This is a genomic window from Paenibacillus taichungensis (assembly GCF_013359905.1).
GTDB classification, from domain to species: Bacteria; Bacillota; Bacilli; order Paenibacillales; family Paenibacillaceae; genus Paenibacillus; species Paenibacillus taichungensis.
This window is the reverse complement of the sequence record NZ_JABMCC010000118.1, coordinates 807,399-922,741: the sequence shown is the minus strand read 5'-3', so window position 1 is coordinate 922,741 and position 115,343 is coordinate 807,399. Positions and strand designations below refer to the sequence as shown.

Sequence of the window (115,343 nt, the reverse complement as noted above, 5' to 3'; positions counted from 1 at the left end):
GAAAATCATTATCATTAAGGTATTCGAACAATTCAATCAATGGACATCATGTTGAGGGAGAAAGTAGGGTTACCATGAAGGTCAATGAAAAAAAGGCAGGCAAGATGCTTAAATATAGCAGTATCGATTCGTTTGAAGTGTCCTGGAATGGAGAAATGGTTCATGCTGCGACAGCGGAACACTTCGCTATTCTTTGTACAAGTGGCTCAGGAACTTTAGTATCGAACGAACACATATCCCGATTGAACGAAGGGGAAGTCTATTTGCTGGCTCCTGGACAGAGGTTCAAGCTGGCGGCAGATGAGCAGGCGTTAAAAGGCTGTATGGTCCGTTTCGAAGTATACGAATATGGCGGAGAACAGCAGATGATCGCTACCCATGCTTTCATGGAGGGTTTGTTTTGGTGCAAAGACCCGCAACAACTCGCGCTCTCTTGTGATCGATTGCTTCAACTGGACGTCGCTGGTGACGAGGAACACTTCAATAGACAGGCAGCATTATACGGTCTGATGACTTTACTTGTTGAAGCGGAGGCCAAGCCGGAAAGCGTTGAGTCTACCGCTTCTGCGATTGCCCGTGTTGCTGATTATATGAATGAACATCTGGATCATGATTTAAAACGAGATGAATTGGCCAAGCTTGCAGGCCTGAGTCCAGGGTATTTTTCATGGGCATTTCAACAATATACAGGAAAGACTCCAACGGCCTATCTGGTGGAGGTCAGAATGAAACGGGCCAAGGAGCTCCTTTTGTCAGGCGACGGTGTAAAAGAGACCGCGGTTCGAGTGGGCTATGAAGATGAATTTTATTTTAGCCGCAGATTCAAACAGAAGATGGGGCTTTCGCCTAACGCGTTTGTCAAAAGCCGCAGATATAGTATCGCAAGTGTCTCTGATCCAATCTCGGGCAGTTTACTGGCACTTGGGCTGCTTCCGAAAGCTGCTGCCTTTTATCCAAATCATGAATTATACAACCGAATGACCCGCCTACACTCTTATGAGCTGGGGGAAGGGCAGATCTGGCAAGAAAATGTGGATCAATTGCGTGCGTCGGAGCCGGAGCTTATTTTCTGCACTGACATTCTGGCCGAGCGGGCGCGAAAAGAGCTGGAACAGATTGCGCCGACAGTTGCCATCCCTTGGTTATCCGCAGACTGGCGCGAGCAGCTTCGAATGATTGCAGAAGTCATGGAGCATCGGGCGGAGGCGGAGACGTGGCTGTCTGAATACGATGGCAAGGCGGAAGCTGTCTACCGCAAAGTAAGACGTAACATCGGTGGAGCTACCGTCAACATATGGCGTATCACGGATTCGGAATATCGGATATATGGCAAACGCAATGCTGGCGCGGTCCTTTATGATGATTTTAGATTGGCAGCTACGCATCGTCTCGATGACATCAATGTTTTTGAAGCGGTGACTAAAGAAGCTCTGGAAAAATACGACGCAGATATGCTGATTATCATGGTAGATTCCACACAGCAGGCGGCCCGGGAATGGAAGGCGCTTCAGGCCAGCGCACAGTGGAATCGTTTGACAGCAGTTCGGCATGGACATGTGTACGAGGTGGGGACAGAAAAATTGTTTGAGTATTCAGCATGGTCGCATGATCGGGCGCTGTCCTATTTTATGCGGTTATTTGGCTGACTAAAGTCCAGTTCACTCCGTTTAAATATCCATGTTTAGCGGAAGCAATGAATGATATGATACGTATTGAGAAAGAAAATCATTATCAGTGTAAAGAAGAGGTGATATTCCATTTCTGGAAAGCCGCCTTGGAATCTGGAGCAATTGTTTGAAGTACCTCGATTATACCCGGTTTCAGAAGATCAACATACCGGCGTACATGCCTGCTTCTATGAGGGTGTGTCATATAAAGGTCGGGCTACTCGCATATTTGCCTACTACGGCATTCCGCGTCCGGTCTCTCCTTACGAGGTAGTTCCCGCGGTGATTCTGGTTCACGGTGGTGCGGGAACAGCTTTTAGCAGTTGGGTGAAAGAATGGATGGCACGAGGGTATGCTGCGATAGCCGTGGATCTGGAAGGGCATGTTCCATTCGGGGATGAGGAGCACACCGAACGGATGGAATGGCCTTCACATTCATGGAGTGGCCCCGAGAAACAGGGTGTATTTGCAGATTACGAACAGCCTGTTGAAGATCAATTCATGTATCATGCCGTAGCCGCTGTAATATTGGCTCATTCATTGCTCCGCTCTTTTCAGGGTGTAGACAAGCAGTGTATAGGTATAACAGGAATTTCATGGGGAGGCATCATCACAAGTTTGGTTGCGGGGTTAGACACCAGGCTTTCTTTTGCCATGCCCGTTTATGGCTGTGGGTATCTGCATGAACCGGGTTCCTATTATGGGCTTAGCTTTGCATCGATGCCGGAGGCAGAGGCAGAACGTATTCGTCTATTGTGGGATCCATCCACTTATCTGTCTGAAAGCCGCTTGCCGATGTTATGGCTTAACGGTAGTAATGATACCCATTTTCCGTTGAGCATATTTAATAAGTCTTATGAACAGCATCTGGAGTGCCATCCTAACAACAGCAGACTAAGCCTTCACCCGGGTCTCGGGCATTCTTATAAGGAGGCATGGGCATGCGAGGAGGTCTTCGCTTTTGCGGACAGCATCGTTAAAGTGAAACCTGCGCTTATTGAAATATGTGAGGAGAAGCACGAGGACGGTTGGTTTGTCGTTCGGTATGATTCATGCCTTCCTGTCCTAGAAGCCAATCTTTATTGGTGCGTGGATGATCATAATTGGAGAACCGCAAGATGGGAGTCTATTCCCGCTTCGTTGGATAGGGCGAACTGCAAGGCGTTCATACGTCTTCCCCAGCATGGGAGTTTGTTTTTTATGAATCTAAGAAATGAAAAGGGCTGGATTACAAGCACACGTGTAATGAAAAATGAGAGAATCGCAGAAAACAAAATAAAAGAATAACGAATGACTAAGGGGATTTGTAGAACATGAAACAACGAAATCAACGCTATTTCACTTTAACAGCAGTTTTGCTTGCGGTGTTATTATTAATTGTGGCCTGTTGCAACAAAGAGAAGTCAGGTTCGTCTGAGGCAGAACCGACGAAACAGGAACAAGCGGCATCGGATGAGTCCCAAGATGCCACATTTACATTTAAGGATACAAATGGTGAGCAGACATTACCGCAAAAGCCAGAAAACATTGCTTCTACAGTGACATATTTGACGGATCACCTGATTGCACTTGGCATGACACCAAAAGCTACGGTGAAATCACAGAACGAAGATTTTCCGTTATATTTGAAGCCTTTCTTGAATGATGTGGCTATCATCGGTGATCAAGGTAAGGTCAGTGCAGAGAAAATGCTCTCTCTTGGACCAGATCTGATTGTGACAGATACGAACAGCAAAGAGCAATTCGAGAATTATGCCAAAATTGCTCCAACGGCCATGCTTGAGAATGGATATGTGGCACCAGATTGGCAGACGGCATTTCGAGCTACCGCGGCGGCCTTTGGTCTGAACGAAAAGGCAGAAGAAGTGATAAATACCTATGAAACGCATAAAGCTGAGGCGATCCAGAAGGTTCACGCCAAAGCAGAGGGTAAGACACTGATGGTATTGCGGATAAGAAATGATATTCGGTATTACGGAGACATGGACTACAAGTGGCTTTATGATGATTTCGGTTTCTCCAGACCGGCTGTTTTCCCAGTGACAAGCGCTGAAAGTCGCTATGAAGTGTTGTCTAATGAAAAGCTGCCAGAAATCGATCCGGATTATATTATCCTTATTAATGATAATGAAGAAATCTATAACAATCTGCAGAGCTTGGGGATTTGGAAAAACATGAAGGCTGTTAAAAATAATCAGGTATTCCAGGTGGCTTCAGATTCGTGGTTTGGCGGGTATGGACCCAATGCGGCTACTTCCATGCTGGATGACCTGAATCGTTTGTTCGGCGAATGATGAATGACCGGATTTGTGAGGAACTGGGCAAGCACTTTAATCTTGTACAGGAACTGAATGGTGTACCCGTGGTATCGCTATGTGGAGAATCTATTGTTGATCCGGAGGCAATGAGAAGCTTTTTGTCCGCCTATCAACAGTTAATCGAGGGACAGGATCTAGCGGTTGCCGCAGCCTACTTCACCAGTTGGTTCGGTGATGTGGCAGCTGCGCTGCAATATACCTTATCCGTCCATGATGCAGCTCCGAATTTCTCGCTAGCCAATCTGAGTATACATTTGATGAAGGAAACCGGATATACACGAATTGCTTTTCAACTTGAGAAAATGAATGTCATTCTCGCTCCGAAGGATTCGGAGGAAAGAACGGTCTGGCTTGAAGCAGAATTAAGACGTTTTTACAGTCAGACTGCACGTCCCCTTATGGAGTGTTTGTCCAAAGCTTCCGGGTTGCATGTAAGTATGTTGTGGGGGCAGTTGCCAACGGCTCTGCAAAACTACAGGGAGAATATCCATAATACGTATCAAGACGAGGAGGCTCTCTTGCGTCAGTTTGCCGCTGATGAACAGGTGGTGCAAAATGGTCTGGAAGCTGATGTATTTGGTCTGGTCAAGAATCCGCTTCGCGTAAGGGTGCGGATGATTGATCATCCGCTGGAGCCTTCGAAGAGACTTGCGATCAAAAATGTCTGTTGCCTGCAATATTTACGACAAGGCCGCTCCTATTGTTACACCTGTCCGCGATTGGGCAAGAAGGAACGGGCCAATTGGAAGCCCTAAACCGGGAAGATAAAATAAAGCTGACAGGTTAATAAACAATAAGAAAAACAGCCGCGCAGAAAGCAAAATGCGGCTGTTTTTGGCATTTATTACTGATTATCAACGACAGAATATTGTAATGATCGTATCATGCCAGTCCTGGGATCATAACATAGTTCGGATGTCGTTGCAGGTATCAAATGCAAGTTTATTAGGTTAGCTTTTAACTGCAAGCACAGTTCAATACAGGTTTACGGGCAGCTGTTGTTTCATCCAGACGGGTAACCGGTGTGCCATAAGGGGCATTGAGTACTAATTCAGGTGTCTCTTCTGCTTCCTTGGCAATGCGAATCATCGTATCGATGAACCCATCAAGTGTTTCTTTACTCTCGGTTTCCGTTGGCTCGATCATGATGCACTCCTCAACGTTCAGTGGGAAGTACACAGTTGGCGGGTGATACCCAAAATCAAGCAATCGTTTGGCAACATCCAGTGTACGTACACCATACTGCTTCAACCCCCGACCAGACATAACGAATTCATGTTTACAAACGCCTGGATACGGAATCTCGTAGTAAGGTGCGAGACGAGCCATCATGTAGTTGGCGTTGAGCACCGCACATTCGGATACCCGTCGTAAGCCTTCAGGTCCATAAGTACGAATGTAGGCATAGGCGCGGACCAGAATACCGAAGTTACCATAGTAAGCTTTGACCCGGCCAATGGATTGATCACCTTCGCGATCCAACGCATATATGCCCTCATCATTCTTGATGACCATCGGTTTTGGCAGAAATGGAATCAAGCGGCTCTTCACGCCAACCGGGCCGGCACCAGGTCCACCTCCGCCGTGCGGAGTACTCATCGTTTTATGCAAATTCAGATGCACCACGTCAAAGCCCATATCGCCAGGTCGGGTGATGCCCATAATGGCATTGGAGTTGGCTCCATCGTAGTACAGCAGGCCACCTGCCTGGTGCACAATGGTGGCAATTTCCTGAATGTCTTTTTCAAAGAGTCCGAGTGTGTTCGGGTTGGTCAGCATGAGCGCTGCGGTGTCCGAGCCAACAGCTGCGCGAAGTGCGTCCAGATCCACCAGCCCGTCTGCGCGGGAAGGGATCGTTACCGTTTCGAAACCTGCTACGGTTGCACTTGCTGGGTTGGTCCCGTGAGAAGAGTCCGGTACGATAACTTTTGTGCGCTGTTCACCACGACCTTCGTGGTAGGCACGGATCATCATGAGCCCGGTCCATTCGCCATGTGCACCAGCGGCCGGTTGCAGCGTAACGGCATCCATACCGGTTAGTCCGGCAAGATCATTTTGCAACGTGTAGAGCAGCTCAAGTGCACCTTGAATGCTGGATTCATGCTGATAGGGATGAATTTTGGCGAATCCGTTGTAACGGGCCACATCCTCATTAATCTTCGGATTATATTTCATCGTACAAGAGCCCAGCGGATAGAATCCGTTATCTACCCCGAAATTACGACGAGACAGGGCAGTGTAATGGCGAATGACGTCAACTTCAAAAACCTCAGGCAATGCTGCTGCTTCCGACCGAAGCATTTCCCGGGGAATCAGGGAATCCACAGCTTGACGGGGAACGTCGCATTCAGGCAAGGAATAAGCGACCCGACCCGGACTGCTGAGTTCAAAAATTAACGATTGCTCCGGTGCTGGAGAGGCAGCTCGATCAGTAACTGTTGTGTTAGTTTCAGGTTGGCCCGAAGTGGAGATAGAGGTTACCGTTTCCGATTGTCCTTGTGCTGATGTCGTCGTTGTCTTTGTTGTCGTTTCCTGAGTCACAGCGATCCCTCCAATACACGTGCGAATTCGTCGATCTCTTCCTTGCTGCGTCGTTCAGTAACCGCAATCAGCATATGTCCAGCGAGCTCAGGATAATCACGGCCAAGTTCATAGCCGCCAATGAAACCTGCATCGAGCAATTTCAGTTGCAGTGGTTCCACATTTGTTCCTTCAGGCAGTTGAATAACAAACTCATTGAACGTAGGAGCGGTAAACGTAAGAGAGACGCCTGGAATTGCGGTAAACGTGTTAAGGGCATAATGGCTCTTTTGCAAATTCAAATCAGCGACGTCGATCATGCCTTGTTTACCCATAATGGACATATATACAGAGGCGCTCAGCGCGAGTAACGCCTGGTTGGAACAGATGTTGGACGTCGCCTTTTCCCGGCGAATATGCTGTTCCCGTGCTTGCAGCGTGAGTACAAAACCACGCTTGCCGTTGCGGTCCGTTGTCTGGCCTACAATGCGGCCAGGAATCCGGCGCATATGAGCCTGGGATACCGCGAAATATCCGCATGTTGGGCCGCCGAGTGAAGCGGCGATGCCAAGGGGCTGCGCGTCGCCAACGACGATGTCAGCACCCAGCTTGCCTGGGGCTTCCAGCAGACCCAGCGATAGCGGGTTGGCGCTGACCACGAGCAGGCTCTTGTGCGCATGCGCAAGATCTGCGGCCTGTTTTACATTTTCCACGGCGCCGAAGAAGTTCGGGCTCTGGATCATGACAGCTGCGGTGTCATCGGACACGGCGGCTTGCAGGGCATCCCAGTCTGTTACACCATTTTGATATCCAATTTCAACAATCTCCAGATTGAGGCCGTGAGCATAAGCTTGCAATACCTGACGGGATTCAGGGTGCACGGTGCGTGACACAATCAGTTGTTTGCGGCGGGTTGCCGCTGCGGCCAGATTGCCTGCTTCCGCAAATGCAGTCGCACCATCGTACATACTGGCATTGGCTACAGCCATACCTGTCAACTCACAGATATAGGATTGAAACTCGAAAATCGCCTGCAATTCTCCTTGGCTGATCTCGGGTTGATAAGGTGTATAGGCGGTATAGAACTCGGAACGGGAGATGACATGATTAATGACGGAAGGTACGTGGTGATCATAAATACCTGCACCCAGGAAACTGGCGTGTGTCTCGAAGTTGGCATTCGCTGCCGCTTGCTTCGACATATGACGTGTCAGTGCATATTCATCAAGTTTGGAGGAAACAGGCAGTTCACCCTGATAGCGAATCTCCTGTGGAATGTCATGGAACAGATCTTCAATCGTTTCCACGCCGATGGTTGCCAACATGGCACTCTGATCCTGCTCGGTCATGGGAATGTAGCGATGCTTGCTCATGCTTGATCAGCTCCTTGAGTAGGTGTCTTTGGCGCACGTGTCCGTTTATGAAAAGGGGTCTTCACGACCTCGGCTTTTAGTTTCTTGCCACGAATCTCAATCTCCAGCGGGGTACCCAGTGCAGCATATTTGCTGTCGATCAAGGCCAGCCCCAGATTACGTTTCAACGTAGGCGACTGAGTCCCTGTGGTCACTTCACCAATCTGCACACCTTCGGCGTAAATGGGATAATGAGGGCGAGGAATGCCGCGCTCCAGTACTTCGATCCCGACCAGCTTGCGGGCAGGTCCATCATTTTTTTGCTGCAACAAGGCTTCATGTCCGATAAACGGTCCTGCATTTAACTTCACAAACATGCCGACGCCAGCCTCCAGCGGTGAGATAGTTGCAGACAATTCCTGTCCATACAGGGGCAGCTTGGCTTCAAAGCGCAGCGTATCCCGAGCACCCAGTCCTGTCGGAACAAGTCCGTGAGCTTCTCCGGCTTGCATCAATCCGTTCCAGACCGCAGCGGCTTGTTCCGCAGGAACGTAGAGCTCAAAGCCATCTTCACCCGTATATCCGGTACGGGATAACAGCAATGTAACGCCGCATACCTTCGCATTTGCCACAAAGCGGAAAGGCTCAATCGAAGACACATCCGTGTCTGTCACCGTTCTGAGAATATCTACTGCCAGCGGACCTTGCAGAGCAAGCAGCGCTGTTTGATCCGAATCATTGGTCATCGTTACGCCAGGCATCATGTGCTGTTGCAGCCATGCCCAGTCCTTATCGATGTTGGAGGCGTTAACCACCAGCATATAATGCTGGTCTTTCAGTTTATAAATCAGCAGATCATCGACCACGCCACCATCCGGATAACACATTAACGTATATTGGGCCTGACCGGTAACGAGTGTTGTTACATCATTAGTGGTCATGTGCTGTAAAAAAGCTTCTGCATGTTCACCTTGTACGGTGAATTCGCCCATGTGGGATACATCAAATAATCCAGCACGTTCTCGCACCGCTTCATGCTCTTTCTGAATTCCGCTGAATTGTACCGGTAGCTCCCAGCCACCAAAATCAATGCATCGTACGCCTTCATATTGCTGATAGAGTGGAAAGAGTGGGGTTCTAAGCAAATCGGACATCCAATCACCTCGTCATGGGCCGTTAACCGGCCGAGTGTTTAATCATGGATCAATGAATCTGGCATCATATTTTATTATAAAAGTAAGGTAAGGACGCGATAGGCAGCGCCGCTCTATAACCTGTTTTCGTTTTTTTGGGAAAAAGGAAAAGGACAGGCCAAAGAATCGGCATGCCAGAAGCACGCTGTATTCTTAGGCTCTGTCCTTGGTACCTGAGAGTTACCCCGCCGCATGATGCAGCAGGTTTCCCCTTGGGTGATCATAACGCCCACACAGGGCGATTAGATGCTCTCCAGAGTTGCGTCCCGTAAAAGTCCTTTTGCCTGAGAGATTCACCTCCGCTTGTCGATGGTTTACTCCTTCGGCGTTACCGCATGTACACCCTGATTCGGGTGTCAAGGGTAATCTCTCCCTTTACATTCATCCGCGGGTATTGCATAGACCAATTAAACACATTTACTACTCTCATTAAAGCCTGAATCGACTATTGATGTCAAGAACGATATCATAGAAATGAATAAAAAAGCCGAATGATATTTTTAATTCGTTTCATAACGTTCGTCTATTTATAAAGAGTGCGCTTACTTTTCTAATATTCACCATTATATGTAGGGAGAGTGCATTTGAGTTACAGGTATATAAGGAAGAAAAACAAATAAATTGTGAGGTATCTTGACATTTGAATCGAAAATATCATACGCTATGTTCTGGGAAAAAGGTTAAGGTCAAAGAAACGCATGCACTCATTAATGAAAAGCGAGGCGGATATCGATGAGCGAATTGAAAAGTGATTTCCTGTACAGTGAAGAGCACGAATGGGTGCAGACCGTAGGGGAGGATACCGTACGTATTGGTATTACCGAGTTCGCGCAGCATCAGCTGGGTGACATTGTGTTTGTGGAATTGCCTGACCTGGAATCGGATGTAAAAGCGGAAGACGGCATTGGAACGATTGAATCCGTCAAAACCGTTTCGGATTTGTTTTCTCCTGTCAGTGGAACGATTATTGCTGTGAATGATGCATTGCAGGATTCCCCGGAGCTGGTTAACAACTCTCCATATGAGGAAGGCTGGATGATCGAGATTCGTGTTGAGGGCGACCTGACAGCAGCACTTTCCACGTTGATGAACGCGGATGCGTATCGTAAACATACGGAATAATATTAAGGTACAATTCACCGATTGGATAGAGAGTTTTAGCTTGATGCAAAAGTTCTTTTAAGGTAATAAAATGAATCGATGATTATAGATCCGAATGGTGATATTGCTTATTCGGAGAATACTTAGGCGCAATTGCCTCATCTGAATCAGGATGAGGTCATTGCGCTTTTTCGTTGTTACTCGATGAATTAGACTAATTAGATGAAATAAATATCAATCTAACATGTTTCATCATCATTTCTAAATGAGGTAGGAACAGCTCATTTAAATAGAATAAATTTACAATTTCATTTGTCATTAAAATGGGGCAATTCGTGGGTATGATACATGAAAGGGAATAACAGGTTTCGATCAATATACGGGTTTAAATATGGAACAATCCTTTAAATTTAAATCTTGTCATCAACGTTCATGACGGAAGTAGGTTTTCATTTCGTTGTAGAAGATACCGTTTTCATTTACGATATGGTTGTAAATTAAGATTTATTGCAGATTTGTACCTTCGTTCGTCTGGATCATCGTTGTCAAAATTCAGTGGAATCAAGGTTTAATATGTTGAGGAGGTTTTCAGTATGAGTTCAGTGGACGCAAAGTCCGAAAAAAGCGGAGGAATACGGGTTGGCGTTCAGAAGTTTGGACGTTTCCTAAGTGGTATGGTTATGCCGAACATGGGTGCTTTTATCGCCTGGGGTCTGATTACGGCATTGTTCATTCCAAAAGGATGGTTCCCTAACGCAGATTTTGCATTATTGGTTGATCCAATGATCAAATATTTGCTGCCTTTGCTTATCGGTTACACAGGCGGTACCATGGTACACGGCCAACGTGGTGGTGTAGTCGGTGCGATCATGACCATCGGGGTTATTGTCGGCAGTGATATTCCAATGTTTCTTGGCGCCATGATAGCCGGACCGTTGGGAGCCTGGGTCATTAAGAAGTTTGACAAGGCTGTCGATGGCAAAATCAAATCAGGGTTTGAGATGCTGGTTAACAACTTCTCCGCTGGTATTATTGGTGGGATTTTGGCCCTTCTAGCCCTTAAAGGCATTGGGCCTTTCGTTGAAGCGATTAGCAAGGTGTTATCAGCTGGGGTAGAAGCTTTGATGAATGCTGGTCTTCTCCCGCTGGTCAATCTGATCATTGAGCCAGGAAAAGTATTATTCCTGAACAATGCGATCAACCATGGTATTCTGACACCAATTGCTACGGATCAAGCAAGAGAATTGGGTCAATCCGTATTATTCATGCTCGAATCCAATCCAGGACCTGGACTTGGTATTTTGCTGGCATACTGTTTCTTCGGTCGCGGATCAGCCAAATCTTCCGCTCCAGGTGCTGTAATCATCCATTTCTTTGGCGGGATTCACGAGATTTATTTCCCTTACATTCTGATGAGACCGATACTGATTCTGGCTGCGATGGCTGGTGGTGTAGCGGGTACATTGACCTTTATGCTAACCGGAGCTGGTTTGGTATCAGCACCGTCACCGGGAAGTATCATTGCCTACTCGTTGTTAACACCTAAGGGTGGATACCTGGGCATGTTTGCAGGGGTAGCCGTAGCTGCGATCATCTCGTTCCTCGTAGCATCCATACTGCTCAAAACGGGTAAACAGAAGAACGATGAAGAAGATCTGGACAGTGCGTCCAACCGTATGAAAGATATGAAAAATCAGGGCAAAACGGGCAACCTCACCGTTGATAAAGACAATCGTGAAGCTGACCGTGCAGCCGATATTGCTTCTTCGGCAGTAAAAACGGATATCAATAAAATTGTATTCTCCTGTGATGCAGGTATGGGTTCGAGTGCCATGGGTGCCTCGATTCTCCGGAAGAAAATGAAGGCAGCCGGTGTGGATGTCGCTGTAACCAACACGGCGATCAGTGAGATTCCACAAGATGCCGACATCGTCATCACACAGAAAACATTGACAGACCGGGCCAAATCCGTGGCTCCAAATGCAGAGCATATTTCCATCGACAACTTCCTGAAGAGTCCTGAATATGAGGCACTGGTGGAGCGCCTCAAATCCGACTCCTGATGAGTAATATTACAAGGAGACAGCGTGAGATCGTGGAGTTCCTGCTGGAGCATCCTCATGAAGTAACTGCTGGCGATATAGCTGTTGCGGTCAAAGTAAGCACTCGTACCGTACATCGAGAGTTGCAGATGATTGAACAATGGCTTGAGCCCCTTGGCATGAGATTGGAAAAAAAATCGGGAACCGGGGTTCGAATTGATCCCGGTTCCGATGATTTGGCCGTATTGCGTCAACAACTTGAGCTTAACGAATATGTGGAGTTTACGCCCGAAGAGCGTAAACTCTTCATGCTTTGTATTTTGCTGGATGAATCCGAGCCTGTGAAGCTGCTTGCATTGGCCTCAGATCTGAAAGTAACCGTATCTACGGCAAGCAATGATCTGGACGATCTGGAGCCACGCATTCAGCTGGCAGGATTGAAGCTGGTTCGCAGACGTGGATATGGGGTCAAGATCAATGGAAGTGAGTTGGCTCATCGCATGGCTATTTCCGCGCTCGCTCTTGAATATCTGGATGAATCCGATTTGTTCGGTAGACAGGCGGAGCAGGGAGTTTCCAAAGTAAGCAGCAAGCTTCTGGAAATGATAGGGCATGAGGATGTACTTACGGTCGAAAACGCGTTATGGCAGCCGGATATTGAGTGGTTGGAAAATATACCGGAGCGTCAATACATGAAGCTGCTGATCCAATTGTCTGTAGCCGTTGTGCGGATTCGCAAAGGTTTTGGCATAGGTCGGAGCACTCAACAAGACAAAAAAGACGTTGGAATGCCTCTACATGTTGAGCAGAAGGTGCCGGAATATTTAGCTTCCCGTTTGTGCGGTGTTCTATCTGCCCAGCTTGGGCTGGAGTTTGTGGGCGAGGAGCAGGCTTATTTTCACAGGCTGCTGATTGAAATCGAGCAATCGATTCATTCCTCACGTCTGCTGCCCGTAGACGATCTGGTCTTACTTGACATGGTTCGTTCCCTCACAGATCGGATGCAGCAGAAAACTCATTATTCGTTCCATGAGGATCGTCTGCTCCGTGAAGGTCTGATTGCCCATATGGAGCCAGTACTGGAACGAATGGATGATCGGCAGCTCATCCGTAATCCGCTGCTTCAACAGATCCGCAAGGATTATGAATCACTCTTTGAGGATGTAAAGCAAGCAGTGCGAGAGGCTTGGCCCAATACGGATGTTCCGGATGAAGAGATTGGATTTTTGGTGATGCACTTCGGTGCTTCCATTGAACGACTGCGGGTGCTGAAACGTGAAATCAGGGCTGTCGTCGTTTGTACGAGCGGGATCGGATCTTCACGGATGTTATCGAGCCGACTGTCCAAGGAAATTCCCGAGATTCGGATTGTGGACAGTGTGTCCTGGTATGAAGCCGCGCGTATACCAAAGACGGAATATGATCTGGTTCTCTCTACTGTGGATCTGCCAATGGATAAACATCAATACTACAAGGTGAGCCCACTGCTGACGGCAGAAGAAAGTGAACGTTTAAGGCACTTCATCAGGACAACGACGCTTCAGCGGGAACATAGTCCCCCACCTGAAGCAGATTCAAGGACAACAGGACGATTTTCCGATCCGGTTGGACTGGAAGCGACCCTGATTGAAATCGTACAGATTATCGGCAAGTTTCAGGTGTTCCCGCTGGATAATCAGAAGATTGGATTTTTTGACACGGCCTATGCCATGTGCAGCGTTTTACATCAATCTGGTGTGTTAAATAATCCTGAAGAGATTGCCAGGCTGCTGGAGGAGCGTGAAGCGGTTGGAAGCCAGAAAATTCCTGGGACTTCCCTCGCTTTGTTTCATACACGCAGTGATGGCATACACAGTCCTTCAATCACGCTGTTCCAGTTGACAGAGCCGCTTCTGCGCACGCCGGAAGACCCGACAGGTGTCAGCCATGTGCTCTTGATGCTAGGACCCAGACAGTTATCGAAGGAAAGTTTGGAAGTACTGAGTGAGATCAGTGCACTATTGTTGCAGGAAGAAATGATCACATTACTTGAAAAAGGCAACCGGGATGATCTTATTCATTACTTGTCCCAAGAACTTGCGGGATTTTACCGCAGCAAAACAGAAATTGGAGGTATTCAAACATGAGTGTGTTAACTAAAGATAAAGTCATCATGAATGCAACGGCTCAGGATAAATACGAAGCGATTCGTATGGCAGGTCAAATTTTGAAAGACGCGGGACATATCACCGCTGAATACATTGACAAAATGCTGGAGCGTGAAGAGATTGTCTCCACGTATGTTGGCAACGGACTTGCGATTCCACACGGCACGAAGGAATCCAAATCATTTATCCTGTCCACAGGTATATCGGTCATTCAGTTCCCGCAAGGTGTTGATTTTGGGGAAGAGAAAGCGTATATGGTAATTGGTATCGCTGCTCAGGGCGGAGAACATATGGAGATCCTGACCAGCATCGCAGTCATCTGCGCCGAGGAAGAGAACATGGAAGCTTTGCGTCATGCTCAAACTGCTGAAGAAGTCATCACTATTTTGGAAAGTGAAATGGAACTATGAAGGCCCTTCACTTTGGAGCAGGTAATATTGGACGTGGCTTTATCGGTTTGATTCTGTCCCGTGCAGGCTACAATGTCGTTTTCTCGGACGTTAACCAGGAGCTGGTTAAGGCTCTAGAGCAGCGTGGAGAATACACGGTTGAACTGGCTAACGAAGCCAAGGACCTGGAGACAGTTACCGGTGTGAGTGCGATCGATGGAACCAACCTGGATACCGTTGCTCAGAACGTTGCAGAAGCTGAATTGATCACAACCGCAGTGGGTGTGAACATCCTGAAACATATTGCTCCCGGTATTGCCAAAGGACTTACGTCCAGACTGGGAACAGGTGATGTCTTCCAGCCGCTTCACATCATTGCTTGTGAAAACGCAATTGGAGCCAGCACTCAGCTGAAAGAACATGTATATGGTCTGCTTGATGAGCGGACTCGCCTGCTTGCGGATCAGTATGTGTATTTCCCAGACTCTGCCGTGGACCGGATTGTGCCGATTCAGCATCATGAAGATCCATTGCATGTACAGGTAGAGCCTTTCTATGAATGGGTTGTTGACCGTTCACAAATGGCTCCTGCGTTCAAACCGGTTGAGGGTGTAATGTATGTGGATGATCTGGAGCCTTATATCGAACGGAAGCTGTTTACCGTAAATACCGGACACTGTATTGCCGCTTATATTGGATATGTGAACGGGTTTGATACAATTCAGAAGGCTATCGCCGATGAAAAAGTCAAATCCATCGTATATGGTGCCTTGCAGGAAACCGGAGCAGTTTTGGTGAAGCGTTTTGGATTCAATGCCGACGATCATCAGATGTACATTGCCAAAATATTGGAACGGTTCGTTAACCCACATCTGACGGATGAGGTAACTCGTGTAGGACGTTCTCCACTGCGGAAACTGTCCCCGAATGACCGTCTAGTTCGCCCGGCTCTCCAGGCTTACGAGTATGGAACGGAGACAACACATCTGGCAATGGGCATGGCCGCTGCCTGCAAGTTTGACATTTCCGAAGACCCGGAAGCGGTAGAACTCCAGACTACGATCCAGCAAAAAGGGATTGAAGCAGCACTTAGCCAGTATACGTCCATGGATGAGAGTCACCCTGTACTGAAGCAGGCTGTAGCGCATTATCAACAACTGCAGAAGTAACGGTCTGTATTTCAATACAAAATTATATCAATAGAAGAAGAGCCTCACAGGGTTAACTGTGGGGCTCTTTATTTTGCTCTGTCTTCTTTTTATACGTATCCAGACATGCCTCGCAGATGCAGGACTTCCTACGCTGTTCTGCCGGAATGGGGTCAAATACCCCTTCTGGGAACACAGCCCGGTTACACCAGCATTCTGAATGAGGACGACCAGCGGCATAGGAGCAGCCATTGGCCTCCCCACACAAAGGACATACAAGAACTTCTGGTGTGACTTTGTTTGTATCTTGCTCAACAGACATACGAGTCTTCCTTCCCCGATGAATTTCTAACCACGAACGATCCGATAGGTTTATTAAAGTATAGCAACTAAACCCATTATATAAAATTTCCGGTTATTCTTCAGGGGGCAATTCAATCTTCAGTCCTTCCACATGCTTGCGACTCATCAGTTTGCGTTTCTTGCGGTTCTCTTTGGTCTCCAGCACAATGTCGAGGTCATAGTCACCCGGATATAGTTCATCTGCGGAGATGTGCAGAGTTAGTCGTTTCTTATGAATTTTGACTTTACGTCCGCGCAGCATGACTCCGATATTTCCGCGACTGTCCTCCACATCACATACGATGCCTGACTGGTTCAGATAAGCTGCATAGACGCGATCCCCTTTTCGGAATGCTTTGGCTAGGGAAGCGGGTTCTAATGTTTCAGGCCGATCAGCAGATTGCTTTTTTGTTTCAGTTTGTACGGACGGGCTGACAGGTTTCGTCTTGTTCCTTGCTTCATTCCATTGTTTTTGTTCAACCGTGCTGTTTATTTGCGATGACGTTGAACTTACTTTAGGCACGGTTGGAGAGGAGGTGGAAGAGACACTTTGCGAGACACCCTGATCTGAAATGAGCTTGGAGCGCTCAATAATACGCTGTGGCATACCCAATTTCAGTGCAATGGAATAGGCATAGCTGTCACCGGCTTCTCCGATCCGCAATCGATAAAGAGGTTGAAGAGAGACCGTATCAAATTCCATTCGTGCATTCTCAAATCCAGGCGTGGCTGCTGCAAAATGTTTGATTTCCCCAAAATGGGTTGTCGCGATAACGGTAGCTCCACGGCTGTGCAGCTCCTCCAGCATGGCGATCGAGAGTCCCACTCCCTCACCGGGATCGGTACCGGAGGCCATCTCGTCAATAAGCACAAGTGTCGATGAATCGGCTTGCTCCAGGATGCCAATCATGTTGCGAATATGTGCAGAAAAGGTACTGAGTGCTTGCTCCAGGCTCTGTCCATCGCCGATATCCACAGCAATTTCATGATATACGGCCATCTCGCCATCTTCATCGACAGGCACAAGCAGACCGGATTGCATCATCAAGGTAAGCAGACCCAGTGTTTTGAGTGCAACCGTTTTGCCACCCGTATTCGGCCCTGTAATGATTAGTGAGGAATACGTCTGACCAATTGCAAAATCAAGCGGAACCATGGATGCACCCATAAACGGATGGCGGGCATGATGAAGCCGAACCCGTCCATTGGCATTGACGCGCACAGTCCGTCCGTCCATGGTCGCCGCATATTTCGCTTTGGCGAACAGGAAATCCAGAATTCCTACCGTTTCCGTGTTTAGTGCGATTTCACGATTATAAGACTCAGCAAGGGAGGTTAAGTCACCGAGGATTTTCATCTCCTCCCGTGATTCCTCGGCTTGCAGTGAAGCCAGCTCCATTTGCAGACCTACTAATTCAGCAGGCTCAATATATACGGTTTGGCCACTTCCCGATTCATCCAGCACACTGCCTTTAATGTGTTTGCGGAATTCTTTCTTAATGGGCAGCACTGTTCTTCCACCACGTTGACTGATCACATTTTCCTGCATGATGGAGCGGTGTTTGCTTAATAGAGAATCAAGCTTTCGCTTCATGCGTTCCTCATTGACTGTCATTTTTTTACGAATACGTATCAGTTCCTTGCTCGCCTGATCCTGAATGCGTCCACTATGGATACAGCGTTCAATCTCACTCAGCAGGGATTCCATCCATATCATGGATGAAGCGTAGCGACTAACTGTAGGGGCAACTTCGGATTTGCCCTCCATGTATTTCATAAGCTGTGCGCAGCTGCGAAGAAATTGGGCGAGATGGCTGAAATCACGTTCCGTAAATAAATAACCGGTACCTAGCAGATCCATAATGGTCTCCATGCCATCCAGTGATGGAATGGGCACACTGGCGCCGTTACGAATCAAAGCTGCCGCTTCAGCGGTCTCTTCCAGACGCATTTGAATCAGAGAAGCGTCCACCATTGGCTTCATGTCTCTTGCGTAACGTTTGCCCAAATAGGATAGGGCACAGTTAGCAACGTTTTTTTGAATTTGGGGATAACCCAGACTGGTTAACGTTTTTTCATTCATGCTTGATCTCTCCTTGGATATAAAATGGAATTTCGGTTAAAGCGAATATATTCCCGAAAAACGCAAAAAGGGCGGAGAATGAACAAACGTCATTCTCCGCCCTTAACGTACGGGAAAGTAGGGCCCGTTATAGGTCTATACAAAAAAATCCACGCTGAACACAGCGCGGAAATAGACCCGGACACGTACAATCCCGGAGGCGATTTATGATATCCGCTGTTCTTAACTAAGTACAGGGTAATGGCGCATCATGAAATACACGTATGCCACAAGGCACAAGTGAATCGAAGGCCAAACTCCTGAATATGAAACTTGTTAGTTAAGAACGCTCACCGACATCAAAATCTCTCCTTTGATTGAGGAATATGCAACTAATATAAACTGGAAATTGCTTTGAAGTCAACCTTCAATAATAAATAGTGGACTTGAATAACAATGGGTTTTAAAATAACAATAGTAAATTAATCCAATGAAAGCGATATTATACATACGTTTTGCATAAGTACGGGAAGTGATTCCGAAATCGTTCTCGTTCAAATCACGCAAAATGCACAAAGGAGGATGCTCTTTTTGCCTAAATACCTGCTGCGTTTGCTCTGTTTTACCATGATACTCGGAGCCCTTCCGGTCATTGTTATTGGTTCGGTCTCCTATTCTATTGCCTCAAGTGACATTGAGCAGAAGGTGCGGGAGAGTAATTTGCAGATTCTGCATCAGACCCAAATGCGGGTCGAGCAAGTATTGCGCAGCCTGCAATTATCGTCCATCCAGTATGTGAATTCTCCACTGGTATTACAAGCGATGAAAAAACCGCTGGACAGCAGCGAATTTCAGGAAATTCGAGATCTGACTTCCGGATTTAATAATTTGCAATCGGTTACAAATATCGATCAGGCTTATCTCGTGAATCTGGATGAAGACTGGGTTGTATCGATGCGATCTTTCGGAAAATTGGATGATTTCAGTATTCGGGACCGGATTGGTTCCTATTTGAAATATACAAACAGCCTGTTTTGGGTGACGCAAAATGTGAGTTCAACTAAAGAAAGTATACCGGTATCGGCCGGAGTCGGTGAAGCGGCACAAGAACAAGTGCCTACCCTTATTTCATCCGACAATGTGGTCAGCATGGTATTCAAGATTCCGATGATACCAACGAATGTGAAACCAAAGGGGTTTCTGGTTATAGACATAGCCGATACAGAGCTAAGTACATTTCTAAGTCGAAATCCGAATTCAGGGGATATGTACGTCCTTGATCGGGAGCAGAAATATTTTCTCAACGATACAGAACAAGACGGGAAATACGACACGCTGAATCAGGAAATCCACGAAAAGGTACAAACGACGGGACAGTCGGAGGGTTTCTTCAGCGCAGAAGTGGAAGGAAGCCAGGTGGCGGTTAGCTACAGGCAGTCCCCACTTAATGGCTGGTTGTATGTATCTGTTGTATCGCTGAGTCAGATAACCGCCCAGTCGCAGAAAATTGCATTGGTTACAGGTGTGGCTACGCTGGTCATGTTATGTTTAACGGGACTAGTAGCCTTTTATGGCAGTCGCAAGATGTACTCTCCCATTTCCAGACTTCTGCAGTTTACGAAAGGACTGGATTCTCCAATGGCTCCGTCGGGACGCCGTCAGGATGAATTTATATACATTGAAGAGCAATTATCGACTTTGTTCAGTTCGGAGAAAACGATGCGTGAGCAGATGAAGGGCCAGCATATTCATTTGCAGGAATTTTTTATGACCAAACTGCTTACAGGCAAAATATCAGAAGATGACTTCAGATATCAGGGTCAGTTATACGATTTTCCAACCTCATGGGCTAGACTTGGGGTACTTACACTTCAAATTGACACCCTTGAAGGGACAAGGTATGAAGAGCAGGACCGGGATCTGCTGCTGTTCGCGTTAAACAATATGGTCGCTGAACTGCTGCCCTCTGAGATTCGGTTTGCACCTGTTATGATTGATGACGCCCAAGTTACGGTATTGGCATCCGTGTTGGATGATGAAGTACAACTAAAAGAGTGGATGCACACTCAAGCGGAAATGATCCGTGAGCGGGTCGTGACCTATCTGAATCTGCCTGTAAGTATCGGTATTAGTCGTTCCTATTCTGCAATAGGTGATTCGCCACGGGCTTACCAGGAGAGTCGTGAGGCTCTGCAAGGCAGGGTAAGTCTGGGCAGCCGTATTATTTTGCATTACGAGGATATTCAGCCGCGCGGACAGACGGAGGCAGCGTTATATACACAGCTCAGGATGATTGAGGACCAGTTGGCTTCTGCGCTCAAGCAAGGGGACGAGGAGAAAACCGATGCGTACTTTAAGCAATACCTCAGTCTGCTCGCAGACAAGAAGCTACACTTCAGCGAATACCCGGTTATCATGGTTCAGCTATTGTCCCGTGTGTATCAGCTAGTACAGGAGCAGGGTGGGAATGTTGCGGAAGTATTGGGTGAAAAGGCCTCCATGGCTCGATTGCTGAAGTTGTCCACATTGGATGAAATGACGAACTGGTTCCGCAAATGTTTATTTCAACCCGTCATTCGATTCTGGCGCGAGCAGGAAGAGTCTCAATATTTGAATATTGCCCGGCGCATGATTCGGCTGATCGAGGAGCGATATGATCGCGAATTGTCGCTGGAAGCTTGCGCAGAAGAACTGAATTTTCATCCAGTCTATCTGAGCCGTGTGTTCAAGAAGGAGGCTGGCGTGAACTTTACGGAATACCTTGCCGAATACCGGATGGAAAAAGCCAAGACCTGGCTGCAGACGACCAACCTGAAAATATCGGAGATTGCCGAGAAACTCAATTACACGAACCCTACCGCTTTTATCCGTACATTTCGTAAAATTACGGGAACTACCCCCGGAAAATACCGGGAGCAGCAGCGATAAAAGCAACCTGCTCTGCCTGCCATGGCAGGCAGGTTTTTCTTTGTTTTAGGGTCATTCTTTGTTCTGTGTTCGGAGCAGAGTTAAGACGGGAATATCGAAGGTTAAATGTGGTTCATTCAGGGAAGCAATCCAGAGTTACCAATGCCTTAAACCCTTGCTGCATAAGGGAAAACAAGAAGCTAAAACGAGACGATAGCCAGTTACCCGTTTATCCTCCACAATGAAGACATGAATTCAGGAAGGGATATTTTGTAATCGTTTCCAACGTGGGGAGGAAGACACTATGAAAGCCGAAACGGCGGCTCGAACACGACCCGCTACCCGCAGTGACAAAAACCTGCTGTGGAGGGACATCATCAAAAACCGGTGGCTCTATATTATGTTGATACCGGGTGTGCTCTACTTTGTTATTTTCAAATACATACCCATGTACGGCATTACGATGGCTTTTCAGGATTACACGCCATACAAGGGCATTCTGGGCAGTGACTGGGTAGGGTTCAAGCACTTCCAGCGTTTCTTCGGGGAACCGCAGTTCTGGACCTTGTTCCGGAATACGTTTTTGCTAGCGATTTATAATATGGTGTTCTTCTTCCCGCTGCCAATTGTATTGGCACTTATGATGAATGAAGTTCGCCGTGAACGGTTCAAACGATTTGTACAGACGCTGGTATATGTTCCGCACTTTGTTTCCTGGGTTGTTGTGGTTGGTGTGTTCTACATGCTGTTCACAACCGAGGGTGGAGCTATTAACGAATTACTTTATAACCTGACGGGGCAAAAAGTGGCTTTCCTGCTTGAGCCTGGCTGGTTTCGAACGATGATTGTTGGACAATCCATCTGGAAAGAGGTAGGCTGGGGCACAATTATTTTCCTGGCGGCACTTTCCGGTGTAGATACACAGCTCTATGAAGCTGCACGGATGGATGGTGCCAATCGTTGGCGCCAGACTTGGCATATTACGCTGCCTGCCATTCGTAGTACGATCATTATTTTGCTCATTCTGCGTCTGGGTAACTTCCTGGATACAGGCTTTGAACAGATCTTCCTGATGCTGACGCCGACGAACCGGGATGTGGGTGAGGTATTTGATACCTACGTCTACACCAAAGGTCTCACACAGGCACAGTACAGCTATAGTGCTGCTGTTGGTTTGTTCAAGTCGGTGGTCGGACTGGCGCTTGTACTGGGTGCTAATACGATGGCCAAAAAATTCGGGGAGGAAGGCGTCTACTAACGCTTGGCAGCAGACGTTCTTCACCAGACAGGAGTGAACATTAAGATGCAACAGGATAAAACGTGGGGCAACCGGATTTTTGATATCCTCAATCATGGCTTTCTGCTTTTGATCGGAATCGTGACCGTTATCCCGTTCATTTATATTTTGGCCGTCTCGTTTACGAGTCCGCATGAAGTGGCCAAGGGAGGATTCATTCTTTTTCCGAAAGAATTCTCCCTCGCTGCTTACCGTTATATTTTCTCTACAGACACATTGATTCGCAGTCTGGGTGTATCAATCTACATCACCGTCATCGGAACACTGCTTAACCTGCTGTTCACGTCGTTGATGGCGTATCCGCTCTCCAGAAGATACTTGCGTGGACGTCAGCCGATCTTGCTGGGGGTACTGTTCACCATGCTGTTCAGCGGCGGAATGATCCCAACCTACTTTGTCGTGAAATCATTTCACCTGACGGATACATTATGGTCTCTGATGCTGCCTACCGCCATTAGTGCGTTCAACCTGATCGTACTCAAGAACTTCTTCCAAGCCATACCGGACGAACTGGAGGATGCCGCCAAAATTGATGGGTGTAACGATGTGGGCGTATTGTTCCGAATTGTACTTCCTTTGTCGATGCCAGCAATGGCTACCTTCTCTCTCTTTTATGCGGTGGCTCACTGGAACAGCTTCTTCAACGCCGTAATCTATATCAACGATAGTGAAAAGTGGCCTGTGCAGGTATGGCTGCGTGAAATTGTCATCCTGGCTCAGAGTCGGATCGGTGATACCAGTATCGAAGAGACCGAGATTCAGCCGCTTACCATTCGAATGGCCGTTATCGTGTTCTCCACGATTCCAATCATGCTGGTATACCCGTTCCTGCAAAAGCACTTTGCCAAAGGAGTGATGCTGGGATCGGTAAAAGGTTGAAATTACGCATGATTGTACATCAGAACGGGTTCATGACTGTATAAAAAAGGGGAGGTTTTCGTTTAATGAAAGCAACAAAAAAGAAAGCCGTAGCTGTCTTGAGCACATTGGCATTGGTAACAGGCCTGCTGGCAGGATGCGGATCGGATGAAGGTCAGGCTGCCGAGGGCGGCGTGCAGAATGTGTCCATTGCAATAGCACAGGTGGGCGACGTACCGAGCAAAGGTAATGAGGTTCAGCAAAAGATCGAGGCGTATACGAACACCAAACTGGACATTCAATGGATTCCGGCTTCGGCTTACAATGACAAAATTAATGTGATGATCGCATCCAGCGATATGCCCAAAATTGTGAAAGTGCAGTATAACCCAACCGTAACCAGTGCGATGCGTAACGATGTATTCTGGGAAGTTGGGCCTTTGTTGAAGGATTATAAAAATCTGTCTGCACAGAACGAGCGTTTCTTCGACAATATCAAGGTGGAAGGAAAAATCTACGGGGTACCCGTATTCTCTGATATTGCCCGTGCAACGGTGATTTACCGTAAAGACTGGTTTGATAAGTTGAATCTCAAGGTACCAACGACACCGGATGAATGGTATGAAACGATCAAAACGCTGGCGACCTCCGATCCGGATGGAGACGGTCAGGATAATACGTTTGGACTAATGCTTTTCAAAAAGTATAACGAGGATCAATATTCCTTCACTACACGTCTTGGCGTAAGTTTTGGTGCACCAAACAAGTGGAAGGTGGAAGATGACGGCAGTTTTACGCCGGAATTCATGACACCGGAATATATGCAGGTGCTGGATTTGCTGAAACGATTGTATAGCGAGAAATTGCTGAATCAGGACTTTGCTGTATTTGATTCCACAGAAGCGGAGAAGAAATATGATACAGGCGTTGTCGGCATGCGTATCGGTGTCGCCCAGAACGGGAAGAGCCAGCAAGAGCGTCTGTCCAAGAACGACCCGGATGGCGTAGTAGACATTGCAGGTTTGCTTGGTGTGAGTGGCGACCGTGTAGCGGGGCAGACGGGTAACTCCGGTATTCTGGCTTTTCCGAAAGCGACGGTGAAATCGGAAGACGAGTTGAAAAACCTGTTGTCTTTCCTGGATAAATTAATGGACCCGGAGATGGCGACGCTGCTGATGCGTGGCATTGAAGACAAACATTACAAGAAGGCTGGCGAAGACCAAGTGGAGATGAGCGACTTCGATGCATTCCAGCGTGAAGTGAAGCCATATCGTGATAACTTGCCTTACGTAGAAGGATACAATGTGCCGAAATTGAAAGATACCGAACTCGGTGAGAAGGGTACGGAACTTGCCAAAGAGCTGGCCGAACACGCTGTGCCAAACCCTGCATTAACCTTGTATTCGTCTACTTATGGCGACCGTGGGGCAGATCTGGATCAGATGATTGCAGATGCGCAGACCAAATATATTATGGGCAAAATCGATGAAAATGGCTGGAAACAGGAAATCGAGAATTGGGGCAATGCGGGCGGTACCAAAATTCGTGAGGAATATGCCGAAGACTACAAAAAACAGGCTAAATAAAAAGCTGGAAGCGGAGGAACATCATGAAAGAAACCCTGCAATTCACACCGGTACGGATGGCTGAACAGTTCATGGAAAGTTATCGCAATCATGAGCTGTATCCGACCTGGCATTATGAAAATGGTTGTCTGCTGAAAGCGCTGGAAGAGCTGTACACCCATACCGGAGAACAGAAATATTTCGACTACATCCGTGAACTGATGGATAATTTCATTCTGGAAGATGGCTCGATTCGCTCCTATGCAGTCGAGGAATATAACCTGGACCAGATTAACCAGGGGAAATCGCTGTTCATGTTGCTGGACAAAACGGGTGAAGAGAAATACCGTAAAGCCGCAGATTTGCTCATGGTACAGCTTAAGGGACAGCCTCGTACGAGTGAAGGCGGATTCTGGCACAAGAAAATCTATCCGTTCCAGATGTGGCTGGATGGGCTGTATATGGCAACGCCGTTTCTCACGCAATATGGTGCGGTTACTGGCGAGGAGAAGTGGTTTGACAAAGCGGCATTACAGCTGCTGCTGGTGGAGAAACGTACACGTGATCCACGCAGCGGTCTGCTGTACCATGCCTGGGATGAGAGCAGGGAACAGCGCTGGAGCTCGGGAGAAACTGGATGCTCTCCGCATGTATGGAGCCGGGCGATGGGCTGGTATGTGATGGCGGTAGTGGATACATTGGATCATCTGCCTGTAGATCATGAGCATCGCGGTCAGATTGTGGGGATTTTCGAACGTGTAGCGAATGCACTTGTACATGTACAGGACCAACAGTCCGGGTTATGGCCTCATTTGCTCGATCAACCAGGGCGTGAGCGTAATTATTTGGAGGCATCGGGGACCTCAATGTTTGTGTATGCACTAGCGAAGGGTGTACGTAAGGGTTATCTGAGTGGCAAGTTTAAAGCGATCGCAGAAAAGGGTTATCAAGGTCTGCTGCTGCATCTGCTGCAAACGGATCGTGAAGGTGTATTGTCCCTGACGCAGTGTAACGGTGGGGCAGGTCTGGGCGGTACCCCGTATCGTGACGGGTCATACGAGTATTATGTGACTGAATCCATTCGGATAAATGATCCGAAATCGGTAGCTCCATTTATTTTGGCAGGAGTGGAAATGGAACTGGCGACACGCTAGTTCCTTTCTTCAGACTTATTTATGATAGCGCATTCATGGGGCATTTGCATCAATCCAAGGAGCGACTTCAAATCAGCACAATATAGATCGGAACGGTTCAGTCCGTCTATATTGTGTACCCGTAGCGATTTAATCAAATGAGGCAAAATGTGAATAATTTGGTTATCTAAAGGAGAGATGGTTCATGAGTCCAAAAGGTCGGATGTCTCGTTTAGGCGGATTGGTCGTGGTTGGTGCAATGTCCGCCGGACTGCTTGCAGGGTGTGGGGGAGAGAAAGCGCCTGCGGCAGGGGAAGGCAAGCTTCCCATTTCGATTTCTTTGATGCAGGTTGGTGATGTGCCAGCCAAGGAGAACGGGATTGAACAAAAGATTGAGGAATATACGAATACGGATGTCAGTGTACAGTGGATTCCGCAGTCTGCTTTTGATGATAAAGTGAATGTCATGGTAGCTTCGGGTGAGATGCCGACCATTATGCGGGTGAATTATGTACCCACAACATTTAACGCAGCCAAAACGGGGCTGTTCTGGGAAATTGGACCCTACCTGAAGGATTATAAAAACCTGTCTGCCCAATCCGAGGCTTATTTTGACAATATCAAGATTGAAGGAAAGGTCTACGGGGTACCCAACTTCCGCGATATCGGGCGTACAGCCATCGTGTATCGCAAGGACTGGTTCGACAAGTTGAAGCTGGATGTACCGAAAACGCTCGATGACTGGTACGAAGTGATGCGCTCCATTCGCAAGGATGATCCTGATGGTAATGGCAAGGAAGACACGTATGGAACGGTACTGTTCAAAAAGTACAATGAAGGCGTATCCTCGCCGCTGACACGAATCGCCGTAAGTATTGGTGGGGTGAACAAGTGGGGTGTGGACGATGCGGGTAAACTTACCCCTGAATTCCTGACCACAGAATATGTGGATACGATGAAGCTGTTCAAGCGTCTATTCAGTGAGGGATTGATCAACAGTGACTTCCCAGCGTTGGACCCTTCCGATGCGGACAAAAAAATCGACTCCGGTCTCGTAGCCATGAAGCTGAACGGTGTTGCTCAGAACGGAAAGTCGTTCCAGCAACGGCTGACACCAAATGTGCCTGATGGCGAGATTGATGTGGCCCCGTTCCAAGGACCGGATGGCATTCGAATTGCCGGGGAACCGGGGAACTATGGGATGCTTGTCATTCCCAAAGCTTCCGTACCGGACGAAGAACAGTTAAAACAGGTGCTGACGTTCCTGGATCAACTGATGGATGAACCACTGAGTACACTTCAGCTGCGAGGTCTGGAAGATGTGCACTATACGAAGACTTCGGATGGCAAAACCGAGTTCAAGGACTTCGACGGATACCAGCGTGAAGTGAAGCCTTATCGTGACAATCTGCTAAGCGTTGAAGGTTATAACGTGCCTGAGCTTGTCGATGTACCAATCGGTATGAAGGGAACGAAGATGGCACGTGAAAATGAGCAGTATGCTATTCCAAATCCGGCGCTGACCTTGTCTTCTGCCATCTATACTGAGCGTGGCCAGGAGCTGGACCAGATGATCTGGGATGCACAGACCAAATACATTATGGGCAAAATCGATGATGCTGGCTGGGAGCAGGAAGTGGCGAACTGGAGAAAATCCGGTGGCGACCAGCTCATTTCCGAATTTGAAGCGTCTTATGCCCAGCTGAACGGGAAGTAATTAGAAGAACAAGCTGTGTTTTGCGTGAAATGACGTGAAGCATGGCTTGTTTTTTTAAGTTCTTTTTCATCCCCGAGATTATGGTTAGGTAACAGAAGGGGTATAAAAGGTAAGGAGCATTTGTTCACATCCATTTTATTGCTCATCGAGAGGGGAATATACAGCATGATTGATGACCATCACAAGTTAGACGTATTAAACGTAGTAGATACATACCAAGGAAGAGATCTGGGTGTCACGATGGAACCACAAGCCTGTAGTTTCAAAGTGTGGGCACCTACCGCAAAGCAGGTAGATGTGCTGTTATCCCCGCCTTCAACAGGGGGAAGTCCCAATGAACAGAAGAATAAGGACGAACAGAAAGAAATACCTATGAACAAGCAGGATCAGGGCATCTGGACCCTGAAACTCGAAGGTGAGTGGAACGGTTATCGTTATATGTACAGAGCCACCTTTGAGGACGGGCGGCAGGAGATAGCGGTTGATCCCTATGCACGAGCTGTGACCATGAATGGAGAAATGGGAGTCATCGTCAGACTGGAACAGACCCACCCGAATGGCTGGAATGAGGATATTCGTCCAGAACTGGCGAGCCCGGTAGATGCGGTCTTATATGAGCTGCATGTGCGCGATTTCTCGATCCATGAGTCATCCAGCATGAGGCACAAAGGAAAGTATCTGGCTTTTACCGAGACAGGTCTGCGCGATTCAAACGGGAATACACTTGGAATCGATCATTTGGCTGAGCTGGGAATTACTCATGTACATCTGCTACCGGTTTTTGATTTTGCGACAGTGGACGAATCGAAGGCAGATGACGGGACTTCCGATTGCTCACGTTATAACTGGGGCTATGATCCGCTCCACTACAACGTTCCAGAAGGCTCCTATGCATCCCGTGCAGATGAACCGGAGACAAGAATTCGAGAGCTCAAATCGATGGTGCTCGCCCTTCATGAGAAGGGTATCGGAGTCATTATGGATGTGGTGTACAATCATACGTTTGATACGGCAGCCAGTTCATTTGAAAAGCTTGTTCCAGGGTATTACTACCGTCAGAATCCGGATGGCACGTACAGCAATGGATCAGGTACAGGCAATGAAGTGGCAACTGAGCGCCCGATGGTGCGCAAGTTCATTATCGATTCCGTACGATACTGGGCAGAGGAATACCATGTGGACGGGTTTCGTTTTGACCTGATGGGTCTGATCGACACGACAACGATGAAAGAGCTCGCAGCAGAACTGCATGCCGAGGTTTCTCCCTCCATCCTCCTATACGGTGAACCTTGGGGTGCGCTGGAATCACCCCTTGGAGATCAAATGACACTTAAGGGAGCACAGCGTGAAGCTGGATTTGCTGTATTTAATGATAACCTCCGTGGAGCGATCAAAGGGGATAGTGATGGAACGGGAACCGGATTTGCTACAGGAGCGGAGGAAAAAGAAGACGATATATGGACAGGCGTACGGGGTGCCATTACCGATTTTACCGCTGGCCCATCTGAAACGATTAATTATGTAACTGTACATGATAATCTCAACCTGTGGGACAAAGTCGCCCAGACACAAGGATTGCACGATACGCTGGGATTTATCACATATAGCGAGGATGGTCGTGTGAAAGGCAGCGCCAACGTGGCAGAGGCTGTACAGCAGGCGAAGCCGTATTTGCACGTTGACCCGGATCACATACTGGAGAACGAATCGGTCCGGCGCTGTCTGCTTGCTAATGGCATCGTATTGACTTCCCAGGGGGTCCCATTGCTTGCGGCTGGAGATGAACTTCTGCGAAGTAAATTTGGCGATGCCAACAGTCATGAGAGTGGAGATTCAGTCAATGCCATTCGGTGGGAGCAAAAGCAGCAGTTTAAGCCTGTTTATGATTATTATCGTGGCCTGATCCGTCTTCGGCGCGAGCATCCTGCTTTTCGTCTTCGCACCCGGGAAGAGATTGAGCTCCATGTTCAATTGCTTGAAAAAGGAAAAGGGCTGTTGGCCTATGAACTGTCAGGAACGTCTGTGGGAGATTCATGGGGACGGATAATCGTTATCTACAATGCTTCCAAAGAAACCCGTACAATCTGCGTTTCTTCAGGTACATGGAATGTGGTTGTAGAGCAGGGGCAGGCTGGCACCGAGACGTTGCGTACAACCAAAGAAGGCCAGGTCAGCGTTCCCGCTATATCCATGACGGTTATGTATTCAGGTGAGTGAACTTATTGCACCCTTTCTCCATTGTGGAGCGAGGGTGTTTTTCTTTTTACCATCTTTTTTTCATCAGGACAGGTACAAATGCTGTCAATCTATGGCGCTTGTTTACATATGCTGTATCTTGAAAGCGATTGCTGTGAGGATTTACTTTACATTCAATATGCTAATTGAAAGCCTCTGCTCAACCGATATGTTGAGTACAGACAACCCTGGGTTGACAAATGACGTCTCGCTCCGTAACATCGGGACAACACGAAATCAATGGATATAAAGGCGGTGGGAACGATGCCGGAATGGACATCTTTTCGTTATGAAGGCAACGATCTTGGCTTAACATATACGCGTACAGCAAGCACATTCAAGCTGTGGGCACCTACAGCTCAGCAGGTTTCATTACTCATTTTTGATAATGAGGGACATTATGATGCAACTGGTAAAGTAACCGAACATGATGACGGACAGAAACGGTTGATGACCCGTGACCCGGATGGAATATGGAGTGTACAGCTTGAAGGGGATTGGGCCGGACATTATTATATGTATCACATTACCCATGATGATCAACATATTGCAGTGGCACCCGATCCTTACGCTCGTGCTGTATCGGCGAATGGACAGCGGACAGCCATCATTGACATGGATACAACCAATCCAGTGGATTGGGAAGAGGATGTGAAGCCCGTATTTCTGCGTCCGGCAGATGCAGTTCTATATGAATTACATGTGCGAGACTTCTCCTCCGACCCCCATGCTGATATTCCATATAAGGGCAAATATTTGGCATTTACGGCTTCCGGGTTGACGGACAGAGGTGGAAATTCCATCGGTGTAGATCATCTTGTCGAACTCGGCATCACGCATGTACATCTTCTGCCTGTAGCGGATTATCAGACGGTTGATGAATTGGCAGTGACAACGGACGTCGGCTCGAATGCCAAATTGCCATACAACTGGGGTTATGATCCGCAGCACTATAACGTGCCGGAAGGTTCCTATGCGACCAATCCGCGTGATCCTGCGATTCGAATCAGGGAATTCAAGGCGCTCATTCATTCCTTGCACCGACAAGGCATCCGTGTTGTGCTTGATGTGGTTTATAACCATACGTACAGCGTGGATGATGGACCTTTTGAACGGATTGTACCAAGTTATTATTACCGTTACCGTGAGGATGGCAAATTGAGCAATGGTTCGGGTGTAGGCAATGAACTGGCTACGGAGCGCCCTATGGTGCGAAAATATATTTTGGACTCTCTCCTGTATTGGGCAGAGGAATATCATGTGGACGGGTTTCGCTTCGACCTCATGGGGCTGATTGATACAGACACGATGAACGAAGTGACCCGCGAGCTGAGAGAACAGATTGATCCGGCTTTTCTGATCTACGGGGAGCCGTGGACAGGCGGAGATTCACCTCTGGATCGGAAAACGTTAAAAGGAACACAACGCGGTCAGGGATTTGCTGTATTTAACGATCATTTCCGCAGTGCTATCAAAGGGGATAGTGATGGGATCGGCAAAGGTTTTGTTACCGGAGCAGACGGTAAGGAGTACGAAATAGCCATGGGTGTAGCCGGAGCGCTAGATGATTTCACATCTTCACCAGTGGAATCCGTCAATTATGTAACGGCACATGATAATCTCAACTTATGGGACAAAATCGCAACAACGATGTACCTCAGGCATGATCTCGGTTACCCGGTATGGAGAGACGGGCAGCCTGTAGAAGGAGGCAGTGCAGAATCGGCGGTTAAAGCGGCGGACCCTTATCGTTATGTCGATGCGGATGATGTACTTGATCATGAGATGGTTCGACGTTCCTTGCTCTCAACAGGGATTTTGCTTACCTCACAGGGTATTCCATTTCTTCATGCAGGAGATGAGATGCTGAGATCCAAAGCAGGAGATCACAATAGTTATCGCAGCGGGGACGCCGTGAATACGATCACTTGGGCTAACAAAGCTCGATTCAGACCTGTTTTTGACTATTATCGTGGCTTGATTCATCTGCGTCGCACACATCCGGCCTTTCGCATGATTAACGCCGAACAGGTAAGGAATCATCTTCGCATGATGCGAGCAGAAGGAAATGTGATTGCATTTACACTGGATCATGGAGCGAATCAGGATACCTGGAATCAGATCGTGGTAATCTACAACGGAACGGGTCAGCAGCAGCAAGTGAGTCTGCCGGAGGGGGATTGGCATATTGTTGTGAATGATCACCAAGCAGGTACAGACCTCATTGAGACGGTGAGCGGGAACGCAAGGGTAGAACGGTGGTCGTTGATGGTACTGTACGACACGGAATATGCTGGTGGTACTGAACCGGCTGTAATTGAGATTCATTCGCCGCGTCTTGTGTACAGTGCCGGAGAGATTGCTGGTTTGCGAGCATCAGTCAGAGACCGTTTTGGTAATGTAGTGGAAAATGCATCTGTGACCTGGAGCTCTTCGAACCCACAGATTATTGCGATTCAAGCCGATGGGACAATTCATATGGGGGAGATTGGGGAAGCCACGATCAGCGTCCAATGTGGCACGATTACCACAGAGTGTACGCTGCAGGTTGATCACCTCCGTCCGGAACGAATTGAAATTATTGGCGAATCTGTAATGTACACGACACGTGTCAGTCGATTCCGCGCCTTGGTTCTGGATCAATTCGGCCAGCCTCTGCAAGGTATGAATATACGGTGGAGCTCGTCTAAGGTGGACCATGCAGTGGTTAGTACAGCAGGAATTGTGCGTGCTTTAACACCAGGGTCTGCCCAGATTACCGCGGAGGCTGGAGGGATTCAGGCATCGCTGAATGTCAAAATCCACAAACCAATTTCGCGAATTGTCACTCTCCGATATGAACGGGAAGATCAGCATTATGAGGGATGGGACGTCTGGGTATGGGGCACAGGTATGGAGGATGGAGCTGTCCCATTTGAGCGAGTGGGTAATGCAGCAGAAGCCCGTTTTCGGGTGGCTGCAGGACTGCATCATCTAGGCTTAATCATTCGGTTGAATGAATGGGAAGCCAAAGATACATGCGGAGATCGTTATGTTGATATCGGTCCTGAAGACGGTGATGTGCACATTATCGTTCACAGTGGGTCGGATCAAATGCAGGTTATCCGTGAAAGTGATGATGAGGATGATCGTAACAGCGCATAGCTGGCTAAGTTATAACTTCATACAAAGGTTGAAAAGTATAGGCTTAACAAGCGGTCGGAAGGTATTCCGGCTGCTTTTTTGTTCATCAGAAAGAACCATTTTCACCCGAAAAATAAAAAAACTGCACATGTTAGTGTTTGAGATGGTCTTTCATTGGGGTAAATATAGATATGGCCCCAGATTCGGCCACGCACGAAAAGGCCATTCTGGTCTAAAAGAGAAGCTTACGGCTTCCTAACAAATATAAGTAAGGATCCCTTGAAGGAGGATGTTCAATCATGAAATCCAACGGAAAAATGGCTCAACTTACGGCAACACCAAGAACTGAAAAGAAAGGTGCAGCATTGCGCCTGTTAAGACAAGGCGGACGTGTTCCGGCTGTCGTTTATGGCCCGGGATTAGAAGGTGCCGCGATACATGTAGATGAAAAAGAAGTGCTGAAAGTAGCACGTACAGGTCGCTCCGAGATGTTCAACCTCAATCTTGAGGGTGGCAAAACGGTTCCAGTGCTGATCAAGGATCAACAGGAACGCAACGGACGTCTGCTGCACGTGGACTTCCTGCAAATTTCGAAGAATAAACCGATCAGCGTTAGTGTATCGATCGACTTCCAAGGTACCGCAGCCGGCTCCAAGGCAGGCGGTGTGTTCCAGACACAGGAAACTCAACTGGAGGTCGAAGGACTTCCGGCTGATCTGCCAACCTCCATTGAGGTGGATGTTAGCGGACTGGAAATTGGTGATCGTTTGACAGCTGGAGATATCAAGCTCGATAAAGGTCTGACTCTGGTGACGTCAGGTGATTCCATCATCGCTTCCGTGATGCCGCCACAAGCGGCTGAGGAAGAGCCTACGGCTTCTGCTGATGAAGCAGCACCGGCAGCACCAGAAGAACCAGCTAAAGAAGAATAGGGAGTCAGAATATTTATTATTCTGTATCTCAACCAAGCCCGGTCATCACGACCGGGCTTTTTTATATTGGAAATGGACAAGTGGAGTCGCAGGAGATGCGCGATAATGAATGTCGTTTTGACTTATGAAAGATTGCTACATAGTCGCGTTATTCGGTATGATGACGGGGAGCTGTTTGCGTGAAACAACGTTACAGTATACTATGATTTGGAGCAGCAACAATTCACTTCGGAATAATTTGCATAAGAAAGCAGGTTTCACAACATGTTTGATCCGACGATTTATGACAATTTGAAAGTAGGCTTCGAAAATTACCTATATGATCTCGATAATTTGGATGAACTTATTTCCATAACGGATCGGAAGGATCAGCTTGAGTTGGCCCGTATGTCCAGAGAGTTGGTGCTGCAATTCTGCCTGCGAGATTGCCCTGACGTAACAGGCGAAGTGGTACTGAACACATCGCTTGAGGATCTCGCGGCTGAGATTTTGGAGACACCAGGAGTTCTATCAGGTTGCCGTTTGCGGTTGCGGTTCAGAATGGTTGTTAGGGAGCCTGAGACTCAATGTCCTGCAATTAGCTCCATATTACAAGAGAGCTGGCCGGAACAACGAAAATTGCAGCATATTCATTATATATTTGAAGATCAGCCAGCAACTTATGCTATCACAGCTGAAGTACATTTTGACCGCAGTGTGAATGAAGATCAGATGGGAGATATCCCTGATCTGTGCGATCATATGGTCAATGTGCTGACTAAATTATTGCAATTGCACAAATAAACAAGCGAAAAAGTCTTGTCTCTGGTCCAAGAGACAAGACTTTTTTTTATTTTTTTTGAATGCTAAATAGGCTATCAGGCGTAGGTATAAGGACTTGAGGTTAATATTTTACGCAAGCAAGTAAGAGAATGTATATTTAATAAGCCGAATAAGTGCGATTGAACTATATACATAAGGTGAAATTGCGAAAATAAGTTTGGGACTAAAGATTTAGTACCGGACTAAAGGAACTAGTTTTCCTTGCCGATAAAATATCGAAGGGGAGAAACTACATGACAGAGAAATTAATTCGTCTTCTGCGTATACTTCAGGCTATACAAGCGAATCCCGGAATTTCCGCCAAAGAATTGGCGTTGAAATGCGGTACAACTGTGCGCACGATTTATCGCGATCTCCGAATTTTGGACAGGGTTGCCCCTATCATGAATGAAGGTTATGGCAAGGGGTATCGGTTCATTGGTGAATTTGCCATGTATCCTCTGGATTTTACCGAACAGGAAGCGATAGTATTCTCCATGCTTCCATCCGTGGTGGATACTTCGCAACTCCCGGCTGAATTTGATTCAGCCTTTGACAAGGTGATGACAGCCCATACGAAAATGAAATCGAGAAACAGTGACATTGTAGAAAATATTGCAGGCATTATTCGTATGGGTACACCTGCATACCGGGAAGAAGGGAAGTATCCCAACTTGCTTATCCCGGTCATTGAAGCCATTCTGGATCAACAAACGATTCGAACCCAATATCACACGCTTACGAAAAATGAAATAACGGTCCGCGACATTGACCCCTATTACCTCATTCCGCGCGATCAGCGTTTCTACTTAATTGGTTATTGCCACTTGCTGCAGAAAGTCCGTTTGTTTCGGATCAGTCGCTTTCTGGACGTTATACAGACCAATACCCATTTTGTTATGGGTGATTTCAACATAACGCAGTTCATGAAAAACACATGGTCCATTGATCGTGGGGATAAACTTATCCATTTCAAAGTAAGATTCACTGAGAAAGTGGCCCCCTACATAAAAGAAGAAGAAATGTTTGTTCGTCCACGAATGACAGATACGCCTGATGGCGGATTGTTATTTGAAGTAACGCTGAACAGTAGTCGTGAATTCCTGAAATGGTTATATCAATTTGGCCCCGAAGCGGAGGTCCTTGAACCCCGCGAATATCGTAAAGAAATTCGTGAACAACTCATAGAGTGGATGAAACATTATGAGGAAGATCAATAATTCAACCCAACTAAATTTAAAAAATGTGTAAAAGGAGCTTTTGTGATGAGTACCAAATTATTTGCAGCCATGTATGGAATGGAGCATTATCATGGTGTAGAAGCTTTAAACGTAGGCGATATCCTGTTTCTGGTCAAAGACCCCGACAATCGGGTAGACTCCCGAGCCATCAAGGTAGTAGTTCCCCCCATTGGGACGGTTGGATATATTGTTAATAATCCACTGCTCGCTCCTCACGGCTGCTGGACTGGCTCGGGAATTTATGATGCTTTCCGCCAACAAACATGCGCTAAGGTGAGATTTGCCATGAAAGATATGATTATTGTGGAGTTAATTGAAATGATGTATGTTCCTGTTCCGCATATGGATAGCTTTATTGCAGACTGGCAGTCACGTGAAAAAGCTTAACAAAAGCACAGCCTATACAAGATTTATCCTCGGATAAGTTTTGTATAGGCTGCTTCAAGATGCATGGCTGTCCGGGCCCAACTGAACTGTTCAACTGCACTGGCACGGCCAGCTTCTCCAAGCAAAAGAGCGAGAGAAGGATTGTCTGCCAGTTTAGACAGGTAAGCAGCGAAACTTTGGGGGTTGTGATACTGTCTTACAAGGTATCCATTACTCCCCGATACAATGATTTCACGAATGCCTCCATTGTCTGAAGCAATGACGGGTAGTCCTGAAGCCATAGCTTCAACATTAACCAGCCCGAAGGCCTCATGTTGTTGGGAAGGACACACCAGGCAGTCCACAGCCCTGTACAAACGGTCAATGTGCTCATGGGCGATCTGACCTCGGAAGGTGGCATCAACCTTTAATTTTCGGATAAGCTGTCGCAGCTTGCGGACGTAAACTGGAGGTCCTTTACCTGCAATGATCAGTTGCACGGATACCTGCTGCTGAATAAGAGCTACGGCACGAATCAGTACATCCACACCTTTGCCGGGAATTAGTCGGCCTACATAGAGAATGGAGAATGGCCCTGTGATACCGAACTGCTTCCGCAGAAGCTGCTGCTCTCCTTTAGCTGCAGGCAAAAAACGGCTTAGGTCCACGCCCAGTGGTACAACACCCATCCGTCGTTTTAAGGATGGGAATCGGCGACCCAGCCTTTGTCTGAGGGATTGACTATTAACGGCAATCCAATTCGCTTTTTTTAACAGCGCTAATCTTGCTGGTCCTGGTTGTGCAAAGGTTAACGAATGAAGATAGAGCACCACAGGTAACGTAGGGAAAGCGCGTTTAATTGCAGCCATACTATGAGGTCTGTTGTCTACCTGAATAAGATCGAAGGGTTGGATTTTCAGAAAACGGATCACTGCCCTCGTGTACTCGCTGGGGCTGGTTGATGGTACACGACGGATCACTATGCCATCTATTTGCTCTGTAATGGCAAGACCGGGCATCTGACGGCTTATGATCGTCACCTGGTGACGGAGAGCAAGTTCACGAGCAATGCCGAGGATGCAGATTTCGACTGATCCGTTACCTGGGACTGGCAATTTTTCAGGCGCTATCAGGGCTATTTTCATCAACAGTTTCCTCCTTGTCCATATTCGCAACAATCTATCTTGGTCATATATCCTATGTGCATCGGGTGGATTTGGCTCCTGTAGAACTGCGCGTGAGGGTAAATTTCGTTTTTGTGATATACTGTACGGGATGCAATGAAATCGTTGCGCGTATTTAGAAGCAGGAGGAAAAAAAATGTTACATTCAACACTCAGCCGCTTTCGACTGCTGTTGTGGTTGCAGGGGCTTTCATATGTACTTTTGTTATTTGTTGCTTTTCCATTAAGGGAATCAGGGATCATGCCAAAGGCAGTCACGTGGTTTGGCAACATCTATGGTTTTTTATTTCTGATGTATTTATTATTTATGGTGAGTCTGTACACCACGCAAAAATGGCGTTTGCGTCGTCCAATTGCTTTGTTTTTTATCTCGTTTATCCCACTGGGTAATTTCATCTATGATTTGCTGGTCTTTCGCAAGCTGGACCGCAGACAGTCAAATAAAGCTTGACTTTGCTTATCGTTATGAATATGATGAGAACAGATTATTGAACCTGTTTCAACTTAAAACTAAATATTCCTGATGTTAAAGGGGAGTAGCTTTCACAGTAAAGTCGTCAGTTCGGGATTACATCCCCGGCTTTATTGGCAGCAATTTTGTTGTTAGCGAGACCTTTACCAAGTTTTCATGCTGGGTAAAGGTCTCTTTTCGTGAATATAAAGGACCTTACCAGCGATGGTAAAGGTCCTTTTTTTTGTACATCATAAGGATAAGGATACTAAGGAGGAGTAAAATTTGGAGTTATCGTTATTATTGGAGTATGGGTGGGTTCTTGTCGTCTTAGTAGTCCTGGAGGGGTTACTTGCCGCGGATAATGCATTGGTTCTTGCCATTATGGTTAAGCATTTACCTGATGATAAACGCAAAAAGGCGTTGTTTTATGGTTTAATGGGAGCGTTCATTTTCCGATTGGGGTCACTATTCCTCATCTCGTTCCTCGTGGACGTATGGCAGGTTCAAGCAATTGGTGCCCTGTATCTGTTGTACATCTCCATTAACCACATTGTCAAAAAGGTGTTGGGTAGCCGAAACAAAACAGATGAAGCGGCTGATTCCGCTCCAAAAAAACCAAAAAAACAATCTGGTTTCTGGATGACTGTATTCAAGGTGGAAGTGGCAGATATCGCGTTCGCGGTCGATTCCATTCTCGCAGCTGTGGCGCTGGCTGTTGCATTGCCACCAAGTGGTTTGCCTCCGATCGGCGGACTTGACGGTGGACAGTTTATCGTCATCTTCCTCGGCGGATTTATCGGCCTTGTCATCATGAGATTTGCGGCTTCCTTCTTCGTTAAACTGCTTCATTCCCGTCCAGGGCTTGAAGTTGCAGCCTTCGTTATCGTTGGCTGGGTTGGGGTTAAGTTGGCTGTGATTACACTTGCACATCCTTCACTGGGCGTTCTGGATGAGCATTTCCCGGAAAATAAAATTTGGAAATTTGGTTTCTACATTGTGCTGATTACGATTGCGGTATGTGGTTGGTTCCTGTCCTCCAAGGTGCCTGAAAAAGAAGATGAAAATCCTGTGGAAGAATTGGAAAAACAAGCAGGGAAATGATAAGATACAAAGTCAAATCTGTCAAAACATGTACCATCAATAATCGATATATAATCTCATAATATGCTTGAGTAAGCAGGGTCCGTTCCTTACAGACCCTGCTTTTTTTTATATAAATTATTAGCACGAATTTAAATCTAATGCATATGCAAAATAGGGAATTTTCCAAGAAAAGGGTTGACACATCGAAACGAGTCCGCTTAATATAAACATAATATTAATGAAGGGAGGCCGAGAGATATGATGGTTGGTTATGATTTGAAATCCACAAAGACCCTACGAAGCACAGACACAATTGTATATCCAGTTCATCGTCTCTTTGGCCTCATACGGGCGACATAGGGGAAGATGCATATCGTTTATCCTTGGAACGTTATTAATCGATATGCTACTCTCGGCGTATATTGCAATGGAGAACAGACGCGGCATGTTCATGCTGATTTTGTTTTCTGTTATTGTCATGAAGAAGTCACGGGCGAACTGTCCGTGGCTTCTTTTTTTGTTGTACTGAAGATGGATATGGAATTCGGAATAACGTTAGGTTCATTTTTGAAAGTGAACCGAAATAGCTGAACGTACAGGAAGGAATAATAAACATTTATGAATACACAACCTAATTTATTTACGAGTCAAAATGAACTCACAGGAGGCTACCGACATGAAGTCAAATTGCCTGCTGGTGAGTTAACGGTATATGCGGCACAACAGCTGTTCTCGTCATTAGACTATAAGGTGTTCGAGATGGCGAACAATAATCTTCAAATCCCGGGAATTTCCTATATGAGCTATATGCCTGACGTGCATGTCGGTGTAGGTACCTGCATTGGCACAACAGCGGTATGGGATGCCAAGAGTGGTTATGTATCTCCATCCATCGTAGGCAGTGATATCGGCTGTGGTATGCGGGTACATATGACCAATTTGCATAAGGACGACCTGAAAGACGTGAAGTTGCGCCGTAAACTCGTAAAAGCCATTGAGAAAGTGCTGCCGATGGAGGCAAATCAGCGCGGTCATTACTCGGACATTCGTTTGGAGCATATTGTGCGAAAAGGTCTGCATGGATTACCAAAAAAATATATCCCGGACAGCTATACACCGAAAAAATCAACTTCCATTACTCATGTAGAGAGCAGCAAATTTGCCTTTGATGAGGAAGTGCTGAATATGGTACCGGATATGACTTGGCATCGGGCTCATCGCCAGTTAGGAACTTTGGGTGGAGGCAATCATTTTGCCGAGATTCAAGCGATAGAGATTGCCGAGGAAAATCGGGAGATTGCGGAAGCCTGGGGTCTGTACGATGGACAAATTGTTGTCATGATTCATTCCGGCTCCCGGGCCTGGGGCGGGTATGTAAGCCAAACCAGTTCATCAGCCATTGCGAAAGTGATGCAGCGAAATGGTCTGGGGACATCCGATCCAAGACTGGTTTTTGCTCCGCTTGAACATGCGGAAGGTCGCCATTACGTCAATATGATGTATTCTGCGCTGAATTATGCTGTGGTGAATCGCCATCTGATTGCTTATGCTATTCGCGAAGCTTTTCGGGATGTGTTTGGTCCAAAATGCGAATTCCGTACCCTCTATGATTTGATGCACAACTATGCATGGGAGGAATCCTACGTGGATCAGGGCTCTGTCTTTGTACACCGCAAAGGAGCTACACGTGCATTACCTGCCGGTCATCCCGATAATCCGAAGCCGTATCTGGCAACAGGTCATCCCGCACTTATACCCGGTTCAATGGGAACGGCTTCGTATATCATGGTAGGTCAACCCGAGGGGAAGGATAACTATTATTCGATCTGTCATGGAGCAGGACGCATTCGGTCGCGCACAGCAACAAAGCGCCTGGTTACTGTGGAGGATTTTGCCTCGGCGCTGGGTGTGGGAACTGAAGATGAGATTGTGGTGAACCAGCGTTCACTTGAATCCATTATTGATGAATCACCGCAAGCTTATAAAAATGTCGATGAAATTATTGATAGTGTTACCGGCGCAGGTCTGGCTCAAGTTGTAGCCAAATGTAAACCACTTGCCGCTGTGAAGGGAGCTAAGTAATGACCATAGATAAAGAACAATTGAATCATAATAGAGTCATCTATTCCTACGAAGAGCAACAAGACAGTCAAATCCGAAACGAAGGCTATGCCATATATGCCCGTTTGATTCGCGGCATCATTGAAGCGCTTGGCAATCGATACGGTGTTCGTTATGAGCTTTATGCCAGCGATGATCCAAACAGTGAATACTGGGATCTGCTAAAGGAAGATCTGCAAAGTAACAGCACCGAAGTGGAATTGGTTGCCCGGATTTTCGAAGATCTGGAGCTGCGTACACTGCATTATGAGGATGATGGAGATGCACCGACATATGGTGTACATTATTCGATTCGCAACAATGTATTTGCCTATCCCGAGTGGGGCGTAGCTCTCGTCCGCATTCCTTTCTTCCGGGAGAATGGGATATACAATGAGGATTTTGTTTTTGCTACAGGAGAAGAGGAATTGAAGCGATTTCTGGGCAGTGTAAGGGAACGGGAACGGCAGCAAAATATGAAAAAAGTCACGGTGTACACGGATGCCCGCAATGGCAGTGACCGTCATGTCGAATCGATTACCCGCTCTGTCGGGCGGGATGAGGTCGTGCTTTCTCCGCAAATCAAACAGGATATTTTCCGTTCGTTGGACCAGTTTTTCGAGGCGGATCGTTCCTTTTATCGAGACTATGATATTCCTTACAAACGTGGCATCCTGCTGTACGGCCATCCTGGAAACGGAAAAACGACCCTCGTGAAATCCATTGCAGGAAGCATTCCGGGGCCAGCAGCATATTGGCAAATTACCGAATACACAAACAGTGAATCGGTGCGTGAAGTGTTCGAAGCAGCCAAACGTTTGGCTCCCATGGTACTGATTATTGAGGACATCGATTCCATGCCGGATGAAGTGCGATCCTTTTTCCTGAATACGTTGGATGGGGCAACGTCTAAAGAGGGCATCTTCCTAATTGGCACCACGAATTATCCGGAGAAAATAGACCCAGGGCTCATGAACCGTGCCGGTCGGTTCGATCGGGCTTATGAAATACCGCTACCGGACGAAGGACTGCGCCTGCAATATTTAAATCAACGCGGCTTTGCTGTCTTTGCAGGGGAAGAAGGTACGCTGGAAGCTGCACGATTAACGGATACCTTTTCTCTTGCTCAACTTGGAGAGTTGTATGTCAGTGCAGCGCTGGAATGGCACCAGAATGGCCGGACGGACATTGTGCAGATCATTCAGTCAATGCGAGGAGAGCTGGACAAGAGTCATAAGCATAACTGGCTGACCCAGCCAGGCAAGGGGCGTGCAGGTTTTTATTAATACCTAAATATTTTGGAGATCTTAAAAATTCTGGACAGATGAGGACGATGTAGTGGAGGGTACGAAATCGATTCTGAAGAAGCGAAGCTAAAAGATTTCTGCAAGAAAGCTACTTCGTAAGCATTATCTTGCCTTTATCAACGGATTTTCCCTTCTATAAAGGGAATGCAAAAAAAATCCGGGGATAACAGTGATCGGAAGAACGATTCGTAACCGGAACGGCTGTTTTGATGTACGCTAACTTTTTAAAATAGACCAAAAATATTCTCACCTCAATTGGTTATACTAAGGCTGTCTGAATCAACATACAATGACTTTCGGGAGGTACATAACGCAGTCTTGAACTGTGTAAGATGCCCGGAAGTGACGCACTCTGTTTTTAATGCCTTGTTATAGGCTGTTGAACAGAGAAACGGGTATATGAACAAAAGGTAATATACAACAATTTTCATGCCAATTGTTTAAATGCTTCTGTAGCGGTTAATAGTAGACAGACAACAACAAAAACTTTAATTAGAGGTGAATGATATGGGTTGGTTATGGTCATTAATTATCGGTGGTATCATTGGATGGTTGGCAGGTCTGATTGTTGGTCGTGACATTCCCGGCGGCGTTATCGGTAACATCATTGCCGGTTTTATCGGCGGATGGTTAGGTGGAGTAATCCTGGGAGACATGGGTCCAGAAATGGGCGGATTCTACATAGTACCGGCATTAATCGGTGCCATCGTACTTGTAGCGATCGTGAGCTTGATCTTCCGTTCTATGGGTCGAAGCCGCGGGTAACGAATTCAAGATTTCTTGAATGAACAGTTAGTGGCAACAAGCAGTATGAATAGCTGTTAATATAACAGATGTTTCTGAAGAGGTTGATGGAAGTCCACGGACGTGGCTTTCCATCAACCTCTTTTTGTTTTAAGATATAGGTACAACAGAAAGGGATGAGTGTGCATGGAAAAAGCTACATTTGCCGGCGGATGCTTCTGGTGTATGGTTACACCATTTGAAGAGCAACCAGGCATTCATGGTATTGTATCAGGCTATACCGGCGGTCACGTCGATAACCCAACATATGAGCAGGTCAAAACCGGGGAGACCGGTCATGTCGAGGTCGTTGAAATTACATTTGATCCAGAGGTGTTTCCGTATGAACGTCTACTGGAGCTATACTGGCCCCAGACGGACCCAACCGATGATGGAGGGCAATTTCAGGATCGTGGAAGTCAGTACCGTACAGCGATCTTTGTCCATAATGAACGTCAACGCGAGCTAGCAGAACAGTCCAAGCAGGAGCTGGCAGCAAGCGGGCGATTCAATCAACCGATTGTGACGGAGATTCGGGATGCAGTTGTGTTCTATCAGGCAGAAGATTACCATCAGGATTACCACAAGAAAAATGAGAAACATTACAAGGAAGACCGTGCGATATCTGGACGGGATGAATTTATTGAAGAAAACTGGAATAATTAATTTCATTTACAATAGACCGATTTGCATCAGATCTTATTGAAAAATCCGGGAGAGTTCCAACAGGAACTTCCCCGGATTTTTTTGATTGTTCAATGATTAAGAGAATGTTATCTCAATGGCTTCAGAACTTATCTCTTTTTTCCCACCAGTATTTCTAAATCAATCGTAATCTGGGATAAGGACTCTTGAACGCTGGCTATGGCTGATTCCGTCCCATGCCAGGAGAGTAGTGTCATATGAATGAGTGAATTCATCATGATTTCCGTAACGGGCAGAGTGTATGTTAGCGGAATGCTGTCTAAGAGATGATGATGCTTGGTAAATCGGTCCAATACATACTCTCTGCTGTCTAATTGATGAGATCGGCCCCGAAACAAAAGCTCTCTCATTTCCATTAGATATCGGTCACGGGGAATTACTTTGATGATCCAGCCATCCTTTTTCATCACTCGCCCGAACTCTTCATAATTCGAAGGGGAGAGGATATTCAGGATCACGTCCAGTTGCCCCTCTGCAAAAGGACTATAAGCAAGATCACCAACAAACCAAATCTGCTGGTCGTAAGTAGAAGAAGCCATGGCAATACCCTCTTTGGCGATGTCGATCCCCCAGCCCACAACTGGAGTGTTCTGTGTAATCTGATGCAAAAGAGATCCTTCTCCTGCACCTGCGTCCAGAATATGCAAGGGCTGACTGCTGCCATCGGAGTAATCTTCAATCCAATGGCGAATGATATCGGTCAGAGGTGTATAGATAGCCGTATGAGATAAAATATTCCTTTTGGCTGTAAATAAACGTTTGTCATAGTTTCCCTTGAAAAATCGTGTCATGAAATTGATATAGCCTTGTCTTGCCAAATCAAACGAATGCCTGGAACTACATTGAATATTGTCCCGACTAATCGTTGTCATTGTGTGATGACAGACGGGACATTTAAGCATATGGATGTATGGATAAATAAGCGCAGCACTACGTTCTCTGCGTTGGATTGACATGGAATAGCACCCCATTCATTCAGATATGGATAACTGAAGAAAAGGGCATAACAAATAAACCTCTATCGAACATTTTGAAAAAAGAGGTATATGTTATGCCCTAAGTTATCTGTATCGAATGAATTGAATAATCATGGGAGGGCTACGCTCCTTGCCAATCAAGAGTAGGGTGAAAAAGTGAACGATACTATTATACCAGTTTGCGCAGAGAGGATAAAAGGGAGGGGGACTCTCATCGTTGTGTGAAATAACAGAGCGCCCTGTTAACCGTTAGTCGGTCAACCAGAGCGCTCCATTTACTATTTAGCTGAGGCTGTCTTCAATACATACTTGGATAATGCATCGTCATTGATCTGATAAATAATATGATCGTTGTACGTTGAATATCCATCGAGCAATCCAGGAGAGGATGCAAACTCATATTCATGTACCGTATCCAATGTTTGTGGATCGAGAATATAACCCTTTTTAGCGAAATCAAGTTTGTATTGCCCGTCCTGTGTACGATCAACCTGCATGAGAATAGGCTGCTCTTCCTTAAATGTACGTTCGGTCACTTTGCCTTTCATGGTGTACAGCTCCAGCTTTTGGCCTGTAAACAGGGTATAACTGTTGCCCGCGGTCTGAACATAGGCATCACCGGCAATCGCACGGCCCCAGGCCAGTTTGCCATCGGTGCCAAAGCCCATCAGCTTGTTACCCGTGTTCGCAAAATTGGCACGCATGATCACGGAGCCATCTTCCAGAATGACCAGCGATTCACCGCCGCCGTCTCCCAGAGTGTTGGCATTGCTCGGGAACTGGTAGAAGGAAAGACGATTCAGCGTACGATCGTAAATCTCCACTTTGGGGTTAGCGGCAGGCTGCCAGAAGCTGCCCACTTTGGTTTGCTTGCTTGCATCGACTACGATTCGATCACTGCCTGCTTTGAGTACAGCACCGTTGATCGTTTTTTCCGTAATCAGTTTTCCCTTTTTGTCATACAGCGAGATGGCTGATCGAACGGAACCGTTCGATTGAACACCAGGGCTCGAAGCGATCAATAACGTATCGTCGTCCAGAAGGTACATGGAAGATGAATTACTCACGTTTTTGACCCAGTTGGTTTTGCCGGAAGTATTGAACGAGTATACCTTTTTGGTTCCATCCGAATATTCCATATATACATAGGCTGTGCCGTTGCTGGTATATAGTGAATTGGAGTAGGTTGTATAAGGCCCACTTTTCTCATGGAAAATAACGTTCCATTTCAATTGTCCGGTCGTGGCATCCAGCGCCTGAAGCGAATCCAGCTGCCAATCCAACTTCGTATTGCTGCTTGTTTTGGTTACGGGCTGGGAAGAATGCACATACACCAGATTTTTCGCGGGTACTGCGTTCACTTCGTTGACGATAACGTCTTTCTCCGTATTCACTTGCGTGAGTGAGAGAGAAGATGATGTCCATGAAGGTTTAGGCAATGGTGCATTTTGTTCAGCGGCCGCGTAGCTTGGTGTATGCAGGCTGAAGAGGAGCGTGCCACTGAGAAGAAGCGCAGCCCATGTTTTGGACTTTCGTTTGTTGGATGTATGCAAGTTATAAACCACCTTTCTTCGATTCAAAATAGAACCGATTGTTGAATTCTACCATTTCATACATGTGAAATTCAACCTGAGTGTCTGTAACCTTTTATGATTGAGGTATAAAATTATAGTTGTTTGGAGAAGTTAGAGGGTTACAGGGAATTCATCTTCTTTCTGTTAAGAGAGAAGTCTGCTATATTTAGTCGGGTGATGAGGGCTAAGAGGGGTACAAGCCTGCCAGATTAGAGGAATGACAAGGAGAACAGACATGAATTGGAATGAAAATATGACCACTGTGGGTATAGGCGTTATTGTCCTTTTACTACTCATTGCCTGGATCATTCGCCGTGTAATTCGGCGAGGGCAGCGCATACGAAGTGAGGCCAACCCACGTAAGATTACGATTAAGGATATCGATAAAATGCAGGATGGATCGGAATTTGAACTGTACCTGTATCATTTATTCCAGCAGCTCGGTTATGCCGAAGTACATAAGACTACAAGCAGCCGTGATTTTGGTGCGGACCTTGTGTTTGTGGATAGAGCAGGAAGACGAAATGTCATTCAGGCCAAACGTTACGGAGCGAATCATCCGGTTGGACTCAGCGCAGTACAGGAGATTTACACGTCCATGCGTTATTATGAAGCAGATCGATCCATCGTGCTCACTTCAGCCAGATATACGGAAGCATGCCGGACGCTGGCAGCGGTCAACGGGGTGAAGTTGCTGGACCGTGAAGATCTGATGGACCTGATCATGCTGTTTAAATCCAGAAGAATGGAAGAAGCACTGGAGTTGATTGAGGAAGACGATCAGGAACCTGTGGAAACATGGCAATCACGGCGGAAAAGACTTCCACGTTAATCACCTTCACTTGTCTGCCTGCACATGATATATTGAGTGCATACCAACCAAGGGAGTGTGTTCAATTATCATGGCACGTACACAAACACAAAAAGCATTGCGCAAAGCAGAGCGGTCAGGACAATGGTGTCCGGAGCAAAGTCGGAGAGTAAATGGAGATTATGGAGCGTTATCACAGCATGTTCGACTCATGCCCACGAAACAGGAAAAATTGCAAAAGGTCAAACACAAGAAGCGGACCCAGGATGGTGGTGCTTCTTTTTATTTTGTCTATGGTGTGCAGAGTGCTGCATAAGCTCAAAATTTTAATAAAAGCTCTTCCTTCGATTGGTATGACATCCCTTGGACTGTTAAAATCAATGTATCTCTTTTGAATTGGATCAATTATAGCTATACATCCTCCTATCTTCGATGAAGGGAAGAATCCTACATATGACAACAGCGCTTCGCATGGATAAAAAAATCGTTCGGCGTTTTTTGCTGCAAACGCAATCTTTATTGGGACGTTGGCCCGCTGCTTCCTTGCCTTCGGGTCCTGAACAGGTCATGCAGCTGATTCGCACCCTTGGCTGCGTACAGATTGATCCTGTCGCTGCCGTAACCGGGAATCAGCATTTGGTGTTGGGCGCTCGTGATCCGGGCTATACCTCTGAGTACTTACATACCTTGCTAAGTGATCATAAAGTGTTCGAATATTTTGCCAATGCTGCATGTGTCATTCCGATCGAAGATTATGCGATGTTCGAACCTGTGCGTGCCCGATTACGGGAGCGTCTGGCTCCTTCCCTGCAAGGGCTGGAGAATACAGTGCAGCATGTGTTGAAGCGTTTGGAAGAAGAGGGACCGCTCCCGTCAAGGGCTTTTCGTGCCGTCGAACGGGTGAGTGGATATTGGGACAGTGCAGATGTGCCTAAAACGAAGGACACCTCGTTAGCGTTGAACTTGCTACTGGATTCGGCTGCCATTCGTGTCGTGGCAAGGCAGGGGAATGAACGTTATTTTCATATTACTGAATCCGGACTGCTGGAGCAGGGCCAATCCATGACAGCGGAGATCGATATCTTGGCTCAGAGGCAAGCTTTGATGGACAAGTACATTTACGCATATCGGGTCGTGGATGCCCGAGATCCACGATTAGGTTGGATGAAATCTACGGCTGCTGAACGTCGGAGTGATATGGCTGCGCGTGTCGCAGATGGTCGCATGATTCCGCTGGAGGTAGAGGATGTTGCGACGCAGTATTATATCCGTGCAGAAGATGAGGGTTTGTTGCGTGAGATGGAAAGGGAAGAGCCACATTATGATCCATCAGGTCCGGTACGATTCCTGCCTCCGCTGGACAACCTGCTGTGGAGACGGGAACGGATTGTGGATTTATTTGATTTCCATTATAAGTGGGAGATATACACACCAGAGGTGAAACGAACTTACGGATATTACGCCATGCCCATTCTTCACGGCGATCGGCTGATTGGACGCATGGACCCGCGACTTGATCGCAAAACGGGCGTGCTAACGGTTCGGTTGTTATCGATGGAAGAGACTGCTCCGCCTGTGGAGGAATGGATCACGGATTTTCGGGAGGGACTCCAGTTCTTTGCAACGATGCATGGAGCGCGATCCATCACGGTAGAGAAGACGGTGCCGAAGGGGTTGAAAAAGCAACTCAAGTCGATTTTATAGAAGCGGTTGACGTCAAAAAGGGAGCGAAAGCTCGCTCCCCTAAGGCTGAATTTGGACCTGTAATAAGCTTGTTATGCCAGTCCCACAGCAATATTGCTTTTCAATTAACGCAGATGAGGTACTTCAACATTTGGATCAACATCTGCTTCATAATCCACGCCGTCGGTTTCGAAACCAAACAGTTGGAAGAACTCCTGACGGTATCCTACCAAATCGGACAGATCGTAGATATTATCTGTGGTCAGCTCGTCCCAGAGCTTCGCCACTTCTTCCTGAACGTCCGCTCTCATCTCCCAATCATCAATACGAATACGCCCTGCTTCATCGGTCGGAACTTCTCCTCCCGCATAGAGGCGATCAGCGAACAAGCGTTGCAATTGCTCGATGCATCCTTCATGCAAGCCTTTTTCCTTCATGACTTTGTACAACGCAGAGATATACAACGGCACCACTGGAATTGCGGAGCTTGATTGGGTTACGAGCGCTTTGGCTACGGTTAGGTAAGCACGTCCACCCTTTGCACTCAGACGATCATTCAGCTTGTGGGCTGTCGCTTCCAGATGGTTTTTGGCCTGGCCGATGGAGCCATCACGATAAATGGCATGCGTTAGTTCAGGACCGATATAAGAAAAGGCAATGGTTGTTGCATTGTCGGCGAGTACGCCACCTTGTTGCAAGGCATCCATCCACAGTTCCCAATCATCTCCGCCCATCACGGCTACGGTCTGGCGAATTTCTTCATCGGATGCCGGATCAATCGTAACGGACGTTACTTCTCCCGTATGGAAATTGACTGTTTTGTTCGTATACGATTGTCCAATCGGTTTGAGCACGGAGTTGAATACTTCACCAGTATTCGGATCGGTACGGCGTGCTGAAGCTACGCTGTAGACAACCAGGTCAACCTGACCGAGTTCACTGCGAATCAGTTCAACGGTCTTTTCTCTGGTTTCGTTGGCAAAGGCATCACCTGTGATGCTGTATGATTTCAGTCCTGCTTCTTCCGCAGCCTTCTCAAATGCAGCGGAGTTGTACCAGCCTGCTGAAGCCGTACGTTTTTCAGTGGAGCTGCTGGGGCGGTAAATGCCGATGGTGTTGGCTCCGGCACCGAATGCGGATACGACGCGCGAAGCAAGTCCATATCCAGTAGAAGCTCCGATAACGAGTACGTTCCGCGGTCCGTTCAATTGCGGTTGGGATTTTACATAATCAATTTGCTCCTGGACTTGTGCAGCACAGCCTACAGGATGGGAAGTTGTACAAATAAAACCACGTGTTCTTGGTTTAATAATCATTCATTTGCATCCTTTCATATTCAACTCTTGTTCTTCATAATTGGATAATGCTCTTGTACATACCACCTTATTGTAAAACAATTGCCTCCGAAACGGAAACCGTTTCGATGGATTTGGTTAAAAGACGGTATCCGGCTTCGTACCCTGGATGATATTATATAGTTTGAACTAAACATTTACACAACAACGGAGAGGACAGAACAGATCTGGAGAAGCGAAGCGTTCGCCTTTATCACTGGATTTTTGTGATTCACAGGATCGAAACGAAAGGAAGACTAGCCATGCTGAAGGAACGGATTGAATTTCTGAGCAAAAGAAAGCAAATCTCCCGCAAAGACCTCGTGGAAGGTTTGGTTACGCAGGCTCACTTTGCTAATATTCTGGCCGATCGTTATCCACTCCCTGAAGATCTGGCAGAGGCTATTGCGTCACGTCTTGGCGTAACGACTTCCTATCTGTTAAACGCTTCTGCACAGGATGAAGAAACACTGGCGCGGGCAGAGGCTATTTTTGATCAAATGTCAGTTCCAGCTTCAGTAATAGCAGAAGATATCGTGCACGCACTTGAGGATCGGGATGATGCGCTGACAGTAGAGCTGACCACGGCTTTAATGAAGGCGGTCTATTACCAACAATTAAATGATGCATCGGCTCATGAATATATACATACATCCTATCTGAATTTTTATCTGGAGAAATACGGCCGTCCTGACGATGTAGATCTGCCGCGTCCGCTAGCGAAGGCGTTATTATATTACAAAGTGCAGTACTATCGTTCCAAGCTTGCTTCTGTGGATGTGTTAACGCATGCAACCAGGCTAAGTGAATTGGCCCTTCCTGGAAGTGAATTCTGGCTGTCTGTGCAAAATATCAAGATGGAAGCCTACATTCAGGTCAAACAGTACGAAGAGGCCAAGCAGGTATTCGATCTCACCATGAGACATGTCTATGATCAGCGGCTGTTTCATCGGTTGTCCGGTTTATATGTGGCGTACAGCGGATATTGCTTTGCGATGGGACTGGTACAGGAGGCGCTCTCGGCATTGACTATGGCAGAGGCGAATCTGGTGTATGCCGGTAATCAGGGCGATCTGGTCACTGCCATTGCGAATAATCGGATTGTCATGTTAACCATGACGGGGGGGCTGGATCAGGCGCAGTCGGAGATCGAACGATTCGAATCCCTGTTGCAGCAAGAACCCGAAGAAACCCAGCAGGCCATGAAGCCATTAGTGAGTGTGTATCGGTGTGAAGTGGCACTGGCACGAAAAAACTGGGGGGCACTTGCGCAGAGTGTGGATCAACTGTTGAATAGTGCAACAACTCAGGATCAGCAGATGAGTGCAACCTTCTACCAGAGCCATCTTGCTCTTGCGCATGGAGATCGTGAAGTGTTCATGGAGCGAGCGCTCGCATGTCTGCCTTATTTTGAGTCCGTGCAGCATGCCATGCGTCTTGAACCTTTATATGAGGGAATGGCCGTGGTGTCCGAGGATCTGCGAAAATATAAGGAAGCCGCCATGTATTATCGGAAGCTGGTCTACCTGTTACGCAAAAAATAGATCGAAAATCGGCGTGGAACAGCCGTTTTTTTGCATGATTTTGTTCAATACCGGTGCATTAGGCACAAAATATGCCTCCAAACCTTTCATTGAAGAGTCGTTTACGGCTCTTTTTTTGCGGAATCCATCAAAAAGCATGTTAAAGAAACGAGAATTCAGTGGTTTAATCACCGGATTTTTCGTTTCTTTTGTATGCAGTCAAAAGGGTATTCAAGGACAAGCCCTCCTGTTTATACTTTAACTATAACCAAAAATAAAAAAACGAGGTGTTCATTATGGGATGGTTTGGTAAAAAGAACAAGCAGGAAGATGCGATTGCGAAGGCAGATAAAATGATGAATAAAGGACTTACCGGCATGATGATGAAAGGTTTTGTATCAAAGGAGCATCGGGAAGCCATCAACCAGAGTCTGGATTCGGCAAAACAGGCACAACTGGCGGCAAGTGGTTCCCTTCCCTTAACTGCAACAGCCACGGTAATCACGATTACCGATACGGGCAAGCTGATCAATTTTGATCCAATTGTTGTGCTTGTGCTGGATGTAACAGAGACGAATGGCAATCAGTATCAGCGAACATTGGAAACACTGTTGTCCAAGATGCAGATTCCACGCGTGGGAGATCGAGTGGGATTGGGGCAAAATCCGGCGAATCCGACAGAGCTAATTTACATGGGTCTGTTGTCCGTCTAGAAGGTGTTCGAACTACAAACGAGCATTCTATCATTTAATAAAGACAACTAACAACGAATAATAGAGATATAGAGAGGGTGGGGCAGATGGTAGGTTTCCTGAGATTGGTCGGTGTGTTGACTGTGTTTGGGGTGGGATTCTCCCCATTTCTGGCACAGCAGCTGTGGAATGATCCTTTTATCATTATGCAGGCATGGTGGTATACACCAGCGATTTTTGCCGGATTTGGGCTGATCTTTATTCCCTCCATTTTGGCTAATATCTTCGGCGTTGGGAGAGTGAAGTCAGGATTACCAGCGGTTGGTGTCATTAAAAGCATCCAGCAGACGGGTACGTATATTAATGAGCAGCCGGAAGTTCGACTGGGCCTGACCGTCTCGCGTAAAGGACGTGAGAAATACGATACCGAGTTGAGAACGATCATACCGTTGACGTCCATGGCTCAGTTTCAGCCGGGCAGCTTCATTCCGTTAGTGGTCTCCGTGAAGGATGAACGCAAGGTAGGACTTGATCTGAAAGGACGATTGTCTCAGGAAGATATGCAGCAATTGCTGGATGAAAAGATGGTGCAGCATGGCGTGGCACCTGAGATGATGGATATTGCACGAACGGGCGAGAAAGCGATGGCCAAGATATTGGATGTTACTCCACTTGGAAGCGGAGGTAATGGCAAAATCAAACTTCAGCTTACGCTTAGTGTAACGAAGTCAAATGGAGAGACATTTAAGGTCACTATACCAAAGGAAATTTATCCATCTACCCTACCTCAGGTTCAGCAAGGTCATATTATTAACGTGATCTACTCGAAGCAGGACCCGTCAAAAGTAGTGTTGGCATTGAATGTACAGGAGGAACAACTAAGTAATTTGTTCTCATCCTGATGGCTATATAAACAAAAAACCTGCAACATCACTGTGTTCGTGATGGGCAGGTTTCTTTTGTGAATTATGTTTTAGAGATTCTGGATGAGATTAGATTAAGATCAGACGATGCCCAAGCGCATCCGATATGAGAATAGAACTTGTCTCGATTCTCCGGCAAATATACGAGTAGCCAGCTGTCTAAATTCGTCTGCTACCTCAAGTAGATCAGTGGCTCCGAGTTTCACTGCCGTTTGCAGGCCGCCTTGGCTTAGGGCCAGATTGACGTATCGGTCGGCATCGAATGTTTCCCGATGATGAAACACAATTTCACGCGAATAACGGAACAAGCCGGACTGCTGAATCTGCTGCAAATGTCCGTCTTTATTCCATTTATGTGCTTGATTCTCCTGGGGAGCCAGACTGGCAGCTCGATGATCTGCCTCCGTATTCAAATGCAGATAGGCTTGTTCCAGCTGCCAATCGACCACTGGTGGCCAGTCACAGTCGTAGGCAGCAAATATGCCTCCTGGACGCAGTACACGCGCAAATTCGCGCAGTGTGGACTGGGGCTCCATCCAGTGGAACGACTGTGAGCAGGTCACGATATCCACACTGCCATCAGGTAGTCCCAGTTCGTGGGATAGGCCAGAGACAAAACGCAGATGGTCCGGTTTGCCTGCTGCTTCCCATTTGGACTCTGCGACAGCTCTCATATCATCGCTTGGTTCGACGCCAATAACACGTTCTGCCTCATTTAGCCAAATCCATGACGATAAGCCCGTACCACAGCCAACATCCGCGACCAAGCGAGGTTTGCTGCCCAAATAATTCGTCAGAATATCTACGACCTCGGTGGGCGCAGCAGGCCGGTTCTGGTCATATAACGTACCGAAACCTTTGAATCGTTCCACATTGTTATGTCTAATGTCTTGCATGGACAAACCTCCTTCAGGAAATGGATAGATAGCAAAAAAAGTAAAAGAATCAACAGATGATCAGAGCTTCATTATATCATTCATTTTCCAACCTGTTGTTAACGACCTGTTGTAAATGTTCTACCGCGTTGATATGTCGCCTAAGCAGTTCCTTTCCAACGTGTGGAGGCTTGATTACGGTCAGGTCAGATCCAAACGACATCAGGAAGGAGTACAGCCATTCTCCCTCATTCAGTTCAAGGGCAACGCGCAGCCTGCCGTCGGAATCTTTTTCAACGCGTGACGGTTCAAAAAAATCATACACTCTATAAGCAATGGAGTTGGAGAACGACAGTTCCAGAGCGATTTGGTTGATTGTGACGTGAGTCTCATTTTCCGGTGATCCGATGTTTATATTGTTTCGGGAAACCCTCGGCAGAATTTTTAGCTGGGTAATGCGTTTCATTTTGAACGTCTGAAATTCGTTTCGATCGTGCTCGTCGTGAATGTACCCCTTAAAATACCAAGTACTGTTCTTGAACAAAAGTTTGAGAGGTTCAACCGTCGGAACACTCTTCTCTCCATCCGAATTGACATAGTGAAACGTAATCCATTGATTGGTGAGGATCGCCTGTTTGACCTGATTGAACAGTTCCCTCTCCTGCAATGGAATGGTGCCCCATGGTGAAAAGTCAAACTCGATCCAGTCCAGCTTGTGATCAAACAGGGCGGTTAAACGTTTGAGCATATGGGCAGTGTTAAGGTGAGGGATGGCGCTGACGCTATATAATCCAAGCAAAATTTCATTCTGATCATCTTCGGACAACAGGGATTTGTCCATGACAAAGTTGTCCATCAGATGGATGCCGCCATGCTTGCCGGTTGTCGTGTATACGGGAATACCCGCGGCACTCAGTCTGTCGATATCACGGTACACTGTGCGCACGGATATCTCGAACAAACGCGCGAGCTCGGGGGCGGTAGCTTTCTTTTTCTCCAATAACAGCAATAGCATTCTGAATAATCGGTTATTTTCCATGCCGACATTATACCATGACAATAGGTGTCAGGGTATGGGTGGTACACTGGATGTATAGTGTTAGAAAGATCATGAAGGAGGAATTGATGATGTCGATGAAAGACGGATTTTTCTGGGGTGGCGCTACGGCTGCCAATCAGTTTGAAGGTGGATGGGACAAGGGTGGTAAAGGCCCAAGTACTTCCGATATGATGACAGGTGGAACGCACACAACACCACGGCGGATTACGCCTGTACTGGAAGAGGGCACGTATTATCCGAGCCATGAAGCGGTTGATTTTTATGGTCATTACAAAGAGGATATTGCCCTGATGGCCGAAATGGGTTTCAAAATGTTCCGCATGTCCATTAACTGGTCCAGAATCTACCCGAACGGTTATGATCTGGAGCCAAACGAAGAGGGATTGCAGTTCTATGATAACGTCTTTGCCGAGTTGAAAAAGTACAACATTGAGCCGCTCGTGACCATTTCTCACTACGAGACACCATTTGGTCTGACCCAGAAATATAACGGTTGGGCTTCGCGCGAAGTGATTGATTGTTATATCCGATATTGTACAACCCTCTTCAACCGATACAAAGATCAGGTGAAATACTGGCTGACCTTTAATGAGATTAACTGTCTGACGATGCCAATGGGGGCTTATATGGCTGCAGGTATCCTTTTTGAAGGCAAAGAGACTTTGATCGATGGTGTTGATGATCCTCAGACCCGCTTCCAGGCGCTGCATCACCAATTTGTTGCAAGTGCAAAAGCGGTGAAGCTGGGACATGAAATCAATCCTGATTTCCAAATCGGCTGTATGGTCGCTTTCATGACAACATATCCGAAAACATGCAACCCGGACGATATTTTGCTCGCGCAGAAGAAGGACCAGCTGTCCAACATGATCTGTGGAGACGTACAGGTTCGTGGAGCATACCCTGGATTCGCCAAACGTTTCTTCGCCGAAGAAGGCATCCAGATCGAGATGCAGCCGGAAGATGCACAGACTCTGCGTGAAGGCTGCGTGGACTTCTATTCCTTTAGCTATTACATGTCCTTGGTCGAGAGTGCGGATGAGTCGTTGGATAGAGCAGAGGGAAATCTGCTGGGCGGCATCAAAAATCCGTATCTGGAAGCTTCCGACTGGGGCTGGCAGATCGATCCTAAAGGATTGCGTTACACGCTGAATCACCTGTATGACCGTTATCAGATTCCATTGATGGTTGTGGAGAACGGATTGGGTGCAGTGGATGTAGTAGAGGAAGATGGCTCCATTCAGGATGACTATCGCATTGATTATTTGAGAGGTCACATCGAACAAATGAAAGAAGCCGTTGCCGACGGTGTGGAGCTTATCGCTTACACGATGTGGGGATGTATCGATTTGGTCAGCGCATCCACAGGCGAGATGAAGAAGCGCTATGGTTTCATTCATGTGAACAAGGACAATGATGGCAATGGTGATTTGAGCAGAACACCCAAGAAGAGCTTCCACTGGTACAAAAAAGTCATTGAATCCAATGGCGAGGAGCTCTAGGTTGCCACTGTAAAATAGATTCATAATGACGTAAAAGAACCTCATTGGTGCCTGATGCACCCATAAGGTTCTTTACGTTTGGTTTGTTTTCAAGCATGGGTTGGATCGTTGCATGGTGATCGAAAAAGCCTAAGCGAGAGGTTTGGACTGTAACAGGGAAAGGCGTTCCAGATGTCGCTGATAGAACCATATGCATACGGCAAGCCAGCATCCACTCAGAAAGTACCCACCCACGACATCACTGGGATAGTGCACCCCCAAATAAATTCGGCTCATTCCAATCGTCAGGATGAAGATCGCACTCAGGATAATCATGAGTACGCGTCCAGTCGCTGTCGGTACATGCTTCCAGATTAAGAAGGCCAGGCCGCCATACAAGCTGAACGCTGCCATGGAATGGCCACTGGGGAAGCTATAACCACTCACCTCAATAATCCGGTTAATCGTAGGTCTGGCGCGCTGGAATACTAGCTTAATCAATGCATTGAGCAAAGTCGAGCCCGCAATAACACAAGCCAGGAAGAGCAGCTCGCGTTTGTGCCTGAGGTAGATATACAGCACAAGCATGGCGAGAATGGTAATGACAACCACAGGCACCTCGCTGCCAATCCAGGTAAAGAGCTGCATCAATCGTGTCATTCCGGGTGATTCCATGCCCTGTATCCAACCAATCAAGGTATCGTCAAAGACGTGGATCTGGTTGTCGCTGATGGACAGGGCGATGCTTACAAATGCAATGAGACATAACGCTGCAACGAGCAGCGGGATGGAGATATTCTTTTTCAAAGTCTGATTCAAGTGACGGTTTCCTCCAAGGTGTCTGAATTCTGATGATGCTCAATACAATATTCGTATTATGCTATAATCTTACAATAAATATAGCTTCAAACAAAATGTGAACGATTACAAGAAGGGTGTTGCAATCTGAGCCGGGGGTGAAAGGATGAAGCGCTTAGTATGGTTTGCATTGATATTGTTGTTGGTTGGATTGGGTTACACGGTATTTCCTGGGGAGAAAGCTTATGCTTGCAGCTGCGTAGAATCGAACGCCCAAGAGAAATTGAAGACGTCTACGGCGGTTTTTACAGGTAAAGTGGTGAAAAGGGGTGGGGTGCAGATATTTAGCACTGACCGAGTGAGAGCATATACCTTTGAAGTGGATACCGCATGGAAGGGTGTTTCTTCTAAACGAATGACTGTCATGGGTAATGATGCCGGTTCGGAATCTTGTGGGATTCAATTGGATAAGAACCAATCCTATCTGATCTTTGCTTATCAGAATAAAATGGACGATAAGTTGCATACGAATCTTTGCAGTGGCAATGTTTCCATTGATCAAGCTGGAGACTCCTTAAAGCTACTGGGAGCAGGAAAAGTAGTGAGTCAGGATGATTTTGAAGAAACCGATCAAGGACGAAGTTGGTCATTTTATCTCATAATATATGGTGGGGTTATTCTATTGCTTGTATTGGTAAGCGGCTGGATCTGGAGAAGGAAGAAGCGCGCGTGAATGTTAGGATCTGATTTAAGGGAGAATGGTAGTACGGCAACGGAAGGGAAAAGAAAATCCCCGTGTGGAACATTGAGGTAAACTCGCGTTCCAAGCGGGGATTTAATACATTTGGTCGGATAATCGTACCGATTCAATTAGTTTAACTGCAGCATATATTCATAAGCCGTGATACCGAATACTCGTTTAAAGTGTCTGTTCAGATGAGTCAGGTCGACAAAACCACATTCGGCTACAGCGGAGTAAACATCCTTATGCGTTTCAATGGACTGTCTGGCACGCTCCACCTTGCAATTCAGAAAAAACTGGTAAGGCGATATGCCAGCATGGGACTTGAACTCGCGGATAAATTGAAACTTGGACATGTTGAATTCCGCACACAGGTCGTCCAGTTTCAGCACATCTTCAATACTGCAAAACATCATCTCTTTCGCTTTTCGAACCAGATTGTCCTGAGGCCGCCACAACTTGGTGTCCATTTCCGACTGGGAGAGTAATTGCAACAGGCCCAAGAGCAGTTCACTGCATTTCGCTTCATCCTGTCCTTTTTGAATAGCATCATTCAGCATCAGGATGCTTCGTGCAAGCACAGGGTCATAGACGATGGGGCTATTAAAACGCAATTCCTTTTTCCCTAGAACCTCTTCGACCAAATCCGGCTTCAGATATAGCATGACATAATCTATACCGGCTTTGTCATAGGAACTTCCATCGTGGGACTGCTCCCGGTTGAATAACATCACGCCGTTTTTGTGGGAGGCCTGATAATGTCCGTCCAGATGGTATTGCTGAATACCGCGAAGCGTGACTCCTACTGCATATTCCTCGTGGCAATGCTTTTTATAGGTGAAATCCGTAAAGCTGGCGGATAGAGCCAGTACGTCCTGTGATTTCTTATAGTTAAACAATTCCATGCTGCACACACCTCCCGCGCGTTAGATGATTCCCGATACCATAATGGCTGAGTATAACAAAAAAAGGGCCATTAGGATACTCACTGCTTTTTGATGACGATTAAGTAAGGTTCTGAAGATGGAGCCAAACACGGCCCAACTGGAATAGGCCAGGAAGCCGATGATGGTAATAATGATCACGAACAGAAACGTTGACATGGTGCTATCGTAGTACGGCAGAACATAACTGGGAATAACTGTGAACGTGAACAGAACTACTTTTGGATTCACAAACTGCATGATTAAACCGTTTAGAAACCCCGTAACTTGCTTCGATCCCGTCTCGGTGGAACCCATTTTATAGACTTGATAAGCCAGATATATCATATAAACACTACCCACGATCTGCATCACTTGGAGAATACCAGGCAATACCTCAGCAAGTACATGATTGAGAAGAGCAGAAGCAGCAAGTAATAAGCCAAATGCAACGGTGGCACCCCACACATACTCCATCGTTTTCCGGGGACCAACCTGTCCGACGGAAGTGAGAATCACAATATTGCTGGGGCCTGGTGTGAAGGTAACGACAATACAATAGATGAAAAAAGATGTAAGATTCATAGGGCCTCCCCGAGTTGTAGTTACATGATCATACTCCGGGGAGGCATTGGCTTATAGTACATTATTGCAGCAGATTGCACATGAGCAGGAAAAAAAACATAACTTTCCAGCTAATAGAAACGTCATGGAAGTAACTACTTTGATATCGAGGTGATTAATTGAAAACTGTAAGTAAGTTGCTGTTCCTATGTATGATACCTCTTTTATTGTCTGCTTGCTTTAAAAATGGGGAAGGTGACCAACCAATCAATAATTTGGATCTGAGTCCTCCAGTTGAAATTTCATTTGAAGAGGCTGAAGCCAGGACCCCTTTTGAAATCAAACAACCGTCAGTTCCTTTCCAAGTTACTCAAAAATCAGCAAGGATTTTAGATACCAATGGTACATTTGAAGCAGTAGAAATCACGTATGCCAATACCGATGAAGGATTGAACCTGATCACTATGATTACAAACTCAAAGGTGGATACGCCTCCGAAGGGGAAGAAAGGTTTGAAATTATCTAATGGCTCTCAAACATGGGACCAAGGAGACGGAAATGTAAGTGCCATCTATTGGAGAAACGAGGGTTTAACTTACTCTCTTATTTCAGGGAAAAACAACAATCTTGAACCGTTTTACGATTATCAAACATTAGTTAAAATAGCAAATACATTAAAATGAAGCATAAGGCAGTTCTCTTTTAGATTGAAAATAACACCAAAAGACTCAACTTCTTTACATGTGCATAGGAAGTTGAGTCTTTTGGTTACTGTAGCAAAACAACTGTTCAATGAATAAAGACTGAAAGGTTAATTTACATTAAGGCATCCAGAAAACGAGTAGCGATGCCGAAATAGATAAACAACGACAATATATCATTCAACGTTGTGATTAATGGGCCGGAGGCAACCGCAGGGTCCACTTTGAAACGACTGAGCAGAAGAGGAATACAAGTACCGGTCAGTGTTCCGATAACCAGGGTGAAGAATAGTGATACTCCAATAATCGCTCCGAGCAGCCAGTCACCTTGCCAGAAATAGGCGATGACCGTGATCAGCAAACCGCATACAAGTCCAATCATTGTGCCTACTTTAATCTCTCGGCCAATAAGCGCGAGCACTGTGGCCTTGTCCAGCTTGCGTCCAATCAAGCCACGTACAACCACTGCAAGGGATTGTGTACCCGTATTCCCCGTCATACCGGCTATCATGGGCATGAAGAACGCCAGTGCCACAACCTGATTCAGCGTGTCTTCGAAAAAATCCACGATGCTACCTGAGATCAATCCGATAAATAACAATAAAATCAGCCATGGAAGGCGACGTCTGACGGCAACCAATGGTTTGGTATCAAAATCGATGTCTTTACTGCCGCCACCCATCTTGGCGATGTCTTCACTGGCTTCGTCCATAATAATATCAATGACATCATCCATTTGGATAACACCGCATAATCTGCGGTTTTCATCCACGACAGGTAAAGCCATAAACTCATAACGTTGCAACAGCTGTGCAGCTTCTTCCTGGTCCATATCAACTGTTGCATGGATGACACGCCGAGTCATCAGCTCTTCTACTTTGGTGTTATCATCTGCCTGAGCAAGGGATTGATAACTCACGACTCCGACCAGTTTGCCTTCATCATCGGTGACATACAGATAACTGGTTGCAGGAATGTGCAGCGTAGCCTGCGATTCTCTAAGTGCTTCCTTTGCGGTTTCATGCGATAACAGCGTACGGTAACGATCGGTCATGATCCGTCCAGCCGTTTCCGGTGGATAGTTCAGCACGGAGCGGATAATGGCGGAATGATCGAGATTCATATTGGACAGCAGTTCTTCTCTGCGTTGGAGGGGCAGATCATGCATGAAGCGAATCAGATCACTTTTGTCCATTTGCTGCATGACTTCAAGAGTGCGCTCTGGGCCTAACTGTTCGAATAGATGCACCTGTTCGTGAAGCGTGAGCGCTTCTGCCATGTCGGCGAGCACGTCCGGTTTGAATAAGAGCAAGAAGCGTTTCGTCTCTTGTTCAGGGAACTTTTTATATACGAGAGAAAGGTCATAGGGATGAAGTTCTTTGGCCCATTTATAAAACTCGGTCAGGTTTTGGGTTTGCACGAATTGCACAAGGAGCTCCGTAATCTCTTCAACCGAAAAATCTTTTTTGGGATGGGATCGATTCATATGTAGTCTCCTTTCTAAATGGATACAACTCCGTATTCTTAAACGAAATGGAATGAAAGTTAAACAGTGACCACGAGAAATGGATATTGTAATCTTGCTAAAACATTCGATATGGGCTTACAAATGGATGCTGCCGGGATATACTTGTTGTAGAAAACCCGATGAGGAGGAGACATGTGGAATCGGTTGTAAGAACACAATTGTTATCTCTGGTCGAACCGGAATATCAGAAATTCTCGGCTGCGCTCATTCCGAATATCACGAATCTGTTAGGTGTGAGACTGCCTGAAATACGCAAGATGGCGAAACAAATCGTCAAAGAGGACTGGCGTGCCTACCTGAAAACCGCCGATGATGATTATTTTGAAGAAGTGATGTTGCAAGCGATGGTCATCGGTCATGCCCAAGCAGATATCGAGGAACTCCTGCAGCATATTGCCTGGTTTGTTCCCAAAATAGATAACTGGTCAGTATGCGACAGTTTCTGCGGTGGTTTGAAATATACAAAGGCACATCTGGATCAAGTGTGGCAGTTCTTGCAGCCCTATCTGGTATCCAACCAGGAATATGACATTCGCTTCGGGGTTGTAATGCTGTTGAACTTTTATATGGAAGAAAAATATATCAGCAGAGTGCTTGCTTCATTAGATACCATTCATCACGAAGGGTACTATGTGAAAATGGCAGTGGCCTGGGCAATTTCCATCGCGTATGTGAAACAGCCAGAAGCCACGATGCGTTATTTGCAGGACAATACCTTGGACGACTTTACGTATAATAAGGCTCTTCAGAAAATAACGGAGTCCTATCGTGTTGATCCGGAGACGAAGCAGATCATCCGCAGCATGAAACGGAAAATGAAAAAAACGGTTCGTGTGTAGTATGTGTGCATAACGAGAAAAGAAACCAGATAAAAAACCTACGAGGGGAAAGGACGATTGACGTATGAGAAAGAGCATCATGTGGACCAAAATGGAGTTAGACGGTCGTCCGTGGGTATTGCTTGCCACCGAAAAAGGGCTATGCCGGGTCATCATGCCCAATGAAACGCTGGAAGATTGGAGTAGTTGGATTGGCCGAATTGCTCCTGGAGTGGAGCTCGAAGAGAATGAAGCAGCGTTGAAGCAGACGGGCATGATGGATTGGCTGCAATCCTATTTTGCGGGAGACAAGGTGGCTTTCACAGACGAAATTCCACTTGATTTGATCGGAACAACATTCCAACAGCAGGTATGGGCGGAGTTGGGAAATGTTCCATATGGTGAGACAAGAACCTATGGCGAGATTGCTGCTGCGGTGGGAAGACCTTCAGCGGTACGAGCTGTTGGGGCAGCCAATGGAGCCAACCCCATTCCAGTGCTGCTGCCGTGTCATCGCATTATCGGTGCCAACCGCAAGCTGACCGGTTTTCGCGGAGGACTGGAGATGAAGCGAAGACTGCTGGATATTGAACAGATTGAAGGCGTGACGGATGGCGGCCATGCGCGGTTTAATTTCTGATCATCATATTTTCATATAAAAAAGAAGCGGTGAACTATTAGCTAAGTACTCAGCTTGGTTCTAAATATGTACAGGCACTTCCCTAGTGCCTGTTTTTTTGCATTCTCTAATGGTAGAGGAATGGAAGATGAACGGAAATATTGCGAAAGTAAAGTTTTTGTCTTCCTTCTGGGTTCACGCCGCTATTTTCGCATATACCACATTTTGGGTTATGATGGACGTGTATTACTAGGAAGGCGGAGTCACAGTTCGTTTATGAAATCGATGATCAGGTTATCAGGGACTGCACTTGCATACCACCAAGGAAAGGGAAATCGAAGCGAAGAAATGAACAATAATAAAAATACGATTTATTTAAAAATGAGTAGTGTTTTAATCGTTGCTACTATAGGTTGTCTACTTGTTGCTGTCTACTTACGTACCAAATCAAACACGAACATGTATCAATTTTTAACGTGGGACATTTTTTTAGCTTGGGTTCCATTCATCATTTCATCAACGATTAGTTATGTAAGCAATAGGAAACTTACAAGAACGAGCATCGCACTAGTTGGGGTGATGTGTGCATGCTGGCTGTTCTTTCTACCGAATTCGGCATATCTTTTCACAGAAATTTTGCATGCATTCAGATACTTTGATCCTCAGGGGGAAACTAAATTCTGGGTTAATATTGATTTCTGGTATAGCCTCAGCCTAACATTTGTCTTAGCCATACTGGGTTTACTTCTATCCATTTGCTCGATACATCAAATTCACAAATTGTTAAATAAACGATTAAACCCATTTAGCGGTATGGTAGTTGTAGGCGTTGTATTACTTCTGAGCAGTCTAGGGGTATACATCGGGAGATTTAATCGGTGGAATAGTTGGGATGTCTTGAAGCAACCCGGTCTAATTTTGAAGGATATCATGACTGATTTAAATGCAGGCAACAGCATTCTGGTTGAATTTGTGGCTATGGTATTTGTGATTCAAGTTTTGGGATATATTACACTTCGTATACTAATGGGGAAGTCCAATAATATCTAGACGATAATCGTATGGAACACCAACGTTTTAACTATTTTTGCTGAATGAGGTCCTATGGTACCATTGACCACAGAAGATGAATCGGTACTCGATGCTAGATAGACCGAGTGGAAAGAGGGAGTGACCATGTTGAAGCAGGAATACTGGTTAACCAACGTATCATTGGAGCAAAGTTATGTGATGGAAGACGGGCAGGTAACTGGCACCCGGACGAGCCTTGGTCATCTGCGGATTGAAGATGGAGTCATTGCAGCCATCATGGACGGGGATACGGAATTAACAAGCAAGTTGCCGCAGGTTGATGGTAAAGGATTGCTGCTGCTGCCTTCGTTCGAGGAAGCCCATATTCATTTGGATAAAACGTATTATGATGCACCATGGAAAGCGGTTCGACGCATCTCCAGCATTTTCGAACGTATCGAAGAAGAGAAAGTGTTGCTTCCCAAGCTATTACCCGATGCAAAGCGTCAGGCGGAGAGCATTCTGAGCCTGATTCAGGGATACGGTTCCACCCATGTTCGCAGTCATTGCAATATTGAACCAGTCAGTGGGTTGAAACGGCTGGAAGCTACAAAGCAGGCATTGGAGTCATTTTCGGGCAAAATATCCTCTGAAATCGTCGCTTTCCCGCAGCATGGACTTCTCCGCTCTAATTCGGTTGAACTCATGCGTCAAGCCATGGCGGAAGGGGCTACTCATGTAGGTGGACTTGATCCTCACACTGTGGACGAGCATATTGAGAAATCGCTAAATGTAATGGTCGAACTGGCTGTCCAGTATCAGGCAGGCATCGATATTCATTTGCATGATTCTGGAGAACCGGGTAAACAAACGTTGCTACAATTGGCTGACTTGACCGAAGAAGCAGGACTTCAGGGTAAAGTTACCGTAAGTCATGCGTTCTGGTTCGCTCGTGCGGAGCAGCAAGAAGCGGAAAATATGGCCATGCGGATGGCTTCCCTTGGTATGAACGTTGCTTCTACCGTGCCTATCGGTAAAATGATGATGCCCCTTCCGATGCTCCATAAACATGGGGTGAACGTGAAGCTGGCGACAGACAGTCTGACGGATCACTGGTCACCGTTTGGCAATGGAGATCAACTGGAGAAAGCCGGCCGTTTCGCCGAACTGTACGGGTATAACGATGAACGCTCCTTGGCTCAGTCTCTTGCATTTGTCACAAGTGGTATCACTCCACTGGATTCAGAGGGCCAACAGGTATGGCCGAAGGTAGGGGATACAGCTAGTTTTGTACTGGTAGAAGCCAGCTGCTCGGCAGAGGCGGTTGCCAGAAGGTCTGCGCGACAAGCGGTATGGTTTGAAGGAAGACTGGTAAGTGGATCAGTAGAATAGAGCATACTCGAATGGATGGACCACGGGAAACCGTGGTTTTTTTGTTCTGGATCTGTAAGGAAAGAACTGCTAATCAGCAGGTGAAAAAAGAGGAAGAAACTGTTCGCATATACCACTTTTTGGGTTATGATGGATCTAGTCATCATTTGAGCGCAAGGAGAGATTGATGTGTCAACAGAGCAAGTGCACCTACAACTTATAACCCCAGAAAACGAATTAGAGTGTATCCAGCTTAAACCGCGTGAAGACCAACTGAATTTGGTAGCAAGTAATGCAGACTCCTTAATACATGCGACGAAGGAGATCACCTCGAAGCCATATGGAATTTTTGCAGAGGACCGCATGGTGGGTTTTATTTTATTTGATAATGAGATATATAATGACGGGTTTTATTGGATACTTCGATTCATGATTGATGAGAAATACCAGGGGAAAGGATACGCCAAACTGGCGATCAAGGAAGTGATTCATAAGTTAAAAGAGAGAACCGATTGCAAGCAAATCAGGGTATCTCATGTGCCACACAACATGGTGGCAAACGCTTTATATAAGAAATCCGGGTTTCAGGAGACGGGTGAATTCGAGGACAATGGTGACATCATATTAAGTTATTATATAAATTGAGGAGTGGTACCTGATGATCAGAGAGGCCGAAGCAAGGGATGTCGAGGTTATTGAAAGGTTGTACAAAGAATTATTACCGAACAACCTGAATACGAAGGTACTGGCGGAGCGGATTGAAGAAGTAAGGGATAATCCCAACAGTTTCTTATTTGTTTACGAAGTCGATGATCAGGTTATCGGGACTGCGCATTTACATATTTGTCTGGATGCTTTGGTGGAAAATAGACCTTTTGGCGTGGTTGAGCGGGTTATCATTACGGAGCATGTGCAGAGCAAGGGATATGGATCTGAACTTATGAAGTATATAGAGGATGTATGCAAACAGAAAAATTGTATAAAGGTGTTTCTCACCAGTGGTTCATCCAGGTACGAAGCACACGGCTTCTACACGAAGTTAGGGTACGATGGGGAATCCAGCAAGGCTTTTAAGAAATATTTATAAAACAGCTCAAGCTTGATTGTATATTCGTATCCATATTTTTTTTGAATAGATGGGAGGATATATAGATGAAAGACATGAACTATTATGAAACTTTTATTGCAGCAGCAGAAGATTGTCCTGTTAAAGTGGCAGAGATCCCCAAAGCCAAAAACGGCGGCAAAACCGTTCCAGTTTTACAATATGAAATGCTAACAAACCACCCTTATCAATATACGCAAGAGGATGTCATGTTTGAAGTGTTCGCGCAGCGCAATCATATACCCGACGAACAAAGATCCATAGAGAGAACCAAGTTTTTCTCTAAGGGACAACCCTGTCTTCGTACTTCTTCGTTGGGTAAGCGTTACGGTTGGGGTATTCATCATAACTCACAAGGAAAAGTGGCGATCTACGCCGTTGAATCCGAAGCCTATAAAGAGTTCTTAAACGACAGCAGTTTAAAACATGTAAAGGCGATGCGTTCGAGTCGTCAATAGCTCTATCCGTTGGAGCACCAAGTACAAAGAATAAAAACAAACATAGGGCCACATTGAAGGGACTTCAAGACAACCGTTACAAGCAGGAGGTAAGAGATGCACGCTTTAACCAAAGAAACAACTGATACATTATTGGAAGCGATGGAAACATACAAAAGGGTTGCACAAGAACTGATCGATAAATTGATTTCGGAAACCAGCCAGGCTGAAAAATCAGAGATCATAGATGGAGCGTACCACTTGCTTTCTAATGAAGAAGTATTAAACGGTGAAGAATATTTGAGTGGAAACTGGCATTTCGATGTCCATGGAGAGCATTGCATGTTCGAGAATGCAGAAACAGGGCAAACGTTGGAGGTTTCCCTCGGCAGTAAAAATGATGTGGGTAACATGGACCCTTATTTTTTTTATAACTTTTTGAAATCCACTGCAAATTATGAACACCTGATTGCCTATTTCGAAAATCCCTTTGGGGATATGTTGAATTTATTTGAAAGATTGGCAGCCCAGAACGTGTTGATTCATGTTCATGGTGTTGAATATAGAAAGCTTCTTTAACTACGTAAAGCAGTATCCCGTTCATTCAAAGGAATACGTTTGAAGAGAAGAACGGGATTATTCGTTACTACATTAAGAAAGATTAGCGTTGTACGCGTATGACAATATCCTGGTCATGATTGCCGAACCCGGAACCATAAAGTGTTAATCCTCCGACGTTAGCCCCCTCCTCGTCAACCGTGAAACGAAGCGTCCAAAATGGCTGCTCCAGTTGGATATCCTCGATCGTCACGTCTGACATCCGCTCTCCATCCATATACGTACCCGAGCTATCAACACGAATTGTCTTTAATAATCCATATTGATTCACATTACGATGCCACCATGTTGGTGTATATTTGCCTCGGGCAGCTCTTCCGAAGTCAGCGGGGCTTGTCCACGTTCCAAGCGAAATGTCGTTAAACGTAAATTGGATATCCGATGGCCAATGATCTCTTAAACCCGGGGCTTCAGAAGCCAGTTCCACTGAAATCTCAATGGAGTTAGCAGTCTCGTCAGGAAGCATATAGTTAGGTGTTTTGTATTCGACATAACCTCTTCCAAACCAAAGGATGGCAGCGTGAACCCGCTCAGGATCAAGAAAGTAGCGTGGGTCGTCCCAAACACCGATTTCTTTCTCATGCGTCCCAAGACCGCAGGTAGGATAGACTTCAAATGCAGTATAGTGTCCTACCGAAATCGTCTGCTCTCTAATCCTTGCTGTCCGGCTGGCGGATGGTAGTTCGATCTCGATGTTATTTTGTTTGAGGAAACACAATTTGTGCGTGCCTCCATTCAGGCGTATCCGACGGCTATCGATCAGTCCGGCTTGCTCAAGCTTTCGTATGTGCATGGTGACGATGGAGGGGCTAAGTTCTAACGCAGCTGCAATATCCTTCACATTCATTTCGCTAGGTGCAATCATATCCATGATCCTCCATCTAACCTCGCTTGCCAGCGCTTCGTATAACGGTATGAATTTTGGATCTCCGTTCGCTTTGATCATCCTTAACAATCTCCTAACCAGATCTATTGAAATCATATATATATTAATTTAACGAAATTAACTTGACTCTTCAACTCTAACGCATTGAAAGAATGATTGCGATAGTGTTTAATTTTTTTATCTGCTTATGAAGTTGGATTCTTAAATATGTAAATTAGAGAAAAAGAGGTGGCTCAAGTGAAATACAATAATCCCGTCATTAAAGGGTTCTATCCAGATCCGAGCATCTGCAAGGTGAATGACACTTATTATCTGGTGTGCAGTTCTTTTCAGTATTTTCCGGGTGTCCCGCTTTTTGAAAGCAAAGATTTATTGAACTGGACGCAAATCGGTCACTGTTTAACCCGAAAAAGCCAGATTCATCTGGAGACCGTAAGCAGCTCCGGCGGAGTTTTCGCCCCCACAATTCGATACAACAACGGGCGATTCTATATGACCACGACGAACGACACCACGCGTCAGAATTTCTATATATGGACTGATGATATATACGGGGAGTGGTCAGAAGCGATTATTGTGGATCAAGGGGGAATCGATCCGGATTTGTATTTTGAAGATGGTAAGGCCTTCTTTATGAGCAACGGAACCGACGATGAAGGAATTGGGGGAATCATTCAGTGTGAAATTGACATTGAAACAGGTAACAAAAAGACCCCAAGTCGTTCAGTATGGCAAGGATCAGGCGGACGTTATCTGGAAAGCCCACATTTGTATAAAATGAATGGTTACTATTACCTCATGGCATCTGAAGGCGGAACCGAATACGGTCATATGGTCACATATGCGCGGGGAGATTCTCCTTCCGGTCCTTTCGAGCCCTATGCCAAGAATCCTGTTCTGACCAACCGTAATCTGGGTGGTTATGAACTGCAGGGGGTTGGCCATGGCGACCTGATTCAGGACGAGGCAGGCAACTGGTGGATTTTCCATTTGGGATTCCGTCAGAGTGGACAGTGGCTCACCTATCATCATCTGGGCCGGGAAGTATTCCTTACGCCAGTTACCTTTGACGAAGAAGGCTGGTTTACGGCAGGACATAATGGTACGACGCTTATGAGTTTTGACACTGATCTTATCTCTGACACAGTTGTTCAACAAGAGAAAAAAACCTATACGTTCGAGAACACGGATTGGAATCTGGACTGGTGTTATCTTCGTCATCCCAATACAGAAAATTACTTGTTAGAGCAAGGCAACATAAAGTTAAAAGGAACTGAAGTGACACTGGATGTTCCAGCATCCCCGACATTCATTGGCCTACGTCAAAAAGACTTTGACGCGACCATCTCTGTTGACGTTAGTCTTACGAATGGCGAGGCAGGCATCACCATCTACATGGATGAACAGCACCATTATGACTTGGCCATTCGCAAAGAGCAGAGCGGGTATAAGGTAATTGAACGTCTGAATATTGGGGATATCAAATCAGTCGAAAATGAAGTGGAACTGGGAAGTAATCATCATGCCACATTGGTTATACAGGCAAGCCATGAACGCTACAGCTTCCTGATTCATGCAGATGGCAAGGACACCCTCTTAGGTACAGCACAGACGAAATACCTTTCCTCGGAAGTTGCCGGGGGATTTACAGGGGTGCTCATTGGTCTATATGCGAGCGGAGAAGGTTCTGTAGCTGAGTTTTCTAAATTTAAGTGTGATTATATCTGAAAAGGTAAGGGGAGGGACTTTTGTTCCTTCTCTTTTTTTGAATTCTTGTGTTTTCTCAAACAAAAGTGTAGTAACACGTGTTTATGTATTATATAGCCGTAGCAAAGAATGAGTTGTATGCTGAGAATCAAATATAGATAACAACATATTTGGATAACCACCGAGAAGTAAGTTGTAGTAGAGAGGGAGAAGGCAATGAGTGATAAGACTTCATATTCGTTAGTAGCAGCGAATCAAACTAGCTTTGCCAAGTATTTTGCGACGTATAGAAAGAATATCTGGTTTAGACCGAGCTGGGCATCCCTTCAAGAAATGATGCTAGACGCAAGTGATTGTTATTGGATCTATCAAGATAATCAACGAGTGGGAGGGATTTCTTTGACAAGTAATGAACTTGGTTCTTTCTTTATGATCCCTCCATCCACGTTGACTGTAGATATGGTTCATTTCTTAAAGAATTATGCCATTCAAAATCCAGGGGGGCAGTCAAAAGTAGATGCTTACAATGTTCTGGCTGAACATATTGATGTGTTGAAGTCGGCTGGTTTCGAAGTTTTAAACACAAGGAAATGTATGATTAGACCTACAGAGAAGATCGAAAATGACCTCCATACTGATTGTATTTGTATTAAACCCCAACTGGAACATTTGCCAAGCATTGTTCAAGTCATGAACGAATCATATCGTGGAGGAATGGATGAGGGAAATCTGGATACATATCGGGATGACGTGAGTTATTATTTTGAACATAACCGTCAGGATGAGCTATTGAATGCATCATCGGTTTTAGTAGATAAAAAGACAAACGAGGTTGTTGGATTTTGTTTGATTTCGATGTGGGAGGATATACCTCTTGTGTATGATATAGCAGTTAAGCCGTGCTATAGTAATCAGGGTTTGGGAAGATATATGTTATCCAAGGCGATTTCTCATCTGGAAGGTTTCTCTCCAACCATTCGTTTGTTCGTTACATTAGGAAATAAGGCTGACTATTTATATACCAGATTAGGTTTTCTTTCAGGAGAGGAAACATCTCACTTGGTTTATAGAGTCGTGTAGAGAAATGATTATAGAAACTATACTTAATGAAATCGAAGGGAGGACTACATGGAAGATCAATGGAGAATTGCAACGTATGATCCTGCTTGGAGGCCAATGTTCCTCGAAACCGGGATGAGATTAAGAGAGGCGTTGGGTGAAAAGGCTGTGCGGATTGACCATGTCGGATCAACTTCCATCATCGGAATGGACGCCAAGCCAATTATAGATATACAAATTTCCGTTTCCAATTACGAAGAATTACCTAACTACAAACAAGAAATCGAAGTGGCCGGCTTCGTATTTAGAGAAGGAAATCCCGATAAAACCAAGCGATATTTTCGTGAAGTGCCTGGAAGCAGGAGAACACATGTACATGTAAGACAAACAGGGAGTTTCTCTGAGCAGATGAACTTGCTTTTTAGAGATTATTTGAGGGAACATCCAGAGGATCGATTGAAATATGCAGAAGAGAAGCACCGGCTTATGGCATTATACAAGGACCAGCGTCCAAAATACGTGGAAGGCAAAGGACCGATGGTGTGGAGCATTTTAGAGAAAGCTCATATGTGGTCCCAAGAAATCGGGTGGCAACCGGGAGAATCTGACGCATAGGAAACATTCATTGTATATGGATAACCTTATGGGAGTGGTGAGATGAACATTGGAAGAAAGCTTCTGACGACCGTTCTAACCATCATTAGTTTTACTTTAATTGCAAGTATCATATCCATGAATGAATCTTACAGCTTTGATTTCTATATTCTTGTTTATCTTGTATATGCGACTCCCCTGATCACATTGATCGGGCTACCGTTATCTTTATTGCTGGACTATCTGTTGAGCAGAATCCAGTTCGTTAATCATGCCTTGTATCTAAGTCTGAGAATACTGGGTTACGCATGTGCTGGAGTCTTAGGTATGTATATCTATTATTTGCTCATGGGCGCTGGAGAAGAAATTTTAAATTTTAAAGAGTCGTTAGTTTTGAGCTTATTTGGCGTCCTAGCTGCTATACTATTTGTGTTGATCGATCTGGGATTGGAAGGTTTGTTAACGGTGCGAAAAAGGAAGAAGGAGTCATAACAAGTGCTGATTTAATATTATTTTCCAGGAGGGATATAAGATGCCAACTCATTGTGCACTTCTTGTAATCGATGTTCAGGTAGCCATGTTCGATGAATCAGATCCCGTATATCGGGGGGACTTATTGCTTCAGAGAATACAACATGTCATTTCCAAGGCTCGGCAAAAAGGTCACTCCGTTATCTACATTCAACACAGTGAAGGAGCAGGCAGTCCCCTTGAGCGTGGAACGGCAGGTTGGACGATCCATCCGTCCATTGCGCCGATCACGGGTGACCTTATTATTGAAAAGCAGACACCGGATTCGTTTCACGAAACAGATCTGAATCTGAAATTGCAAGAAAACGGAGTGACGGATCTTATTCTGACTGGCATGCAGACGGAGATATGCGTGGATACGACTTGTCGCAGAGCAAGTAGCCTTGGGTATGCAGTAACCTTGGTTCGTGATGCTCACAGCACATGGAATTCCAACATTCTTCAAGCTGAGCAGATTATAGATCATCACAATTCGGTTCTGAGCATGTTTGCGAATGTGGTGGATACCGAAAATGTAATGAATGGATGAGATGAATTGACGTTTAATAAAAGAATATTTAATCTTTCAGCTTGGCTTGCTGTATTAGCTTTGATCTTTATTCCAGGAACAGCCTACACGGAGGGGACTTTACGAACAGAGTATGGTTTTCCATTGCGGTTTTTTACTGATTATCATTATAAGAGACCTGATGATACGATCTGGTTCCTTTCCAATGTTTATGTGAATGCTCTTCTTTATCTGTTTAATGTCCTGTTTATATACGCTGGAATTCATGTTTTACTCTATGTAAAGAAGAGAATGACGAAGCCAAAAGAGTAGGGAGCTGCGACGATAGCGGCTCTTTTATTTTTACCATATCATGGGTTAAGATAGAAGGCACGAAAAGATTGGGGATGATGATATGAAACAGATTCCAACAGCATGGAATTCAGAGCGACTTTTCATTTCCGATTTGAAAGAATCTGAGATTTTCGATATCCAATCCATTGTTGATACGAGTAACTATGTGCAGGAATGGGACGGACGAGATCATGAGCCGGATTATGTGAGATCATGCTTTGAGAAAGGCAATCTTCCTCCTGGGGGAAAGTTGGCGAACTACCGAATTCAGACCATTCGTACGATTCAGGAAAACAAAAATATAGGTGTATTGAGCCTGTACCATGGCTACCCCATGGAGAATTCCGTTTATCTCGAATTTTTGTATATTCATAGTGAGACCCAGAAGCAGGGTTATGGACAAGAAATGATGCATGCGTTAACCCAATTGTTTTTCGACCTTGGTTATAAGGAAATCAGAATTAACGTGGCGCTCAAAAATTGGGCTGCATTACGATTTTGGACCAAATCGGGATTTGATCAGATTAGCGGGATTTACGGAGACCTTGAACATTCAGATAAGACTTTTGCCAATATGGAACTGATCAAAACACTTAAAAAGCATGATATATAAATTGAACTAAACATTTACACGAGAACGTAGAGGGCAGAAATAACCTGAAGAAGCGGAGCGTTCGCCTTTATCCCCGGATTTTCCCCTTTGAAAAAGGGATTCCAAAAAATCTGGGGATAACAGCGATCAGAAGGTTGTTCTGTCATCGGAGTGGCAAGTGTAAATATTTTTTAGTTCAATTATATAGAAAAGGAGAATGGCTAAATGGAATCTTTCTTTCGTTATAACTGGATCGTGCGTGAGCAATGGTTTCAGTGGTGTGAGGATGTACCGCTGGAAGAGCTGCTTCGACCTCGGACGGGGGGAGTAGGCAATATTTTGCGAACGTTTTTTCATATCATCGATGTAGAGTGGAGCTGGCTTCAATTATTGCAGGGCAAACCGGATGGCATGGAGAATTTTGATAATTATAAAACACTGGAAGCCGTACGACAATTCGATCGCAAGCTGAGACCTGATGTGGAGGCATTTGTTCTATCCTGGGATTCCGGCATGGAAAAGAGACCCTACATCGATCCTGAATTGGATAGCACCGTCGTCAAGGAATCGTGGGGAGAAGTGATGCGTCACGTGATTGCTCATGAGATTCACCATATGGGGCAATTATCCGTATGGTCCAGAGAATTGGACAAGAAGCCCGTGTCTGCGAATTTCATTGGTAAAGGACTTATTACACCTGACAACTAGAGTGAAAAGGAGACACTATGATTTATTGCAGAGAAGCTAGAATTGGGGATGGCGAGGGTATTAGCCAATTATCCCATCAACTGGGTTACACCAGTACAACAGAAGAGATCATCGAAAGGTTGAATCGACTAAGCTCAATGACTGATCATTTTGTTTGCGTAGCTGAGATCGATTCCCTTGTTGTGGGTTGGGGGCATGTACAGGGAAGACATTCTATCGAAAGTGTACCTTTTGCCGAGATTGGTGGCTTGGTTGTCGATGAGCATCATAGAGGTGCGGGAATTGGTAAAAAGATCATGAGCGAATGTGAGAAATGGGCACGGATGAACGGGTTTAACAAGATTCGCGTGCGATCAAGCGGGAAAAGGGAAGCAGCGCATCGGTTCTATGTTGCCATCGGATATGAAGAAAAAAAGTGGCAGAAGGTCTTTGATAAATCATTATAAAGATCTATGGAGTATCAAATGCCGATATTTCTAATTTCACAGAGAAGGGTTGGGCAAAATGAGGTTAACGCTGGAAAGTATCCGTTGGATGGAGTTGAGCGAAGAAATTCGCTGCCAGCTTGAAAAACCATACAAGATGCTCCCCCTTTCACCAGGCTTGGAAGCGGACGTTGTGAAGATAGAATGCGTTGATCACTCTTATGTGTTAAAGATATGGAACAAGGACTCCAAACCCAATATTCGCAACCAGTATGAACTATTATCTGAACTATACAAGAGTGGAATACAAGTCTCCAAACCGTACGGTTGGGGCATGGATGTGGATTCTAATCAAGTCCTGTTAACAAGTTATGACGGGGAGCCTATAGCCAAGTTAAGCAAAACCAAGCTGGAGCAATTGGCTCAAAAGTTAATTCAAGTGCATGGCTATGATGTAAATGGTACGGGTGACGCGGATGCCAATTTCATACCACGATATGATTTTGTTGGATATTTTTTCCCCTCCATTGAACTGCATGAGGATATGTATCAGATCCTGACGAGCCTTCTTCAACGGATTGAGTTTAGACAGGATCATTTGATCCATGGTGATTATAACCTGGGAAATGTTCTGGAGGCAGATGATCAATATACCATTATCGATTGGACGAATGGGCAGCGCGGTGATCCCAGGTACGATATGGCGTGGTCCATTTTTTTGATGACGATCTATACGGGGGAACGAAACGGTAAGATGTACAGTACTCTATTCAAAAGTCTATCGGAATACACACCAGACGATGCGGAGATTTTTGAAGCTATGGCTTGTTTGCGCTGGATTCTATTAAAGCGAGTGTCTAATGTTCCTATGGGTCCGGGTGTGATGCAGCGGATTAAAAAGATTATTGGCAATAATTCATATTTAAATGATGAACTGCTGTAGTATTGTCCTAAACTGTCCTTCACTGCATACCTATGGTATAGAGGAGCGTGATAGGTATGGAACAGAAGGTGCAAACCTATTTTGAACTAAAACAGCAGCAAAAAGAAATTGAACAACGATTATCTGTGTTACGAGATGAGATTGTCGGGTATTGTGAGGAGCAGGGTGTCTATGAGACGCAAGTTGGCGGATACACTGTGAAAACGGTGCTTCAGCACCGCAAGGAATATGATGATCAGAAGTTGTACGCGTCCCTTCCCGATCCGGACATCTGGCGACTGCTGTCCAAGGTGGACAGTCATAAGCTGAAAAGCCTGATCAAACTGAACATACTGACTGAGGAGCAAATTAGTCCAGCTTGTACGGTGAAGCCGGTAACATTATTACAGGTGGACAAGTTGTAACCCTTCACACGCATTAAGCAGTATCAATTATAGGGCCCGTGTCATTCGCACATATATGCCAACGCTCCCCGAGGAGCTGATTGAATCGGTCACGAGGTGACCGGTTTTTTTGTTGTATGCTAAAGTTGTGTGCCAATTTCAGCTGTGCGTTTTAAGGCATCTGTGAGCATAGGCCTGATTCCGTGCCGGAATGAAATTAAGCGGATTGCTTTAAACCGTTATGCGAGTAGTTTATATGTTATAATTTGTAATTAATTCATATACCATCTTTGATAGGAGGGAGAAAATGAAGATTAAGTACTTGGCTTTTGTTACGCTATTGTTAATTCTCGTAGGATGTTCTGACAAGATAATATCCCTGAATGGGGAAAGCGAGCATTGGAAAGTTGTGGTCACCAACAGGTTTCAAACCGGTATGGTTGAATATACGCTCCGATATATCGGGGACGAAAATATGGTGAAAGATGTTGGTTATCAATTTGGCGGTAAAGATCTAACGGCAAGCGGATTGGAAGAAAATCTGGGAACACCTTTCCGGGATATTAAGCACACCTCGGGTCCGAAATATCTGGAGAATGAAGACTTTCCCATCCCTGTCCATATTCAATGGAATGAAGATCAGGAAGAGACAGTATATCTTCAGAAGTTGTAGACCGATGAGTTGAGGAGATGAACTATGAGGAAAAAAATCATTTCGATTGTGCTTGCCATCTGGGTATTGATGATTGTGATCAGTGTGGTTCTTCTGTTTCTGCCCAGAACGATCCATCTTGATGGTGTAGGTGTAAAGTATCGGCTGGGGGGAGAAGACAACAGGGAGCCAGAGCAAACGGTTCATATCAACATGGATGGCAAGCGTTATCTAACGACCTCGGGTGACTACATATTCAGAGGAACTATTGATATTGAAGGTGAGCCTTTCCCTGTACCCGAAGATCAAAAGAATCTCGAAATTCGTTTTCATGAAGGACACGGATTGATGGAATACTTCATTTTTGAAAATGGGCAAACGGGTATCTTCCTATACGGAACACTATTCGTAGATCGTGCATTCACCCAACTCACCATCGCCATTTCGGAGGAGAATTCTAACGGAGAGCAGAACAGTAAACGCTGGAGCTCCGAAGACGGGCTCATGCTCTCGATGCCCGCAACGAATCGTTCCGAAGCCATTCAGCTCTCTAATGAACTGATGGAAACCTATCTCGGGGACTATATATTAAAATGAGAAATCATGAACATAAACAGGCATGCATTTACGTTGAGGGCCTTCCCCCTTCATGTAAACGACATGCCTATTTTTTTATTTATGCTGCAAATCTCTAGTGATCTTGCGTCCCGTCGGGGTCTGGGGAAGGCCGCCGCCTACTGTTTCTCGTAAGGCTTTCGACATGGCTGATCCAAATTCCAGCATGACCTGGACTACTTCATCGGAAGGGATGACACTGCGGACTCCGGCAAGAGCCGTACAGGAACGCGTTCAATCTCTTCGTCATCTTCGATGTCCTCCAATTCACTTTATGATTCAGTACGCGATAATAACTGTTTAATAGCGTTTACATTGAAATTCGAAGTGAAACACCGAAATTAAATGGATTATCCTCCTAAAACGGACGATCTACCGTTGATTAAGTATGCCAAATGTTGGTCCGATTTTATAAGCTTATTCTGTAGGCCACACCCTTCTGGACTATACAAAAATAAAGGATAAAGGAGAGTCTTTGTGAACGCGAACACAATTGCAAAAGAACGCCTACCCTGGTCAGCTCTGCTCGCTTTGGCCATGGCTGGATTTATATGCATTCTTACAGAAAGCCTGCCGGCGGGGCTGCTGCCGCAAATAGCGCAAGATCTGAATATCAAAGAGAGTCTTGCTGGACAGCTCGTCACTTTGTATGCGGTGGGGTCTCTTCTGGCGGCAATTCCCCTGACGACAGCAACTCGTGGATGGAAACGCAGGCCGCTGCTGCTATTATGCATCTTCGGTTTTCTGATTTTCAATACGATTACGGCCGTATCTTCAGTATATGGTTTGACCCTTGCTGCACGCTTCATGGCGGGTGTATCTGCTGGAGTGTTGTGGGGGATGACTGCAGGTTACGCACGCCGGATGGTTTCAGACTCGTTAAAGGGAAAAGCGATGGCTGTCGCCATGGTAGGCACACCACTCGCGCTTGCATTGGGCGTTCCCTTGGGTACCTTTTTGGGCAATTACGCAGGATGGCGTCTTATTTTTGGAACAGTTTCATTATTGACGGTAGTGCTTGTATTGTGGGTGCTCTGGAAAGTACCTGACTATGAGGGAGAGCCTGCACGTGATCAGCTTGCGCTTCATCGGATTTTTGTTATACCGGGGGTTCGTCCCATATTGTTTGTTGTTCTGACCTGGGTACTGGCCCATAACATTCTGTACACGTACATCTCACCTTATCTGGGCGAGACGATGCTGTCCGAAAGGGTGGACCTGGTTCTTATGATCTTTGGAGTGACTTCGGTAATCAGTATATGGATTATTGGGCTGTTGATTGACCGTTACATGAGATTATTGATTCTGGTTAGCCTTGTTCTATTTGCGCTGGCCTCGCTGGTGATGGGGATCTTTATCCATCAACCGATAATGATCATTCTGGGAGTAGTCGCTTGGGGGCTTACATTTGGCGGAGCGGCTACGTTATTACAGACTGCAATTGCGCAGGCCGGAGGCAAAAGTGCCGATGTTGCCCAATCCATGCTGGTGACAGCATGGAACCTGGGGATCGGAGGGGGAGGGATCGTCGGAGCTATCCTGCTGGACCAGACAGGCGCTCGTTTCCTGCCCATTTCCCTGATCCTGTTGATCGTTATGGCCTTACTCGTCGCCTGGTCCGCCAGTAAAAATGGTTTCCCAAGATAGGTTATTGAACTATGATCGATGAAACATTTACACCGGATTCGTTCCTTCGATGAGATTTTTGGTTGCAATAGGTGAGGACATCGCGATGAGGGTGGTGTAGGTACCGTATTGATCGCATCGGTCTCCAAATGCTTCAAGACCAGCAATCGAATCTGTCATGATCTTCAACAGGTAATTATGCTCTCCGCTCACGCGATGACATTCGATCACTTCGGGTGACGAACGGCAGAAATCAAGAAAGGCATGACAATCCCGTGTGCGAAAAAGAAGATAGGAAGTACTCGACCTCCCTATTTTCTGCGGGGAAATGATAGTACGGTACTCTTCGATTACACCGCTTTCTTCTAGACGCTTCACGCGTTCCGTTACGGCGGGTTGAGATAAACCGACCAGCTTGCCCAATTCCGTCATGGATAGCCTTGCCTGGTTTTGCAAATGAAAGAGGATATTAGTATCGATTTGGTCCATAAGATGGCCTCCTTTTAAATTATAGGAAATGTTTTATAAATGCCTTTATATTCATCGCAGATTAAAGCAGATAACTTGGTTGTTTTATGTAATATGGATGAGATCATTTATATAATAAGCACACTTACTTAAATAATCAAGCACGTGGCACATGGAGGGGAAGAGTAAGATGGGAGACAGAAATATGAAGTTTAATCCTGCATTTGTAGAAGAAGTGATTCACCGTACGTTGGCAGAAAAAAGAATTGTGGGTTCCGTTGTTCAGATTGCGTGGAAAGGGGAGATGGTCTATAACAGCGCGGATGGCCTCGCTGATCGAGAACAGAACAGACGCATGCAAGAAAATGCACTGTTCAGGTATGCTTCTGTAACCAAACCGATTGTATCCACCGCCGCCATGGTATTGATATCTCAGGGTAAATTAAAGCTGGATGACCCGGTTATGAAATGGCTGCCTGAATTCCGTCCCGAACAGCCAAATGGGGAAGTGGCCTCCATAACGGTTCATCATCTGATGACACATACAGCGGGGTTAACGTATCGTTTTTTCCAGGAGAACGGGGGAACTTACGAACTTGCCGGAGTATCAGATGGGATGGATATCGCTGGCATTACGCTGGAAGAAAATTTGCAGAGGATTGCTTCTGCTCCACTGCTGTATGAGCCCGGGAAGATGTGGAGATATTCGATTGCAACAGATGTACTCGGTGCAGTTATTGAGAAAGTGACCGGGCTGACACTGCGAGAGGCCGTACAACTGCTCGTGACTCATCCGCTGGGCATGAAGGATACAGATTTTGTCGCTGTGGACTCGGAGAGAATGACAGCTGCCTATGCGGACAGTTCCAACAATTCGGGGCAACCTCGTCGCTTGCGCGATGAGGACCATGTACCTTTTATTGAAGGAACGGCAGGCTTCCAACTCGCACCCGAAAGATACCTTGATCCATCGGCCTATCTTTCGGGTGGTGCGGGCATGATAGGAAGTGCAGGAGACTTTCTAGCATTGCTTGAAACGCTGCGTCAAGGTGGAGGTTCGCTTCTTCCTAAAGAGCTGGTCGTCGAAATGACGACTAATCAGATTGGCGATCTGGAGATGCCTTATTGGCCGGGAAGAGGATTTGGGCTGGGATTCACGGTGCTGAAAGATCCGGTTGAGGCGGGTACTCTGGAATCTACTGGAACGTGGCGCATGGGTGGAACCTATGGTCACTCGTGGTTTGTTGATCCAACAGAAGAACTGAGCGTTGTAGCTTTTACCAATACGGCTCTGGAGGGCATGTCCGGCAGATTCACAACTGAACTTTGCGAGGCGGTCTATGAGGGGATTGAGCGAAAGAGATAAGTTGTATTATGGATTTATATGGAAAATTATGATAAGGTAGAGCAGCAGATTACAGTGAAATCTAAATTTGATTCCGAAATGAGATGAGAAGATGGATGGCATCCGCAATTACCTGTTTGTTTTCGCAGGCAATTTTCTAGCTGCCTATATGATCTTTCCTGAAAGAACCATTGGTAAATCCGCGATGTTTGCTGCACTGATGCTGTTGCTGAGCATGGGGATGGATTTCATGAAAAGCAAACGGAAAGCAAATCCCGTTCAATAATTCCGTACCGATCATCGAAAAAGGTAAGCTGTCATCATGGATCGGTTCCGGTGGGGACTTGAAGTGATGCTGTGGTGAATTAATCTCGACAATAGTTAAAGAGGGAGTAAGTATATTTATATGCAGAAAAGCAACTGATTAATTTCAGTTGCTTTTCTTTGTAGTGAATCTTATTCTACTGACGAACGTTTCAGTACGAGACTAAGCTGTCGCACATAAGGTGCTAACTCACTAACTGAATCCAAAAAGTTGATATATACCCGTAGAAGAGTACCATTAGGCTTTCGTTGTCCTAACTCTAACTTTAGCCATTCGATAACCTCAAGCAGTTCATTCTGAATGGGCTCTGGCCGTGGTAGCTCGCGGATTTTATCGGCAAAAAACTTCAGAAGATCATCTAGATTGTCCTGCCGGGTCTGGTCATCTGGTGGATTGATTTCGTTGAAAAAGGCACTTGATGCCTTGAGCACAGGTTGGGCTTTGCTTGCGATCAAATCTCCGATAACAACATCCAGCCGATCCACAATAAATCCAGCCAAATTAGCCATGGGAGCAGCAATCACCGCTTGAAAAGTGTGAGACAGATATTCTTTGACCATGCCGCGGAAGATAGCGACAACATCCCCGAGATATGGGAGAATAGGCTCGCCGTATGTTTCATAGAAGCAATCCTGATGTAAGGTTAGCAGAGAGGCACGTTTTTTTCTCCATTCGATTAGAAAGTTCTCATTACTTGTGATCGGCAGCTCTTTAAACTCACTGGTAAAAAAATAATTTTCAAGCATATATTGCAGCTGAAATTCGATCTTTTGGCGCAGTACTTCTTTTGGTGGAAGCCCCTCCAGTCGAAGTCTCCGATCAAGCTCCCTTGCCTCTTCGAACAGGATTCTGTGTACCTCGACAAATACCCCGGTAAATAGATCTTCCTTAGAGGAAAATACTTTATAGATGCTCGCCTTGGCCATGCTACAAGCTTCTGCGATGTCCTGCATGGAGGCTGAGAAATATCCTTTTTCTCTAAAAATGCGCATTGCTGTATCGACGATTAGTTGTCTTTTGAATTGTTCCATTTTAACCACCCCTTCACATTCTGACATGTCTTCTTATTGTGGTCAATAAAGGAAATTGACGAAAAAACTACAAAGTCATATAATGAACTTGTGAGTTTTTTGATTTATTTCTAGGGAGGTGAGCCAGAGCATTCGCTTTGGCACAATATGAAAATTAACGAACAGATTGAAATGCTAGTGCTTACTCTTAAGATGGGCGAGCATGATTTTGTTATTAACCCGGTGGCAATCCGTGACGAGCAATCTTATGTATTGGTGGATACCGGGATGCCTGGTTCTTACGGCCAAATTACGGAGCTTTTGATCCAAGCGGGAATTGACCCTGCGGCCTCTCATTCCATTATTCTTACCCATCAGGATATCGATCATGTAGGCAGCCTGCCGCAGTTCAAAGGCGAAGGTATAGAGGTGTACGCCCATGCGGATGACCAGCCTTATATCGATGGCCTAAAGCCGATGATTAAATTCAGCGGGGAACGCAAGGAAGGGCTGATTGCTTCACTTCCGCAGGATCTTGCTACTGCATTTGAAGCTACTTTTTCTGGAAAGGAAAAGAATGTGACCACGTTGCTGGCAGACGGAGAGAAACTGCCTTTCGGCGGCGGACTGACTGTAATCCATACACCAGGGCATACGCCAGGACATATCAGCTTGTACCATGAGCCTAGTAAGACACTCATTGCAGGTGATGCATTAAATGTTGAGGATGGTAAGTTGATCGGTCCTAATCCGACAGTTACGCCAGATATGACATTGGCATTGGAATCACTCCGCAAGCTGAAGGCTTATCCAATAGAGACTGTAGTTTGCTACCATGGAGGCATTTTTAAAGGCGATGTTCAACAGGCCCTAGATAAAATAACGGAGAACCTGTAATGGACGGTACCGACGAAGCCCGGGCTGCGTTGTGGAAAAAGAGTAAGTGGGTCCGTTTTGTGATAACCTTTGCCATTGCTGTCCTTGGTGGATTTGTTTTCCAACTGATCCATATGCCAATTCCCTGGCTACTTGGATCCATGGTGTTCCTCGTGATCGGCTCCAGATTGTTTAAAGGAATCACCTTATACTGGCCTGGACAAGTCCGCGATACCGGCATGGTTATCATCGGCTATACCCTAGGGCTTTCGTTCACCTTGTCGACCTTAACGCAGATCGGACTTCAGTTGCCGACGATGATTCTGTTCACATCTCTGCTGTTGTTATGTGCCGGGGCCATTGCGTATTTAATTTCGAAATTATCCGGTATTCCTTTCCCAACGGTGCTCATGGGCAGCATTCCCGGAGGACTCAGCCAGATGATTACGTTGGCCGAAGAAGTGAAGGGTATTGATATCACTGTCGTCACCTTTTTGCAGGTATCCCGCCTGATGATGATTATTTTCTGTGTGCCGCTGCTGATCTTCAGCCCATTGTTTCATGTCAGTGGCAGCCATAGCGCCGTAGTTGCTGCTGCGAGCGGATCTGCTGCGTTATTTCCGCATACTTTGGTCTTTGCCGCAGTATGCGTACTTAGTGCGTTCATCGCCAAGAAGATCAAGATGCCAACGGCCTTTCTGCTTGGACCAATGATTGGTACGATCCTGCTTAATTTGACCGGGTATGAGGGTCATGCGTTGCCACCCGTCGTACTCAGTCTTTCACAACTGATGATCGGGGGCTACATTGGGCTGCTGCTGGATCTGGAGAGTCTAAAGAACAAGGCAAAAATCGTTTTGCTCGCAATATTGAGTGGCGTGCTGCTGATTGGGGTCTCCATGGGACTTAGCTTGCTGCTGACACGAATGCATGACATCACAATCGTCACTGCATTTCTCAGCCTATCGCCAGGCGGTATGGACCAAATGGCCCTCATCGCTAAGGAAGTCAACGGCGACCTGTCGATTGTAACGTGCTATCAGCTCTTCCGAACCTTGTTTATCTTTTTTGCAGTTCCGCCGGTGTTAAAGCTGGCTTTCCGATCATTGCTGAAAGGGAAAAAAGATACTATATAAAATGGATAAAAGAGAGAGGGAGAGTTGAGCAGGATTGAGGCTAAGAGGCGAGAAGGTGTGGGGAGAAAGAGTGAGGCGAGAGGATGAAGGTGTCTTAAGTATGGTTCACGGTGGTTTAAGGGTGTCTCAAAGGTGGCTCAATCACCGCCCAACTACCTCCCGAGTGTAAATAGAGGCATTTATGTACCTTTATTATAAGGAATGAAGGGGCTGGCTTCGATTAAAGGCAATTTTTTGCTTATAATAGAGCTAGCTGTAACATCTTATGAACTGGACTTGGGGGGAGAGTGAATTTGTTTACAATTAAGGAAGTATCTGAAAAATTAAATTGCCCTGCTCATACGATCCGATTTTACGATAAAGAAGGACTTTTACCCGATATTCGTAGGGATATTCACGGCAACCGCCTTTTTGAAAAACGAGATATAGACTGGATTCGCTTAATAACATGTTTTCGTGCCACAGGAATGAGCGTAGCGGATTTGAAAAAAATCGTTGACCTTGCCTTGCAGGGAGATGAAACGATCGGACAGCGCAGAGCCATACTAGAATCACATCAAGCGGAGATCAAGAGGAAGCAACAAGTGCTAAATGAGGCTTTTGAAGCGGTTAGCCAGAAGCTTGAAGTGTATAACGATATAGAAAAGGGAAATCCTGAGGAACGTTTTCTCACGTACATTGGAGAATTAGATACAACCATATAAGTCGAGATTTTGACAAGTCACTCTGTGTAAGAATAGGGTGGCTTTTTCTGTAATCAAAAACTTGCCTTAAAGTGCACTTTAAGATGTATGCTAACATGGTTAAAAAAATTTCATCGGAATGAGAAAGCAGGAGAGACAGGATGAAATATGTAATAATCTTGTTCGTACTCGTATTAGTGATTTTCTTGGTCGTAAATTATTACCCGCCTCTTGGAGGGAAAAGTTCAGCGGATAGTAAGCGGCGTATTCATGAATCCGCTAACTTTATCGATGGGAAGTTTCACAATCAAATACCGACATCGATGGATTATAGTTTAAAAGATACCGCTGGGGCCTTATACGATACGATAAAAGGAAACCCAAATGGCCGACCAAAGGTAACCCTTCCAATGGAAATCTTTGATGCAAAAGCATTCTCAGACAGTACCGAGGATCAAGTCATGTGGTTTGGTCATTCGACCCTATTGATGAAGGTCAGTGGAGTGAAGCTTCTGCTAGATCCAGTATTCAGTAAATACGCCTCTCCCGTTGCTTTCGCGGGGCCAAAGAGATATAGCAATAAGCCGCTAGCACAGATTGAGGATTTGCCTGACATCGATGTCGTCTTGATATCGCATGACCATTATGATCATCTTGACTATGAGTCTATCCGTAAGCTAAAAGGAAAGGTCAAACAATTTATCGTTCCGTTAGGGGTCGCTGGACATTTGACAAAATGGGGTGTAGATCCGAGCCAGATTAAAGAGCTGGACTGGTGGGAAGAAGCATCGTATCAAGGGTTAACCTTCGTTAGCACGCCCGCAAGACATTTCTCTGGCCGCGGTGTCCGTTCTGGTTCCTCGTTATGGAGTTCCTGGGTTATTCAAGGTAAACAATCGAATGTATATTTTAGCGGGGATAGTGGTTATGGTCCTCACTTTAAGGAGATTGGCGATAAATACGGTCCGTTCGATCTTGCCCTCATAGAGACAGGTCAATATGATGTGAAATGGGCCAACATTCATATGGTTCCTGAGGAGTCCGTGCAAGCGTATCAGGATGTAAAGGGTAAAGTAATGATTCCTATTCATTGGGGAGCATTCACCCTGGCATTGCACAGTTGGACAGACCCCATTGAGCGCGCGAAAGCAGCTGCGGATAAGCTAGGTGTAGCTTTAGCTACGCCAAAAATTGGAGAAAAGGTGATTATCGGTTCAAGTGGATTTCCTACTTCAAGCTGGTGGGAGTCCATTGAAAAATAATACTTGCCTTAAAGTGAACTTTAAGGGTTACGATATCTCACGAGCCAAGCTCAATTCGTGATCTGGAGGGAATACACTTGAGTAAAACCATTTTAATTACAGGTACATCAACAGGCTTCGGTAAAGAATTGGTTCTTCAATTTGCGAAGCGTGAATGGAATGTCGTCGCTACCATGCGGGATACATCGAAAGCTGCCGCTGAATTTAGCCAATATAGTAATGTACAAGTGCTGGCCCTGGATATTACTAATCAGGAAATGACCCACGAGGTTGTGGATGCGGTAACGCGCCAATATGGACGAATTGATGTGCTGCTCAATAATGCCGGATATGCTCAAGCAGGTATTTTTGAAGAAGTATCCGTTGACCAAGCACGTCAGCAATATGAAACGAATGTGTTTGGTGTAATGACCACCATTCAAGCCGTTCTTCCACAGATGCGGGAACATCGCTCGGGTCACATTATCAATATCTCATCTATGGGCGGCGTACAAAGCTTGCCAACGCTGTCTATCTACTGTAGCTCTAAAGCAGCGCTTGAAAACCTGAGTGAAGGTCTGGCCGCTGAGGTTAAGGGCTTGGGTGTAAACCTTACCCTTGTAGAGCCAGCAGGATTCAAGACAGGTTTCCAAGGAAATACTCAAGAAATTACAAGCGATATCCCGGACTATCAACCGCTGTATGATTGGTATAATGATCTTGCTGAGACCGCGCCTTATGGCGATGTTGAAAAAGCTATGTCAGCGGTTGCTGATATTGCCGGCACAGACAATCCTCCAAGAAGACTGGCTCTCGGAAGCATGGGGCTTGTGATGGCGCGTACGCAGCTGAATGGCATGCTTGAGGAATATGACAAGTGGGAACACATTACGGCAAGCGCAGATTAAATAGAAAGAAAGAGGAGTGGATAATACATCCGCTCCTCTTTTGCATAATAAAGAATCCATCATCTATTTAATGTTAAGGCGACGAACCTGATTTTGATGAGATTTTGAGACCATATTTCGACGTGTTACAGTCCGGGCTCAAACTTTAACCTGCTTTCGGGAGGAGAGGCAGAGTCCACTTTATCCGGCTCCCATTTACTTGATTACTAAAGTTCATTACACTTGGTTTATAGTACTTACTTAATCCAAACTCAGATGTTCAGGGGGAATATATCTATGCATCAATCTGCACATATTCAGGAAGCCAGAGATTACATATTAAACCGTATTAATAACAAACCTGTCGTGGGCATGATTCTGGGATCAGGGCTGGGAGCGCTCGCGGACGAGATCGAGAATGCAACCGTCATTCCATATACGGACATTCCTTATTTTGCTCAATCCGAGGCGATTGGTCATGCTAACGAATTGGTCATCGGAGAATTGATGGGCAAGACTGTCGTAGCTATGAAAGGACGCCTTCATTATTATGAAGGTTTTACGCTGGATGAAGTAACGTTCCCAGTCCGGATTATGAAAGCACTGGGTGTCGAGCAGTTGATCATCACCAATGCTTGTGGAGCGATCAATACCAGCTTCGAACCTGTACAGCTTATGTTGATTACGGATCATATCAATCTGGTAGGTAATAATCCGCTGATGGGTCCGAATAATGCCGAACTGGGTGTGCGTTTCCCGGACGTATCACAGGTATATAATCGCGAACTCCGCAGTATCGCCCTGAAGGTAGCGGAGGAGCAGAATGTTGGTTTGCAGCAAGGGGTATATGCATGGTGGAGTGGTCCTGCGTATGAGACTCCAGCAGAGATTCGCATGATTCGTACGATGGGCGCGGATGCTGTGGGTATGTCGACGGTACCTGAAGCGATTGTAGCCATTCATGGTGGCATGAAAGTACTGGGTATTTCCTGTCTGACCAATATGGCTTGCGGCATTCTGGATCAGCCGTTAAGTCATGATGAAGTGATTGAAGTCGCCGCAAAAGTGAAAACAACCTTCATCGGGCTGGTTAAAGGTATTTTGAAAGAGATGTAATCCGGAATCGAGAGGAAGCTTTCCTTGTTTCCTTTCAAAGCAAAAATATATTAAGCATTGTCCAAGACGGAGTGATTCCGTAGGGCAGTGCTTTTTTTTACAAATGAACATGTGCAAAATATTCCTATATCGGTCAAAACGACCTATAATAATAGAGATTTAAGCTATAGGCTGAAAAAGGAGACTGATAGAAATGGAAGAATTGGGCCCTACTGAGTACGTCATTTTTGAAAGGATTCAAGCAAACTGGTTAAGAGGTTTTGAAGGAGTAGGAGGAAAGCTTTTCCTTACTAATGAACGATTAGTTTTTATTCCTCATGGTCTGAATTTTCAGACGGAATGGGTTCAAATCGAGATCTGGGCTATGACTAAGATTGAGAAAAGTGCGACATGGGGACTAATCCCTAACGGAATTACCATTACATTAGACAGTGGACATGTCTTCAAGTTTGTTGTCTGGAATCGTTCTAAGATCATCAAGGAGATTGTACAAGCCAAGAGAATGAATAACGAAATAATGTGAGTTTTAGATTAAGTACATAAACCAAAATGTGGGATACTAAGGTGAACGGATTCTGCTCTAGCCAGATGAATTTATCAAATCCTCATAGATTAATGATGCATTGAAATCTATATAGACAATATTAATAACATGATATGCACTAAAAAGGCTATACAATGGGCACTGTCTATACGGAATTAATCCGTTGGGCGATGCTTTTTGATTTGGCATTAATGATGGGATTAACACGATTGTCATGCACTCCCTTGTATTTCCTATCTCCGATATCGTACAGTTAGATTTTCTATATCATTAGACTAGACAATCTATAAAGCGCACAAGAAGGAGAATGGAGAATGATAGAGCAAGCAGAGCTGCTATGGCGGCGTATTATTGCAAAAGGTACGGGAGCAAATGCAGATTTTGAGGTAGCGCTCAATCTCCAGCCGGGTGCGAGAGACGAAGAACTTCAATCTGTGGAAAATCAACTTGGGGTGACATTGCCTGAAGAGATGAAGGCTCTGTATCGTATACATAACGGACAAGCCTGGAATGTTGGCGTAGATTCCTTTGTGCGTAACCTGACATTGTCGCCTTTGGATCAGGTGAAGGAGAACTGGACCTTTTTGCAGGAAGAATTCGACCCGGACGAGATGGAGCCTGAGATTGAGGATGATGCTATTAAGCCAGTACTGTGGAACTGCAAATGGATTCCGATCGCAGAAAATGGTGGTGGGGATTATCTATGTCTGGACACAGACCCATCAGGTTCTGGAACGGTAGGACAGGTGTTGTATTTTTGGCATGATTGGGGACATCGATCAATTGAAGCTGCGGGGTTATTTGAATTCATTCAGAAGTGTCTGGAAGAAAAGGATGAGGAAGATGCAACGTAGGCAGCATGAATTCGAATAACTTATGCGTAAAAGGAGTCTTTTTAATGATCCAAATCACCATGCGTCAATCCAAGCAGGCAGATCAGGAGCACCTTGCTGAGTTGCGAGCCCTCGTTCTATATGATGATTTAAACAGGTTGAAAAGGTACGATGAGGTGAAGGTCCGTGAACGTTTCCGTAATACATTTGACCCTGTCCACACGTGGATTATTGAGGTCGAGGGTGAACTGGTGGGGTGTGTAGCGCTGAAACCCAAATCGGAGGAAATGCTACTGGAACATTTCTATATCCATCCCGAATTTCAGGGTCAGCAAATAGGAACTCAAGTGCTGAACATGCTGCTGAAACGGGATGAGGTCCGGGGCAAACGTGTTACTTTAAATGTATTGCAGGGCAGTCCGGCTCGGCGTTTGTATGAACGCTTTGGGTTTGTTTTGGACAGTGAAGATGAGGTAGATGTATTCATGTCCGTTCAAGTGCAGTAATCGTTACGTCAAAATAGAAGCATCTAACAGATCCATTCATTTAATTCTTGAATGGGTCTATTGAACTTTTCTATTATACTTTCCAGTGACGGTATCCTAATATGGATAATAACCTACTTTTTATATAGGAATTATATAGTATGGAGAATGCCGTGATGCCGCATTGGAAGCGAAATCTGTATATTCTGTGGTTTGGCCTATTTTTCAATCATATGGCTTACACCTTGTCTGTGCCGTTCTTTCCGCTGTTCCTGCAAAATGATCTCGGTATTCAGAGCGGATTGGAAGTCTGGTCCGGTATTTCGATCTCGATCAGCTTTCTGATCAGCGGACTATGTGCTCCTTTCTGGGGCTCGCTGGCTGACAGATACGGAAGCAAACTGATGCTGATTCGTTCGGGCGTTGGTCTCGCCATTGCTCACCTGGCTAACTATTTCGTTTATGACCCTTACACGTTTATCGCTGTGCGGATATTTCAAGGACTCATGGCCGGCTTCAATCCTGCATCTATTACATTGGTCGGCACCAATACACCGGAGAAGCATGTAGGTTATGCGCTTGGTGTCATCTCCACATCCACGGCTGCCGGAGGAATTCTGGGACCGCTTGTGGGTGGAGTACTAAGCCATTGGATCGGGCTGCGCGGATGCTTTATCGCATCGGGGATCATTACGCTGCTCTCGGCTGTGATGGTGATATGGGTAAAAGAAGCCCGCGGTCCCCGCACTGTGGTTCGCACAAGTATTCTGGGTGATCTGAAAAAAGCAGCCTCCACTCCGGGATTAATGCGGATCTATGGTTTAATTTTGCTCGTTTCAACTTCTGTGCTCATTATTGAACCTGTGCTGACGCTTTATGTGGTCCAGATTGGTGGGGACGTCAGTAGTGCAACACTCAGTGCAGGAATCGTCTTCTCGGCTATCGGTGTGGCAACGGTAATTATGGGGCCGCGCTGGGGAAGAATTGGCGGGAAGATCGGATATGAGAAAACCCTGTTTATCGGCCTGCTGGGCGGCGGCATTGGCAGTTTACTGCAACTGACGGCGAATAACCTCATTTATTTTGGAAGTCTGCGATTTGTCTATGGTCTGTTCTTCGCTGCCGTGTATCCGGCCTTGAATGCGTTAATCATCAAATATGCTGACCGTGATTTCCGAGGAAGGGCTGTCAGTCTGAGTCAGACTGCGAATCAATTTGGTATTGTACTCGGCCCGTTACTTGGCGGTTTTCTGGGCGGATGGACGGGGATTCCTTTTGTTTTTCTCCTAACAGGCATTGTCCTTCTGGGAGCAGCTTGGACAGTCCGGGTAAGCGAAAGGAACCAGGCGAATAAACCGGGATTGGGTATGGCAGCAGCAGAAGCAGGCGCAAACAGCATAAAGAAATGATGAAATGAAGAAACGACTCTCAGAGAAAAAAAGGTACTCGGACTGAATTAAATGGTCATGACAACAATATAGGGAGGAATTAATATGTCACAACGACGATTGAGATTGGGAGCAAACTTGAATGGAGTGGGAAATAGCATCTCTTTTTGGCGACACCCGGATATTCCGATCAATGCCAGCGTAAATCTGGATTTCTACAAGAAGCAGGCGATTAAGGCAGAGGAAGGGAAGTTCGATCTGCTCTTTATTGCGGACGGCCTCTTTATTAACGAGAAATCCAACCCGCATTTCCTGAATCGTTTTGAACCGTTAACCCTGCTCTCTATTCTTGCGGGAGCAACTTCACACATCGGGCTGGTCGCGACGTTGTCCACCTCATATAGTGAACCGTTCACAGTGGCAAGACAATTTGCCTCCCTGGACCATATCAGTGGAGGAAGAGCCGGATGGAACGTTGTCACTTCACCACTTGAAGGCTCGGCTCAGAATTTTGGCAAAGGTGAACATCCAAACCACGCACTGCGCTACGAAATTGCAGAAGAACATCTGAATGTGGTCAAAGGCCTGTGGGATTCCTGGGAGGATGACGCGTTTATCGGGGATAAAGAGAACGGTGTTTTCTTCGACCCATCCAAACTGCATACGCTGAACCACAAGGGAGATCACTTTTCTGTCCAAGGTCCACTCAATGTGGCGCGCTCGAAGCAAGGACATCCGGTCGTTTTCCAGGCAGGTTCTTCCGAATCCGGCAAGGATCTGGCGGCCCGATCGGCCGATGCTATATACACGGGGCACGAGACGTTGGAGGAAGCTCAGGAGTTCTATTCGGATGTGAAGGCAAGAGCGGTGGCTTATGGTCGTAAGGCAGAAGATATCCTGATCTTCCCTGGCATCGGTCCCATTGTGGGCAGAACGGAGGAAGAAGCGGAGCGCAAGTATCAGGAAATCGCGGAGTTGGTCGATATTGACCATGCACTGAATTATTTGGGACGTTACTTCGATCATTATGACTTTGCCCAATTCCCATTGGATGAGCCTTTCCCGGAGATTGGTGATTTGGGCAGTAACAGCTTCCGCAGTACAACGGACAAGATCAAGCAGCAGGCACGAGAACAGGGGCTGACCCTCCGCCAAGTGGCATTGCTTGCATCGACACCTCGCACATCTTTCATCGGTACACCGGATCAGATCGCTGATCAGATTCAGGAGTGGTTCGAAGGGGGAGCTGCGGACGGTTTCAACATTCGTACAGTTGTGCCGAACGGACTCGCTGACTTCGTGGACCTGGTCGTACCTGTCTTACAAGAGCGCGGCCTGTTCCGTACCGAGTATGAGCATGAGACACTGCGCGGTAATCTAGGGCTTGAGATTCCACGCAATCGATATACATTAGAGACGGTAAAATAAACCAATTATGGTACATCGAATTGCTTTCAGTTCAGAATGCATTAATAGCGATCCAGAAAGCCCCTATCATAACGACAATCCCGCATACTTTGCTCAAAAAGTAATCAAAGTCGCTAGGTTCTGCATCGTTCGCCCAGAACGAACGAAGCGAGAGGTAGAAAAGGAAGTCTTGAAATTTTTGATAACGGAAGCTGCACCATCCGAATATCACTGCGGCTAATGCGAGAAACAGATAACCTGGAGCACCACGAGTGTAATGATAATCTGGGTAGGCGGCTGTTACAAGCGTTGCAGGAGAGAATTGTTCTTCCCCATCCTGAAGTACTCTTTGACTGCCAACGTACAAGAAGACCTCGGAAACGCTATTGCCTTTTGCATCAAAACTTATTAACTGTCCGGAATGATCTTGGACTTCATACTTGTTCCCGTTAGGATATATCAACTTATACGTTGTACTGAACGCAGAATCAATTTTCGTGATGAGATATTGCTGATGATTGATGTAAACAGTCCGTTCCTGATGATCAAGGCGTACTTGAATAGGATCTGCCGTTCTGCTGCGATAAGTCGTTAGATTACCTTGTTCACTATCGAATGTGTACTTGTTGTTCTCAACATGGAAAATCGGCTCTGTGAAATAAGGTCTGGACAGGATTGCGATGATTACGGACAGGACCAGGACGCATGAAAAGAAAATGAAGGTGGGGGACTTCATTTTTTTGATTGACTCTCCCATATAAACGCCATCCTTTCCATTTTGTTCTATAATACGTCATTGAGAAGCATTGGTTGCGGACCGTTACTGTCTGAATAAGGATCGAATAACTACAACACGAAGAAACCAGCAAGTCGCCCATCATCTGGGGATTTGCTGGTTTCTTTGGTTAAGCTGCTGCAGTTATAGGATTATACTCTCAGATCAATCTCAAACGTCTTGATTTCATAAGGTTCAAGAGCAAAAGTTATCGGTGTATCATACAGGAGTTCGCCCTCTGGTACTTCCATAAGATTGCATTCTCTCCACGCGTGAATCCGTAGATCGCTTGTCAGTTCAAGCGTATTCATGCTGCCGGAATAATCATGAACGCGTACGATGACACGATTGGAATCCTCCGCCTTCTTAACTGCCGAGATCATGGCTGTGCTGCCGGACAAGGTGAGCATGGATCGACTTGGCTGCTCTGATACCCCTTGTGTATATCGAGCTGGAGCATTCAGAAGCCAGGCCTGCTGCACGGTTCCGCCAACGAGCCAATCTCCCTGATGCGGAAGAAGAGCATAGGTGAAGCTGTGCAGTCCCTGATCGGCATGTGGATCAGGGTGCGTAGCGCTCTTGATCAGGGTCAGCCGCATGACGTTGTCTTTAATGTCATAACCGTACTTGGAATCATTCAGCAAACTGACGCCATAACCTCTATCGGACAGATCAGCCCATTGATGGCCAACGGATTCGAAACGCGCCCAGTCCCAACTTGTGTTCCAGTGCGTCGGCCGTTTAACGTTACCGAACTGAATATCGTAGGTGGCTTCCGTAGAGCGGATGCCGACTGGGAAGGCAACTTTCAGCAGTTGCTGCTGTTCATGCCAATCCACCTCAGTGGTGTAATCGATTCGTCGCTGCCCGGTATATACAGTCATGTTCTGCGTAATCGTGGAGCCAAGGTATTCCCAAGCAAAGCGAATCACGGTCTGAAGTGGTCCCGTCTCTACGACTTCAATGCTGGTGCATTTCGTAATCTCTCGCATATCCTCCTGATAGAAGATATCAATATCCCAGGCCTCGTGGGCAAGTGGTTTGTCCTCGAACACCTGAAGCACATTGCCTCTAGCGCCTTTGGCAAGGACCTCACGATGTGACTCTTTATCGTAAAGGCGGGTCAACTGCCCATTCTCATTCCACTCGAGCAGATAGAACGGTGTCTCAATTCCATTGGCTGTGTGGATGAATGACGATTGCTCAGGGATATCGTTTACCGTACCGCTCTGGAAGTGAATGGTGGTATACCCCAGCGAAGGAATATTATTCACCTCGACGGACCAACGTGCATCCTGGTATTGAGCGTTCAGGAGCTCTCCGGAATCGCTCAGCCAAGTTCCCGTTTCCAATTCGCCTGATGCCGCAGGAATGCTCACGATTTCTGTAACGACCCATGGGGAAGAGTTCCAAATGGTGTACGTATGCGGAGATTCTCCGCTGCAAGCGATAGCCATCCGAGCCTGCGTGTCCACGTGACTGCCAATCTGCTCAGCTTCTGCATATTCAATTCGGCTATCCTCATACACCTCTGTGATGGAGGAACCGGGAATGATGTCATGGAACTGGTTGCGCAAAATGATTTTCCAACCCGCAGTCAGAGACTTCGCTTGATACAGATTCCAGTCATTATGCACAATACTTTGCAATGCATTCAGCCATTCCGCTTCGCGGTAAGCCAGCTCAAGCTTGCGGTTCATCCGTTTGTTGTACGCCTGACTGGTATACGTTCCGCGATGATACTCCAGATACAGTTCGCCATCCCAAGTATGGATGTACGAATCGGTTTTCTCGACCGTCTCCTGCAACTTTTCAAAATAATCATCTGCGCGTCCTGTCTTGACCTTGGGCAATCCGGGCAGTTGATCCAGCCGACGTCTCATCTCCAGCATTTCCCGGTTAACTCCGCCTCCACCGTCTCCGTATCCGTACGACAGTAGCAGATCCTGGTTCATCTCCTTATCACGGTAGGCATCCCAGATGCCCTTGACCGTCTTCGGAATGATTTTCCCGTTATAGGTATAGAACCATGAACCCGGCTCGGACCAAGGCTCGGGTGTAGTAATGAAGTGGGTCAGCACCTCTGAGCCGTCAATTCCGCGCCAGTGGAATGTATCGAATGGCATGCGGTTGTATTGGTTCCAGCTGATTTTGGTTGTCATGAACGTATGGATGCCGGATTTTTTCAGAATTTGCGGCAGAGACCAGCTGTAGCCGAAAACATCGGGCAACCATAGATATCGGCAATCCGTCCCGAATTCTTCTTTGAGAAAACGAGTGCCAATCAGCAATTGTCGGACCAGGGATTCACCCGAGGTCAGGTTGCAGTCAGCCTCCAGCCACATGCCGCCGCCCGCTTCCCAGCGACCTTCAGCGACACGTTCCTTGATGGATTCGTACAGTTCCGGGTAGTCCTCTTTCACATATTCGTACAATTGCGGCTGTGTCTGAAGGAAAACATACTCCGGGAACATCTCCATCAGGCGCATGACCGTAGAGAAGGAGCGGGCGCATTTCTCGCGCGTGTGCTTCAACCGCCACAGCCAGGCAACGTCAATATGAGTATGGCCGATACAAGTAACGGTCACATCAGAGGCCTTGTCCATCGCATTCAATCGGGAGCTTAGGTCATCCCTTGCGTCATGCACAGAAGTATAGAAGACATCGGACTTAGGCTGCGACCAATCGATCAGGCGGAAAGACTGCTGGAGTGCATGAAGCAGCTTTGTGCGTTCCGGTGCATGGGCATCCAGAATGTTGACCGTTTCCAGAATTGCTGACCCTGTAAATACAAGATCATCAACAGCTTCATCCAGCCAGCACAGTTCTGCTTGTCTGAACGTATGCGTCTGGTTGCGGGGCTGACCGCCACCTTCCAGACCGGACCATAAGCGGAAGACCAACTCGTTGGTGCTGCCTGCGGCAGAGGCTGGAAAGAACACTTCCTTGTGGTTGGAATCCACGCCTTGAAATGGCTTGCCATCCCAGTAGAACAGTGATTCAAAGCCGGAATTGTTACCACCCCCGGTATCGCCAAAATCAAACAGTCCGACAATCCGTTTATCTTCCCAGGAGGCAGGGAACTCGACTTTTGTACGCAGCCACAAATAGAGATCTCGACCGGACCAACTTTCTCCTGTATGCATAGGCTTCCAATGGCTATCGTCTCCAGGCAGGACCGGGTTGATCTCTTCCCTGCGGTCTTCGCAGGCGAGAAAATGATTTAAAGGCAGACGATCCCGGTAACGGAGCTCGGATAATTCATGAATACGTGCTTGTAGTTTGTTTTCAGTAAGAAACATCATAAAAACCCCCAGTTCATTTTATCGGGGAGTGATTCATATATAGAGAGCATCCAAAGCGAGTATGTATTACATAACTTTTATAGGGGAATGCGCCCATTATAGCGCTTCCATTCAATTTTGACAAATCGTAATATGGATTACTGGTTCTATGCGCTGGTGATTGTCGAATTTAACCAAACGGTGATACACTGAGTTGGAAATGGGTCTGGAGGAGGTGTTCAGGCGCGAATGTCCAGGATACGAACCATGTATAAGAACTACTTGAAGAAAAAAATGTTCAACAAAATTTTGCTGTTTTATTCCATGGTGATGGTCCTGTTGTTCATCAGCATCGCGGTATTGGCCTACCGCTACTATGAACAGCGAGTGGTACAGGAACAAATGGATGCGAGTTTGCAGGAGCTGGATATTGTCAGCATCAACTTGAATCAGCAGTATGAACGGCTGTATAATGCCGTGCAGCAGATTTATACCGACGCTATGATCGGCGATGATCTGAAGTATTTTTTGACTCATGAATACGAGGATTTTCTCAATTGGCGTCTGAATCAATATGCTTACAGCTACCGTACGGAGCGAGGGAACTTCGATTATCAATTACGTCTGCTGTTAAAGGATGAGGCTTCGATTGCAAATGTCGTCTTATACAGCACGGATCAGGATTTCTTCTATGTTCTTAATCGGGAGACCCAGCACTTTTACTATCATCCCAAGCTGTCTGCAGGGCATCAGGACTGGTTCCAGCAACTAAGGAGTGCACCTTGGCAGTACATGGGCAGCGAACCGCTTTTCGAAGGGAAAATGGATGATGAGCCTACTCCATACAGCTATGCGAATGTGCTCAAAGACTCCGTGACATTGAAGCAGTATGGTGCAATTATGTTTGAGCTGAATACAGACCGTATCAAAGGGCTTCTTCGAGACAGGCCGGGCGGCAAGAACAGTCGGATCATGCTGATGACCGGGGAAGGTGAGGTGATTTTCGATTCGCAGGGCAAGTATGACAACATTGTCTACCCGTACTGGGGGAAGATGAACTTGCCGGAGGATTGGGTGGATCTGGAGGAGCGTTCCAAGGTGCAGCTGCTGAATATCGGGAATACGGGCATGGTCGTGGCTTCTATTATTCCGGAGTCGCAAATCAAACAGAGCCTTCAGGCGATTCGTTTCAGCCTCATTGGGATTGTGATTCTGTGCATCATGATTAGCATCGCGGTGACGTTCACCATCATCCGTCGTTATTCCAAAAAAATTCACAGACTCGTGCTTTACATGCGTCGCTGGCAGGAGGGTGATCTGAGTAAACGTATCGAGATGGAGGGGGAAGATGAGCTGCAGCAGATTTCGCAGAGATTTAATCATATGTGTGATCGGCTGGAGTCTTACATAGAAACGGTATATGTGTCAGAGATCAAGCAAAAGAACGCGCAGCTTGTCGCTTTGCAAGCCCAGATCAATCCCCATTTTTTGTACAATACGCTCGAAAGCATCCGCATGAAAGCCATCAGTTTGGGAGCCAGGGATGTTGGGCAGATGATTTATATTCTCGCCACGATGTTCCGTCATTTGATCAAAAAGCAGACCCATGTCACCTTGGCGGAGGAAATAGAGCTGTGCGGCATGTACCTGGCTTTGGTCCAATATCGGTATGAGGACAAGCTGCACGTGGAGACCCATATCGAGAATGCAGCGGCGGGAAGCATGGTCGTCAAGTTGCTGGTCCAGCCGATTATTGAGAATTATATAGTGCATGGTTTTCGTACAAATGATGATGATAACCGGATCTCCATCACAGCCGAAGAAGAGAACGGCGTGATTCACATCCGTGTGAAGGATAACGGAAAGGGGATGTCCGCAGAGAGATTGCTTGAACTGCAGCATGGGTTGCATAAGGGTGATGAAGCTGCTGAGACATCTGACCGATCTTTGGGTCTTAAGAACGTGCACGACCGCATACGTCTGAATTATGGCAGTGATTATGGACTGCACCTGAACAGTATGGAGGGCGAAGGATGTGAGGTGACCATCAGCATTCCAGTTACAAGGGAGGAAACGGGATGAGAAGTGTAATGTTGGTCGATGATGAGCCGCTTATTGTGAAAGGAATGCAAGCCATCATTGATTGGGATCAGAATAACATGCAGATTGCCGGAACGGCATGCAATGGGTTGGAAGCGCTAGCAATGATGGACGAGGTTCCTGTCGATCTGATTATTACGGATATCATGATGCCGCAAATGACCGGACTTGAACTGATCCGGGAGACTAAAGCGCGCAATCCATATACCAAATTCATTATTTTGAGCGGTTACGAAGAATTCAAATATGTGCGGGAGGGCATCTCGCTGGGGGTCGAAAATTACCTGCTCAAGCCAGTCAATATGGATGAACTGGAAGCGACCATCAAGCATATGCAGCGGGATTGGGAGCACGAAGAGATGCGCCAGATTCAAATGGATCAGAGCTGGAGGATTCTGCGCAACAATATTTTGCAGCGGTGGGCGAACGAGACCATTGACGCCAAAGAATTCCGTGAGCGTGCGCAGATGCTTGAGATTCCCATGAACAAGTCCACATATTGTGCGGCTTCTCTGCGGATTGTAGGCGATGACAAGGGGGATGATCCCCAGATATATCTGCCGGGAATTGCTGAGCAATGTGAGCAGGTCGGGAACAAAGGCCTCCCGGATGGTTGCGGTGTTATCTGCTTTCCCGATCAGGAGGGAGACATCATGCTGCTGTTCGTTTCAGCCGGTACGGAAGGCAGTGCTGAGTGGCAGCTTCAGGCACTTAACAGGATGAAGCAGGCGGTCGCCGAGGATACAGGTGCACGTGTATGGGGGATCATCGGTCAATCCGAGTCGACCTATCTGGGTTTTCCGAAGAGCTGCAAGTCCGTAAAGCTATGGCTTCAGAATCATTTGTTTATGGATTGTAATACCTTCATCATGCAAGTGGAGAACGAAGAAGCTGCCAATGAGTATCAAGAGAAGCCAGGGCCTGCGATGGAGCAGTTTCACAAGCTGCTGCGGGATGGTGAAGGTACTGAGGTGGACCGGTTCATCGACGAATTCTTCATTGCTGAGGGTAAGGAACCCTGCCTCCCGAGAACACCGTTCTTCAATTCTGCAATCCAGCTTATGCTGGCCGCCAAGGAACTGGAGAAAACGCCTGACTATGGGGACATCTTCGGGCCCCTGTCCAGAATTCATACGCTCAGCAAACTGAAACAATTGGTCAGAAAGGTTGTTCATCGCACGCTGGATACATATCATACCGCCGAGAAAACGTACAGTCCGCATATCATGTCTGTGCTGGAGGTGGTGAAAAATCACTATCAGGATGAGCTGTCACTTAAGACGCTCAGTCAGAGGCTGGAGCTTCATCCTAACTACCTCGGCCAATTGTTCCAGCAAGAGGTCGGTACCACCTTTTCTGATTATGTGAACCAGTACCGAATCGAGCGTGCCACTCATTTGCTGTTATATTCGGACAAAAAGACGGCAGAAATAGCGGGCGAGGTGGGTTATTGGGACTCCACATACTTTTACAGACAGTTTAAGAAATATGCTGGCGTTTCTCCTACGGAGCTGCGCTCAATCTACATGAAAAAGTAAGCCGGGGCTCCGGCTGAATGAAGATACTCCCCATGTGGGGGTGTCTTTTTTGTTATGGAATGAATGTACGATCTTTAATTAATCCATCAATTTATTGGGTTTTTCAACTATCTCAAAATTGGTAGCGCTTGCATAATGGAGGTAGGAGTGAACGAGGAAATCCAAAGCACCAAAAGGGCTTAGATCCAGTGTTGATTATAGGGGATTAATGCTGGATGCAACTAAAGCAATAATGAACGAGATTATAAGGAGGGACAGCCGTGCAGGGCATCTTCAAAAGTCTGATGAAGAACAAGGCGTTTCTTCTGCTGGTACTGCCGGGAGCAGCTTGGTTTATCATTTTTGCCTATTTGCCAATGTTCGGAACGATTATTGCTTTTAAGGACTTCAGGATTCATCCGGGCGGATTTCTTGAAAGCGTTCTAAAAAGCGAATGGGTCGGGTTCAAGAACTTTGAGTTTCTGTTCTCCACCAGTGACGCCTATATCATCACACGTAATACGATTCTGTATAACCTGGGTCTGATCTTTCTCGGGTTGGTGCTCGCGGTGACGCTTGCGATCATCATGAACGAACTGCTGAACAAACGGCTGGCGAAGATCTACCAGACCGCGATGTTTATGCCTTATTTCCTGTCCTGGGTTATTATCAGTTATTTCGTCTTCTCGTTTCTGAGTGTGGAAAAGGGTGTGTTCAACCAGATCATTACCTATTTTGGTGGAGATCCGGTTAGTTGGTACAGTGAGACAGGGTATTGGCCGTATTTTCTCATTCTGCTCGGCCTGTGGAAAGGTGCAGGTTATGGCAGTGTAGTATATCTGGCGGCAATCGCAGGTATCGATCGTTCTTATTATGAGGCAGCGATGATCGACGGAGCCACCAAGTGGAAACAGATCCGGTACATAACGCTGCCCCTGCTCAGACCGCTAATGATCATCCTCACCATTCTGGCGATCGGCGGGATCTTCCGTTCCGACTTTGGACTGTTCTATCAGGTTCCGCGGGACTCTGGTGCGCTGTATCCGGTCACCAATGTCATCGACACGTTTGTATACCGCGGCTTGACCATTATGGGTGATACAGGAATGAGTACAGCTACAGGGTTGTATCAATCGGTTGTCGGTTTGATTCTTGTCCTGCTGGCAAACTATGCTGTGCGTAAAATTGAAAAGGATTATGCCGTATTCTAGGCTGCGGCAAGGGGGTGCTTCCATGAGTAATTTAAGCGAACCGGTAAAGCGGGCATCTGCCCATACGAGAAGGACCGGAAAGAAATCGAGAGATCTGAATGCCATCTCGCCATTATCCAATGTGATTTTTAATATAGCTATCGGTCTGTTTGCCTTATCTTGTATCTTTCCGTTTCTGTTCATTGTGATCATCTCATTTACCGATGAGAAGACGCTGGCGATCAATGGCTTTAAGTTATTCCCTGAAGTCTGGACGCTGGATGCCTACCGATTCCTTATGGAATCCGGGCAGCAGATGGCCCAATCGTTTGGGGTTACCTTAACGGTGACGGTTGTCGGAACCGCGCTAACACTGTATTTGGTCACCACGTATGCGTATGCCATCTCGCGCAAAAATTTTGCGCAGCGTCGGTTTTTCAGCTTTTTGGCCTTCTTCACCATGCTATTTTCCGGCGGTCTCGTTCCCAGTTACATCGTGGTTACGCAGGTGCTGCACTTGCGGGATTCGATCTGGGCGCTGATCCTGCCGTCAATCATGAACGCTTTTTACATTATCGTTATGCGTACATTTTTCACGACCACCGTGCCGGATGCGGTTATTGAGTCGGCCAAAATCGACGGAGCTACTGAGTTCGGTATCTATACGCGCATCGTACTGCCGATTTCGTTGCCGGGCATCGCGACTATTGGATTGTTCAGTACGTTAGGATTCTGGAATGACTGGTTCAATGCGCTACTCTACATCGACAATGCGAATTTGATTCCACTCCAGACATTGCTAATTCGAATACAGAACAATATGGATTTTGTTGTGCAAAACAGCAGCCGGGTCGTGTCCTACGACATTGCCTCGACACTGCCAACGGAGACCGTCCGCATGGCGATGGTTGTCTTGGCTACACTGCCGGTTGCGCTGGCGTATCCGTTTTTCCAAAAGTATTTTATACAAGGTCTGACCATCGGTTCGGTCAAAGAATAAGTCTGGTTGTGCCTGCCCTCAAAGGGCAGTAACAATAACATTAATAAGGGGGATACACATGAAGACAAGAAAAATCGCTCTGCTCATGGTTACTTTACTGCTTGCTTTTTCTACTGTTCTAGCAGGCTGCGGTAGCAGTAATACCAATGATACAAGCGGGAATGCGGCATCCGGGGGAGAATCCGGCGATAAGGACACAGTGAAGCTCAAGGTATATCTGATTGGTGGTCCACAGCGCGATCTGCCAATGGTGCAGGAAGAAATGAACAAATACTTAATGGAGAAAATAAATACAACCGTCGACATCACGATGATTGACTGGGGTGATTATTCCAAACGTATGCCAGTCATTACCGCTTCGGGCGAAAATTATGATATCGCTTTCACCTCTTCCTGGGCTTATGACTATCTGCCAAATGCCACCAGAGGAGCATTCCTGCCAATCAATGATTTGTTGGATAAGTATGGTCAGGGCATTAAAGAGCAGCTTGATCCACGATTCCTCACAGGATCGCAGATCGATGGCCAAAACTATGCTGTGCCAGTGAACAAAGAGTTGGCTTCGCAATGGGTATGGCGCTTCAACAAGCAGTACGTTGATAAATACAACATGGACATCAGCAAGATTCGTACATTAGAAGATCTGGAGCCTTACCTGCAGCAAATCAAGGACAATGAACCAGCCGACATTACTCCGCTGGCTGTTCCGAAGGGCTTTAAGCCTTATCTGGCGTTCGACTTCCTGCTCGGTGACGAATTCCCGGTTGGTATCAACATGAATGGTGACACTGGTAAATACGTTAATGTGCTGGAATCCGAAGAGCTGAAAAGCTCGTTGAAAACCATCCGTAAATACTATCAGGCTGGTTATCTGCGTAAGGATGTAGCAACACTGGAAGGCATCGACAACATCAAAACAGGCAAATGGTTTGTTGACCGTGAACAAACACAGCCGTACGCCGAACTGGGATGGTCCAGAAGTGCGGGCTATGATATCGTGACTACACCGATGCAGGATCCGGTTATTTTCACTGGCTCGGCAACAGGCGCTATGCATGCAATCTCGGCGAACTCCAAGAACCCGGAACGGGCTATGATGTTCCTGAACTTGCTGAATACCGATCCATATCTGCGTAACCTGATCAACTACGGCATTGAAGGAACACATTACAATAAGATTTCAGATAATGTCATTGAGGATCTGCCAGCGATGAAGGACGGATTCCAGATGCCTGGTTTTGCCCTGGGTAACTTGTTCCTGACTTACATGCACAAGGAAGATCCAGCTGATAAGTGGGAAGCGTTCAAGGAATTCAATAATTCCGCGAAAGTTGCTCCAAGCTTTGGCTTCAACTTCAATCCTGATCCGGTGAAGACGGAAGTGGCTTCCATCTCCGCCATCGTGAAAGAATTCTACCCATCCATCATGACGGGAGCTGTTGACCCGGATGAGCATCTGCCGAAAGCGATCGAGAAGTTGAAAGCGGCAGGTCTGGATAAAGTGATTGCAGAAGCACAAAAGCAGTACGACGAATGGAAAGCTGCAAATCAAAAATAACCTGAATTATAAAGTAGACATGGAAACGTCTGTCCTGGTTTGACGGACGTTTCTTTTTTCACCCTGATTAGTTTGCCAAAAATGGATTGGAGGGTACGGTATGAAAAAACTTGGTGCGAGTCTCCTATTTGTAATATTGGTATGCGCTGTTCTTTCCTCAGCGGCCTTGGCGAAGCAACCTTATTCATCCTATTGGCTGCCTGAACAATTGCTTAACTGGAATCCAGCTTCCGACCCGGATGCGGCATTTAACCGGAGCACCATTCCGCTCCAGAGCCGATTCACAGGAGAGGCAGTTAACCCGAACGCAACAAAAGATCCTAAAGTGATGGCCTTGTCTGCGTTGAATCAGGGAACCAGTGGCGTTCCGTCACAGGGCTCGGATACATTCTCTGCAAATACGTTTTCTTACTGGCAGTATGTCGACAAGCTCGTATATTGGGGTGGCTCGGCGGGAGAAGGTATTATTGTGCCACCAAGCGCCGACACGATTGATGCGGCACACCGGAACGGAGTGCCAATCATGGGCACAGTGTTCTTCCCTCCATCCGTATATGGTGGCAAATATGAGTGGGTGAAGCAAATGCTTCAGCAGAACAGCGATGGGTCCTTCCCGGCCGCGGATAAATTAATTGAGGTAGCGGAGTACTACGGTTTTGACGGTTGGTTTATCAATCAGGAGACTGAAGGTGGAACAGCCACTGACGCACAGTTAATGAAGACATTCCTCCGTTATCTTCAGGATCATAAGCCTGCCGGTATGGAGATCATCTGGTATGATTCCATGACGAAGGAAGGCAATATTTCATGGCAAAATGCGCTGACGGACCGGAATGCAATGTTCCTTCAGGATAACGGGAACAAGGTATCAGACAGCATGTTCCTGAATTTCTGGTGGAATGATCTTGGCAGTTCCGCGGCCAAAGCCAAAAGCCTGGGCAGATCACCATTTGAACTGTTCGCAGGCATCGATGTGGAAGCTAAAGGATACGATACCAGTCTGAAATGGAATTTGCTGTTTCCTGAAGGGAAACCGGCTGTGACTTCTCTCGGCATTTATCGGCCGGATTGGTCGTACAACAGCGCGGACAGCATGGCCGATTTCTTTGCCCGTGAGAATCAATTCTGGGTAGGCCAGAACGGTAACCCGGCCAATACGGCGACAAGCCAGGCCTGGAAAGGGATTGCGAACAATGTGATTGAATCATCGCCGGTGGACCAACTGCCATTCACGACCAACTTCAACACGGGCAGTGGTGAGAAATTCTATGTCCATGGCCAGCAGGTACGGGATAGTGGTTGGAATAACCGCAGTTTACAGGATGTGCTTCCGACATGGCGCTGGCTGACAGAAAGTAAGGGTAACGCACTTACGCCGTCCCTCGATTGGTCGGATGCCTACTATGGGGGCAGTTCCCTTAAGGTATCGGGGACGCTAAGTTCGGCAAATGCTACCCATCTGAAGCTGTATCAAACCGATCTGAAGATTGAGCCAGCTACCAAGCTGTCAATCACGTACAAAACGCAGAACAAGCCGAGCATGAAGGTTGGCCTGGCTTTTGCAGACCGTCCTGATCAGTTCGTCTTTTTGGATGTAAAAGACAAAAAGGCATCGGGTTGGACGACGGACATCTTGAATCTGACGCCTTATAAAGGAAAGCGGATTGTGGCATTGTCTTTGTATTTTGACAGCAAGGAAATCATATCGGATTATGACATCCATATTGGTCAGATATCCATTCAGAAGAATGCTAATCCAGTGAAGCCACTTGAAGCAGTTGAAGAATTGAATGTCATCCAATCCGATTTCCGCGGCGGTATATACGGTGATGCAAGGTTGAAATGGAACGCGTTGGACAACGACAAGGAAGTTCAACAATATGAGATTTACCGTGTCCTGCCCGACGGCAAAGAGACTTGGGTGGGTGCGACCACCAATAACGTCTTCTATGTGCCTGAGATGAAGAGAATCAACGCGGAACAGGCGACTGTACTGAAAGTCGTGGCAGTGAATGCAAAATATGAGCGCGGCCAGGCTGCCAGCGTGACCATTCAGTGGCCGGCGTATCCTAAGCCGGAAGCAGGATTCAAGGCAGATGCAACACTGATCACACCTGGCCAGCAGGTGCATTTCACTGATCTCTCTTCCGAGGTGACGGAAGGCTGGTCGTGGACTTTCGAGAATGGCAGTCCGGCTGTCAGCACGGAGCAAAATCCAGTGGTAACGTATGACAAGGAAGGCACGTACAATGTGACGCTTACAGCTACCAACAGCTCGGGGCAGGATACGGTAACGAAGCAAGCTTTGATCACCGTAAGCAGGGGCGCTTCCGGGATTAAAAATGTCGCACTTGGCAAAACGGCCACTGCCGACCACGCCTGCGGCCCTGCTGAAGATGCGGGAAAGGCAATTGACGGCAAGGTGACGGACAACAGCAAATGGTGCGCACTGGGTAATCAGCCGCATTGGCTGCAAGTGGATCTTGGCAAAGAACATCAGATCAGTGGTTTTGTCATCAAACATGCTGAGAGCGGTGGGGAATGGTCTGGATTTAATACGAGCGACTATTCGATCCAGGTCAGTGCTGATGGCGTGAATTGGTCAGATGTAGTTCATGTACAGGGGAATACCGCAGCCGAAACCTCGGATGCAATTGCACTGGTCAAGGCTCGTTATGTGAAGCTGAATGTGCTGAAACCTACGCAGGGCGGCGATACGGCAGCCCGAATCTATGAGTTTGAGGTTCATGGGCTGCAGCCGTAGTTGGCGGTTGAGAAGTGACAAGTGTAGCTGTGAAATTAGCAAAAAAGGAACCATGCGGCCAATCCGGTTTCAATAACGGCCGGCTATCCCTGAAGTAGCCGGTCGTCTAACGGGTGTACCGCATTGTATCAGACTACGACTGAATAAGATTGAATTTGAGGCTCACAGATCATTGGATCTTGTGAGTCTTTTTACGTTTATGCTGGATTCGCTTACAAAGGTTTTAAAATCGTTGTTTTAGATAAAAAATCGGTTTTGCAATCAAAGACAATGCGAATGAAAAGTCTTATATTGTAGTTAAAAAGATAAGAAAGGAGTGAAGGTGATGAAGAATAGAAAGATCATGTTTGCTCGTCCGCTGCAAGTGGAAACGGTAGAAGAGGATTTTATTTTGCCAGCTCTAGGGGAGAAGGAAGTATTGGTAAAATTGATCTATTCCCTCATCAGTCCGGGAACGGAGCTGGCCATGTTATCGGGAAAAGAAGAGTGGGCCAAGCTTCCCGTATGTCCGGGGTATGCAAGTGTAAGTGAAGTGATCGAGGTGGGACAGGGGGTACACCATGTTCAGCCTGGGGACGCTGTGTTCCATTATGGTCAACATGCTGAATATCAAGTGGTATCCACAGATCATGTTTTCATCAAGGTACCTGAGCACTTGGATTTGAAGTGGGTTCCCTTCACCCGTATGGCAACGGTGGCATTCACCTCCGTTCGTGTATCCAATATTGAACTTGGGGACGTTGTTGGCGTGACGGGGCTTGGATTGGTAGGGAATTTGGCGGCTCAATTGGCACGCCTTCAAGGGGCAACTGTGATTGGCGTGGACCTGTCACCAGAACGAATTCGAACTGCCCAGACATGTGGGGTTGACTATACGCTTCATGGCGGAGAAGATAAAGTAAAAGAAAAGATACATGCCCTAACGAATGGAGCAGGTGTATCCACTCATATTGAGGCGACGGGTGTACCCAGTGTAGGTGTTCAAAGTCTGGAGTGGATCGGGAAGCTGGGAGAGATTATTTTCCTGGGCAGTCCACGAGGCGAATATAACACGGATGTCACCGATATATTGAACTACTGCCACCTGTATGGACGAGGCTGTATTACGTTTAAGGGGGCACATGAATGGCGCTTCCCGGTTGAGCCGAACGAATTCGTTAAGCATTCCCTGGTGAGAAATTCGAACATTGTATTTGAACTGATGTTAAAGAACAAGCTGCATATCGAACCATTGATCAGCCATGTGATGAAGCCGGATCAAGCGCAAGAAGCATACGAGGGACTGAGATTGAATAAAGACCAGTATAACGGTGTACTGTTTGACTGGTCCTAGGAGGAGATTATGATGATTAGAGGGTTAACAAGAGCAGGCTTAGGGAACATCGAGTCCAATGAACAATATATTACGAATGCTGCAAAATACGGATTTCAGTCTGTAGATTTGAATCCGCTCTCATTCATTGAAGAGGTTGGCAAGGAACAGGCCAAACATCTGTTGGAAAGCAATCAGGTGATCATCGGTTCATCCGATCTGACCGTAGACTGGAGAACCACAGATGAACAGTTTCGTGATGGTCTTCAATCGCTGGTTCAAATGGCAGAAGCCTCTGCTGCATTGAACTGTTACAGCTGTTGTACCTATATTTTACCTTCCACAGATCAGCCAGCAGCATCATTTATGGCGGCAGCTACCAAACGCTTGAGATTGTGTGCAGATATTCTGGACGCCTATGGAATTCGACTGGGCCTGGAATTTGTGGGTTGCCATCATCTGCGCACTCAATGGAAGAATCCATTTATTTGGAGTGTGGAGGATACGCTTGACTGGATCGAAACAATTCATGCTCCCAATGTTGGTTTATTGGTGGATTCCTATCATTGGCATACGAATGGATTAAAGATCGAAGAAGTGTTGGATCTTAAGAAGGAACAGATTGTCCATGTTCATATCAATGATGCTTATGATCTGCCCATTGAAGAATTGCTGGATCATGAGCGTTTATACCCTGGCGAGGGAGTAATTGATCTGCAGGGATTCTTGAAGAATCTAAAAGCGATTGGATACACTGGCGTCGTATCTCAAGAGGTGCTTGCACCAACGCCAACTGTCGATTCAAGTGAATTGTTTGCCAAGTCCAAAGCAGGCTTCGATAAAGTGTTCGCGAAAATATAACCGGATCAGTGAGAAGGCAGTGGGGAGGAATACATGTGTTTGAGCCATGGATGAATAGCATTTCGCCATTCGTAAGAGCGGCAAGAGTGACGGAATCATTTTCTTTGGCAGGGGAATGGATAGACCACGATCATGTGTATACATACATTGAACAAGGGGAAGCGGAGTTCTTCTTGAGTGGTGTGAAATACCTGGTCAAAGAAGGCGACATTGTGCTGATGCATCCATTCATGTCTCATATCATTCGGTCCACCTCCACGCAGCCATTGATTCAGTATATTTTTCATTTTGATCTGTACTATGAGGAAGAGCGTAGTTTATTGAAGAATACGAGTGCAGCTCATAGTGAACGACCTGATCTGGCGGATAGGGAAATGAAGCTGGCTTCCATACGCCCAATCTCTCATTTGCAGCTAGCCGATCGAATTGAATGGAAAAAGAGATTTGCGCTCATGCATAAGGAGTTTCAGGAGCAGCGGGGAGGATCTTCGTTAATTACGAAATCCATATGTTTGGAGTTGCTGCATCTTTTTTTCAAAAATCAATCCGAAGATCAAGACCAAGAGGGAAACATGACCAAGGGGTGGGCATTCATTGAAAAGTCGATTCGTTATATTCATGAATGCTACGCCGACCCTCAATTAAATAATGTAGCTATCAGTAGACATGTCGGTGTATCGACGAACCATTTATCGCATTTGTTCAAAAGCAAGCTGGGGATTACCCTTCACAAATATGTGACGCATATCAGAATAGAGCAGTCCCAGAAAAGAATTATTGAAGGAACACATAATTTAACCCGGATTGCCGAGGAAGTTGGCTTTTCGAGTATTCATCTGTTCAGTCGGTCTTTCAAGGCTGCTGTAGGTATCACTCCCAGCAAATATGCAGCGATGAAATCGAGGGTAGAGTAAACTCAGTAAAGTTCAGTAAAATTCATACGTCAGTATGACAGTAATGATGATCATAAAAATGGCCCATACATCAAGTATGGGCCATTGGTGTTTCACGGAGCATAGGTTTGAAGTAGTCGCTGAAACGCAAGTCGAACATCCCCTTGAAAATGCCCCCCATGGTAGCAAATGAGCTTATCGATCTCATAGCCAAGCAAGCGTTGTACAGAGCGAACCGCTTCCTTCAGGTCTAGTGTATGCTGGGGATTGGCGATTCCGAGCTCTCCATTGTTCTCAATGACCACTGCATCCCCAGCAATCAGGGTACGACTGGAGGGGAGGTAAATGGATATGTGCCCTGGTGTATGACCAGGTGTGTGTATAATCTCCATGCCTTCACACCATGGAAGTAGCTCATGATCATGAACTGTCTGATCAACCGGACTTGGTTCAATCATTTCCAGCGTACAGATGAATTCCTTCGCTGCGGGCTGGTCTTTTTCAGGCAGAAGGCTAAGTGTTGCTAGCGCTTGCTCCAGCCGCAATGAGGTTCTCGTGCCATCAATATATGGAGCTTCCTGTTCATGTGCGATAATTCGGATATCGGGATGGGTTCGCTTAATTTCTGCGAGAGAGCCTACATGATCCAGATCATGATGGGTAACGATGAGGCCAGTCAGATTGGACAACGACAACTCATGTCTATTCAATGCTTTTTCAATATGTGGAATGAAGCCGGCGTAACCGCAATCTACCAGAAAGGCATGCCGTTGATCACCAATCAGGGCAGGTGTAATAACCTGTGGTATCCCGTTGTATTCAAATTCGATACGTAGTGGTGTAACGTATAAACTCATGAAGTAAAGGCACCTCCTGAATTGAATCCTTCAGAAACAGATTACCGTATGCTCTTAACAACGAGCAAGGACATACATGATGCAGTATTAATATTGTCCGTGTTTATGCTGGAGAAGGATACGGCGAATACTGCGCTCTGTCAGGTAGTACTGCTGTGCCAGAAGACGAACAGAAATCCCAGAATGATAAGCCTCAGCAATCGCCTTATTGCGTTTTTGCAACATGGCTCTTGAACCGGAACATGCTCCCCATGGTTTCTTATATTCTTCCTGGACCGGGATATACAAATAGGTTCCCTGAATATATTGTTGAATGCGCTGCACCAGTTCTGCTGGCAGTACATAGTCTGCATTTTTGTATTTCATCTGATTTTGCTCCTATCTATATAACGTAATGGATATATAGAGGGGCAAAGCTCTTACCTTCAATACTGTTAGGAAAGGCTCCAGGCAAATATGGAAAGAAGGCTCTGCCCAGAGCCGGATGCATCGATTCGAACCATCCCATCAGCTCCTTTCTTTAGTTCAGGATAATGTACAGATGAATGTGATATACAGTTAAAATTGGCATTGTATTACACCGGAAGGGGACAGTCAACCGAATGTTTCTTGACCTTGCTATGAAAGGGTGTTGTGTACTTGATAACTAAATATAAAAGATATATAGTATATTTAGAAAAGAAATAGTTAGGATGAATGAAATGGCATACTCTACAGCCTTATCACAAGGAATCTCTATTCTGCTCTATATTCACGTTCTATCTGAGGAGAACTGTTCGAATTATTTATCCACCAAGTTGATTTCGGAGCAATTAAATATTCCGGTTCCTACGACGGTAAAAGTCATTCGCAACCTGAATAACGCCAAACTGACAATGGCCAAAGAAGGGGCCAAGGGCGGCATATTGCTTGCTCAGCCTTTATCGGAAATCACGATGTTGGACGTATTCCTGGCGGTTGAACCCGGCAAAGACTTGTTTAAAGTTCATACCGATGTAACACTCCAGGGACAAGACGTGGATGACGTGAAAGAAAAGATCATTCATCACCTTGAAGGCGCGGAGATCGCGATGCAGAATTATTTAAAAGACATACGGTTAACCGATCTGTTTCATGAAGAAAGAAAGGGTTAACCTCTTTTTTTGGCTTTAACTAGATATAATATATATCAAGTATATTCTGTTTTTTTGGAGAGGAGCAGTCAAAATGAATTTGCATACTAAAGTGATTGAAGCCAGGAACGGTGTTCCCATTCCTCAACTGGGTTTTGGGGTTTACAAAATAACGAAAGAAGCAGAATTTACAACAGCGACTCGCGAGGCCATTCAGGTCGGGTACCGACATTTTGATACTGCCCGAATTTATGGGAATGAGAAAGCGCTTGGAGCAGAGATCCGGCATAGTCAGATTCCGCGCGAGCAATTCTTTATCACATCGAAAGTCTGGAATACGGATCATGGCTATGAAGCGACCAAGAAAGCTTTCCAGGAAACGATAAACAAGCTGGGGGTCGATTACCTCGATATGTATTTAATCCATTTTGCCTCGCCAAAGTATATCGAAACGTGGAAAGCCATGGAGGAATTATACGAGGAAGGCAAGATCAGAGTCATTGGGGTCGCGAACTTTGAGATTCAGCATCTGGAAGAATTAAGGAAGCACGCGAAAATCTTGCCGATGATCAACCAGATCGAGACGCACCCGGAATTCCCGCAGAACGAACTACGTGCCTATATGGACAAACATCAGATTTTGCATGAGGCGTGGGGTCCGTTGGGACAGGGGAATAAAGTGTTATTGCAGCATTCAATATTGAAGGAAATCGCTGATCATCACCATAAGACGGTGGCTCAAGTAATTTTGCGTTGGCATCTGGAACGGGGCGTCATCCTGATTCCCAAATCATCCAATCCAAAGCGGATCAGAGAGAATAGTGAAATCTTTGATTTTGTGCTGTCCGCTGAGGAAATGGAGAAGATCAGCCGTCTGAACTCGGGTAAGAGGTATTCTATCCATCCGACAGGTTATATTGTGAATCCGATTTTTAATACATTGATGAAACTTTTTATCTAGGGAAAAAAGACAAAAAACGAGTCGTGGGTCATATTCCAACGACTCGTTTTTGTGTGTTATGAAAACATTGACAATTCGTTAACAATTCCAGGATTTCCCGTTTACAAATCTCTCCTATAATTACAATCGTGATAGGTCATTTTTACTATGAACGTGGAAGTTTGGGGGGATGAGCCGGACAAGCTCTCATAAAGACGATACATGCAGAATACCAGACAGCAGGGCATGACAAAACAAGGCAAATAAATGGAATAGAGAAGGGTGACAAGAGCCAATGTCAATGAAAAAGGTGTTAGTGGTGTCCATGGTAGCAACAGTGTTAGGTACTTCTGTGGTTAGTGCAGTATCGGCTGCTCCTGCAGTGAAACCTGCGGCTAATGCAGCTCAGGTGCAAAATTCCACGCTTACAATAAACGGTAACAGCGTCGTCGTTCGTTCCATCGTTAAAAATGGCGAGACACTCGTTTCACTTCGTGATGTGATCAAAGCCATCGGCGCACAAGCCGAAGTACATAGCGGAACAACGGTGATCAAGCTGAATGATCACAGCGTGACGCTCCAAAACAATAGTAAACAAATCGTGGTAGATGACGTCAAAGTGAATCTAAATCAACCGGTTACCATCATCGGTGGTACAAGTTACATCGCTCTTCGTCCACTGGTGTCGGGAGTTGGCGGTACGATTGTCAAGCGAAACGGACTGCTTGAGATCAGTACGGTATCCTTGATCGATGAAGTCGAGAATCCTCGTTTTGCCGGAGCGGATAAGCTGATTGTCTCCAAGAACGATAACAATGGCAGAAACGATTATCTCGTGAATACAACAAGCGGCAAATATGAGTTGTTGTTAACGACAGACGGTGGGTCCGATCTCGTTATTTCGCCAAATGGTGATCAAGCGGCGTATACGAATGCCGAGGGAGCCGTTTATGTTATTGATCTGAAGACCAAGGCTTCGAAACTGATCACGAGCGACAACAGCATCAAGCCTGAGTTGGTATGGTCTGCTGACGGGAATGCAATCTACTTCCTGCAAGGGGATAAAGGGTCCGTGATTGCCAAGCTTAATCTGGCGGATGGCGCGATTACGAAAGTGGTCGAAGACAAGGTGGATTATAAGGAAAACCTGAATGTTTCTGCTGACGGCAAGAAATTCATCTATACCGTAACAACACTTGGGACCGTAACTTCGGATACAACCAATGTGGATGAAGACAATGTCTCCATTGATTTCTCATCCAATCAACAGCAAATATTTTCGTATAACACAGGAGATTCAAAACCAGAGGCTGTGAAGCTCACAACATCAACCGACGACAAGGTATTTGTATGGTCTGCTGACGGACAAAAAGCCTACTACGTGAGTGTACCTTCCGAAGACGGTAAAGCATCGTTGCTGTCTGTGGATTCATCTCAAAAGTCTACGCCGGTGTATGCCGAGTACGATGTAGAACAAGCTATTCTGTCGGGTGGAACCTTGTATGTACTGGCGGCCCAGGATGACAGCAACAGCGTGATCCTTTCGATCGACCCGGTAACTGGAAAACAAACCAAGCTATACACCGTATCTTCCGATGTATCATCCATCGCGGTTGCCGGAACACAAATCTCTG

At 46.2% G+C, this 115,343-nt stretch carries 105 protein-coding genes, 1 pseudogene and 2 riboswitches (1 of these 108 only partly in view); of the genes and pseudogenes, 83 read left to right on the top strand and 23 right to left on the bottom strand.

Translation table 11 applies throughout. The features are described 5' to 3' along the window. Window positions 1–74: 74 nt before the first annotated feature. From HP548_RS27305 to HP548_RS27290, 4 genes are all read left to right on the top strand, one after another. Window positions 75–1,646 carry an AraC family transcriptional regulator gene (locus HP548_RS27305; RefSeq protein ID WP_175383379.1) on the top strand — a complete coding sequence of 524 codons (1,572 nt, stop codon included), beginning with the start codon at window positions 75–77 and terminating at the stop codon, window positions 1,644–1,646. Between the two features lie 144 nt (window positions 1,647–1,790). After that, window positions 1,791–2,954, top strand: a complete 1,164-nt coding sequence (locus HP548_RS27300) for an alpha/beta hydrolase family protein (protein WP_175383378.1) — start codon at window positions 1,791–1,793, stop codon at window positions 2,952–2,954. Window positions 2,955–2,980: 26 nt separating this feature from the next. After that, a complete protein-coding gene (locus HP548_RS27295) occupies window positions 2,981–3,961 on the top strand; it encodes an ABC transporter substrate-binding protein (RefSeq protein ID WP_175383377.1) in 981 nt (326 codons plus the stop codon). Further along, the gene (locus HP548_RS27290; protein WP_175383376.1) at window positions 3,961–4,740 is read left to right on the top strand and encodes a hypothetical protein; all 780 of its coding nucleotides are present in this window, start codon (window positions 3,961–3,963) and stop codon (window positions 4,738–4,740) included. Before HP548_RS27295 ends, HP548_RS27290 begins: the two co-directional genes overlap by 1 nt. Window positions 4,741–4,942: 202 nt before the next feature. Here HP548_RS27290 and gcvPB read toward each other — a convergent pair whose 3' ends face one another. From gcvPB to gcvT, 3 genes are all read right to left on the bottom strand, one after another. Beyond that, window positions 4,943–6,379, bottom strand: a complete 1,437-nt coding sequence (gene gcvPB / locus HP548_RS27285) for an aminomethyl-transferring glycine dehydrogenase subunit GcvPB (protein ID WP_175383439.1) — start codon at window positions 6,377–6,379, stop codon at window positions 4,943–4,945. A 143-nt stretch (window positions 6,380–6,522) separates the two neighbouring features. Beyond that, window positions 6,523–7,878: an aminomethyl-transferring glycine dehydrogenase subunit GcvPA gene (gene gcvPA, locus HP548_RS27280; protein ID WP_063566880.1), complete on the bottom strand. Its 1,356-nt coding sequence runs from the start codon at window positions 7,876–7,878 to the stop codon at window positions 6,523–6,525. Continuing rightward, window positions 7,875–9,011 carry a glycine cleavage system aminomethyltransferase GcvT gene (gene gcvT, locus HP548_RS27275; protein ID WP_175383375.1) on the bottom strand — a complete coding sequence of 379 codons (1,137 nt, stop codon included), beginning with the start codon at window positions 9,009–9,011 and terminating at the stop codon, window positions 7,875–7,877. Before gcvT ends, gcvPA begins: the two co-directional genes overlap by 4 nt. Window positions 9,012–9,208: 197 nt before the next feature. Beyond that, window positions 9,209–9,309: riboswitch (glycine riboswitch) on the bottom strand. Window positions 9,310–9,312: 3 nt separating this feature from the next. Then, window positions 9,313–9,435, bottom strand: a riboswitch (glycine riboswitch). Window positions 9,436–9,782: 347 nt separating this feature from the next. Here gcvT and gcvH point away from each other — a divergent pair. The 5 genes from gcvH (at window position 9,783) to HP548_RS27250 (ending at window position 15,898) form a co-directional block, all read left to right on the top strand. Beyond that, the gene (gene gcvH, locus HP548_RS27270) at window positions 9,783–10,172 is read left to right on the top strand and encodes a glycine cleavage system protein GcvH (RefSeq protein WP_063566882.1); all 390 of its coding nucleotides are present in this window, start codon (window positions 9,783–9,785) and stop codon (window positions 10,170–10,172) included. 572 nt (window positions 10,173–10,744) lie between these two features. Beyond that, window positions 10,745–12,214 (top strand): PTS mannitol transporter subunit IICB, encoded by a 1,470-nt coding sequence (locus HP548_RS27265; protein WP_163757572.1) that lies wholly within the window; start codon window positions 10,745–10,747, stop codon window positions 12,212–12,214. Continuing rightward, entirely contained in the window at window positions 12,214–14,319 is a 2,106-nt protein-coding gene (locus tag HP548_RS27260; protein WP_175383374.1) for a BglG family transcription antiterminator, read from the top strand. Before HP548_RS27265 ends, HP548_RS27260 begins: the two co-directional genes overlap by 1 nt. Continuing rightward, window positions 14,316–14,750, top strand: coding sequence for a PTS sugar transporter subunit IIA (locus tag HP548_RS27255; RefSeq protein WP_024633110.1), 435 nt, complete (start codon window positions 14,316–14,318; stop codon window positions 14,748–14,750). The genes HP548_RS27260 and HP548_RS27255 overlap by 4 nt, the downstream gene beginning before the upstream one ends. Continuing rightward, a complete protein-coding gene (locus HP548_RS27250; protein ID WP_076287796.1) occupies window positions 14,747–15,898 on the top strand; it encodes a mannitol-1-phosphate 5-dehydrogenase in 1,152 nt (383 codons plus the stop codon). The genes HP548_RS27255 and HP548_RS27250 overlap by 4 nt, the downstream gene beginning before the upstream one ends. A 52-nt stretch (window positions 15,899–15,950) precedes the next feature. Here the strand turns inward: HP548_RS27250 and HP548_RS27245 are convergent, their stop codons facing one another. After that, window positions 15,951–16,199, bottom strand: coding sequence for a cysteine-rich CWC family protein (locus HP548_RS27245; RefSeq protein WP_099856835.1), 249 nt, complete (start codon window positions 16,197–16,199; stop codon window positions 15,951–15,953). A gap of 93 nt (window positions 16,200–16,292) precedes the next feature. Next, window positions 16,293–18,302, bottom strand: coding sequence for an endonuclease MutS2 (locus HP548_RS27240; protein ID WP_175383373.1), 2,010 nt, complete (start codon window positions 18,300–18,302; stop codon window positions 16,293–16,295). 570 nt (window positions 18,303–18,872) lie between these two features. Here HP548_RS27240 and HP548_RS27235 point away from each other — a divergent pair. The 12 genes from HP548_RS27235 (at window position 18,873) to HP548_RS27180 (ending at window position 36,477) form a co-directional block, all read left to right on the top strand. Then, window positions 18,873–21,209, top strand: coding sequence for a helix-turn-helix domain-containing protein (locus HP548_RS27235; protein WP_175383372.1), 2,337 nt, complete (start codon window positions 18,873–18,875; stop codon window positions 21,207–21,209). Window positions 21,210–21,492: 283 nt separating this feature from the next. Further along, window positions 21,493–22,446: an ABC transporter permease gene (locus HP548_RS27230; RefSeq protein ID WP_063566889.1), complete on the top strand. Its 954-nt coding sequence runs from the start codon at window positions 21,493–21,495 to the stop codon at window positions 22,444–22,446. A 45-nt stretch (window positions 22,447–22,491) separates the two neighbouring features. Further along, on the top strand, window positions 22,492–23,364 hold the full coding sequence (locus HP548_RS27225) for a carbohydrate ABC transporter permease (RefSeq protein WP_175383371.1): 873 nt from the start codon (window positions 22,492–22,494) through the stop codon (window positions 23,362–23,364). A 65-nt stretch (window positions 23,365–23,429) separates the two neighbouring features. Then, entirely contained in the window at window positions 23,430–24,929 is a 1,500-nt protein-coding gene (locus HP548_RS27220) for an extracellular solute-binding protein (RefSeq protein WP_099856847.1), read from the top strand. A 23-nt stretch (window positions 24,930–24,952) separates the two neighbouring features. After that, on the top strand, window positions 24,953–26,062 hold the full coding sequence (locus HP548_RS27215; protein ID WP_175383370.1) for a glycoside hydrolase family 88/105 protein: 1,110 nt from the start codon (window positions 24,953–24,955) through the stop codon (window positions 26,060–26,062). Between the two features lie 184 nt (window positions 26,063–26,246). Next, the gene (locus HP548_RS27210) at window positions 26,247–27,758 is read left to right on the top strand and encodes an extracellular solute-binding protein (RefSeq protein ID WP_083678768.1); all 1,512 of its coding nucleotides are present in this window, start codon (window positions 26,247–26,249) and stop codon (window positions 27,756–27,758) included. Window positions 27,759–27,923: 165 nt separating this feature from the next. Further along, entirely contained in the window at window positions 27,924–29,975 is a 2,052-nt protein-coding gene (pulA, locus tag HP548_RS27205; protein ID WP_099856856.1) for a type I pullulanase, read from the top strand. Window positions 29,976–30,257: 282 nt separating this feature from the next. Continuing rightward, complete coding sequence (pulA, locus tag HP548_RS27200) at window positions 30,258–33,137, top strand: type I pullulanase (RefSeq protein ID WP_175383369.1); 2,880 nt, start codon at window positions 30,258–30,260, stop codon at window positions 33,135–33,137. Window positions 33,138–33,415: 278 nt separating this feature from the next. Then, window positions 33,416–34,048 carry a 50S ribosomal protein L25 gene (locus HP548_RS27195; RefSeq protein WP_076287804.1) on the top strand — a complete coding sequence of 211 codons (633 nt, stop codon included), beginning with the start codon at window positions 33,416–33,418 and terminating at the stop codon, window positions 34,046–34,048. Window positions 34,049–34,312: 264 nt separating this feature from the next. After that, window positions 34,313–34,831 carry a hypothetical protein gene (locus HP548_RS27190; protein WP_175383368.1) on the top strand — a complete coding sequence of 173 codons (519 nt, stop codon included), beginning with the start codon at window positions 34,313–34,315 and terminating at the stop codon, window positions 34,829–34,831. Between the two features lie 272 nt (window positions 34,832–35,103). Continuing rightward, window positions 35,104–36,069, top strand: coding sequence for a helix-turn-helix transcriptional regulator (locus HP548_RS27185; RefSeq protein WP_175383367.1), 966 nt, complete (start codon window positions 35,104–35,106; stop codon window positions 36,067–36,069). Between the two features lie 45 nt (window positions 36,070–36,114). Next, window positions 36,115–36,477, top strand: a complete 363-nt coding sequence (locus tag HP548_RS27180; RefSeq protein ID WP_063566897.1) for an HIRAN domain-containing protein — start codon at window positions 36,115–36,117, stop codon at window positions 36,475–36,477. Window positions 36,478–36,500: 23 nt separating this feature from the next. Here HP548_RS27180 and HP548_RS27175 read toward each other — a convergent pair whose 3' ends face one another. Further along, on the bottom strand, window positions 36,501–37,601 hold the full coding sequence (locus tag HP548_RS27175; protein ID WP_175383366.1) for a glycosyltransferase family 4 protein: 1,101 nt from the start codon (window positions 37,599–37,601) through the stop codon (window positions 36,501–36,503). 175 nt (window positions 37,602–37,776) lie between these two features. Between HP548_RS27175 and HP548_RS27170 the strand changes: the two genes are divergently transcribed. The 6 genes from HP548_RS27170 (at window position 37,777) to msrA (ending at window position 44,033) form a co-directional block, all read left to right on the top strand. Next, window positions 37,777–38,091 carry a DUF3817 domain-containing protein gene (locus HP548_RS27170; protein ID WP_175383365.1) on the top strand — a complete coding sequence of 105 codons (315 nt, stop codon included), beginning with the start codon at window positions 37,777–37,779 and terminating at the stop codon, window positions 38,089–38,091. 285 nt (window positions 38,092–38,376) lie between these two features. Beyond that, window positions 38,377–39,195, top strand: coding sequence for a TerC family protein (locus tag HP548_RS27165; protein ID WP_076287809.1), 819 nt, complete (start codon window positions 38,377–38,379; stop codon window positions 39,193–39,195). Between the two features lie 600 nt (window positions 39,196–39,795). Continuing rightward, window positions 39,796–41,259 carry an RtcB family protein gene (locus HP548_RS27160; protein WP_175383364.1) on the top strand — a complete coding sequence of 488 codons (1,464 nt, stop codon included), beginning with the start codon at window positions 39,796–39,798 and terminating at the stop codon, window positions 41,257–41,259. Next, complete coding sequence (locus HP548_RS27155) at window positions 41,259–42,563, top strand: AAA family ATPase (protein ID WP_076287812.1); 1,305 nt, start codon at window positions 41,259–41,261, stop codon at window positions 42,561–42,563. Before HP548_RS27160 ends, HP548_RS27155 begins: the two co-directional genes overlap by 1 nt. Before the next feature lie 528 nt (window positions 42,564–43,091). Then, window positions 43,092–43,349 carry a GlsB/YeaQ/YmgE family stress response membrane protein gene (locus HP548_RS27150; protein WP_017686880.1) on the top strand — a complete coding sequence of 86 codons (258 nt, stop codon included), beginning with the start codon at window positions 43,092–43,094 and terminating at the stop codon, window positions 43,347–43,349. A 165-nt stretch (window positions 43,350–43,514) separates the two neighbouring features. Then, window positions 43,515–44,033, top strand: coding sequence for a peptide-methionine (S)-S-oxide reductase MsrA (msrA, locus tag HP548_RS27145; protein WP_175383363.1), 519 nt, complete (start codon window positions 43,515–43,517; stop codon window positions 44,031–44,033). Window positions 44,034–44,161: 128 nt separating this feature from the next. Here msrA and HP548_RS27140 read toward each other — a convergent pair whose 3' ends face one another. After that, the gene (locus HP548_RS27140; protein ID WP_343054944.1) at window positions 44,162–44,974 is read right to left on the bottom strand and encodes a putative RNA methyltransferase; all 813 of its coding nucleotides are present in this window, start codon (window positions 44,972–44,974) and stop codon (window positions 44,162–44,164) included. A gap of 353 nt (window positions 44,975–45,327) precedes the next feature. Continuing rightward, the gene (locus HP548_RS27135) at window positions 45,328–46,602 is read right to left on the bottom strand and encodes a hypothetical protein (RefSeq protein ID WP_175383361.1); all 1,275 of its coding nucleotides are present in this window, start codon (window positions 46,600–46,602) and stop codon (window positions 45,328–45,330) included. Between the two features lie 256 nt (window positions 46,603–46,858). Between HP548_RS27135 and HP548_RS27130 the strand changes: the two genes are divergently transcribed. From HP548_RS27130 to HP548_RS27120, 3 genes are all read left to right on the top strand, one after another. Then, a complete protein-coding gene (locus HP548_RS27130; protein ID WP_175383360.1) occupies window positions 46,859–47,455 on the top strand; it encodes a restriction endonuclease in 597 nt (198 codons plus the stop codon). Window positions 47,456–47,525: 70 nt separating this feature from the next. Next, window positions 47,526–47,750 carry a hypothetical protein gene (locus tag HP548_RS27125; RefSeq protein WP_175383359.1) on the top strand — a complete coding sequence of 75 codons (225 nt, stop codon included), beginning with the start codon at window positions 47,526–47,528 and terminating at the stop codon, window positions 47,748–47,750. Between the two features lie 137 nt (window positions 47,751–47,887). After that, window positions 47,888–49,138, top strand: a complete 1,251-nt coding sequence (locus HP548_RS27120; protein WP_175383358.1) for a DNA glycosylase AlkZ-like family protein — start codon at window positions 47,888–47,890, stop codon at window positions 49,136–49,138. Window positions 49,139–49,242: 104 nt separating this feature from the next. Here the strand turns inward: HP548_RS27120 and fabV are convergent, their stop codons facing one another. Beyond that, complete coding sequence (fabV, locus tag HP548_RS27115; RefSeq protein WP_076287819.1) at window positions 49,243–50,433, bottom strand: enoyl-ACP reductase FabV; 1,191 nt, start codon at window positions 50,431–50,433, stop codon at window positions 49,243–49,245. A gap of 281 nt (window positions 50,434–50,714) precedes the next feature. Here fabV and HP548_RS27110 point away from each other — a divergent pair, with 281 nt between their 5' ends. The 3 genes from HP548_RS27110 (at window position 50,715) to HP548_RS27095 (ending at window position 53,568) form a co-directional block, all read left to right on the top strand. Then, the gene (locus tag HP548_RS27110) at window positions 50,715–51,995 is read left to right on the top strand and encodes an XRE family transcriptional regulator (RefSeq protein ID WP_175383357.1); all 1,281 of its coding nucleotides are present in this window, start codon (window positions 50,715–50,717) and stop codon (window positions 51,993–51,995) included. A gap of 275 nt (window positions 51,996–52,270) precedes the next feature. Continuing rightward, window positions 52,271–52,687 carry a hypothetical protein gene (locus HP548_RS27100; RefSeq protein WP_175383355.1) on the top strand — a complete coding sequence of 139 codons (417 nt, stop codon included), beginning with the start codon at window positions 52,271–52,273 and terminating at the stop codon, window positions 52,685–52,687. 86 nt (window positions 52,688–52,773) lie between these two features. Continuing rightward, window positions 52,774–53,568: a hypothetical protein gene (locus tag HP548_RS27095; protein WP_175383354.1), complete on the top strand. Its 795-nt coding sequence runs from the start codon at window positions 52,774–52,776 to the stop codon at window positions 53,566–53,568. Between the two features lie 101 nt (window positions 53,569–53,669). On the opposite strand, the gene HP548_RS27090 is transcribed toward HP548_RS27095, so the two are convergent. Both HP548_RS27090 and HP548_RS27085 read right to left on the bottom strand, forming a co-directional pair. Next, entirely contained in the window at window positions 53,670–54,485 is an 816-nt protein-coding gene (locus HP548_RS27090; RefSeq protein WP_175383353.1) for a class I SAM-dependent methyltransferase, read from the bottom strand. A gap of 76 nt (window positions 54,486–54,561) precedes the next feature. Further along, window positions 54,562–55,479, bottom strand: coding sequence for a helix-turn-helix transcriptional regulator (locus HP548_RS27085; RefSeq protein ID WP_175383352.1), 918 nt, complete (start codon window positions 55,477–55,479; stop codon window positions 54,562–54,564). A 95-nt stretch (window positions 55,480–55,574) separates the two neighbouring features. Between HP548_RS27085 and HP548_RS27080 the strand changes: the two genes are divergently transcribed. Then, on the top strand, window positions 55,575–57,026 hold the full coding sequence (locus HP548_RS27080) for a glycoside hydrolase family 1 protein (RefSeq protein ID WP_409347679.1): 1,452 nt from the start codon (window positions 55,575–55,577) through the stop codon (window positions 57,024–57,026). 129 nt (window positions 57,027–57,155) lie between these two features. On the opposite strand, the gene HP548_RS27075 is transcribed toward HP548_RS27080, so the two are convergent. After that, window positions 57,156–57,824, bottom strand: a complete 669-nt coding sequence (locus HP548_RS27075) for a phosphatase PAP2 family protein (protein WP_175383351.1) — start codon at window positions 57,822–57,824, stop codon at window positions 57,156–57,158. A gap of 145 nt (window positions 57,825–57,969) precedes the next feature. Between HP548_RS27075 and HP548_RS27070 the strand changes: the two genes are divergently transcribed. Next, on the top strand, window positions 57,970–58,536 hold the full coding sequence (locus HP548_RS27070; RefSeq protein ID WP_175383350.1) for a hypothetical protein: 567 nt from the start codon (window positions 57,970–57,972) through the stop codon (window positions 58,534–58,536). Window positions 58,537–58,673: 137 nt separating this feature from the next. On the opposite strand, the gene HP548_RS27065 is transcribed toward HP548_RS27070, so the two are convergent. Together HP548_RS27065 and HP548_RS27060 are read right to left on the bottom strand one after the other, a co-directional pair. Next, the gene (locus HP548_RS27065; RefSeq protein WP_076287826.1) at window positions 58,674–59,450 is read right to left on the bottom strand and encodes an AraC family transcriptional regulator; all 777 of its coding nucleotides are present in this window, start codon (window positions 59,448–59,450) and stop codon (window positions 58,674–58,676) included. Window positions 59,451–59,471: 21 nt separating this feature from the next. After that, a complete protein-coding gene (locus tag HP548_RS27060) occupies window positions 59,472–60,053 on the bottom strand; it encodes a LysE family translocator (RefSeq protein WP_076287827.1) in 582 nt (193 codons plus the stop codon). A 158-nt stretch (window positions 60,054–60,211) separates the two neighbouring features. Between HP548_RS27060 and HP548_RS27055 the strand changes: the two genes are divergently transcribed. Then, window positions 60,212–60,715, top strand: coding sequence for a hypothetical protein (locus HP548_RS27055; RefSeq protein ID WP_175383349.1), 504 nt, complete (start codon window positions 60,212–60,214; stop codon window positions 60,713–60,715). 133 nt (window positions 60,716–60,848) lie between these two features. On the opposite strand, the gene mgtE is transcribed toward HP548_RS27055, so the two are convergent. Then, window positions 60,849–62,219, bottom strand: a complete 1,371-nt coding sequence (gene mgtE / locus HP548_RS27050; protein WP_064635927.1) for a magnesium transporter — start codon at window positions 62,217–62,219, stop codon at window positions 60,849–60,851. A 176-nt stretch (window positions 62,220–62,395) separates the two neighbouring features. Here mgtE and HP548_RS27045 point away from each other — a divergent pair, with 176 nt between their 5' ends. From HP548_RS27045 to HP548_RS27010, 8 genes are all read left to right on the top strand, one after another. Beyond that, complete coding sequence (locus tag HP548_RS27045) at window positions 62,396–63,100, top strand: DNA alkylation repair protein (RefSeq protein WP_175383348.1); 705 nt, start codon at window positions 62,396–62,398, stop codon at window positions 63,098–63,100. Window positions 63,101–63,179: 79 nt separating this feature from the next. Then, the gene (locus HP548_RS27040) at window positions 63,180–63,719 is read left to right on the top strand and encodes a methylated-DNA--[protein]-cysteine S-methyltransferase (RefSeq protein WP_246318223.1); all 540 of its coding nucleotides are present in this window, start codon (window positions 63,180–63,182) and stop codon (window positions 63,717–63,719) included. A 66-nt stretch (window positions 63,720–63,785) separates the two neighbouring features. Then, window positions 63,786–64,748, top strand: coding sequence for a DUF1361 domain-containing protein (locus tag HP548_RS33970; protein WP_343054943.1), 963 nt, complete (start codon window positions 63,786–63,788; stop codon window positions 64,746–64,748). A gap of 126 nt (window positions 64,749–64,874) precedes the next feature. Beyond that, a complete protein-coding gene (locus HP548_RS27030; RefSeq protein ID WP_175383345.1) occupies window positions 64,875–66,101 on the top strand; it encodes an amidohydrolase in 1,227 nt (408 codons plus the stop codon). Window positions 66,102–66,269: 168 nt separating this feature from the next. Continuing rightward, window positions 66,270–66,725 carry a GNAT family N-acetyltransferase gene (locus tag HP548_RS33525; RefSeq protein ID WP_175383344.1) on the top strand — a complete coding sequence of 152 codons (456 nt, stop codon included), beginning with the start codon at window positions 66,270–66,272 and terminating at the stop codon, window positions 66,723–66,725. Window positions 66,726–66,738: 13 nt separating this feature from the next. Next, complete coding sequence (locus HP548_RS27020; protein WP_076287833.1) at window positions 66,739–67,167, top strand: GNAT family N-acetyltransferase; 429 nt, start codon at window positions 66,739–66,741, stop codon at window positions 67,165–67,167. A 65-nt stretch (window positions 67,168–67,232) separates the two neighbouring features. After that, window positions 67,233–67,643 carry a DUF6157 family protein gene (locus tag HP548_RS27015; RefSeq protein ID WP_175383343.1) on the top strand — a complete coding sequence of 137 codons (411 nt, stop codon included), beginning with the start codon at window positions 67,233–67,235 and terminating at the stop codon, window positions 67,641–67,643. Window positions 67,644–67,739: 96 nt separating this feature from the next. Beyond that, window positions 67,740–68,201, top strand: a complete 462-nt coding sequence (locus HP548_RS27010) for a DUF6896 domain-containing protein (RefSeq protein WP_175383342.1) — start codon at window positions 67,740–67,742, stop codon at window positions 68,199–68,201. An 82-nt stretch (window positions 68,202–68,283) separates the two neighbouring features. Here HP548_RS27010 and HP548_RS27005 read toward each other — a convergent pair whose 3' ends face one another. Beyond that, on the bottom strand, window positions 68,284–69,186 hold the full coding sequence (locus HP548_RS27005) for an ArsR/SmtB family transcription factor (RefSeq protein WP_175383341.1): 903 nt from the start codon (window positions 69,184–69,186) through the stop codon (window positions 68,284–68,286). A 177-nt stretch (window positions 69,187–69,363) separates the two neighbouring features. Here HP548_RS27005 and HP548_RS33965 point away from each other — a divergent pair, with 177 nt between their 5' ends. The 12 genes from HP548_RS33965 to HP548_RS26945 all read left to right on the top strand — a co-directional run bounded on the left by HP548_RS33965 (window position 69,364) and on the right by HP548_RS26945 (window position 78,158). Then, window positions 69,364–70,854, top strand: coding sequence for a family 43 glycosylhydrolase (locus tag HP548_RS33965; RefSeq protein ID WP_175383340.1), 1,491 nt, complete (start codon window positions 69,364–69,366; stop codon window positions 70,852–70,854). A 195-nt stretch (window positions 70,855–71,049) separates the two neighbouring features. Further along, window positions 71,050–71,913 (top strand): GNAT family N-acetyltransferase, encoded by an 864-nt coding sequence (locus tag HP548_RS26995; protein WP_175383339.1) that lies wholly within the window; start codon window positions 71,050–71,052, stop codon window positions 71,911–71,913. Window positions 71,914–71,961: 48 nt separating this feature from the next. Next, window positions 71,962–72,507 (top strand): GrpB family protein, encoded by a 546-nt coding sequence (locus tag HP548_RS26990; protein WP_175383338.1) that lies wholly within the window; start codon window positions 71,962–71,964, stop codon window positions 72,505–72,507. 42 nt (window positions 72,508–72,549) lie between these two features. Further along, window positions 72,550–72,978, top strand: coding sequence for a hypothetical protein (locus HP548_RS26985; protein WP_063565278.1), 429 nt, complete (start codon window positions 72,550–72,552; stop codon window positions 72,976–72,978). A gap of 40 nt (window positions 72,979–73,018) precedes the next feature. Further along, window positions 73,019–73,546, top strand: coding sequence for a cysteine hydrolase family protein (locus tag HP548_RS26980; protein WP_175383337.1), 528 nt, complete (start codon window positions 73,019–73,021; stop codon window positions 73,544–73,546). A 373-nt stretch (window positions 73,547–73,919) separates the two neighbouring features. Beyond that, on the top strand, window positions 73,920–74,471 hold the full coding sequence (locus tag HP548_RS26975; protein ID WP_175383336.1) for a GNAT family N-acetyltransferase: 552 nt from the start codon (window positions 73,920–73,922) through the stop codon (window positions 74,469–74,471). Between the two features lie 204 nt (window positions 74,472–74,675). Next, window positions 74,676–75,158 carry a DinB family protein gene (locus tag HP548_RS26970; RefSeq protein ID WP_175383335.1) on the top strand — a complete coding sequence of 161 codons (483 nt, stop codon included), beginning with the start codon at window positions 74,676–74,678 and terminating at the stop codon, window positions 75,156–75,158. A gap of 17 nt (window positions 75,159–75,175) precedes the next feature. Next, complete coding sequence (locus HP548_RS26965; RefSeq protein ID WP_175383334.1) at window positions 75,176–75,604, top strand: GNAT family N-acetyltransferase; 429 nt, start codon at window positions 75,176–75,178, stop codon at window positions 75,602–75,604. Window positions 75,605–75,662: 58 nt separating this feature from the next. Next, window positions 75,663–76,526, top strand: coding sequence for an aminoglycoside phosphotransferase family protein (locus HP548_RS26960; RefSeq protein WP_246318222.1), 864 nt, complete (start codon window positions 75,663–75,665; stop codon window positions 76,524–76,526). A 56-nt stretch (window positions 76,527–76,582) separates the two neighbouring features. Beyond that, a complete protein-coding gene (locus HP548_RS26955; RefSeq protein WP_175383333.1) occupies window positions 76,583–76,930 on the top strand; it encodes a hypothetical protein in 348 nt (115 codons plus the stop codon). A 286-nt stretch (window positions 76,931–77,216) separates the two neighbouring features. Continuing rightward, window positions 77,217–77,582, top strand: a complete 366-nt coding sequence (locus HP548_RS26950; RefSeq protein ID WP_175383332.1) for a hypothetical protein — start codon at window positions 77,217–77,219, stop codon at window positions 77,580–77,582. Window positions 77,583–77,606: 24 nt separating this feature from the next. Next, window positions 77,607–78,158: a hypothetical protein gene (locus tag HP548_RS26945; RefSeq protein WP_175383331.1), complete on the top strand. Its 552-nt coding sequence runs from the start codon at window positions 77,607–77,609 to the stop codon at window positions 78,156–78,158. A 75-nt stretch (window positions 78,159–78,233) separates the two neighbouring features. Here HP548_RS26945 and HP548_RS33510 read toward each other — a convergent pair. Beyond that, window positions 78,234–78,395: pseudogene (locus HP548_RS33510) on the bottom strand (L-serine ammonia-lyase, iron-sulfur-dependent, subunit alpha); the annotation flags it as partial. Here HP548_RS33510 and HP548_RS33125 point away from each other — a divergent pair. Next, window positions 78,322–78,480, top strand: coding sequence for a hypothetical protein (locus HP548_RS33125; protein WP_217504823.1), 159 nt, complete (start codon window positions 78,322–78,324; stop codon window positions 78,478–78,480). The pseudogene HP548_RS33510 and the gene HP548_RS33125 overlap by 74 nt on opposite strands. A 233-nt stretch (window positions 78,481–78,713) precedes the next feature. Beyond that, a complete protein-coding gene (locus tag HP548_RS26935) occupies window positions 78,714–79,823 on the top strand; it encodes an MFS transporter (protein ID WP_083678804.1) in 1,110 nt (369 codons plus the stop codon). Between the two features lie 27 nt (window positions 79,824–79,850). Here HP548_RS26935 and HP548_RS26930 read toward each other — a convergent pair whose 3' ends face one another. Then, on the bottom strand, window positions 79,851–80,291 hold the full coding sequence (locus HP548_RS26930) for an Lrp/AsnC family transcriptional regulator (protein WP_063565290.1): 441 nt from the start codon (window positions 80,289–80,291) through the stop codon (window positions 79,851–79,853). A gap of 169 nt (window positions 80,292–80,460) precedes the next feature. Between HP548_RS26930 and HP548_RS26925 the strand changes: the two genes are divergently transcribed. After that, window positions 80,461–81,636, top strand: a complete 1,176-nt coding sequence (locus HP548_RS26925) for a serine hydrolase domain-containing protein (protein ID WP_175383330.1) — start codon at window positions 80,461–80,463, stop codon at window positions 81,634–81,636. A 91-nt stretch (window positions 81,637–81,727) separates the two neighbouring features. Continuing rightward, window positions 81,728–81,901: a hypothetical protein gene (locus HP548_RS26920; RefSeq protein ID WP_175383329.1), complete on the top strand. Its 174-nt coding sequence runs from the start codon at window positions 81,728–81,730 to the stop codon at window positions 81,899–81,901. 170 nt (window positions 81,902–82,071) lie between these two features. Here the strand turns inward: HP548_RS26920 and HP548_RS26915 are convergent, their stop codons facing one another. Beyond that, a complete protein-coding gene (locus tag HP548_RS26915; protein WP_175383328.1) occupies window positions 82,072–82,971 on the bottom strand; it encodes a TetR/AcrR family transcriptional regulator in 900 nt (299 codons plus the stop codon). Between the two features lie 147 nt (window positions 82,972–83,118). On the opposite strand from HP548_RS26915, the gene HP548_RS26910 reads away from it, so the two are divergent. From HP548_RS26910 to HP548_RS26860, 11 genes are all read left to right on the top strand, one after another. Further along, window positions 83,119–83,847, top strand: coding sequence for an MBL fold metallo-hydrolase (locus HP548_RS26910; RefSeq protein WP_099856942.1), 729 nt, complete (start codon window positions 83,119–83,121; stop codon window positions 83,845–83,847). Further along, window positions 83,847–84,962 carry an AbrB family transcriptional regulator gene (locus HP548_RS26905; RefSeq protein WP_099856944.1) on the top strand — a complete coding sequence of 372 codons (1,116 nt, stop codon included), beginning with the start codon at window positions 83,847–83,849 and terminating at the stop codon, window positions 84,960–84,962. Before HP548_RS26910 ends, HP548_RS26905 begins: the two co-directional genes overlap by 1 nt. Before the next feature lie 293 nt (window positions 84,963–85,255). Then, a complete protein-coding gene (locus HP548_RS26900) occupies window positions 85,256–85,666 on the top strand; it encodes a MerR family transcriptional regulator (RefSeq protein ID WP_175383327.1) in 411 nt (136 codons plus the stop codon). A gap of 140 nt (window positions 85,667–85,806) precedes the next feature. Then, window positions 85,807–86,907 carry an MBL fold metallo-hydrolase gene (locus HP548_RS26895; RefSeq protein WP_175383326.1) on the top strand — a complete coding sequence of 367 codons (1,101 nt, stop codon included), beginning with the start codon at window positions 85,807–85,809 and terminating at the stop codon, window positions 86,905–86,907. A 77-nt stretch (window positions 86,908–86,984) separates the two neighbouring features. Beyond that, window positions 86,985–87,794 carry an SDR family NAD(P)-dependent oxidoreductase gene (locus HP548_RS26890; RefSeq protein WP_064635958.1) on the top strand — a complete coding sequence of 270 codons (810 nt, stop codon included), beginning with the start codon at window positions 86,985–86,987 and terminating at the stop codon, window positions 87,792–87,794. Window positions 87,795–88,070: 276 nt separating this feature from the next. Continuing rightward, a complete protein-coding gene (locus HP548_RS26885) occupies window positions 88,071–88,889 on the top strand; it encodes a purine-nucleoside phosphorylase (protein WP_175383325.1) in 819 nt (272 codons plus the stop codon). A gap of 193 nt (window positions 88,890–89,082) precedes the next feature. Beyond that, on the top strand, window positions 89,083–89,412 hold the full coding sequence (locus HP548_RS26880; protein ID WP_175383324.1) for a GRAM domain-containing protein: 330 nt from the start codon (window positions 89,083–89,085) through the stop codon (window positions 89,410–89,412). Window positions 89,413–89,747: 335 nt separating this feature from the next. Then, window positions 89,748–90,287: an SMI1/KNR4 family protein gene (locus HP548_RS26875; protein WP_175383323.1), complete on the top strand. Its 540-nt coding sequence runs from the start codon at window positions 89,748–89,750 to the stop codon at window positions 90,285–90,287. A 44-nt stretch (window positions 90,288–90,331) separates the two neighbouring features. After that, complete coding sequence (locus HP548_RS26870; protein WP_175383322.1) at window positions 90,332–90,772, top strand: GNAT family N-acetyltransferase; 441 nt, start codon at window positions 90,332–90,334, stop codon at window positions 90,770–90,772. Between the two features lie 140 nt (window positions 90,773–90,912). Next, the gene (locus HP548_RS26865) at window positions 90,913–92,160 is read left to right on the top strand and encodes an MFS transporter (protein WP_246318221.1); all 1,248 of its coding nucleotides are present in this window, start codon (window positions 90,913–90,915) and stop codon (window positions 92,158–92,160) included. Between the two features lie 84 nt (window positions 92,161–92,244). Continuing rightward, window positions 92,245–93,567, top strand: a complete 1,323-nt coding sequence (locus HP548_RS26860) for an LLM class flavin-dependent oxidoreductase (protein ID WP_175383321.1) — start codon at window positions 92,245–92,247, stop codon at window positions 93,565–93,567. Between the two features lie 31 nt (window positions 93,568–93,598). Here the strand turns inward: HP548_RS26860 and HP548_RS26855 are convergent, their stop codons facing one another. Then, the gene (locus HP548_RS26855; RefSeq protein WP_217504822.1) at window positions 93,599–94,303 is read right to left on the bottom strand and encodes a hypothetical protein; all 705 of its coding nucleotides are present in this window, start codon (window positions 94,301–94,303) and stop codon (window positions 93,599–93,601) included. 170 nt (window positions 94,304–94,473) lie between these two features. Then, on the bottom strand, window positions 94,474–97,623 hold the full coding sequence (locus HP548_RS26850; RefSeq protein WP_175383319.1) for an alpha-mannosidase: 3,150 nt from the start codon (window positions 97,621–97,623) through the stop codon (window positions 94,474–94,476). Between the two features lie 249 nt (window positions 97,624–97,872). Here HP548_RS26850 and HP548_RS26845 point away from each other — a divergent pair, with 249 nt between their 5' ends. From HP548_RS26845 to HP548_RS26805, 9 genes are all read left to right on the top strand, one after another. Further along, window positions 97,873–99,687, top strand: a complete 1,815-nt coding sequence (locus HP548_RS26845) for a cache domain-containing sensor histidine kinase (RefSeq protein ID WP_246318220.1) — start codon at window positions 97,873–97,875, stop codon at window positions 99,685–99,687. Next, window positions 99,684–101,243 carry a response regulator transcription factor gene (locus HP548_RS26840; protein ID WP_175383317.1) on the top strand — a complete coding sequence of 520 codons (1,560 nt, stop codon included), beginning with the start codon at window positions 99,684–99,686 and terminating at the stop codon, window positions 101,241–101,243. Before HP548_RS26845 ends, HP548_RS26840 begins: the two co-directional genes overlap by 4 nt. 284 nt (window positions 101,244–101,527) lie before the next feature. After that, the gene (locus HP548_RS26835) at window positions 101,528–102,433 is read left to right on the top strand and encodes an ABC transporter permease (protein WP_205524889.1); all 906 of its coding nucleotides are present in this window, start codon (window positions 101,528–101,530) and stop codon (window positions 102,431–102,433) included. A gap of 22 nt (window positions 102,434–102,455) precedes the next feature. Further along, window positions 102,456–103,412, top strand: a complete 957-nt coding sequence (locus HP548_RS26830; RefSeq protein ID WP_064635967.1) for a carbohydrate ABC transporter permease — start codon at window positions 102,456–102,458, stop codon at window positions 103,410–103,412. Between the two features lie 58 nt (window positions 103,413–103,470). Beyond that, entirely contained in the window at window positions 103,471–104,970 is a 1,500-nt protein-coding gene (locus HP548_RS26825; protein WP_175383316.1) for an ABC transporter substrate-binding protein, read from the top strand. Between the two features lie 100 nt (window positions 104,971–105,070). Beyond that, window positions 105,071–107,734, top strand: coding sequence for an endo-beta-N-acetylglucosaminidase (locus HP548_RS26820; protein WP_175383315.1), 2,664 nt, complete (start codon window positions 105,071–105,073; stop codon window positions 107,732–107,734). Window positions 107,735–108,059: 325 nt separating this feature from the next. Next, window positions 108,060–109,067, top strand: a complete 1,008-nt coding sequence (locus HP548_RS26815) for a zinc-dependent alcohol dehydrogenase (RefSeq protein ID WP_099856966.1) — start codon at window positions 108,060–108,062, stop codon at window positions 109,065–109,067. A 12-nt stretch (window positions 109,068–109,079) separates the two neighbouring features. Beyond that, window positions 109,080–109,907: a sugar phosphate isomerase/epimerase family protein gene (locus HP548_RS26810; protein WP_175383314.1), complete on the top strand. Its 828-nt coding sequence runs from the start codon at window positions 109,080–109,082 to the stop codon at window positions 109,905–109,907. A gap of 35 nt (window positions 109,908–109,942) precedes the next feature. Next, window positions 109,943–110,821 (top strand): AraC family transcriptional regulator, encoded by an 879-nt coding sequence (locus HP548_RS26805; RefSeq protein ID WP_175383313.1) that lies wholly within the window; start codon window positions 109,943–109,945, stop codon window positions 110,819–110,821. A gap of 92 nt (window positions 110,822–110,913) precedes the next feature. On the opposite strand, the gene HP548_RS26800 is transcribed toward HP548_RS26805, so the two are convergent. Both HP548_RS26800 and HP548_RS26795 read right to left on the bottom strand, forming a co-directional pair. Then, the gene (locus HP548_RS26800; protein WP_175383312.1) at window positions 110,914–111,657 is read right to left on the bottom strand and encodes an MBL fold metallo-hydrolase; all 744 of its coding nucleotides are present in this window, start codon (window positions 111,655–111,657) and stop codon (window positions 110,914–110,916) included. An 87-nt stretch (window positions 111,658–111,744) separates the two neighbouring features. Further along, window positions 111,745–112,023 (bottom strand): CD3324 family protein, encoded by a 279-nt coding sequence (locus HP548_RS26795; RefSeq protein ID WP_175383311.1) that lies wholly within the window; start codon window positions 112,021–112,023, stop codon window positions 111,745–111,747. A 335-nt stretch (window positions 112,024–112,358) separates the two neighbouring features. Between HP548_RS26795 and HP548_RS26790 the strand changes: the two genes are divergently transcribed. From HP548_RS26790 to HP548_RS26780, 3 genes are all read left to right on the top strand, one after another. Next, on the top strand, window positions 112,359–112,790 hold the full coding sequence (locus tag HP548_RS26790) for an RrF2 family transcriptional regulator (protein WP_076287872.1): 432 nt from the start codon (window positions 112,359–112,361) through the stop codon (window positions 112,788–112,790). A gap of 73 nt (window positions 112,791–112,863) precedes the next feature. Next, window positions 112,864–113,730 carry an aldo/keto reductase gene (locus tag HP548_RS26785; protein ID WP_175383310.1) on the top strand — a complete coding sequence of 289 codons (867 nt, stop codon included), beginning with the start codon at window positions 112,864–112,866 and terminating at the stop codon, window positions 113,728–113,730. A gap of 280 nt (window positions 113,731–114,010) precedes the next feature. Then, window positions 114,011–115,343, top strand: the 5' portion of a protein-coding gene (locus tag HP548_RS26780; protein ID WP_246318219.1) for a stalk domain-containing protein. Its footprint extends 62 nt past the window's final position; 1,333 of the gene's 1,395 nt are visible here — the first part of the coding sequence; it begins with the start codon at window positions 114,011–114,013; its stop codon lies beyond the right edge, outside the window.

Coding starts and splice junctions, on each gene's coding strand:
- HP548_RS27305 (WP_175383379.1), top strand. CDS start 75: ATGAAGGTCAATGAAAAAAAGGCAGGCAAGATGCTTAAATATAGCAGT.
- HP548_RS27295 (WP_175383377.1), top strand. CDS start 2,981: ATGAAACAACGAAATCAACGCTATTTCACTTTAACAGCAGTTTTGCTT.
- HP548_RS27290 (WP_175383376.1), top strand. CDS start 3,961: ATGAATGACCGGATTTGTGAGGAACTGGGCAAGCACTTTAATCTTGTA.
- gcvPA (WP_063566880.1), bottom strand. CDS start 7,878: ATGAGCAAGCATCGCTACATTCCCATGACCGAGCAGGATCAGAGTGCC.
- gcvT (WP_175383375.1), bottom strand. CDS start 9,011: ATGTCCGATTTGCTTAGAACCCCACTCTTTCCACTCTATCAGCAATAT.
- gcvH (WP_063566882.1), top strand. CDS start 9,783: ATGAGCGAATTGAAAAGTGATTTCCTGTACAGTGAAGAGCACGAATGG.
- HP548_RS27265 (WP_163757572.1), top strand. CDS start 10,745: ATGAGTTCAGTGGACGCAAAGTCCGAAAAAAGCGGAGGAATACGGGTT.
- HP548_RS27260 (WP_175383374.1), top strand. CDS start 12,214: ATGAGTAATATTACAAGGAGACAGCGTGAGATCGTGGAGTTCCTGCTG.
- HP548_RS27255 (WP_024633110.1), top strand. CDS start 14,316: ATGAGTGTGTTAACTAAAGATAAAGTCATCATGAATGCAACGGCTCAG.
- HP548_RS27250 (WP_076287796.1), top strand. CDS start 14,747: ATGAAGGCCCTTCACTTTGGAGCAGGTAATATTGGACGTGGCTTTATC.
- HP548_RS27245 (WP_099856835.1), bottom strand. CDS start 16,199: ATGTCTGTTGAGCAAGATACAAACAAAGTCACACCAGAAGTTCTTGTA.
- HP548_RS27240 (WP_175383373.1), bottom strand. CDS start 18,302: ATGAATGAAAAAACGTTAACCAGTCTGGGTTATCCCCAAATTCAAAAA.
- HP548_RS27230 (WP_063566889.1), top strand. CDS start 21,493: ATGAAAGCCGAAACGGCGGCTCGAACACGACCCGCTACCCGCAGTGAC.
- HP548_RS27225 (WP_175383371.1), top strand. CDS start 22,492: ATGCAACAGGATAAAACGTGGGGCAACCGGATTTTTGATATCCTCAAT.
- HP548_RS27220 (WP_099856847.1), top strand. CDS start 23,430: ATGAAAGCAACAAAAAAGAAAGCCGTAGCTGTCTTGAGCACATTGGCA.
- HP548_RS27215 (WP_175383370.1), top strand. CDS start 24,953: ATGAAAGAAACCCTGCAATTCACACCGGTACGGATGGCTGAACAGTTC.
- HP548_RS27210 (WP_083678768.1), top strand. CDS start 26,247: ATGAGTCCAAAAGGTCGGATGTCTCGTTTAGGCGGATTGGTCGTGGTT.
- pulA (WP_099856856.1), top strand. CDS start 27,924: ATGATTGATGACCATCACAAGTTAGACGTATTAAACGTAGTAGATACA.
- pulA (WP_175383369.1), top strand. CDS start 30,258: ATGCCGGAATGGACATCTTTTCGTTATGAAGGCAACGATCTTGGCTTA.
- HP548_RS27195 (WP_076287804.1), top strand. CDS start 33,416: ATGAAATCCAACGGAAAAATGGCTCAACTTACGGCAACACCAAGAACT.
- HP548_RS27190 (WP_175383368.1), top strand. CDS start 34,313: ATGTTTGATCCGACGATTTATGACAATTTGAAAGTAGGCTTCGAAAAT.
- HP548_RS27185 (WP_175383367.1), top strand. CDS start 35,104: ATGACAGAGAAATTAATTCGTCTTCTGCGTATACTTCAGGCTATACAA.
- HP548_RS27180 (WP_063566897.1), top strand. CDS start 36,115: ATGAGTACCAAATTATTTGCAGCCATGTATGGAATGGAGCATTATCAT.
- HP548_RS27175 (WP_175383366.1), bottom strand. CDS start 37,601: ATGAAAATAGCCCTGATAGCGCCTGAAAAATTGCCAGTCCCAGGTAAC.
- HP548_RS27170 (WP_175383365.1), top strand. CDS start 37,777: ATGTTACATTCAACACTCAGCCGCTTTCGACTGCTGTTGTGGTTGCAG.
- HP548_RS27160 (WP_175383364.1), top strand. CDS start 39,796: ATGAATACACAACCTAATTTATTTACGAGTCAAAATGAACTCACAGGA.
- HP548_RS27155 (WP_076287812.1), top strand. CDS start 41,259: ATGACCATAGATAAAGAACAATTGAATCATAATAGAGTCATCTATTCC.
- HP548_RS27150 (WP_017686880.1), top strand. CDS start 43,092: ATGGGTTGGTTATGGTCATTAATTATCGGTGGTATCATTGGATGGTTG.
- msrA (WP_175383363.1), top strand. CDS start 43,515: ATGGAAAAAGCTACATTTGCCGGCGGATGCTTCTGGTGTATGGTTACA.
- HP548_RS27140 (WP_343054944.1), bottom strand. CDS start 44,974: ATGCTTAAATGTCCCGTCTGTCATCACACAATGACAACGATTAGTCGG.
- HP548_RS27130 (WP_175383360.1), top strand. CDS start 46,859: ATGAATTGGAATGAAAATATGACCACTGTGGGTATAGGCGTTATTGTC.
- HP548_RS27125 (WP_175383359.1), top strand. CDS start 47,526: ATGGCACGTACACAAACACAAAAAGCATTGCGCAAAGCAGAGCGGTCA.
- HP548_RS27120 (WP_175383358.1), top strand. CDS start 47,888: ATGACAACAGCGCTTCGCATGGATAAAAAAATCGTTCGGCGTTTTTTG.
- fabV (WP_076287819.1), bottom strand. CDS start 50,433: ATGATTATTAAACCAAGAACACGTGGTTTTATTTGTACAACTTCCCAT.
- HP548_RS27110 (WP_175383357.1), top strand. CDS start 50,715: ATGCTGAAGGAACGGATTGAATTTCTGAGCAAAAGAAAGCAAATCTCC.
- HP548_RS27100 (WP_175383355.1), top strand. CDS start 52,271: ATGGGATGGTTTGGTAAAAAGAACAAGCAGGAAGATGCGATTGCGAAG.
- HP548_RS27095 (WP_175383354.1), top strand. CDS start 52,774: ATGGTAGGTTTCCTGAGATTGGTCGGTGTGTTGACTGTGTTTGGGGTG.
- HP548_RS27090 (WP_175383353.1), bottom strand. CDS start 54,485: ATGCAAGACATTAGACATAACAATGTGGAACGATTCAAAGGTTTCGGT.
- HP548_RS27085 (WP_175383352.1), bottom strand. CDS start 55,479: ATGCTATTGCTGTTATTGGAGAAAAAGAAAGCTACCGCCCCCGAGCTC.
- HP548_RS27080 (WP_409347679.1), top strand. CDS start 55,575: ATGAAGGAGGAATTGATGATGTCGATGAAAGACGGATTTTTCTGGGGT.
- HP548_RS27070 (WP_175383350.1), top strand. CDS start 57,970: ATGAAGCGCTTAGTATGGTTTGCATTGATATTGTTGTTGGTTGGATTG.
- HP548_RS27065 (WP_076287826.1), bottom strand. CDS start 59,450: ATGGAATTGTTTAACTATAAGAAATCACAGGACGTACTGGCTCTATCC.
- HP548_RS27060 (WP_076287827.1), bottom strand. CDS start 60,053: ATGAATCTTACATCTTTTTTCATCTATTGTATTGTCGTTACCTTCACA.
- mgtE (WP_064635927.1), bottom strand. CDS start 62,219: ATGAATCGATCCCATCCCAAAAAAGATTTTTCGGTTGAAGAGATTACG.
- HP548_RS27040 (WP_246318223.1), top strand. CDS start 63,180: ATGTGGACCAAAATGGAGTTAGACGGTCGTCCGTGGGTATTGCTTGCC.
- HP548_RS33970 (WP_343054943.1), top strand. CDS start 63,786: ATGTACAGGCACTTCCCTAGTGCCTGTTTTTTTGCATTCTCTAATGGT.
- HP548_RS27030 (WP_175383345.1), top strand. CDS start 64,875: ATGTTGAAGCAGGAATACTGGTTAACCAACGTATCATTGGAGCAAAGT.
- HP548_RS27020 (WP_076287833.1), top strand. CDS start 66,739: ATGATCAGAGAGGCCGAAGCAAGGGATGTCGAGGTTATTGAAAGGTTG.
- HP548_RS27015 (WP_175383343.1), top strand. CDS start 67,233: ATGAAAGACATGAACTATTATGAAACTTTTATTGCAGCAGCAGAAGAT.
- HP548_RS27010 (WP_175383342.1), top strand. CDS start 67,740: ATGCACGCTTTAACCAAAGAAACAACTGATACATTATTGGAAGCGATG.
- HP548_RS27005 (WP_175383341.1), bottom strand. CDS start 69,186: ATGATCAAAGCGAACGGAGATCCAAAATTCATACCGTTATACGAAGCG.
- HP548_RS26995 (WP_175383339.1), top strand. CDS start 71,050: ATGAGTGATAAGACTTCATATTCGTTAGTAGCAGCGAATCAAACTAGC.
- HP548_RS26990 (WP_175383338.1), top strand. CDS start 71,962: ATGGAAGATCAATGGAGAATTGCAACGTATGATCCTGCTTGGAGGCCA.
- HP548_RS26985 (WP_063565278.1), top strand. CDS start 72,550: ATGAACATTGGAAGAAAGCTTCTGACGACCGTTCTAACCATCATTAGT.
- HP548_RS26980 (WP_175383337.1), top strand. CDS start 73,019: ATGCCAACTCATTGTGCACTTCTTGTAATCGATGTTCAGGTAGCCATG.
- HP548_RS26975 (WP_175383336.1), top strand. CDS start 73,920: ATGAAACAGATTCCAACAGCATGGAATTCAGAGCGACTTTTCATTTCC.
- HP548_RS26970 (WP_175383335.1), top strand. CDS start 74,676: ATGGAATCTTTCTTTCGTTATAACTGGATCGTGCGTGAGCAATGGTTT.
- HP548_RS26965 (WP_175383334.1), top strand. CDS start 75,176: ATGATTTATTGCAGAGAAGCTAGAATTGGGGATGGCGAGGGTATTAGC.
- HP548_RS26960 (WP_246318222.1), top strand. CDS start 75,663: ATGAGGTTAACGCTGGAAAGTATCCGTTGGATGGAGTTGAGCGAAGAA.
- HP548_RS26955 (WP_175383333.1), top strand. CDS start 76,583: ATGGAACAGAAGGTGCAAACCTATTTTGAACTAAAACAGCAGCAAAAA.
- HP548_RS26950 (WP_175383332.1), top strand. CDS start 77,217: ATGAAGATTAAGTACTTGGCTTTTGTTACGCTATTGTTAATTCTCGTA.
- HP548_RS26945 (WP_175383331.1), top strand. CDS start 77,607: ATGAGGAAAAAAATCATTTCGATTGTGCTTGCCATCTGGGTATTGATG.
- HP548_RS33125 (WP_217504823.1), top strand. CDS start 78,322: ATGGCTGATCCAAATTCCAGCATGACCTGGACTACTTCATCGGAAGGG.
- HP548_RS26935 (WP_083678804.1), top strand. CDS start 78,714: ATGGCTGGATTTATATGCATTCTTACAGAAAGCCTGCCGGCGGGGCTG.
- HP548_RS26930 (WP_063565290.1), bottom strand. CDS start 80,291: ATGGACCAAATCGATACTAATATCCTCTTTCATTTGCAAAACCAGGCA.
- HP548_RS26925 (WP_175383330.1), top strand. CDS start 80,461: ATGGGAGACAGAAATATGAAGTTTAATCCTGCATTTGTAGAAGAAGTG.
- HP548_RS26920 (WP_175383329.1), top strand. CDS start 81,728: ATGGATGGCATCCGCAATTACCTGTTTGTTTTCGCAGGCAATTTTCTA.
- HP548_RS26915 (WP_175383328.1), bottom strand. CDS start 82,971: ATGGAACAATTCAAAAGACAACTAATCGTCGATACAGCAATGCGCATT.
- HP548_RS26910 (WP_099856942.1), top strand. CDS start 83,119: ATGAAAATTAACGAACAGATTGAAATGCTAGTGCTTACTCTTAAGATG.
- HP548_RS26905 (WP_099856944.1), top strand. CDS start 83,847: ATGGACGGTACCGACGAAGCCCGGGCTGCGTTGTGGAAAAAGAGTAAG.
- HP548_RS26895 (WP_175383326.1), top strand. CDS start 85,807: ATGAAATATGTAATAATCTTGTTCGTACTCGTATTAGTGATTTTCTTG.
- HP548_RS26885 (WP_175383325.1), top strand. CDS start 88,071: ATGCATCAATCTGCACATATTCAGGAAGCCAGAGATTACATATTAAAC.
- HP548_RS26880 (WP_175383324.1), top strand. CDS start 89,083: ATGGAAGAATTGGGCCCTACTGAGTACGTCATTTTTGAAAGGATTCAA.
- HP548_RS26875 (WP_175383323.1), top strand. CDS start 89,748: ATGATAGAGCAAGCAGAGCTGCTATGGCGGCGTATTATTGCAAAAGGT.
- HP548_RS26870 (WP_175383322.1), top strand. CDS start 90,332: ATGATCCAAATCACCATGCGTCAATCCAAGCAGGCAGATCAGGAGCAC.
- HP548_RS26865 (WP_246318221.1), top strand. CDS start 90,913: ATGGAGAATGCCGTGATGCCGCATTGGAAGCGAAATCTGTATATTCTG.
- HP548_RS26860 (WP_175383321.1), top strand. CDS start 92,245: ATGTCACAACGACGATTGAGATTGGGAGCAAACTTGAATGGAGTGGGA.
- HP548_RS26855 (WP_217504822.1), bottom strand. CDS start 94,303: ATGGGAGAGTCAATCAAAAAAATGAAGTCCCCCACCTTCATTTTCTTT.
- HP548_RS26850 (WP_175383319.1), bottom strand. CDS start 97,623: ATGTTTCTTACTGAAAACAAACTACAAGCACGTATTCATGAATTATCC.
- HP548_RS26845 (WP_246318220.1), top strand. CDS start 97,873: ATGTATAAGAACTACTTGAAGAAAAAAATGTTCAACAAAATTTTGCTG.
- HP548_RS26840 (WP_175383317.1), top strand. CDS start 99,684: ATGAGAAGTGTAATGTTGGTCGATGATGAGCCGCTTATTGTGAAAGGA.
- HP548_RS26835 (WP_205524889.1), top strand. CDS start 101,528: ATGAAGAACAAGGCGTTTCTTCTGCTGGTACTGCCGGGAGCAGCTTGG.
- HP548_RS26830 (WP_064635967.1), top strand. CDS start 102,456: ATGAGTAATTTAAGCGAACCGGTAAAGCGGGCATCTGCCCATACGAGA.
- HP548_RS26825 (WP_175383316.1), top strand. CDS start 103,471: ATGAAGACAAGAAAAATCGCTCTGCTCATGGTTACTTTACTGCTTGCT.
- HP548_RS26820 (WP_175383315.1), top strand. CDS start 105,071: ATGAAAAAACTTGGTGCGAGTCTCCTATTTGTAATATTGGTATGCGCT.
- HP548_RS26815 (WP_099856966.1), top strand. CDS start 108,060: ATGAAGAATAGAAAGATCATGTTTGCTCGTCCGCTGCAAGTGGAAACG.
- HP548_RS26810 (WP_175383314.1), top strand. CDS start 109,080: ATGATTAGAGGGTTAACAAGAGCAGGCTTAGGGAACATCGAGTCCAAT.
- HP548_RS26800 (WP_175383312.1), bottom strand. CDS start 111,657: ATGAGTTTATACGTTACACCACTACGTATCGAATTTGAATACAACGGG.
- HP548_RS26795 (WP_175383311.1), bottom strand. CDS start 112,023: ATGAAATACAAAAATGCAGACTATGTACTGCCAGCAGAACTGGTGCAG.
- HP548_RS26790 (WP_076287872.1), top strand. CDS start 112,359: ATGGCATACTCTACAGCCTTATCACAAGGAATCTCTATTCTGCTCTAT.
- HP548_RS26785 (WP_175383310.1), top strand. CDS start 112,864: ATGAATTTGCATACTAAAGTGATTGAAGCCAGGAACGGTGTTCCCATT.